At 64.8% G+C, this 112,298-nt stretch carries 115 protein-coding genes, 4 tRNA genes and 2 pseudogenes (2 of these 121 cut by a window edge); 83 read left to right on the top strand and 38 right to left on the bottom strand.

The annotated features are described in order from the left end of the window. Positions 1-56, top strand: the 3' end of a protein-coding gene (locus RRU_RS14020) for a TetR/AcrR family transcriptional regulator (RefSeq protein WP_011390522.1). The gene continues 565 nt to the left of window position 1, outside the view; 56 of the gene's 621 nt are visible here — the last part of the coding sequence; its start codon lies off the left edge, out of view; the stop codon is at positions 54-56. Next, complete coding sequence (locus RRU_RS14015; RefSeq protein ID WP_011390521.1) at positions 41-553, top strand: GNAT family N-acetyltransferase; 513 nt, start codon at positions 41-43, stop codon at positions 551-553. The genes RRU_RS14020 and RRU_RS14015 overlap by 16 nt, the downstream gene beginning before the upstream one ends. Before the next feature lie 19 nt (positions 554-572). Here RRU_RS14015 and parE read toward each other — a convergent pair whose 3' ends face one another. Continuing rightward, positions 573-2,570: a DNA topoisomerase IV subunit B gene (parE, locus tag RRU_RS14010; protein WP_011390520.1), complete on the bottom strand. Its 1,998-nt coding sequence runs from the start codon at positions 2,568-2,570 to the stop codon at positions 573-575. Between the two features lie 124 nt (positions 2,571-2,694). Here parE and RRU_RS14005 point away from each other — a divergent pair, with 124 nt between their 5' ends. The 3 genes from RRU_RS14005 (at position 2,695) to RRU_RS13995 (ending at position 4,546) form a co-directional block, all read left to right on the top strand. After that, positions 2,695-3,147, top strand: coding sequence for an acyl-CoA thioesterase (locus tag RRU_RS14005; protein WP_011390519.1), 453 nt, complete (start codon positions 2,695-2,697; stop codon positions 3,145-3,147). Positions 3,148-3,373: 226 nt separating this feature from the next. Then, on the top strand, positions 3,374-3,745 hold the full coding sequence (locus RRU_RS14000) for a hypothetical protein (protein ID WP_011390518.1): 372 nt from the start codon (positions 3,374-3,376) through the stop codon (positions 3,743-3,745). A gap of 6 nt (positions 3,746-3,751) precedes the next feature. Further along, positions 3,752-4,546 (top strand): alpha/beta fold hydrolase, encoded by a 795-nt coding sequence (locus RRU_RS13995; protein ID WP_011390517.1) that lies wholly within the window; start codon positions 3,752-3,754, stop codon positions 4,544-4,546. Here RRU_RS13995 and RRU_RS13990 read toward each other — a convergent pair. The 5 genes from RRU_RS13990 to rlmB form a co-directional block, all read right to left on the bottom strand. Further along, positions 4,543-5,331 carry a type II secretion system protein gene (locus RRU_RS13990; RefSeq protein WP_011390516.1) on the bottom strand — a complete coding sequence of 263 codons (789 nt, stop codon included), beginning with the start codon at positions 5,329-5,331 and terminating at the stop codon, positions 4,543-4,545. The two genes, RRU_RS13995 and RRU_RS13990, sit on opposite strands and share 4 nt — an antisense overlap. 42 nt (positions 5,332-5,373) lie before the next feature. Then, complete coding sequence (locus RRU_RS13985) at positions 5,374-5,619, bottom strand: hypothetical protein (protein ID WP_011390515.1); 246 nt, start codon at positions 5,617-5,619, stop codon at positions 5,374-5,376. A gap of 274 nt (positions 5,620-5,893) precedes the next feature. Next, on the bottom strand, positions 5,894-6,127 hold the full coding sequence (locus tag RRU_RS13980) for a hypothetical protein (protein WP_011390514.1): 234 nt from the start codon (positions 6,125-6,127) through the stop codon (positions 5,894-5,896). 127 nt (positions 6,128-6,254) lie between these two features. Next, a tRNA-Thr gene (locus RRU_RS13975) sits at positions 6,255-6,330 on the bottom strand. 57 nt (positions 6,331-6,387) lie between these two features. Further along, positions 6,388-7,305, bottom strand: a complete 918-nt coding sequence (gene rlmB / locus RRU_RS13970) for a 23S rRNA (guanosine(2251)-2'-O)-methyltransferase RlmB (RefSeq protein WP_014626435.1) — start codon at positions 7,303-7,305, stop codon at positions 6,388-6,390. Positions 7,306-7,471: 166 nt separating this feature from the next. Here rlmB and RRU_RS13965 point away from each other — a divergent pair. The 50 genes from RRU_RS13965 to RRU_RS13720 all read left to right on the top strand — a co-directional run bounded on the left by RRU_RS13965 (position 7,472) and on the right by RRU_RS13720 (position 50,439). Beyond that, positions 7,472-7,557 (top strand) — tRNA-Tyr (locus tag RRU_RS13965). 27 nt (positions 7,558-7,584) lie between these two features. Then, a tRNA-Gly gene (locus RRU_RS13960) sits at positions 7,585-7,658 on the top strand. A 93-nt stretch (positions 7,659-7,751) separates the two neighbouring features. Continuing rightward, positions 7,752-8,942 carry an elongation factor Tu gene (gene tuf / locus RRU_RS13955; RefSeq protein ID WP_011390512.1) on the top strand — a complete coding sequence of 397 codons (1,191 nt, stop codon included), beginning with the start codon at positions 7,752-7,754 and terminating at the stop codon, positions 8,940-8,942. A 343-nt stretch (positions 8,943-9,285) separates the two neighbouring features. Next, a tRNA-Trp gene (locus RRU_RS13950) sits at positions 9,286-9,361 on the top strand. 151 nt (positions 9,362-9,512) lie between these two features. Continuing rightward, complete coding sequence (gene secE, locus RRU_RS13945) at positions 9,513-9,710, top strand: preprotein translocase subunit SecE (RefSeq protein WP_011390511.1); 198 nt, start codon at positions 9,513-9,515, stop codon at positions 9,708-9,710. Positions 9,711-9,714: 4 nt separating this feature from the next. Next, on the top strand, positions 9,715-10,245 hold the full coding sequence (nusG, locus tag RRU_RS13940) for a transcription termination/antitermination protein NusG (RefSeq protein ID WP_011390510.1): 531 nt from the start codon (positions 9,715-9,717) through the stop codon (positions 10,243-10,245). Between the two features lie 151 nt (positions 10,246-10,396). Next, entirely contained in the window at positions 10,397-10,825 is a 429-nt protein-coding gene (gene rplK / locus RRU_RS13935) for a 50S ribosomal protein L11 (protein ID WP_011390509.1), read from the top strand. Between the two features lie 4 nt (positions 10,826-10,829). Then, entirely contained in the window at positions 10,830-11,531 is a 702-nt protein-coding gene (rplA, locus tag RRU_RS13930) for a 50S ribosomal protein L1 (protein ID WP_011390508.1), read from the top strand. A 370-nt stretch (positions 11,532-11,901) separates the two neighbouring features. Beyond that, positions 11,902-12,420, top strand: coding sequence for a 50S ribosomal protein L10 (gene rplJ / locus RRU_RS13925; protein ID WP_011390507.1), 519 nt, complete (start codon positions 11,902-11,904; stop codon positions 12,418-12,420). Between the two features lie 58 nt (positions 12,421-12,478). Continuing rightward, positions 12,479-12,850: a 50S ribosomal protein L7/L12 gene (rplL, locus tag RRU_RS13920; RefSeq protein WP_011390506.1), complete on the top strand. Its 372-nt coding sequence runs from the start codon at positions 12,479-12,481 to the stop codon at positions 12,848-12,850. Positions 12,851-13,054: 204 nt separating this feature from the next. After that, positions 13,055-17,236 (top strand): DNA-directed RNA polymerase subunit beta, encoded by a 4,182-nt coding sequence (gene rpoB, locus RRU_RS13915; protein WP_011390505.1) that lies wholly within the window; start codon positions 13,055-13,057, stop codon positions 17,234-17,236. A gap of 148 nt (positions 17,237-17,384) precedes the next feature. Continuing rightward, complete coding sequence (gene rpoC / locus RRU_RS13910; protein ID WP_011390504.1) at positions 17,385-21,566, top strand: DNA-directed RNA polymerase subunit beta'; 4,182 nt, start codon at positions 17,385-17,387, stop codon at positions 21,564-21,566. A 413-nt stretch (positions 21,567-21,979) separates the two neighbouring features. Further along, on the top strand, positions 21,980-22,351 hold the full coding sequence (rpsL, locus tag RRU_RS13905) for a 30S ribosomal protein S12 (protein ID WP_011390503.1): 372 nt from the start codon (positions 21,980-21,982) through the stop codon (positions 22,349-22,351). A 15-nt stretch (positions 22,352-22,366) separates the two neighbouring features. Beyond that, complete coding sequence (gene rpsG / locus RRU_RS13900; protein WP_011390502.1) at positions 22,367-22,837, top strand: 30S ribosomal protein S7; 471 nt, start codon at positions 22,367-22,369, stop codon at positions 22,835-22,837. Positions 22,838-22,873: 36 nt separating this feature from the next. Then, complete coding sequence (fusA, locus tag RRU_RS13895; RefSeq protein WP_011390501.1) at positions 22,874-24,952, top strand: elongation factor G; 2,079 nt, start codon at positions 22,874-22,876, stop codon at positions 24,950-24,952. Positions 24,953-24,982: 30 nt separating this feature from the next. After that, a complete protein-coding gene (gene tuf, locus RRU_RS13890) occupies positions 24,983-26,173 on the top strand; it encodes an elongation factor Tu (RefSeq protein ID WP_011390500.1) in 1,191 nt (396 codons plus the stop codon). 95 nt (positions 26,174-26,268) lie between these two features. Further along, a complete protein-coding gene (gene rpsJ, locus RRU_RS13885) occupies positions 26,269-26,577 on the top strand; it encodes a 30S ribosomal protein S10 (protein ID WP_011390499.1) in 309 nt (102 codons plus the stop codon). Between the two features lie 27 nt (positions 26,578-26,604). Next, a complete protein-coding gene (gene rplC / locus RRU_RS13880) occupies positions 26,605-27,312 on the top strand; it encodes a 50S ribosomal protein L3 (protein ID WP_011390498.1) in 708 nt (235 codons plus the stop codon). 6 nt (positions 27,313-27,318) lie between these two features. After that, the gene (gene rplD, locus RRU_RS13875) at positions 27,319-27,939 is read left to right on the top strand and encodes a 50S ribosomal protein L4 (RefSeq protein WP_011390437.1); all 621 of its coding nucleotides are present in this window, start codon (positions 27,319-27,321) and stop codon (positions 27,937-27,939) included. Continuing rightward, positions 27,936-28,250: a 50S ribosomal protein L23 gene (locus RRU_RS13870; RefSeq protein ID WP_011390436.1), complete on the top strand. Its 315-nt coding sequence runs from the start codon at positions 27,936-27,938 to the stop codon at positions 28,248-28,250. The genes rplD and RRU_RS13870 overlap by 4 nt, the downstream gene beginning before the upstream one ends. 3 nt (positions 28,251-28,253) lie before the next feature. Next, the gene (gene rplB, locus RRU_RS13865) at positions 28,254-29,093 is read left to right on the top strand and encodes a 50S ribosomal protein L2 (RefSeq protein WP_011390435.1); all 840 of its coding nucleotides are present in this window, start codon (positions 28,254-28,256) and stop codon (positions 29,091-29,093) included. Positions 29,094-29,105: 12 nt separating this feature from the next. Continuing rightward, on the top strand, positions 29,106-29,384 hold the full coding sequence (gene rpsS / locus RRU_RS13860; RefSeq protein WP_011390434.1) for a 30S ribosomal protein S19: 279 nt from the start codon (positions 29,106-29,108) through the stop codon (positions 29,382-29,384). Between the two features lie 2 nt (positions 29,385-29,386). Then, entirely contained in the window at positions 29,387-29,767 is a 381-nt protein-coding gene (gene rplV, locus RRU_RS13855) for a 50S ribosomal protein L22 (RefSeq protein WP_011390433.1), read from the top strand. Then, positions 29,767-30,438 (top strand): 30S ribosomal protein S3, encoded by a 672-nt coding sequence (gene rpsC, locus RRU_RS13850; RefSeq protein ID WP_011390432.1) that lies wholly within the window; start codon positions 29,767-29,769, stop codon positions 30,436-30,438. Before rplV ends, rpsC begins: the two co-directional genes overlap by 1 nt. A gap of 19 nt (positions 30,439-30,457) precedes the next feature. Then, positions 30,458-30,874, top strand: coding sequence for a 50S ribosomal protein L16 (gene rplP / locus RRU_RS13845; RefSeq protein ID WP_011390431.1), 417 nt, complete (start codon positions 30,458-30,460; stop codon positions 30,872-30,874). 2 nt (positions 30,875-30,876) lie between these two features. Continuing rightward, on the top strand, positions 30,877-31,083 hold the full coding sequence (gene rpmC, locus RRU_RS13840; protein ID WP_011390430.1) for a 50S ribosomal protein L29: 207 nt from the start codon (positions 30,877-30,879) through the stop codon (positions 31,081-31,083). Positions 31,084-31,105: 22 nt separating this feature from the next. Further along, positions 31,106-31,345, top strand: coding sequence for a 30S ribosomal protein S17 (gene rpsQ / locus RRU_RS13835; protein ID WP_011390429.1), 240 nt, complete (start codon positions 31,106-31,108; stop codon positions 31,343-31,345). A 65-nt stretch (positions 31,346-31,410) separates the two neighbouring features. After that, a complete protein-coding gene (rplN, locus tag RRU_RS13830; protein WP_011390428.1) occupies positions 31,411-31,779 on the top strand; it encodes a 50S ribosomal protein L14 in 369 nt (122 codons plus the stop codon). Further along, entirely contained in the window at positions 31,779-32,099 is a 321-nt protein-coding gene (gene rplX / locus RRU_RS13825; protein ID WP_011390427.1) for a 50S ribosomal protein L24, read from the top strand. The genes rplN and rplX overlap by 1 nt, the downstream gene beginning before the upstream one ends. 8 nt (positions 32,100-32,107) lie before the next feature. Then, complete coding sequence (gene rplE / locus RRU_RS13820; RefSeq protein ID WP_011390426.1) at positions 32,108-32,647, top strand: 50S ribosomal protein L5; 540 nt, start codon at positions 32,108-32,110, stop codon at positions 32,645-32,647. A 17-nt stretch (positions 32,648-32,664) separates the two neighbouring features. After that, entirely contained in the window at positions 32,665-32,970 is a 306-nt protein-coding gene (rpsN, locus tag RRU_RS13815; RefSeq protein ID WP_011390425.1) for a 30S ribosomal protein S14, read from the top strand. Positions 32,971-32,986: 16 nt separating this feature from the next. Beyond that, positions 32,987-33,385 carry a 30S ribosomal protein S8 gene (gene rpsH / locus RRU_RS13810; RefSeq protein ID WP_011390424.1) on the top strand — a complete coding sequence of 133 codons (399 nt, stop codon included), beginning with the start codon at positions 32,987-32,989 and terminating at the stop codon, positions 33,383-33,385. A gap of 16 nt (positions 33,386-33,401) precedes the next feature. Then, on the top strand, positions 33,402-33,935 hold the full coding sequence (gene rplF / locus RRU_RS13805) for a 50S ribosomal protein L6 (protein ID WP_011390423.1): 534 nt from the start codon (positions 33,402-33,404) through the stop codon (positions 33,933-33,935). Between the two features lie 9 nt (positions 33,936-33,944). Then, positions 33,945-34,307 carry a 50S ribosomal protein L18 gene (gene rplR, locus RRU_RS13800; protein ID WP_011390422.1) on the top strand — a complete coding sequence of 121 codons (363 nt, stop codon included), beginning with the start codon at positions 33,945-33,947 and terminating at the stop codon, positions 34,305-34,307. 10 nt (positions 34,308-34,317) lie between these two features. Next, positions 34,318-34,917: a 30S ribosomal protein S5 gene (gene rpsE / locus RRU_RS13795; RefSeq protein WP_011390421.1), complete on the top strand. Its 600-nt coding sequence runs from the start codon at positions 34,318-34,320 to the stop codon at positions 34,915-34,917. Positions 34,918-34,928: 11 nt separating this feature from the next. Then, positions 34,929-35,120 (top strand): 50S ribosomal protein L30, encoded by a 192-nt coding sequence (rpmD, locus tag RRU_RS13790; protein ID WP_011390420.1) that lies wholly within the window; start codon positions 34,929-34,931, stop codon positions 35,118-35,120. A 17-nt stretch (positions 35,121-35,137) separates the two neighbouring features. After that, complete coding sequence (gene rplO, locus RRU_RS13785; protein ID WP_011390419.1) at positions 35,138-35,626, top strand: 50S ribosomal protein L15; 489 nt, start codon at positions 35,138-35,140, stop codon at positions 35,624-35,626. A gap of 217 nt (positions 35,627-35,843) precedes the next feature. Further along, entirely contained in the window at positions 35,844-37,187 is a 1,344-nt protein-coding gene (gene secY / locus RRU_RS13780) for a preprotein translocase subunit SecY (RefSeq protein WP_011390418.1), read from the top strand. Next, positions 37,184-37,771 carry an adenylate kinase gene (locus RRU_RS13775; protein ID WP_011390417.1) on the top strand — a complete coding sequence of 196 codons (588 nt, stop codon included), beginning with the start codon at positions 37,184-37,186 and terminating at the stop codon, positions 37,769-37,771. Before secY ends, RRU_RS13775 begins: the two co-directional genes overlap by 4 nt. A 147-nt stretch (positions 37,772-37,918) precedes the next feature. After that, complete coding sequence (rpsM, locus tag RRU_RS13770; protein WP_011390416.1) at positions 37,919-38,287, top strand: 30S ribosomal protein S13; 369 nt, start codon at positions 37,919-37,921, stop codon at positions 38,285-38,287. 93 nt (positions 38,288-38,380) lie between these two features. After that, positions 38,381-38,770, top strand: coding sequence for a 30S ribosomal protein S11 (gene rpsK, locus RRU_RS13765; protein WP_011390415.1), 390 nt, complete (start codon positions 38,381-38,383; stop codon positions 38,768-38,770). A gap of 162 nt (positions 38,771-38,932) precedes the next feature. Continuing rightward, a complete protein-coding gene (locus RRU_RS13760) occupies positions 38,933-39,949 on the top strand; it encodes a DNA-directed RNA polymerase subunit alpha (RefSeq protein WP_014626433.1) in 1,017 nt (338 codons plus the stop codon). A gap of 167 nt (positions 39,950-40,116) precedes the next feature. Continuing rightward, positions 40,117-40,539 carry a 50S ribosomal protein L17 gene (gene rplQ, locus RRU_RS13755; protein ID WP_011390413.1) on the top strand — a complete coding sequence of 141 codons (423 nt, stop codon included), beginning with the start codon at positions 40,117-40,119 and terminating at the stop codon, positions 40,537-40,539. Positions 40,540-40,681: 142 nt separating this feature from the next. Then, positions 40,682-42,157: a Do family serine endopeptidase gene (locus tag RRU_RS13750; protein WP_011390412.1), complete on the top strand. Its 1,476-nt coding sequence runs from the start codon at positions 40,682-40,684 to the stop codon at positions 42,155-42,157. 98 nt (positions 42,158-42,255) lie between these two features. Then, a complete protein-coding gene (locus RRU_RS13745) occupies positions 42,256-44,190 on the top strand; it encodes a GGDEF domain-containing protein (protein WP_011390411.1) in 1,935 nt (644 codons plus the stop codon). Between the two features lie 62 nt (positions 44,191-44,252). Further along, the gene (locus tag RRU_RS13740) at positions 44,253-45,572 is read left to right on the top strand and encodes a replication-associated recombination protein A (RefSeq protein WP_011390410.1); all 1,320 of its coding nucleotides are present in this window, start codon (positions 44,253-44,255) and stop codon (positions 45,570-45,572) included. 62 nt (positions 45,573-45,634) lie between these two features. After that, entirely contained in the window at positions 45,635-46,627 is a 993-nt protein-coding gene (locus RRU_RS13735) for an RluA family pseudouridine synthase (RefSeq protein WP_011390409.1), read from the top strand. A gap of 3 nt (positions 46,628-46,630) precedes the next feature. After that, positions 46,631-47,341, top strand: coding sequence for an HAD family hydrolase (locus RRU_RS13730; RefSeq protein WP_011390408.1), 711 nt, complete (start codon positions 46,631-46,633; stop codon positions 47,339-47,341). Between the two features lie 13 nt (positions 47,342-47,354). Further along, positions 47,355-49,568 (top strand): AsmA family protein, encoded by a 2,214-nt coding sequence (locus RRU_RS13725; RefSeq protein ID WP_011390407.1) that lies wholly within the window; start codon positions 47,355-47,357, stop codon positions 49,566-49,568. Positions 49,569-49,665: 97 nt separating this feature from the next. Beyond that, entirely contained in the window at positions 49,666-50,439 is a 774-nt protein-coding gene (locus RRU_RS13720; RefSeq protein ID WP_011390406.1) for an ATP12 family chaperone protein, read from the top strand. Positions 50,440-50,463: 24 nt separating this feature from the next. Here the strand turns inward: RRU_RS13720 and RRU_RS13715 are convergent, their stop codons facing one another. Then, positions 50,464-51,036 carry a septation protein A gene (locus RRU_RS13715; RefSeq protein ID WP_011390405.1) on the bottom strand — a complete coding sequence of 191 codons (573 nt, stop codon included), beginning with the start codon at positions 51,034-51,036 and terminating at the stop codon, positions 50,464-50,466. Between the two features lie 51 nt (positions 51,037-51,087). Between RRU_RS13715 and RRU_RS13710 the strand changes: the two genes are divergently transcribed. The 5 genes from RRU_RS13710 (at position 51,088) to RRU_RS13690 (ending at position 54,639) form a co-directional block, all read left to right on the top strand. Beyond that, on the top strand, positions 51,088-51,363 hold the full coding sequence (locus RRU_RS13710; RefSeq protein WP_011390404.1) for an acylphosphatase: 276 nt from the start codon (positions 51,088-51,090) through the stop codon (positions 51,361-51,363). 196 nt (positions 51,364-51,559) lie between these two features. After that, positions 51,560-52,210 carry a hypothetical protein gene (locus RRU_RS13705; protein ID WP_011390403.1) on the top strand — a complete coding sequence of 217 codons (651 nt, stop codon included), beginning with the start codon at positions 51,560-51,562 and terminating at the stop codon, positions 52,208-52,210. Between the two features lie 262 nt (positions 52,211-52,472). After that, a complete protein-coding gene (locus RRU_RS13700) occupies positions 52,473-52,898 on the top strand; it encodes an Hpt domain-containing protein (protein WP_011390402.1) in 426 nt (141 codons plus the stop codon). A 4-nt stretch (positions 52,899-52,902) separates the two neighbouring features. Further along, complete coding sequence (gene cobD / locus RRU_RS13695) at positions 52,903-53,928, top strand: threonine-phosphate decarboxylase CobD (protein ID WP_011390401.1); 1,026 nt, start codon at positions 52,903-52,905, stop codon at positions 53,926-53,928. A 447-nt stretch (positions 53,929-54,375) separates the two neighbouring features. Further along, the gene (locus RRU_RS13690; protein ID WP_011390400.1) at positions 54,376-54,639 is read left to right on the top strand and encodes a hypothetical protein; all 264 of its coding nucleotides are present in this window, start codon (positions 54,376-54,378) and stop codon (positions 54,637-54,639) included. Between the two features lie 111 nt (positions 54,640-54,750). On the opposite strand, the gene RRU_RS13685 is transcribed toward RRU_RS13690, so the two are convergent. After that, positions 54,751-55,875, bottom strand: coding sequence for an alpha-1,4-polygalactosaminidase (locus RRU_RS13685; protein ID WP_011390399.1), 1,125 nt, complete (start codon positions 55,873-55,875; stop codon positions 54,751-54,753). After that, complete coding sequence (locus tag RRU_RS13680) at positions 55,866-56,996, bottom strand: NAD(P)/FAD-dependent oxidoreductase (RefSeq protein ID WP_011390398.1); 1,131 nt, start codon at positions 56,994-56,996, stop codon at positions 55,866-55,868. Before RRU_RS13680 ends, RRU_RS13685 begins: the two co-directional genes overlap by 10 nt. Before the next feature lie 288 nt (positions 56,997-57,284). Here RRU_RS13680 and RRU_RS13675 point away from each other — a divergent pair, with 288 nt between their 5' ends. Beyond that, positions 57,285-58,250: a DUF3179 domain-containing protein gene (locus RRU_RS13675; RefSeq protein WP_014626430.1), complete on the top strand. Its 966-nt coding sequence runs from the start codon at positions 57,285-57,287 to the stop codon at positions 58,248-58,250. A gap of 50 nt (positions 58,251-58,300) precedes the next feature. Here RRU_RS13675 and RRU_RS13670 read toward each other — a convergent pair whose 3' ends face one another. The 4 genes from RRU_RS13670 to RRU_RS13655 form a co-directional block, all read right to left on the bottom strand. Then, complete coding sequence (locus RRU_RS13670) at positions 58,301-58,807, bottom strand: hemerythrin domain-containing protein (RefSeq protein ID WP_011390396.1); 507 nt, start codon at positions 58,805-58,807, stop codon at positions 58,301-58,303. A 5-nt stretch (positions 58,808-58,812) separates the two neighbouring features. Further along, positions 58,813-60,117 carry a hypothetical protein gene (locus RRU_RS13665; RefSeq protein WP_011390395.1) on the bottom strand — a complete coding sequence of 435 codons (1,305 nt, stop codon included), beginning with the start codon at positions 60,115-60,117 and terminating at the stop codon, positions 58,813-58,815. Then, positions 60,114-60,350, bottom strand: coding sequence for a DUF2249 domain-containing protein (locus RRU_RS13660; protein WP_011390394.1), 237 nt, complete (start codon positions 60,348-60,350; stop codon positions 60,114-60,116). Before RRU_RS13660 ends, RRU_RS13665 begins: the two co-directional genes overlap by 4 nt. A gap of 98 nt (positions 60,351-60,448) precedes the next feature. Continuing rightward, complete coding sequence (locus tag RRU_RS13655; protein ID WP_011390393.1) at positions 60,449-61,696, bottom strand: glycerophosphodiester phosphodiesterase family protein; 1,248 nt, start codon at positions 61,694-61,696, stop codon at positions 60,449-60,451. Between the two features lie 204 nt (positions 61,697-61,900). Here RRU_RS13655 and RRU_RS13650 point away from each other — a divergent pair, with 204 nt between their 5' ends. The 4 genes from RRU_RS13650 to RRU_RS13635 all read left to right on the top strand — a co-directional run bounded on the left by RRU_RS13650 (position 61,901) and on the right by RRU_RS13635 (position 65,900). Next, entirely contained in the window at positions 61,901-62,818 is a 918-nt protein-coding gene (locus tag RRU_RS13650; RefSeq protein WP_011390392.1) for an alpha/beta fold hydrolase, read from the top strand. Positions 62,819-63,154: 336 nt separating this feature from the next. Further along, positions 63,155-63,715, top strand: a complete 561-nt coding sequence (locus RRU_RS13645; protein ID WP_042440170.1) for a class I SAM-dependent methyltransferase — start codon at positions 63,155-63,157, stop codon at positions 63,713-63,715. A 119-nt stretch (positions 63,716-63,834) separates the two neighbouring features. Then, entirely contained in the window at positions 63,835-64,947 is a 1,113-nt protein-coding gene (locus RRU_RS13640; RefSeq protein ID WP_011390390.1) for a hypothetical protein, read from the top strand. Further along, complete coding sequence (locus RRU_RS13635; protein WP_011390389.1) at positions 64,944-65,900, top strand: methyltransferase domain-containing protein; 957 nt, start codon at positions 64,944-64,946, stop codon at positions 65,898-65,900. Before RRU_RS13640 ends, RRU_RS13635 begins: the two co-directional genes overlap by 4 nt. Before the next feature lie 158 nt (positions 65,901-66,058). On the opposite strand, the gene RRU_RS13630 is transcribed toward RRU_RS13635, so the two are convergent. The 4 genes from RRU_RS13630 to RRU_RS13615 form a co-directional block, all read right to left on the bottom strand. Next, complete coding sequence (locus RRU_RS13630) at positions 66,059-66,907, bottom strand: hypothetical protein (protein WP_011390388.1); 849 nt, start codon at positions 66,905-66,907, stop codon at positions 66,059-66,061. A 159-nt stretch (positions 66,908-67,066) separates the two neighbouring features. After that, positions 67,067-69,310, bottom strand: a complete 2,244-nt coding sequence (locus tag RRU_RS13625; protein ID WP_014626427.1) for an HAD family hydrolase — start codon at positions 69,308-69,310, stop codon at positions 67,067-67,069. A gap of 410 nt (positions 69,311-69,720) precedes the next feature. Next, the gene (locus RRU_RS13620) at positions 69,721-70,425 is read right to left on the bottom strand and encodes a Crp/Fnr family transcriptional regulator (RefSeq protein ID WP_011390386.1); all 705 of its coding nucleotides are present in this window, start codon (positions 70,423-70,425) and stop codon (positions 69,721-69,723) included. Then, the gene (locus tag RRU_RS13615) at positions 70,422-71,180 is read right to left on the bottom strand and encodes a Crp/Fnr family transcriptional regulator (RefSeq protein WP_011390385.1); all 759 of its coding nucleotides are present in this window, start codon (positions 71,178-71,180) and stop codon (positions 70,422-70,424) included. The genes RRU_RS13620 and RRU_RS13615 overlap by 4 nt, the downstream gene beginning before the upstream one ends. 280 nt (positions 71,181-71,460) lie before the next feature. Between RRU_RS13615 and cbiQ the strand changes: the two genes are divergently transcribed. The 3 genes from cbiQ (at position 71,461) to RRU_RS13600 (ending at position 73,343) form a co-directional block, all read left to right on the top strand. Further along, positions 71,461-72,255, top strand: coding sequence for a cobalt ECF transporter T component CbiQ (gene cbiQ / locus RRU_RS13610; RefSeq protein ID WP_014626426.1), 795 nt, complete (start codon positions 71,461-71,463; stop codon positions 72,253-72,255). Next, the gene (locus RRU_RS13605; RefSeq protein ID WP_014626425.1) at positions 72,239-72,904 is read left to right on the top strand and encodes an energy-coupling factor ABC transporter ATP-binding protein; all 666 of its coding nucleotides are present in this window, start codon (positions 72,239-72,241) and stop codon (positions 72,902-72,904) included. The genes cbiQ and RRU_RS13605 overlap by 17 nt, the downstream gene beginning before the upstream one ends. A gap of 88 nt (positions 72,905-72,992) precedes the next feature. Further along, a complete protein-coding gene (locus RRU_RS13600; RefSeq protein WP_011390382.1) occupies positions 72,993-73,343 on the top strand; it encodes a peptidoglycan-binding domain-containing protein in 351 nt (116 codons plus the stop codon). A 17-nt stretch (positions 73,344-73,360) separates the two neighbouring features. On the opposite strand, the gene RRU_RS13595 is transcribed toward RRU_RS13600, so the two are convergent. Both RRU_RS13595 and RRU_RS13590 read right to left on the bottom strand, forming a co-directional pair. After that, positions 73,361-73,969 (bottom strand): flavin reductase family protein, encoded by a 609-nt coding sequence (locus RRU_RS13595; protein WP_011390381.1) that lies wholly within the window; start codon positions 73,967-73,969, stop codon positions 73,361-73,363. Beyond that, positions 73,962-74,894 (bottom strand): ROK family protein, encoded by a 933-nt coding sequence (locus RRU_RS13590; protein WP_011390380.1) that lies wholly within the window; start codon positions 74,892-74,894, stop codon positions 73,962-73,964. Before RRU_RS13590 ends, RRU_RS13595 begins: the two co-directional genes overlap by 8 nt. A gap of 177 nt (positions 74,895-75,071) precedes the next feature. On the opposite strand from RRU_RS13590, the gene RRU_RS13585 reads away from it, so the two are divergent. Then, entirely contained in the window at positions 75,072-76,100 is a 1,029-nt protein-coding gene (locus RRU_RS13585) for an MBL fold metallo-hydrolase (protein WP_011390379.1), read from the top strand. Between the two features lie 11 nt (positions 76,101-76,111). On the opposite strand, the gene RRU_RS13580 is transcribed toward RRU_RS13585, so the two are convergent. Further along, the gene (locus RRU_RS13580) at positions 76,112-77,089 is read right to left on the bottom strand and encodes a cation diffusion facilitator family transporter (RefSeq protein ID WP_011390378.1); all 978 of its coding nucleotides are present in this window, start codon (positions 77,087-77,089) and stop codon (positions 76,112-76,114) included. Between the two features lie 50 nt (positions 77,090-77,139). Then, positions 77,140-77,745 (bottom strand): pyridoxamine 5'-phosphate oxidase, encoded by a 606-nt coding sequence (pdxH, locus tag RRU_RS13575; RefSeq protein ID WP_011390377.1) that lies wholly within the window; start codon positions 77,743-77,745, stop codon positions 77,140-77,142. A gap of 248 nt (positions 77,746-77,993) precedes the next feature. Between pdxH and RRU_RS13570 the strand changes: the two genes are divergently transcribed. Beyond that, complete coding sequence (locus RRU_RS13570) at positions 77,994-78,974, top strand: DnaJ C-terminal domain-containing protein (RefSeq protein ID WP_011390376.1); 981 nt, start codon at positions 77,994-77,996, stop codon at positions 78,972-78,974. Between the two features lie 12 nt (positions 78,975-78,986). On the opposite strand, the gene RRU_RS13565 is transcribed toward RRU_RS13570, so the two are convergent. Beyond that, positions 78,987-80,309, bottom strand: a complete 1,323-nt coding sequence (locus RRU_RS13565) for a YihY family inner membrane protein (RefSeq protein ID WP_011390375.1) — start codon at positions 80,307-80,309, stop codon at positions 78,987-78,989. A 129-nt stretch (positions 80,310-80,438) separates the two neighbouring features. Here RRU_RS13565 and fabI point away from each other — a divergent pair, with 129 nt between their 5' ends. Then, positions 80,439-81,278: an enoyl-ACP reductase FabI gene (gene fabI, locus RRU_RS13560; protein ID WP_011390374.1), complete on the top strand. Its 840-nt coding sequence runs from the start codon at positions 80,439-80,441 to the stop codon at positions 81,276-81,278. A 6-nt stretch (positions 81,279-81,284) separates the two neighbouring features. Next, positions 81,285-82,385, top strand: coding sequence for a chorismate synthase (aroC, locus tag RRU_RS13555; protein ID WP_011390373.1), 1,101 nt, complete (start codon positions 81,285-81,287; stop codon positions 82,383-82,385). A 24-nt stretch (positions 82,386-82,409) separates the two neighbouring features. Here aroC and RRU_RS13550 read toward each other — a convergent pair whose 3' ends face one another. Beyond that, on the bottom strand, positions 82,410-82,652 hold the full coding sequence (locus RRU_RS13550) for a hypothetical protein (RefSeq protein ID WP_011390372.1): 243 nt from the start codon (positions 82,650-82,652) through the stop codon (positions 82,410-82,412). Positions 82,653-82,943: 291 nt separating this feature from the next. Here RRU_RS13550 and RRU_RS13545 point away from each other — a divergent pair, with 291 nt between their 5' ends. Further along, entirely contained in the window at positions 82,944-84,725 is a 1,782-nt protein-coding gene (locus RRU_RS13545; RefSeq protein WP_011390371.1) for a S49 family peptidase, read from the top strand. Between the two features lie 68 nt (positions 84,726-84,793). On the opposite strand, the gene RRU_RS13540 is transcribed toward RRU_RS13545, so the two are convergent. The 5 genes from RRU_RS13540 to RRU_RS13520 all read right to left on the bottom strand — a co-directional run bounded on the left by RRU_RS13540 (position 84,794) and on the right by RRU_RS13520 (position 89,892). Then, a complete protein-coding gene (locus tag RRU_RS13540) occupies positions 84,794-85,588 on the bottom strand; it encodes a TlyA family rRNA (cytidine-2'-O)-methyltransferase (RefSeq protein ID WP_011390370.1) in 795 nt (264 codons plus the stop codon). 5 nt (positions 85,589-85,593) lie between these two features. Further along, on the bottom strand, positions 85,594-87,531 hold the full coding sequence (dxs, locus tag RRU_RS13535; RefSeq protein WP_011390369.1) for a 1-deoxy-D-xylulose-5-phosphate synthase: 1,938 nt from the start codon (positions 87,529-87,531) through the stop codon (positions 85,594-85,596). Positions 87,532-87,591: 60 nt separating this feature from the next. Then, on the bottom strand, positions 87,592-88,470 hold the full coding sequence (locus RRU_RS13530; RefSeq protein ID WP_014626423.1) for a polyprenyl synthetase family protein: 879 nt from the start codon (positions 88,468-88,470) through the stop codon (positions 87,592-87,594). Between the two features lie 71 nt (positions 88,471-88,541). Continuing rightward, positions 88,542-88,838: an exodeoxyribonuclease VII small subunit gene (locus tag RRU_RS13525; protein WP_014626422.1), complete on the bottom strand. Its 297-nt coding sequence runs from the start codon at positions 88,836-88,838 to the stop codon at positions 88,542-88,544. Positions 88,839-88,962: 124 nt separating this feature from the next. After that, positions 88,963-89,892 (bottom strand): histone deacetylase family protein, encoded by a 930-nt coding sequence (locus RRU_RS13520; protein ID WP_011390366.1) that lies wholly within the window; start codon positions 89,890-89,892, stop codon positions 88,963-88,965. Between the two features lie 290 nt (positions 89,893-90,182). On the opposite strand from RRU_RS13520, the gene RRU_RS13515 reads away from it, so the two are divergent. The 6 genes from RRU_RS13515 to RRU_RS13490 all read left to right on the top strand — a co-directional run bounded on the left by RRU_RS13515 (position 90,183) and on the right by RRU_RS13490 (position 95,069). Further along, positions 90,183-90,542: an ArsR/SmtB family transcription factor gene (locus RRU_RS13515; protein WP_011390365.1), complete on the top strand. Its 360-nt coding sequence runs from the start codon at positions 90,183-90,185 to the stop codon at positions 90,540-90,542. 156 nt (positions 90,543-90,698) lie between these two features. Then, positions 90,699-90,875: a hypothetical protein gene (locus RRU_RS13510; protein ID WP_014626421.1), complete on the top strand. Its 177-nt coding sequence runs from the start codon at positions 90,699-90,701 to the stop codon at positions 90,873-90,875. A gap of 5 nt (positions 90,876-90,880) precedes the next feature. Continuing rightward, positions 90,881-91,627, top strand: a complete 747-nt coding sequence (locus RRU_RS13505; RefSeq protein WP_011390364.1) for a helix-turn-helix domain-containing protein — start codon at positions 90,881-90,883, stop codon at positions 91,625-91,627. Positions 91,628-91,866: 239 nt separating this feature from the next. After that, positions 91,867-92,289: a hypothetical protein gene (locus RRU_RS13500; RefSeq protein ID WP_158308123.1), complete on the top strand. Its 423-nt coding sequence runs from the start codon at positions 91,867-91,869 to the stop codon at positions 92,287-92,289. Between the two features lie 283 nt (positions 92,290-92,572). Next, positions 92,573-94,111, top strand: coding sequence for an AAA family ATPase (locus RRU_RS13495; RefSeq protein ID WP_011390363.1), 1,539 nt, complete (start codon positions 92,573-92,575; stop codon positions 94,109-94,111). Positions 94,112-94,193: 82 nt separating this feature from the next. After that, the gene (locus RRU_RS13490) at positions 94,194-95,069 is read left to right on the top strand and encodes a universal stress protein (RefSeq protein WP_011390362.1); all 876 of its coding nucleotides are present in this window, start codon (positions 94,194-94,196) and stop codon (positions 95,067-95,069) included. Between the two features lie 139 nt (positions 95,070-95,208). On the opposite strand, the gene RRU_RS20040 is transcribed toward RRU_RS13490, so the two are convergent. From RRU_RS20040 to RRU_RS13465, 7 genes and pseudogenes are all read right to left on the bottom strand, one after another. Next, positions 95,209-95,424, bottom strand: a complete 216-nt coding sequence (locus RRU_RS20040; protein WP_014626418.1) for a hypothetical protein — start codon at positions 95,422-95,424, stop codon at positions 95,209-95,211. A 23-nt stretch (positions 95,425-95,447) separates the two neighbouring features. Further along, positions 95,448-95,582 (bottom strand): annotated as a pseudogene (locus RRU_RS20035) (transposase); the annotation flags it as partial. Between the two features lie 158 nt (positions 95,583-95,740). Then, on the bottom strand, positions 95,741-99,682 hold the full coding sequence (locus RRU_RS13480; protein WP_011390360.1) for a beta strand repeat-containing protein: 3,942 nt from the start codon (positions 99,680-99,682) through the stop codon (positions 95,741-95,743). A gap of 226 nt (positions 99,683-99,908) precedes the next feature. Then, positions 99,909-100,298, bottom strand: coding sequence for a transposase (locus tag RRU_RS20230; protein ID WP_014626417.1), 390 nt, complete (start codon positions 100,296-100,298; stop codon positions 99,909-99,911). A 23-nt stretch (positions 100,299-100,321) separates the two neighbouring features. After that, positions 100,322-100,456, bottom strand: a pseudogene (locus RRU_RS20225) (transposase); the annotation flags it as partial. Between the two features lie 473 nt (positions 100,457-100,929). Continuing rightward, a complete protein-coding gene (locus tag RRU_RS13470) occupies positions 100,930-101,217 on the bottom strand; it encodes a hypothetical protein (RefSeq protein WP_011390358.1) in 288 nt (95 codons plus the stop codon). A gap of 8 nt (positions 101,218-101,225) precedes the next feature. Further along, the gene (locus RRU_RS13465) at positions 101,226-101,765 is read right to left on the bottom strand and encodes a DUF6036 family nucleotidyltransferase (RefSeq protein WP_011390357.1); all 540 of its coding nucleotides are present in this window, start codon (positions 101,763-101,765) and stop codon (positions 101,226-101,228) included. Positions 101,766-102,005: 240 nt separating this feature from the next. Here RRU_RS13465 and RRU_RS13460 point away from each other — a divergent pair, with 240 nt between their 5' ends. The 3 genes from RRU_RS13460 to RRU_RS13450 all read left to right on the top strand — a co-directional run bounded on the left by RRU_RS13460 (position 102,006) and on the right by RRU_RS13450 (position 106,868). Next, positions 102,006-104,000 (top strand): sensor histidine kinase, encoded by a 1,995-nt coding sequence (locus tag RRU_RS13460; RefSeq protein ID WP_011390356.1) that lies wholly within the window; start codon positions 102,006-102,008, stop codon positions 103,998-104,000. A 96-nt stretch (positions 104,001-104,096) separates the two neighbouring features. Further along, positions 104,097-104,663 (top strand): D-sedoheptulose 7-phosphate isomerase, encoded by a 567-nt coding sequence (gene gmhA / locus RRU_RS13455; protein WP_011390355.1) that lies wholly within the window; start codon positions 104,097-104,099, stop codon positions 104,661-104,663. Between the two features lie 168 nt (positions 104,664-104,831). After that, entirely contained in the window at positions 104,832-106,868 is a 2,037-nt protein-coding gene (locus tag RRU_RS13450; RefSeq protein WP_011390354.1) for a putative bifunctional diguanylate cyclase/phosphodiesterase, read from the top strand. A gap of 21 nt (positions 106,869-106,889) precedes the next feature. On the opposite strand, the gene RRU_RS13445 is transcribed toward RRU_RS13450, so the two are convergent. Together RRU_RS13445 and RRU_RS13440 are read right to left on the bottom strand one after the other, a co-directional pair. Further along, on the bottom strand, positions 106,890-107,570 hold the full coding sequence (locus RRU_RS13445; RefSeq protein WP_011390353.1) for a response regulator: 681 nt from the start codon (positions 107,568-107,570) through the stop codon (positions 106,890-106,892). A gap of 267 nt (positions 107,571-107,837) precedes the next feature. Further along, positions 107,838-110,303, bottom strand: coding sequence for a putative bifunctional diguanylate cyclase/phosphodiesterase (locus tag RRU_RS13440; protein WP_011390352.1), 2,466 nt, complete (start codon positions 110,301-110,303; stop codon positions 107,838-107,840). Positions 110,304-110,457: 154 nt separating this feature from the next. Between RRU_RS13440 and RRU_RS13435 the strand changes: the two genes are divergently transcribed. After that, positions 110,458-111,465, top strand: coding sequence for an NUDIX hydrolase (locus RRU_RS13435; protein WP_011390351.1), 1,008 nt, complete (start codon positions 110,458-110,460; stop codon positions 111,463-111,465). Between the two features lie 90 nt (positions 111,466-111,555). On the opposite strand, the gene efeO is transcribed toward RRU_RS13435, so the two are convergent. Continuing rightward, positions 111,556-112,298, bottom strand: the 3' portion of a protein-coding gene (gene efeO / locus RRU_RS13430) for an iron uptake system protein EfeO (protein ID WP_011390350.1). Its footprint extends 76 nt past the window's final position; only the last 743 of its 819 coding nucleotides appear in the window; its start codon lies off the right edge, out of view; its stop codon occupies positions 111,556-111,558.

Genomic DNA, 112,298 nt, shown 5'->3' with positions numbered 1-112,298 from the left:
TGCGGGCCGATCCCCAGGCCAAACCCAAGCGAGAGCGTCAATGGAATCTGATCTGAGCCTTTCCCGGGGCGGTTCGCCCGTCGTTCCGGGGGCGTCGCGGCCGGTCATCATCGCCGCCGAGGATCCGGCCCAGCCGGACATCCTGGCCCTGCTCGCCACCGCCGACGCCTATTATCGCGCGCTCTATCCGCCCGAGAGCAATCATCTGCTTGATGTCGAGGCTTTGCGCGGTTCCGATGTCCGCTTTCTGGTGGCGCGCGCCGGCGGCCGCGCCCTGGGAACGGGGGCTTTGGCTTGGCGGGGGGCTTTCGTCGAGATCAAGCGGATGTGGGTCGATCCCGCCGCCCGCGGGCTTGGCCTGGGCCGACGGATGCTGGGCGCCTTGGAAACCCTGGCCCGCGCCGAGGGCGCGGCGGTATTGCATCTGGAAACCGGAGTCCGCCAGCCCGCCGCCCTGGCGCTGTATCGCTCGGCCGGCTTTGCGCAAACCGGCCCCTTTGGCGATTACCACCCCGATCCCTTGAGCCTGTTCTTTGTCAAAGCACTGGCATAAAGGACCGGGGCGCGGCTGATCAGATATCGAGGTTTTCGGCGAAGCGGGCGTTTTCCTGGATGAAGCGGAAGCGCAATTCGGGTTTGCGGCCCATCAGCTCCTCGACCAGCTTCGCCGTTTCGCGGGCGTCTTCGCGATCTTCCTCGGTCTTGCCGCCCGGCACGGTCACCCGCAGCAACTGACGGGTGGCATAGGCCATGGTGGTTTCGCGCAATTGGGCGGGGGGCATTTCGCCCAGGCCCTTGAAGCGGCTGATCTCGACCTTGCCCTTGGTCTTGAAGACCGTCTTCATCAACTGGTCCTTATGGGCATCGTCGCGGGCATAGACCGAGGTGCCGCCCTGGGTCAGGCGGTAGAGCGGCGGCATCGCCAGATAGAGATGGCCCGCCGAGACCAGGGCTGGCATCTCGCGGAAGAAAAAGGTCATCAGCAAGCTGGCGATATGGGCGCCGTCGACATCGGCGTCGGTCATGATCACCACCTTGTCGTAGCGCAGATGTTCCAGATCAAAGGCGCCCCGGGTGCCGCAGCCCAGGGCCTCGGCCAGATCCGACAGTTCCTGATTGCCGCGCAGCTTGTCGAGCGAGGCGCTGGCGACATTGAGGATCTTGCCGCGCAACGGCAGCACCGCCTGGGTCTGGCGGTCGCGGGCCTGCTTGGCCGAGCCGCCGGCGCTGTCACCCTCGACCAGGAACAATTCGGTGCCCTGGCGGGTCGAGCGGGTGCAATCCGACAGCTTGCCGGGCAGGCGCAGCTTCTTGGTGGCGGTCTTGCGGCTGGTTTCCTTGGCCTGACGGCGGCGCAGGCGTTCGTCGGCGCGCTCCAGGGCATGGGTCAGCAGCAGATTGGCCGAATCGGGGGCGCCGGTCAGCCAGTGATCGAAGGGATCGCGCAGCGCCTGTTCGACCAGCCGGGTGGCTTCCTGGCTGGCCAGTTTTTCCTTGGTTTGCCCCTGGAACTGCGGGTCGCGCAGGAACATCGAGAACATCACCGCCGCGCCGCCGACCACATCCTCGGCGGTCAGGGCGGCCGCGCCCTTTTTATTGCCCGACATTTCGGCAAAGGAGCGCAAGCCGCGCGTCAGGGCGTTGCGCAGGCCGGCTTCATGGGTGCCGCCCTCGGGGGTTGGGATGGTGTTGACGTAGGAATTGAAGAACGGTTCGTCGTCCTCGGGCCAGCACAGCGCCCATTCCACCGTGCCCATGTCGTCGGGCAGATTGGCGGTGCCGGCGAAGGTGCGTCCGCCAACCAGCGGCCGGTTGGCCAGGGCGTGGCCCAGGTAATCCCCCAGCCCGTTGGGGAAGTGGAAGACATCCTCGGCCGGAACGCCGGCGTCATCGGGCAGCAGCTCGGGGGCGCAACTCCAGCGGATGCGCACGCCGCGAAACAGATAGGCCTTGGACCGGGCCATGCGATGGAGCAGGGCCGGTTTGAAACGGGCGCGCGGGCCGAAGATCTCGGCATCGGGATGGAACCGCACCTGGGTGCCCCGGCGATTGGGCGCCGGTCCGATCTTCTGCAAGGGACCAAGCGGCGCGCCCCGGCAGAAATCCTGGGCCCACAGCGTGCGGTCGCGGGCGACCTCGACGCGCAGGCTGTCGGACAGCGCATTGACCACCGAGATGCCGACTCCGTGCAAGCCGCCCGAAACCTTATAGGCGTCGCCGCCGAACTTGCCGCCGGAATGCAAGGTGGTCAGAATGACCTCGAGGGCGCTTTTGTCGGGGAAGCGCGGGTGCGGATCGATCGGGATGCCCCGGCCGTTGTCGCGCACGCAGACGGATCCATCGACGGCCAGATCGATATCGATGACCTGGGCATAGCCAGCCACCGCCTCGTCCATGGCGTTATCAAGGATTTCCGCCACCAGATGATGGAGGGCGCGTTCGTCGGTTCCGCCAATGTACATGCCGGGGCGCCGACGCACCGGTTCAAGCCCTTCCAGCACTTCGATGCTGCGGGCGGTATAGGCGTCGGCCGGTTGGGCCGCCGCCGCGTCTTGGAATAGGTCGGACATGGCGCCACTATAATCAGGCCGCTTCCAACGGCAAGGGCCTCCCGTTCGATGCCCCGGTGATAAAGCGTTCCGGCGCCGGTCATCCGACCCCGGCTTTTTTCGATTTTTCAGGAGTTCGCCGTTCATGAGTTGTACCGATGACGCCACCACTGGCGCTTGCCAAGTCGACCCCGGGGTGGAGGCTGGCGACGAACCGCGCGGCACGGTGTCGATCCGCACCATCGCCATGCCCGCCGATACCAACCCTTCGGGCGATATTTTCGGCGGCTGGCTGATGGCGCAGATGGATCTGGCCGGGGGAACCCACGCCCGCAAGGCGGCCGGCGGCCGGGTGGTGACGGTGGCGGTGAACGGCTTCTCGTTCCATCTGCCGGTGAAAGTCGGCGACGAGGTGACCTGCTATACCGAGATCATCAAGCGCGGCCGCACCAGTTTGACCCTGGATGTGCAGGCCTGGGTCTGCCGGCAGGACGGCGGCGCCAAGATCAAGGTGACCGAAGGCGTCTTCGTTTTCGTCGCCCTGGATGCCGAGGGGCGGGCCCGCCCCCTGCCGCCCGTCGTTTCCTCTCCCCGCTAACCTCCAGGGCCGCCCCCTCGGGCGCGGTAGCCGGTGGCGCACCCCGGAAATCCATGGGTTTCCGGGGAGTCGGGCCCGGGGAGGCGGGCTGCGGAAGGCGTTTGCGAAGGGGCTGGAAATATGGTTCCTTGCCGACCGGGTGATGGACCATCGACGACCCACGCCACGCTCGCCCGGCTATCACGGGGTGAAACCGGGTGGGTGAAACGCAATCCGAGGTGTTTTGATGATTCGTAAGGTTTTGGTGCTCGCGGCGTTGATCGGCGCTCCGCTTCTGATGCCGGGCGCCGCCTGGGCGGCCGAGAAATGCGACACGGTCGGCGTTTATGGGGCGATCGCCCTGGTGGTGTGTCCCCACGTCAACGACCCCCCGGCGCTTGAGCGGGCCGGACGCGAGGCCTGCGCCCCGATCAATGTGCGCGGGGTGTGCAACGCCTGGATCTGGAACAAGGCCGACCGCGCCGCCCGCGCCCTGCCGATGACCGATCGCCAGCTTGGCGCCGTCACCGCCCTGTGGGTCAATAAGCAAAACACCCTCAAGGTCTGCGCCCGCGATGGCTGCTATGGCGGCCAGACCCGGAAAACCGGCAAAAAATAGACGCCGATGACCGTGGATCTCGCCGCCCAATGCCTGGGAGAGGGGCCGCCGCTGGTGGTGCTCCACGGCCTGTTCGGATCGGCGCGCAATTGGGCGGGAATCGCCCGCCGGCTGGGCGATCGCTATCGGGTCCATGCGCTTGATCTGCGCAATCACGGCGAGTCGCCCTGGACCGAGGCCCTGGATTACCCGCTGATGGCCGGCGATGTGGCGGCCTATATCGAGCGCGAGATCGGCGACGGCCCCGCCCCGGTGGTGGTGGGCCATAGCATGGGCGGCAAGGTGGCGATGACCCTGGCCCTGCTTCACCCCGGGCGGGTTGGCGCCCTGGTGGTGGCCGATATCGCCCCGGTGGCCTATCGGCCGGGCCTGGACGCCTTCGCCGAGGCCATGCTGGCCGTGCCGCTGGCCGGACTCGCCCGCCGCTCCCAGGTCGAGGCCCTGCTTGCCGACAGCATCCCTTCCCCGGGCATCCGGCGTTTTCTGGCGCAAAATATCGTTGAGGACCCGGCGGGCGGCTTGCGTTGGCGCTTGAACCTCGAAGGTCTGCGCCGTGAAATGGCCACCCTGGCCGGCTTTCCGGCCTTTCCCGCCGATCGGACTTTCAGCGGGCGCACCCTGGTGGTGCGCGGCGCCCTGTCGGATTATGTCGGCGAGGCGGAGCGGCCGGCCTTTGAGCGGCTGTTTCCGGGCTATCGTCTGGCCACCCTCAAGGGCGCCGGCCATTGGCTGCATTCGGAAAAGCCCGAGGCCTTCGTCGATATCCTGCGCGGCTTTCTTGGCGCGCCCGCCGCCCCTTAAAACGCCCCCGGACCATCGGGGCGGCAGCCGGCTTCCATCATCAACACCATCCAGGGGCGCCAGCGCAGGCGGTCGTCGAAGCGCTGGCCGTTGGGGCCGGCGGGATCGCCCGGATCGGCGCTTACCCAGGGGGCGGGGATGGGGCCCGGCGAGGGGGTTAGCCCGGCATTGACGCGTTCGGCCAGCGAGTCGCCGTGCGGTTGGCCGGGAAAGGCCCTGCCATCGGCCAGGATGGCGCCGAAGCGATTCGGGCCGTGGCTGATCAGCACGAAAGCCGGTGTGGCATGGGGAAGCGGCGGCGCCGCGGCCGGCGGATTGAGCGCCAGGGTGCCGGCCGCCCGGGCGAAGGCCTGAGCGGCCGGCGCGCAATCAAGAGGCGGATAATCGCCAGCCCACGAGCGTCCGCCCAAAGCAGGGGCGGCGAAGGCGGGATCGATGGCATAGGACAGGCGCGCTCCCCAGCCGTCCACGGCATCGGCGCCGGCAAGGCCCAGCGACGCCCAGGGGACAAGACCGATCTTGCGGCACCAGGCGCCATCTTGCCGACCGTCGCCGCCCTCGCGGGCCGCCGGGCAGGGCAGGGCGCCATTGGTCAGAACGATGCGGGTCAGGGCCGCTTCGACCCGGTCGAAGGCCAGGGCGGTGCGCAGATCGGCCGTGCGCGCCCGCAGCGCGCCGACGGCGGCCAGCCCGCCCCCGGCCATCACCCCGAGCAAGGCCAAGGCCACGGCCATTTCCATCAGGGTGACTCCGCGACGGGCGGCGGAGCGCAGGGGCGAAAGCACGGCGGAGAGGGGGCGGCGCGGACCGGACGGCACCACCGGGAGTCAGTGGCGCAGCAGAATCAGAACAATCCCGACCGTGGCCGCGAGATTGAAGCCAACCATCCATTTCAAGACGGCCATATCCGTGTGGATCGGCGCGACTTCTCTTTGCAGTCCGGTCTGTGTCACCACCGACTCATGCAAGGCCGCCTCAAGCGCCACGGTATGGGCTAGCGCCTGATCCTCGGGAATACCCGAAGCTTTCAGGGTCTCAAGGTAAGTCAGGCGGTCGAAGGTGGTGGTGCTCATGGACAAAAAATCGCCCTGAGCCCTGGCGATGTCAAGACCGCCCCTTGCGCTCCTCTAAGGATCGCCAGGGCGGCGAACGGAAAAGGGACCCAGGATTTTCCTGCTACCGCTCTGTCTAATCGACTCTTAAGAAAAGTCTCCGCGTTAAAGGATTTTCTCTTATGCGGTTTTCTTCAGTGCCGTTTCGCCCACCGTTCATGCCAAAGGGCGGCCCCCCATCCGAGCAAGGCGACGATCACGGGAAGAACCACAAAGGCGAAAAGCTGAGTGTTGGTCATGACTTCAGCCCTTTCAGCACGAGGCGCGCCGACAAATGGAGGGCGAGCGCCGCCCCGATCCATAGAATGGCCCCAAGGACCAGGACCGCAAGGGGTACATGGACATCTCCCCCCGCGTTGTAGAAGACGGCGGCGATAGGAGCCAGAACACCCAGGGCGAAACAAGACGAGGCGGCGGTATTAAGTGCGGTCGCCGTCAGTTTGGTCTGCTCATTGGCGATCAAGCTCATAGGAGACCCATCAATCGAGGCTATCCCTTGTTTCTCACGCCTTCAGGGACCGGTCCGGGCGTGGTTGCCACCGCCTTAGGATGTAAAAAAGGACGGCGCTTTTCAAGACACCGTCCTTTTTCTTATCTGGTGCCGGATACAGGATTCGAACCCGTGACCCCCTGATTACAAATCAGGTGCTCTACCAACTGAGCTAATCCGGCGTCATGCCCGCCTGCGCCCTTCATAAACGCAAAGGGCGTGGGCGGGCAAGGGGGTGATCAGGGGCGCAGGCCGCGACCGCTGAGTTCGTAGAAGGTCACGGCGGCGGCGTTGGACACATTCAGGCTTTCAACGCCGCTATCCATCGCCAGTTTGACCAGCAGATCGCAGTGATCGCGCACCAACCGGCGCAGGCCGGCGCCCTCGCTGCCCAGCACGACGACGCAACGCTCGGGCAGGGCGGCCTCGGCCAGGGTGGTCTCGGCCGAGGCGTCGAGGCCGGCGCACCAGAAGCCGTGCTCCTTGAAGGTATCAAGGGCCTGGGACAGGTTGATGGCGCGGACCAGCGGCACGCGTTCCAGGGTGCCGCTGGCCGATTTGGCCAGGGTGCCGGTTTCCTCGGGCGAATGGCGGTCCTGGACGACGACGGCGCGGATGCCGAAGGCGGCGGCCGAGCGCAGGACGGCGCCGATGTTATGGGGGTCGGACACCTGATCGAGGATGGCGACCACCGAGGGACCGGGGATGCGGGCGATCTCCTCGACGGTGGGCTGGGACAGCGGCGCCACCTTGAGGGCCAGACCCTGGTGGACGGCGCCCGGCGGCACCACGGCTTCGATCGCCTCGCGGTCGGCGGGCTCGACCGTCGGCCCGCCCTTGGGCAGCCCCTCGGCGGCGCCGGCGAGGGCGAGCAAACGCAGGGCTTTGCGCTCGGGGTTCTGCAGGGCGGCCTCCACGGCGTGGCGACCAAACAGCCACAGACCGCCATCGCCGCGCCCTCCAGGGCGCTTGCCGCGGGCGGCGGGCTCGGGGCGGCGCGAGGCCCCATCGGCTTCGCCGCGCGGCGCGGGCGGACGGGGCGGGCGGGCGGTGGAGCCGGCACCGGCGGCGGGGCGGGGGAGGGGACGACCGGCCGGCGCCGCGGAGGACTCGGTCGAAGAGGGGGCGCGGGATGGGCGGCGCGGCGGGCGGGTCATGGCGGGCTCCGGGTCGCGGGGAGGGGAAAAGGGTGGGGAAGGTGCCCCATCGCAAGCCCCCTGTCTGCAAAGAAAGAACATCGGACACCACTTTATCATTGACACCGCGAGGCTGTTTCCATATTTCATGTCCTCCGCCGCCGGGGGCCGGATTAACGGGTCTTGCGGAGGGGTGGTCGAGTGGTTAAAGGCACCGGACTGTAAATCCGGCGGGGTAACCCTACGCTGGTTCGAATCCAGCCCCCTCCACCAACCGCTCCGTCCCCCGGTGGCGCGCCTGCGGGTGTAGCTCAATGGTAGAGCCCCAGCCTTCCAAGCTGGTTGTGTGGGTTCGATTCCCATCACCCGCTCCATTCCGTTCCAAGGCCCCTACGTTTAACGCCGCCCTCTCAGAAGCCGTTCGGTCGGGTCGGGCAACCGCAACCATAGAAGGTACGGGATCGAAGATGTCGAAAGAAAAGTTTGCGCGGACGAAGCCCCATTGCAACGTCGGAACGATTGGTCACGTTGACCATGGCAAGACGTCGCTGACGGCTGCGATCACGAAGGTTCTGGCCGAAGCGGGCGGGGCGACGTTCCAGGCCTACGACCAGATCGACAAGGCGCCGGAAGAGCGTGCGCGCGGCATCACGATTTCGACGGCGCACGTTGAGTACGAGACGGAAGCGCGTCACTACGCCCACGTCGACTGCCCGGGCCACGCCGACTATGTGAAGAACATGATCACCGGCGCGGCGCAGATGGACGGGGCGATCCTGGTGGTTTCGGCCGCCGACGGCCCGATGCCGCAGACCCGCGAGCACATTCTTCTGGCCCGTCAGGTCGGCGTTCCGGCCCTGGTGGTGTTCCTGAACAAGTGCGACATGGTCGACGACGAGGAGCTGCTTGAGCTGGTCGAGCTTGAGGTCCGCGAGTTGCTGACGAGCTACGACTTCCCCGGCGATGACATTCCCATCATCAAGGGCTCGGCTCTGGCCGCTCTGGAAGACAGCGACCAGAAGCTTGGTCACGATGCCATCCTCGAGCTGATGAAGGCGGTGGACGATTACATTCCGCAGCCCGAGCGCCCGAAGGACAAGCCGTTCCTGATGCCGATCGAAGACGTGTTCTCGATCTCGGGTCGTGGTACGGTGGTGACCGGTCGCGTCGAGCGCGGCATCGTCAAGGTTGGCGAGGAAATCGAGATCATCGGTATCCGCGACACCCAGAAGACGACCTGCACCGGCGTCGAGATGTTCCGCAAGCTGCTTGATCAGGGCGAGGCCGGCGACAACATCGGCGCGCTGCTGCGCGGCACCAAGCGTGATGACGTCGAGCGCGGTCAGGTTCTGGCCAAGCCGGGTTCGATCACCCCGCACACCAAGTTCAAGTGCGAGGCCTATATCCTGACGAAGGAAGAGGGTGGCCGTCACACGCCGTTCTTCTCCAACTATCGTCCGCAGTTCTATTTCCGCACGACCGACGTGACCGGGACGATCGAGCTGCCGGAAGGCACCGAGATGGTTATGCCCGGTGACAACATCGGCATGACGGTACAGCTGATCGCGCCGATTGCCATGGACGAGGGTCTGCGGTTCGCTATCCGCGAGGGTGGCCGTACCGTCGGTGCCGGCGTCGTCGCCAGCATCGTTCAGTAAGACGCCTAAGCCATCCAGCCAGTCCTTGTCGGGTCTGGCTGGATGGCGCGTGCCTTGGGGCTGGGCAACCGGGCGCGGCTAGCGGATGGATCAAGAAAGTCCTTGATCTCCTTGTGCCGAACAGGTATATGACCCAGCTCTCCCGGCCAAGACCGTCCGGGGGTTTTTTATCGGGGCCTGGCCCTGGTAGCGTGTGGAAGTCCTTTGGCTTCTTTAGGGTTTCGGGGGCGCTCATCGTCCCCGTGTTGGTTTCGGAAGTGGTGGCACTTTCGATGTTCCCAAGGCGCCTCGCGCCTTTGGAATGGACCACCCGGATGATCCATCCGGGTTTTCCGGCCGCTGGAGGGGTGTAGCTCAACTGGTAGAGCACCGGTCTCCAAAACCGGGGGTTACGGGTTCAAGTCCTGTCACCCCTGCCAACGGCCGTGACGTGCCGCCCGTGAATTCCGCCGGAGATCGCCTGTCGTGATCTCCGTCCGGTGCCGTCCTTCGGCGCCACGGCTTGCCAAGGGCAGGCCCTTTTCGGAACAATCGCCGATCCGGCGAAGTCCCGCAGTTTGGAAGGTCAGGATGCCGAGGACCAACCCAGGTCAATTCGTCCGCCAGGTCCGCCAGGAAATCGGCAAGGTGACCTGGCCGTCGCGCAAGGAAACCGTCATCTCGACGGTCATGGTTTTCATCATGGCCTCGCTGGCGGCTGTGTTTTTCCTGTTGGTCGACTGGATCCTGGCCGAGGGCGTTCAGTTCATCTTTGGTTTGGGAGGTTGAGCGCGTGACCGCCCGCTGGTACGTCATCCATGTCTATTCCGGTTTTGAAAACAAGGTCGCCCAGTCCATTCGGGAACAGGCGATCCAGAAAGGCATGGACTCGCGGATCGAGGAAGTTCTGGTCCCGACCGAGGAAATCGTCGAGGTCCGTCGCGGCGCCAAGGTGAACGCCGAGCGCAAGTTCTTCCCGGGCTATGTCCTGGTCAAGATGGACCTTTCGGACGAGACTTGGCATCTGGTGAAGAACACCGCCAAGGTCACCGGTTTTCTGGGCGGTCGCGGCCGCCCCTCGCCGATCAGCGACCGCGAGGCCGAGCGCATCTTGCATCAGGTGCAAGAGGGCATCGAGCGGCCCAAGCCTTCCATCACCTTCGACGTCGGCGAACAGGTCCGCGTCTGCGATGGTCCCTTCACCAGCTTCAACGGCATGGTCGAGGACGTCGACGAGGAGAAGGCCCGGCTCAAGGTCTCGGTTTCCATCTTCGGGCGCTCGACGCCGGTGGAACTGGAATATTCCCAGGTGGAGAAGGTCTGAACGGACCTTCGGACACGCCCCATTGGTCGCGGCGCTTCCCCGGGAGGCGCGCGGCGGCGATGGCGCAACGTGGGAGGCCCGCCCCTTAAAGTCCTTGGGGCGCCGTACCACGGCCTTCGGGCACCTCTAAACGTCAAGGACCGAGGTTATCATGGCAAAAAAGATCATCGGCTACATCAAGCTGCAGGTCCCGGCGGGGAAGGCCAATCCTTCGCCCCCGATCGGCCCGGCGCTTGGTCAGCGTGGCCTGAATATCATGGAGTTCTGCAAGGCGTTCAACGCCGCCACGCAGGGCTTGGAGCCCGGCATGCCGATTCCGGTGGTGATCACCGCTTACGGCGACCGGACCTTCACTTACATCACCAAGACTCCGCCGATGACGTACTTCCTCAAGAAGGCGGCTGGCATCGGCAAGGGCTCGACCACGCCGGGCAAGGGCTCGGCCGGAACGGTCACCATGGAGCAGGTGCGTGACATCGCCGAGAAGAAGATGCCCGACCTGAACTCCCCGACCATCGAGGCGGCGGTTCAGATGGTGGTCGGTTCCGCCCGTTCCATGGGCCTGCAGGTGGTGGAGTAAGACCATGGCGAAGGTTGGAAAGCGACTGAAGGCGGCCCACGAGGGTATCGACCGCGAGGCATTTTATGACTTGCCCCAGGCCGTGCATTTGATCCGTGAGCGGGCCACCGCCAAGTTCGATGAGAGCATCGAAGTGGCGATGAACCTGGGCGTCGATCCCCGTCACGCCGACCAGATGGTCCGTGGCGTCGTCGAGCTGCCCCACGGCACCGGTAAGACCATGCGCGTCGCCGTGTTCGCCAAGGGCGCCAAGGCCGAGGAAGCCAAGGCCGCCGGCGCCGATCTGGTCGGGGCCGACGAACTGGCCGCCGACATTCAGAACGGCACCATCGATTTCGATCGCTGCATCGCCACGCCCGACATGATGGGCGTCGTCGGTCGCCTCGGTAAGGTCCTGGGCCCGCGCGGCCTGATGCCGAACCCGAAGCTGGGCACCGTCACCATGGACGTCGCCACCGCGGTCAAGGCCGCCAAGGCCGGTCAGGTGCAGTTCCGCGTCGAGAAGTCCGGCATTGTTCATGCCGGCGTCGGTCGCGCGTCGTTCACCGAAGAGAAGCTCGTTGATAACGTGCGCGCCTTCGTCGACGCCATCAACAAGGCCAAGCCCACGGGCGCCAAGGGCACTTACCTCAAGAAGGTGTCGTTGAGCTCGACCATGGGCCCCGGCCTCAAGGTCAATCTCGGGACGATTTCGGGCGCCGCCTGATCTCCGGGATTGCCGCGTTAAGATTTTCGCATCCGCTCTTTCGGATGCGGGAGAGGGCGGGCCAGAAGGGGAAACCCCGATGGTTCGCCCAAACCTGTCCGAGACCGTAGGCGCTTTCGACCGGCTTGCCGGCCCGGGAGCTTAAAGGGGGATCCCGCCTGCGCAGACGGGAAGGAAAACACTTTCCTCCGGCGCCGTGCCCTGGCACGTCCCGGTTAGAAAGGGTTCGACTTCCGGGGCAGGTCCACCCCCAGGCGACGGGGGAGGGGAACGGGTGTTCCCCCGCCGGATCGTCGCCTGGGATCATGAGGGCAACCAGCCTCGCCGGTCGGGAAACCGATGCGGGAGAGGCCAGGAAGCGGAGAACACCGTGAACCGGGAAGAGAAAAAGGAGCTGGTATCCGAGCTCAATTCCCTGTTCGGAGAGGCCTCGGCCTGCGTCGTCACCCATTATAAGGGCATGACGGTCGCGGAGCTGGAGCAGCTTCGGAAAGGGATGCGCGCAGCGGGTGCCTCGTTCCGTGTCACCAAGAACCGGATCACGCGCCTTGCCCTCGCGGATACGCCGTTCGAAGGTCTTGCCGACCTGTTTACCGGCCCGACCGCCATCGCGATCTCCAAGGATCCCGTGGCGCCGGCCAAGGTCTGTGTGGAATTCGCCAAGAAGAACGAGAAGCTCGTTATCCTTGGTGGCGCCATGCAGGGCAATGTCCTGGACAAACAGGGCATTGAAGCGCTTGCCAAGCTGCCGTCGCTCGACGAGCTGCGTGGCCGCCTGATCGGCATGATCACCACCCCGGCTACCCGGATCGCTGGCGTCACCCAGGCGCCCGCGGCCCAGCTTGCCCGGGTTTTCAACGCGTATGCCACGAAGGAAGAGGCCGCCTGATCGCGGACCCTCGTTATCCATACGGAAGTCTGAGCCTTTTTTAACGGAGTTACGATAAATGGCTGATTTGGCTAAGCTCGTCGACGAGCTTTCCGCCCTGACGGTCCTCGAGGCCGCCGAACTGAGCAAGCTCCTCGAAGAGAAGTGGGGCGTTTCGGCCGCCGCTCCGGTGGCTGTCGCCGCCGTTGCCGCCGAAGCCGCTGCCCCGGTCGAAGAGAAGACCGAGTTCGACGTCATCCTCGTTGATGCCGGCGACAAGAAGATCAACGTGATCAAGGAAGTCCGCGCCATCACCAACCTCGGCCTCAAGGAAGCCAAGGATCTGGTCGAAGGCGCTCCGAAGCCGGTGAAGGAAGCCGTCTCGAAGGACGAAGCCGCGAGCATCAAAAAGAAGCTCGAAGAAGCCGGCGCCAAGGTCGAGCTGAAGTAACCTCGGGGTTCCGAGGCGTCCCGCAGGGCCGGAAGGCAGGCACTCCGTTGGTGTGTCTGTCGACCGGCCTTCGGGCTTTCCCGAGTATTTTATTCTGCCTTTTATTTTGTGATTTTTGTTTGCCTGTCTTTCTTTCGCGCCCCACGGACCATATCTGTCCAGCGGGGCGCGCCCGGCACGGCGATTCTGAGGTGAGGAGCGGTAATGACCAAGTCGTTGACCAGTCGGAAGCGCATTCGTAAGGACTTCGGCCGGATTCCGACCGTGGCCCCCATGCCGAACCTGATCGAGGTGCAGAAAAGCTCCTATGATCAGTTCCTGCAAATCGGCGTTCCGGTGGATAAACGCACCGACAGCGGCCTCCAGGAGGTCTTCAAGTCGGTTTTCCCGATCCGCGACTTTTCGGGCAAGGGCGAACTCGAGTTCGTGGCCTACGAGCTTGAAGAGCCGAAATACGACACCGATGAATGCCAGCAGCGGGGCATGACCTTCGCCGCGCCGCTCAAGGTGACCTTGCGCCTGCTGGTCTGGGACGTCGACGAGGAAACCGGCGCCCGCTCGATCCGCGACATCAAGGAGCAGGACGTCTATATGGGCGATATGCCCCTGATGACGTCGAACGGCACCTTCATCATCAACGGCACCGAGCGCGTCATCGTCTCCCAGATGCACCGCTCGCCGGGCGTCTTCTTCGACCACGACAAGGGCAAGACCCATTCGTCGGGCAAATTCCTGTTCGCCGCCCGGGTCATTCCCTATCGCGGGTCGTGGCTGGATTTCGAGTTCGACGCCAAGGACATGGTCTATGTGCGCATCGACCGTCGCCGCAAGTTGCCGGTGACGACGCTGCTCTATGCCCTGGAAGGCGCCGCCGCCACCGCCTTGCGCGAGGCGCGCACCGCCGAGGGCCGTTCGGTCGATCCGTCCGAGATCGCCGGCATGACCTCGGAGGAAATCCTTGATTTCTTCTATCAGAAGCTCAGCTACAAGCGCGACGACAAGGGCTGGAAGGTCGACTTCAAGCCCGATCATCTGCGCGGCGTGAAGCTGATGTTCGATCTGGTCGACGCCGCCACCGGCGAGGTCAAGATCGAGGCCGGCACCAAGGTCACCCCCCGGGCGGCGCGCAAGCTCGCCGAGGACGGCATGACCGAGATGCGCGTCTTCACCGAGGAGCTGGTCGGCCGCTACGCCGCCGAGGACATGATCAACGAGGCCAGCGGCGAGATCTATGCCGAGGCCGGCGAGGAACTGACCGAGGCGATGCTGGCCGACATGGAGAAGGCCGGCTTCACCGAGCTGCGCGTGCTTCATATCGACCATGTCAACGTCGGTCCCTATGTGCGCAACACCCTGGCGATGGACAAGAACACCACCCGCGAGGAAGCGCTGATCGATATCTACCGGGTGATGCGCCCGGGCGAGCCGCCGACGCTCGAGACCGCCGACGCCCTGTTCAAGGGCCTGTTCTTCGATTCCGAGCGCTATGACCTGTCGGCCGTCGGCCGGGTGAAGATGAACGCCCGCCTGGGCTTCACCATGCAGGAAGCCCCCGACACCATGCGGGTGCTGCGCAAGGAAGACGTGCTGCACATCATCCGCCAGCTTGTCGAGCTCAAGGACGGCAAGGGCGAGATCGACGACATCGATCACCTGGGCAACCGTCGTGTGCGCTCGGTCGGCGAACTGATGGAAAACCAGTACCGCGTCGGCCTGCTGCGCATGGAGCGCGCCATCCGCGAGCGCATGAGCAGTGTGGACATCGATACCGTGATGCCCCACGACCTGATCAACGCCAAGCCGGCCGCCGCCGCGGTGCGCGAGTTCTTCGGATCCTCGCAGCTCTCGCAGTTCATGGACCAGACCAACCCGCTGTCGGAAATCACCCACAAGCGCCGCCTGTCGGCGCTTGGCCCCGGTGGTCTGACCCGCGAGCGCGCCGGCTTCGAAGTGCGCGACGTCCATCCCACCCATTACGGCCGCATCTGCCCGATCGAAACCCCCGAAGGGCCGAACATCGGTCTGATCAACAGCCTGGCGACCTTCGCCCGGGTCAATCAGTACGGTTTCATCGAAAGCCCCTACCGCAAGGTGGTCGAGGGCACGGTGACCGACGAGGTGACCTATATGTCGGCGATGGAAGAGGGCAAATACGTTATTGCCCAGGCCAACGCCGCCCTGACCGAAGACGGCCATTTCGCCGATGACCTGATCTCGTGCCGCAAGGCCAGCGACTTCGAGATGGTGCAGCCCCAGGACATCGACTACATCGACGTGTCGCCCAAGCAGTTGGTCTCGGTCGCCGCGGCGCTGATCCCCTTCCTCGAGAACGACGACGCCAACCGCGCCCTGATGGGCTCGAACATGCAGCGTCAGGCCGTTCCCCTGGTCAAGGCCGAGGCGCCTTACGTCGGCACCGGCATGGAGGCCGCCGTCGCCCGCGATTCGGGGGCGACCATCGCCGCCAAGCGCGCCGGCGTCGTGCAGCAGGTTGACGCCACCCGTATTGTTATCCGGGCGACCGAAGACCTGAAGATCGCCGAATCGGGCGTTGATATCTATCGTCTGCAGAAGTTCCAGCGCTCCAACCAGAGCACCTGCATCAACCAGCGTCCGCTGGTGAAGGTGGGCGATCTGGTCGGTCGCGGCGAGATCCTGGCCGACGGTCCGTTGACCGAGATGGGCGAGCTGGCCCTTGGCCGGAACGTCCTCGTCGCCTTCATGCCGTGGAATGGTTACAACTTCGAAGACTCGATCCTGATCTCCGAGCGCATCGTCAGCGACGACGTGTTCACCTCGATCCATATCGAGGAGTTCGAGGTGATGGCCCGCGACACCAAGCTGGGCCAGGAGGAAATCACCCGCGACATTCCCAATGTCGGCGAAGAGGCCCTGAAGAACCTCGACGAGGCGGGCATCGTCTACATCGGCGCCGAGGTTCAGGCCGGCGACATCCTGGTGGGCAAGGTCACGCCCAAGGGCGAAAGCCCGATGACCCCGGAAGAGAAGCTGCTGCGCGCCATCTTCGGCGAAAAGGCGTCCGACGTTCGCGACACCTCGCTGCGCATTCCCCCCGGCGTCACCGGTACGGTGGTCGAGGTCCGCGTCTTCAATCGCCGCGGCGTCGAAAAGGACGAGCGCGCCCTGGCCATCGAGCGCCAGGAGATCGAAAGCCTGGCCAAGGACCGCGATGACGAGCGCGCCATCTTGGAAGGCAGCTTCGCCCGCCGCCTGAAGGAACTGCTGATCGGCCAGAAGGTGGTCGGCGGTCCGCGCGGCATGGCGACCGGCGGCGTGATCTCCGAGGATCTGCTGAGCGGCTATACCGCCGCCCAGTGGCGCCAGATCGCCGTCGAGAACGACGAGACGGCGACCGAGATCGAGGGGCTGAAGAAGGCCTATGAGGAATCGATCGCCAAGATCCAGGAGCGCTTCGAGAACAAGGTCGAGAAGCTCCAGCGCGGCGATGAACTGCCCCCGGGCGTTCTGAAGATGGTCAAGGTGTTCGTCGCGGTGAAGCGCAAGCTGCAGCCGGGCGACAAGATGGCCGGCCGTCACGGCAACAAGGGCGTGATCTCCAAGATCAATCCGATCGAGGACATGCCCTATCTGGAAGACGGCACCTACGTCGATATCGTGCTCAATCCCTTGGGCGTGCCGTCGCGTATGAACGTCGGTCAGATCCTCGAGACCCATCTCGGCTGGGCCTGTCGCGGTCTTGGCGCCCAGATCGGCGCCCTGCTCGAACAGGTCAAGCGCGGCCTGATCCCGATCAACGATCTGCGCGAGAAGCTCGACGACGTGTACGGTCCCCGTCACGCCAAAGAGGATCTGGCGCCGATGGGCGATGACCAGATCAAGGAACTGGCCTTCAACCTGCGCTCGGGCGTGCCGATTGCTACCCCGGTGTTCGACGGCGCCCGCGAGAGCGACATCGTCGACATGCTGCGCAAGGCGGGTCTTGACTCCTCGGGTCAGGTCACCCTGTCCGATGGCCGGACCGGCGAGCCGTTCGACCGCAAGGTCACGGTGGGCTATATTTATATGCTGAAGCTCCATCACTTGGTCGACGACAAGATCCACGCCCGTTCCATCGGTCCCTATTCGCTGGTGACTCAGCAGCCGTTGGGCGGCAAGGCCCAGTTCGGCGGCCAGCGCTTCGGCGAAATGGAAGTGTGGGCGCTGGAAGCTTACGGCGCGGCCTATACCCTCCAGGAGATGCTGACGGTGAAGTCCGACGACGTGTCGGGCCGCACCAAGGTCTATGAGGCGATCGTCAAGGGTGACGATACCTTCGAGGCCGGCATCCCCGAGAGCTTCAACGTGCTGGTCAAGGAAATGCGCTCCCTTGGTCTTGACGTTGAATTGGGGCAAAGCAGCTTCTAAATAGTCGTTTCAGGCCCGCGTCCCGGATGACTCCGGCGCGCGGGCCCTTAGGCATTTGGGCGGTCCGGGTTCCCGGACGCGATTTTCGGGGCGCGGGCCCATCCATTCACCACCCGCGCCCGCCGCGAACAAGCGGGAGAAGGCAGGCATGAACGAACTCATGAAGATCTTTGGTCAGGTCAGCGGCACCCAGGCGTTCGACCAGATCAAGATTTCCATCGCCAGCCCGGAGAAGATCCGGTCGTGGTCCTTTGGTGAGATCAAGAAGCCGGAAACCATCAACTACCGGACGTTCAAGCCGGAAAGGGACGGTCTGTTCTGCGCCCGCATTTTCGGGCCGATCAAGGATTACGAGTGCTTGTGCGGCAAGTACAAGCGCATGAAATACCGCGGCATTATCTGCGAGAAGTGCGGCGTTGAAGTCACGCTCTCGAAGGTGCGCCGCGAGCGCATGGGCCATATCGAACTGGCCGCCCCGGTCGCCCACATCTGGTTCATGAAGTCGCTGCCGTCCCGCGTCGGGCTGCTCATCGACATGACCCTGAAGGACCTCGAGCGGGTTCTCTATTTTGAAAACTACGTGGTGGTCGAGCCCGGCCTGACCCCGCTTAAGCTGCACGAGATGCTCTCGGAAGAGCAGTATCAGCGCGCGGTCGAGGAATACGGCGAGGATTCGTTCACCGCCGGCATCGGCGCCGAAGCCATCCGCGACATGCTGATGAGCATCGATCTTGAGACCCTCAAGACCGATATGAAGGTCGAGCTGCGCGACACCACCTCGGAAGCCAAGCGCAAGAAGCTGGTCAAGCGGCTGAAGATCGTCGACGCCTTCATCGAATCGGGCTGCCGGCCCGAGTGGATGATCCTGGAAGTCATTCCGGTGATCCCGCCCGAGCTGCGTCCGCTGGTCCCGCTCGATGGCGGCCGTTTCGCCACCTCCGACCTCAACGACCTCTACCGCCGCGTCATCAACCGCAACAACCGTCTGAAGCGGCTGATCGAACTGCGCGCTCCCGATATCATCATCCGCAACGAAAAGCGGATGCTTCAGGAATCGGTCGACGCCTTGTTCGACAACGGCCGTCGCGGCCGGGCGATCACCGGGGCCAACAAGCGGCCGCTGAAGTCGCTGTCGGATATGCTCAAGGGCAAGCAGGGTCGCTTCCGTCAGAACCTGCTGGGCAAGCGCGTCGATTACTCGGGGCGTTCGGTGATCGTGGTCGGACCGGAGCTGAAGCTCCACCAGTGCGGCCTGCCCAAGAAGATGGCGCTCGAGCTGTTCAAGCCCTTCGTCTATTCGAAGCTTGAGCAGTATCACTACGCGACCACCATCAAGGCGGCCAAGCGCATGGTCGAGAAGGAGCGTCCCGAGGTTTGGGACATCCTGGAAGAGGTCATCCGCGAACACCCGGTGATGCTCAACCGCGCGCCGACGCTGCACCGCCTGGGCATCCAGGCCTTCGAGCCGGTGCTGATCGAAGGCAAGGCGATCCAGCTTCATCCGCTGGTGTGCACCGCCTTCAACGCCGACTTCGACGGCGACCAGATGGCCGTCCACGTCCCGCTGTCGCTCGAGGCTCAGCTCGAAGCCCGCGTGCTGATGATGTCGACCAACAACATCCTCAGCCCGGCCAACGGCAAGCCGATCATCGTGCCGACCCAGGATATCGTGCTTGGCCTTTATTACCTGACCCTTGATCGCGAAGGCGAGAAGGGCGAGGGCATGGCCTTCGCCTCGCTCAACGAGATCGAGCATGCCTTGCAGGCCCGCGTCGTCAGCCTGCAGGCCCGGGTTAAGGCCCGCCTGCATACGATCGACGAGAACGGCGCCCCGGTCATTCGCACGGTCGAGACCACCCCGGGCCGCATGCTGCTGTCGCGGCTGTTGCCGCGCCACACGGCGCTGCCCTTCTCGGTGATCAACCGCCTGCTGCGTAAGAAGGACATCACCGACGTCATCGATACCGTCTACCGCCACTGCGGTCAGAAAGAGACGGTGATCTTCTGCGACCGCGTCATGCAGCTGGGCTATGCCCACGCCGCGCGCGCCGGCATCTCGTTTGGCAAGGACGATCTGGTCATTCCGCCGACCAAGGCCCAGCTCGTCGCCGACACCGACGCCGAGGTCAAGGAGTTCGAGCAGCAGTACCAGGACGGCCTGATCACCCAGGGTGAAAAGTACAACAAGGTGGTCGACGCTTGGTCCCATTGCACCGAGCGCGTCGCCGACGAGATGATGAAGGAGATCGCCAAGATCGAGCCGGGCAAGCCCGTCAACTCGGTCTATATGATGGCGCACTCCGGCGCCCGTGGTTCGGCCGCCCAGATGAAGCAGCTCGCCGGTATGCGCGGCCTGATGGCCAAGCCGTCGGGCGAGATCATCGAAACGCCGATCGTGTCGAACTTCAAGGAAGGCCTGACCGTGCTGGAGTACTTCAACTCCACCCACGGCGCCCGTAAGGGTCTGGCCGATACCGCCTTGAAGACGGCGAACTCGGGGTATCTGACCCGTCGTCTGGTTGACGTGGCCCAGGACGCGATCATCGTTATCGAGGATTGCGGCACCTCGCGCGGCATCACCGCCATGCCGGTGGTCGAAGGCGGCCAGATCATCGCCTCGCTCGGCGAGCGGGTGCTGGGGCGGACCGCGGCCGAGGACATCAAGGACACCGACGGCACCATCATCGTGCCGCTGGGCAAGATGATCGAGGAACACGACGTCGAACTGCTGGAAGAGGCGGGGATCGAGCAGGTGCGCATCCGTTCGGTGCTGACCTGCGAGGCCGAGACCGGCATCTGCGGCAAGTGCTACGGCCGTGATCTGGCGCGCGGCACCAAGGTCAACATCGGCGAGGCGGTGGGCGTCATCGCCGCCCAGTCGATCGGCGAGCCGGGCACCCAGCTGACGATGCGGACCTTCCACATCGGCGGCGCCGCCCAGCGTGGCGCCGAGCAGTCGAGCGTGGAAGCGGCCTTCGACGGCAAGATCGTCATGGAGAACCGGGCGGTCGTCGGTACCTCGGAAAACGTTCTGATCGTCATGTCGCGCAATTGCGAGGTGAAGATCACCGACGAGGCCGGCCGCGAAAAGGCCCGCTACCGCATTCCCTATGGCTCCAAGCTGCTCACCGATGAGGGCCGCATGGTGACCAAGGGCGATCGCTTGGCCGAGTGGGATCCCTACACGGTGCCGATCATCACCGAGCGCGAGGGTATCGCGATCTATAACGATCTGGTCGAGGGCGTGTCCGTTCGCGAAGTCACCGACGAGGCCACCGGCATTTCGTCGAAGGTGGTGGTCGAGTGGAAGAACATGCCCAAGGGCACCGACCTCAAGCCGCGCATCACCTTGCGCGATGACCGGGGCGAGGGCATCACCCTGGCCAACGGTCTGGAAGCCCGCTACTTCATGAGCGTCGACACCATCTTGTCGGTCGAGAACGGCCAGAGGGTGAAGGCCGGTGACGTGCTGGGCCGAATTCCCCGCGAGGGATCGAAGACGCGTGACATCACCGGTGGTCTGCCGCGCGTGGCCGAGCTGTTCGAGGCGCGCAAGCCCAAGGATCACGCCATCATCTCCGAGATCGACGGTCGCGTCGAATTCGGCAAGGACTACAAGTCCAAGCGCCGCCTGCTGGTGGTGCCCGAGGATGGCGATCCGGTGGAATACCTGCTGCCCAAGGGCAAGCATCTGACCATTCAGGAAGGCGATTACGTCCGCAAGGGCGATCCGCTGATGGACGGCAACCCGGTTCCCCACGACATCTTGCGCGTGATGGGCGTCGAGGCGCTGGCCAATTACCTGATCAAGGAAATCCAGGACGTCTATCGTCTGCAGGGCGTGAAGATCAACGACAAGCATATCGAAGTGATCTCGCGTCAGATGCTGCAGAAGGTGGAAATCACCGAGCCCGGCGACACCACCTTCCTGGTGGGCGAGCTGATCGATCGGACGGACTTCCAGATCGAGAACGAGAAGACCCTGAAGGAAAACGGCCGCCCGGCCAATTCCATCCCGGTTCTGCAGGGCATCACCAAGGCCTCCTTGCAGACCCACTCGTTCATCTCGGCCGCCTCCTTCCAGGAGACCACCCGGGTGCTGACCGAGGCCGCCGTGTCGGGCAAGAGCGACAGCCTGATGGGTCTGAAGGAGAACGTCATCGTCGGCCGCCTCATCCCGGCGGGAACGGGCGCGATGATGAATCGCCTGCGCGCCCTTGCCGCGACCCGCGACAAGGAAATCGAAGACTCGCGCGGCGCCGAGATGGTTCCGGTTCTGGGCGCGGCCGAGTCTTTCACGCCAAGACTGCCTGAACCGCCCGCCGAATAACGGCGTTTAGCGAGTCGCTTCGCTTTCTTGGGCGAAAGTGGCGAGAATTCGAGGATGGGGCCGACGGATCCGCGAGGACTGTCGGCCCTGTTTCGCTTCCTAGGGGAACGGGGGCTTTTTGTCCTTGACGCCCCTGGGGGGTCTCCATATGATGCCGCCTCTCTCGGCCGGCGGTGGTAGGAGGGGAAGCCCTGGTGGCTCCCACCCTAAACGCGTCGACCGAAACGATTTTCCAGCCGCTCGGCTGGTGCTTGGGACGACCGGATGACGCCAGCCGTGCTGGGCGCGTTCGACGGGGGTCTCTTTTAACTTCGCATCGTTGCGAACGGTCGCCTGTCGGGCGAAAGCGCCCGACGGGTCGTCGTGACGGCAAATTTTTTTGAGTTCCGAGTGGCGTTGAGAAGGGACGTTCGATGCCGACGATCAACCAGCTAATCCGCAAGCCCCGTAAGGCGGTGGTGAAGCGCAACAAGGTGCCCGCCATGCAGGCGTGCCCCCAGAAGCGCGGGGTCTGCACGCGGGTGTACACCACGACGCCGAAGAAGCCGAACTCGGCTCTTCGCAAGGTTGCGCGCGTTCGCCTGACCAACGGCTTCGAGGTCACCAGTTATATTCCCGGTGAAGGCCATAACCTTCAGGAGCACTCCGTCGTGATGATTCGCGGCGGCCGTGTGAAGGATCTTCCCGGTGTTCGCTACCATATCATCCGCGGTGTCCTGGATACCCAGGGCGTGAAGGATCGCCGTCAGCGTCGCTCCAAGTACGGCGCCAAGCGTCCCAAGTAAGAGGTCGAGGAAGCCATGTCCCGTCGTCGCGCAGCGGAAAAGCGTGAAGTTTTGCCGGACGCTAAGTTCGGTGATCTTGTTCTGGCGAAGTTCATCAATTCGGTGATGCTCCAGGGCAAGAAGGCCGTCGCCGAGAAGATCGTGTATGGCGCTTTCGAGCGGATCCAGTCCAAGACGGGCCAGGATCCGGTGAAGGTGTTCCACGACGCTCTCGACAATGTGAAGCCCTCTGTCGAGGTGCGCTCCCGCCGTGTCGGTGGCGCTACCTATCAGGTGCCCGTCGAGGTGCGTCCCGATCGTCGTCAGGCCCTTGGCCTGCGCTGGCTGATCGATTTCGCCCGCAAGCGGTCCGAGACCACCATGGTCGATCGGCTCACCGGGGAATTCCTCGATGCCGCCTCGAACCGCGGCGGTGCCGTGAAGAAGCGTGAGGACACCCATCGGATGGCCGATGCCAATAAGGCGTTCAGCCATTACCGCTGGTAGTATCCAGTAAAAAGACCCGGAAGAGAGTCCAGCGTCATGAAACGCGAAACCCCGCTCGATCGCTATCGCAATATCGGCATCATGGCTCACATTGATGCCGGAAAGACGACGACCACCGAGCGCATCCTCTGCTACACCGGCAAGTCCCATAAGATCGGCGAAGTCCATGACGGCGCCGCGACGATGGACTGGATGGAGCAGGAGCAGGAACGCGGCATCACCATCACGTCTGCCGCAACGACCGCGTTCTGGCGTGAGAATCGGGTGAATATCATCGACACCCCGGGCCACGTTGATTTCACCATCGAGGTCGAGCGCTCCTTGCGCGTCCTTGATGGTGCGATCGCCGTGTTCGATTCGGTGGCCGGCGTCGAGCCGCAGTCCGAGACCGTGTGGCGCCAGGCCGACAAGTACAAAGTTCCCCGCATGTGCTTCGTCAACAAGATGGATCGCATCGGCGCGGACTTCTACCGCTGCGTCGACATGATCATCGATCGTCTTGGCGCGGTTCCGCTGGTCATCAACCTGCCGATCGGTTCGGAATCCGATTACGCCGGCGTCATCGACCTGATCAAGATGAAGGCGGTGATCTGGCACTCCGAAGATCTGGGGGCGCATTTCGATTACGTCGACATCCCGGCCGAATACGCCGAGAAGGCCGCCGAGTATCGCGAGAAGCTGCTTGAGACCGCCGTCGAAATGGACGACGCGGCCATGGAAGCCTACCTCGAGGGCGTCGAGCCCGACGAGGAGACTCTCAAGAAGTGCATCCGCAAGGGCACCATTGCGATGAAGTTCGTGCCGGTTCTGAACGGCTCGTCCTTCAAGAACAAGGGTGTGCAGCCGATGCTCGACGCCGTCGTCGACTTCCTGCCCTCGCCGCTCGATGTTCCGGCCATTCACGGCCTGATCCCCGAGACCCATGAGGACGTGATCCGCGGCTGCTCCGACGACGAGCCGTTCTCGGCCCTCGCCTTCAAGATCATGAACGACCCGTTCGTCGGTTCGCTGACCTTCGCCCGCGTCTATTCGGGCACCGTGGAAAGCGGCTCCTACGTTCAGAACACGGTCAAGGACAAGCGCGAGCGCATCGGTCGCATGCTGCTCATGCACGCCAACAACCGTGAGGAAATCAAGTGGGCGGGCGCCGGCGACATCGTCGCCATCGTCGGTCTCAAGGACACCACCACGGGTGACACGCTGTCGGACACCATCAAGCCGGTGATCCTTGAGCGCATGGAATTCCCCGAGCCGGTGATCGAGGTTGCCGTCGAGCCCAAGACCAAGGCCGACGTCGAGAAGATGGGCATGGCGCTGGCCCGGCTGGCCGCCGAAGACCCCTCTTTCCGCGTCGCCAGCGACTCCGAAAGCGGCCAGACCGTGATCAAGGGCATGGGCGAGCTCCATCTCGAGATCCTGGTCGACCGCATGAAGCGCGAGTTCAAGGTCGAGTGCTCGGTCGGCGCTCCCCAGGTGGCTTATCGTGAGACGATTTCGAAGGTCTTCACCGTCGATTACGTCCACAAGAAGCAGTCGGGTGGATCGGGTCAGTTCGCGAAGGTGTCGATCACCTTCTCGCCGCTGCCCCCGGGCTCGGGCTATCAGTTCGAGAGCAAGATCGTTGGCGGTTCCGTGCCCAAGGAATACATCCCTGGCGTGGAAAAGGGCCTGAAGTCGGCCATCGACACCGGCGTGATCGCCGGGTTCCCGGTGACCGACATGAAGGCGTCGCTGATCGACGGCGGGTATCACGACGTTGACTCGAGCGTGCTCGCCTTCGAAATCGCCGCCCGCGCCGCCTTCCGCGAAGGTCTGCCCAAGGCCGGTCCGAAGCTGCTCGAGCCGATCATGAAGGTCGAGGTGGTGACGCCGGAAGATTACATGGGCGATGTCATCGGCGATCTGAACAGCCGCCGCGGCAATATTCTGGGCATGGACCAGCGCGGCAACGCCCGTGTCATCGGGGCGATGGTGCCGCTGGCCAATATGTTCGGCTATGTGAACACCCTGCGGTCGATGAGCCAGGGTCGCGCCCAGTACACCATGCACTTCGATCACTACTCTGAAGTGCCCAACAACGTGTCCGAGGAAATCCGCGCCAAGATGGCCGGTTGACGCCAACGTCGAGGACGGAGAGAAAAAAGAATGTCGAAAGAAAAGTTTGCGCGGACGAAGCCCCATTGCAACGTCGGAACGATTGGTCACGTTGACCATGGCAAGACGTCGCTGACGGCGGCGATCACGAAGGTTCTGGCCGAAGCGGGCGGGGCGACGTTCCAGGCCTACGACCAGATCGACAAGGCGCCGGAAGAGCGTGCGCGCGGCATCACGATTTCGACGGCGCACGTTGAGTACGAGACGGAAGCGCGTCACTACGCGCACGTCGACTGCCCGGGCCACGCCGACTATGTGAAGAACATGATCACCGGCGCGGCGCAGATGGACGGGGCGATCCTGGTGGTTTCGGCCGCCGACGGCCCGATGCCGCAGACCCGCGAGCACATTCTTCTGGCCCGTCAGGTCGGCGTTCCGGCCCTGGTGGTGTTCCTGAACAAGTGCGACATGGTCGACGACGAGGAGCTGCTTGAGCTGGTCGAGCTCGAGGTTCGCGAGTTGCTGACGAGCTACGACTTCCCCGGCGATGATATTCCCATCGTCAAGGGCTCGGCTCTGGCCGCTCTGGAAGACAGCGACCCGAAGCTTGGTCACGATGCCATCCTCGAGCTGATGAAGGCGGTGGACGATTACATTCCGCAGCCCGAGCGCCCGAAGGACAAGCCGTTCCTGATGCCGATCGAAGACGTGTTCTCGATCTCGGGTCGTGGTACGGTGGTGACCGGTCGTGTCGAGCGCGGCATCGTCAAGGTTGGCGAGGAAATCGAGATCATCGGTATCCGCGACACCCAGAAGACGACCTGCACCGGCGTTGAGATGTTCCGCAAGCTGCTTGATCAGGGCGAGGCCGGCGACAACATCGGCGCGCTGCTGCGCGGCACCAAGCGTGATGACGTCGAGCGCGGTCAGGTTCTGGCCAAGCCGGGTTCGATCACCCCGCACACCAAGTTCAAGTGCGAGGCCTATATCCTGACGAAGGAAGAGGGTGGCCGTCACACGCCGTTCTTCTCCAACTATCGTCCGCAGTTCTATTTCCGCACGACCGACGTGACCGGGACGATCGAGCTGCCGGAAGGCACCGAGATGGTTATGCCCGGTGACAACATCGGCATGACGGTGCAGCTGATCGCGCCGATTGCCATGGACGAGGGTCTGCGGTTCGCCATCCGCGAGGGTGGCCGTACCGTCGGTGCCGGCGTCGTCGCCAGCATCGTTCAGTAAGAAAAAACCTACCGGGCGCCCGCGCAGGCATGGCCACTGCGGGCGCCCATCGTATTTGATGAACGTTTTGTTGAAAGCTAGATCGGACCACGGTCATGGAAAGCCAAAACATTCGCATCCGCCTGAAGGCGTTCGATCACCGCGTGTTGGATCAGTCCACCCGCGAGATCGTCTCGACCGCCAAAAGGACGGGCGCTCAGGTTCGCGGGCCGATCCCGCTGCCGACCCGCATTGAGAAGTTCACCGTGAACCGCTCGCCGCACATCGACAAGAAGTCGCGCGAGCAGTTCGAGATCCGCACCCACAAGCGGCTTCTGGATATCGTCGACCCGACGCCCCAGACCGTGGACGCCCTGATGAAACTTGATCTGGCGGCCGGCGTGGACGTTGAGATCAAGCTGTAAAGCGAAGAACGAGCAAGGAATTCGGACATGCGTTCCGGTCTTATCGCCCAGAAGGTGGGGATGACCCGCCTCTTCACCGATGAGGGCACTCACGTCCCCGTCACCGTCCTGAAGGTCGAGGCCTGTCAGGTGGTTGCCGTGCGGACCTCTGAGACGGACGGCTATACGGCCGTCCAGCTTGGCGCGGGTGTCGCCAAGGTCAAGCGTACCTCTAAGGCCATGCGCGGCCATTTCGCCGCCGCCAAGGTCGAGCCTAAAAAGAAGGTGGTGGAGTTCCGCGTCAGCGAGGACTGCCTGCTGGAACCCGGAGCCGAGCTTTCGGCGGCCCATTTCGTGGCCGGCCAGAAGGTCGACATCGCCGGTACCACCATCGGCAAGGGCTTTGCCGGCGCGATGAAGCGCCACAATTTCCGCGGGTTGGAAGCCACCCACGGCGTTTCCGTCAGCCATCGTTCCCATGGTTCCACGGGTCAGTGTCAGGACCCGGGCCGTGTGTTCAAGGGCAAGAAGATGGCCGGCCACATGGGCGATACCCGTATCACCCAGCAGAGCCTGACCGTCGTCGCGACCGACGCCGATCGCGGCCTGATTCTGGTTAAGGGATCCGTTCCCGGTGCCGATGGCGCCTGGCTCGAAGTGCGCGACGCGGTGAAGAAGAAGCTGCCCGAGGGGGTTCCCCTTCCCGCCGGCCTGAAGGCCGCGGTCGAGGCGGCCGTCGATGGCGAGAAGGAATAAGGTCCGATGAAGTGCGACGTTAAGACACTGGACGGCAAGGACGCGGGCTCGATCGAGCTGTCCGATTCCGTCTTCGGGCTGCCGGTCCGCACCGACCTGCTGCACCGGATGGTGCGGTGGCAATTGGCCCGCCGTCAGGCTGGAACCCATAAGACCAAGGGGATCAGCGAGATCTCCGGAACCACGGCGAAGCCCTTCAAGCAGAAGGGTACGGGTCATGCCCGCCAGGGATCGAAGCGCAGCCCGCAGTTCCGCGGTGGCGCGACGATCTTCGGACCGGTCGTGCGTTCCCACGCCCATGATCTGAATAAGAAGGTCCGCAAGCTCGGTCTGAAGACCGCGCTGTCGGCCAAGGCCCAGGCCGGCCAGCTCATCGTCCTTGATCAGGCGATCAGCGAGTCCGGCAAGACCAAGGACCTGCTGGCCCAGCTGAAAGTTCTGGGGCTGGAGAAGGTTCTGTTCATCGACGGTCCCGAGGTGAATGAGAAGTTCGCCCTGGCCGCGCGCAACATCATCGGTCTGGACGTGCTGCCCCAGCAGGGCGCCAACGTCTACGATATCCTGCGCCGCGACACCCTGGTGCTTACCAAGGAGGCCGTGAAGCACCTTGAGGAGCGTCTGCAATGAGCATGACCGAGGTTAAGATCAGCGAGGAGCGCAAGTACGATATCGTGCGGGCGCCGGTGATCACGGAAAAGGCCACCCTGATCGGCGAGCACGGTCAGGTGATCTTCCGCGTTCCCCTCGATGCCACCAAGCCCGAGATCAAGGCGGCCGTCGAAGGCCTGTTCAAGGTCAAGGTGAAGGCGGTCAACACGCTCCGTTCGAAGGGCAAGGTCAAGCGCTTCCGCGGAACCGTCGGTAAGCGGTCCGATACCAAGAAGGCTATCGTGACCCTGGCCGAGGGACACTCCATCGACGTGACGACGGGGATCTAACCGATGGCTCTCAAGCAGTACAATCCGGTGACCCCCGGTATGCGGAATCTGGTCCTTGTTGACCGGTCCGATCTGTACAAGGGTAAGCCGGTCAAGAAGCTGACCGAAGGTCTGGTCAAGACCGGCGGCCGCAACAACCATGGCCGGGTCACGTCGTGGTGGCGCGGTGGCGGCAACAAGCGCCGCTATCGCCTGATCGATTTCAAGCGCACCAAGGTCGATGTGGCCGGTCGCGTCGAGCGGTTGGAGTACGATCCCAACCGTACGGCGTTCATCGCCCTCATCACCTATGAGGATGGCGAGCAGACCTACATCCTGGCGCCGCAGCGCCTGCAGGTCGGCGACGCGGTGATCTCGGCCGACCGCGCCGATATCAAGCCCGGCAACGCCATGCCTTTGAAGAACATGCCCGTGGGCACCATCATCCACAATGTGGAGATGAAGCCCGGCAAGGGTGGCCAGTTGGCCCGCTCGGCCGGTTGCTATGCCCAGCTGATCGGCAAGGATGCGGGCTACGCCCAGCTCCGCTTGTCGTCTGGCGAGCTGCGCCTGGTGCGCGGCGAATGCCTGGCGACGGTTGGCGCGGTGTCCAACCCGGACAACCAGAACGAAAAGCTCGGCAAGGCCGGCCGCTCGCGCTGGATGGGCCGTCGTCCGCACGTTCGCGGCGTGGTGATGAACCCGGTCGACCACCCCCATGGTGGTGGTGAAGGCCGCACCTCGGGAGGCCGTCATCCGGTCACCCCGTGGGGCAAGCCGACCAAGGGCAAGCGCACCCGCTCGAACAAGAAGACGGATTCGCTGATTATGCGTTCCCGCCACCTCGCCAAGAAGAAGCGTTAAGGAGTAGTCGCCGTGGCTCGTTCCGTATGGAAAGGTCCGTTCATTGACGGATACCTCCTCAACAAGGCCGAAAAGGCACGCTCCTCCGGTCGCAACGAGGTCATCAAGATCTGGTCGCGCCGGTCGACGATCATGCCGCAGTTCGTGGGTTTGACCTTTGGCGTGTACAACGGCCAGAAGTTCGTGCCGGTCCTGGTGACCGAGCAGATGGTCGGTCATAAGTTCGGGGAATTCGCCCCTACGCGGACCTATTACGGTCACGCCGCCGATAAGAAGGCGAAGAGGAAGTAACCATGGGCAAGCAGGCAACCGAACGGCGGCTGGCCGACACCGAAGCCCGGGCCATCACCAAGATGATCCGGACCAGCCCCTACAAGCTCAATCTGGTGGCCGAGTCGATCCGCGGTAAGACCGCGGAGCGCGCCCTGGCGGAGCTCACCTTCTCGAAGCGTCGGATGGCCGATACGGTCAAGAAGACCCTTCAGTCCGCGATCGCCAATGCCGAGAACAACCACCAGCTCGACGTCGATCAGCTGATCGTCTCCGAGGCTTATGTGGGCAAGGCGATGGTTTTGAAGCGTTGGCGGGCCCGGGCCCGTGGCCGCGTGGGTAAGATCCTGAAGCCTTTCAGCAATCTGACCATCGTGGTGCGCGAGCGGGGGGAGACGGCGTAATGGGACAGAAAGTCAATCCGATCGGGCTGCGTCTTGGTATCAACCGGACGTGGGACTCCCGCTGGTTCGCCGGCCGCGACTATGCGTCGCTGCTGCACCAGGATCTGGCGATCAAGAAGTATCTGAAGAGCAAGCTGGCCCAGGCCGGCGTCTCGCGGATCGTCATCGAACGTCCGGCCAAGAAGGCCCGCATCACCATCCATACCGCCCGTCCGGGCGTGGTGATCGGCAAGAAGGGCCAGGACATCGAGAACCTGCGCAAGAAGCTGCAGGTGATGACGGGCAACGAGGTTCACCTCAACATCGTCGAAATCCGTAAGCCGGAGCTCGACGCCCAGTTGGTGGCCGAGAATATCGCCCAGCAGCTCGAGCGTCGCGTCGCCTTCCGCCGCGCCATGAAGCGCGCCGTTCAGTCGGCGATGCGTCTGGGGGCCCTGGGCATCCGAATCAACTGTGGTGGCCGTCTGGGTGGCGCGGAAATCGCCCGCACCGAATGGTATCGCGAAGGTCGCGTGCCGTTGCATACCCTGCGTGCGGACGTGGACTACGGCACCGCCGCGGCCCACACCACCTATGGCGTCTGTGGCGTTAAAGTCTGGGTGTTCAAGGGCGAGATCATGGAACACGATCCCATGGCCCAAGATAAGCGCTCCCAGGACCAGGGCCGCTGAGAGAGGAACGGAGTAGACGATGCTTTCACCGAAGCGCACGAAGTTCCGCAAGCAGCATAAGGGCCGTATCCACGGTCTGGCCAAGGGCGGTACTGATCTGAACTTCGGGTCCTTCGGCCTTAAGGCCGTTGAGCCCGAGCGCGTCACCGCGCGCCAGATCGAAGCGGCACGCCGCGCCATCACCCGTCACATGAAGCGCCAGGGGCGCCTCTGGATCCGTATTTTCCCGGATGTGCCGGTGTCGAAGAAGCCGGCCGAAGTCCGCATGGGATCGGGTAAGGGCTCGCCCGAGTTCTGGGTGGCCCGCGTCAAGCCCGGCCGCGTCATGTTCGAGCTCGACGGCGTTCCCGAGGACATCGCGCGCGGCGCGTTTGAACTCGCCGCCGCCAAGCTGCCGCTGAAGACCAAGTTCATTGCCCGGATCGGGGAGGTTTGAATATGTCGGCCGCAGAGGATACCCGGTCCAAGACCGACGATCAGCTCAAGGACTCGCTTCTCGAGCTGAAGAAGGAGCAGTTCAACCTGCGCTTCCAGGCCGCGAGCGGGCAGCTCGAAAACACCGCCCGCGTCCGCACGGTGCGTCGCGAAATCGCCCGCATCAAATCCGTCCGGGGCGAGCGCAACCGCGCTCCCCAGGCGAAATAAGGCGCGGGAAGGGAGCTGGAATATGCCTAAGCGCATTATGCAGGGTGTTGTCGTTAGCGATAAGATGGACAAGACCATCGTTGTTCAGGTAGAACGTCGCTTCAAGCACGCCGTCTACAAAAAGTTCATCAAGCGCACCAAGAAATTTGCGGCGCATGACGAGCTGAACCAGTTCAAGATCGGCGACCTGGTGCGCATTCGTGAATGCGCCCCGATCTCCCGTCGCAAGACCTGGGAAGTCGTTCTGGATAACGCGGAATAGGACCGGAGGAACCCGTTGCATCGGGGTTCACTGGTAACCATCCGTGAATAAAAGGATATAAAACAATGATTCAGATGCAAACTAGGCTCGATGTCGCCGATAATTCGGGCGCCCGTCAGGTGCAGTGCATCAAGGTCCTTGGTGGCTCGAAGCGAATGATCGCCGGGGTTGGCGATATCATCGTCGTTTCGGTCAAGGAAGCGATTCCCCGTGGCCGCGTGAAGAAGGGTGACGTCCATCGCGCCGTCATCGTTCGCACCGCCAAGGAAATCCGTCGCCCCGATGGCACGTCGATCCGGTTTGACCGCAATGCCGCCGTTCTGCTCAACAAGCAGAACGAGCCGATCGGAACCCGCATCTTCGGACCGGTGGTGCGCGAACTGCGCGCCCGCAAGTTCATGAAGATCATCTCGCTGGCTCCGGAGGTGCTGTGATGTCTGCCGCCAAGATCAAAAAGGGCGACAAGGTGGTCGTCCTCGCCGGCAAGGACAAGGGCAAGCGCGGCGAAGTGCTCAAGGCGATTCCCAAGGAAGGCCGTGTGGTCGTTCAGGGCGTGAATGTGGTCAAGCGCCACACCCGCCCGACCAACACCGCCGCCGGCGGCATCGTCGAGAAGGAAGCGTCCATCCACGTCTCCAACGTCGCCCACGAGGATCCGAAGGATGGGTCGCCGACCCGCGTCGGGTTCAAGGTCCTGGAAGACGGTCGCAAGGTCCGCTACGCGAAGCGGTCCGGCGACGTCATCGACGGTTGAGGTTGGACATGGCACGTTTGCAAGAGCACTACCAGACGGTCGTCAAGAAGGCGCTGTTGGAGAAGTTCCAGTACGGCAACGTTATGGAAATTCCGCGCCTCGAGAAGATCGTCATCAACATGGGTGTTGGTGAAGCCTCCCAGGATCGCAAGTTGATCGAAGGGGCCTTGACCGACATGACGGCGATTTCCGGCCAGAAGCCGATCATCACCCGCGCCAAGAAGTCCATTGCGGCCTTCAAGCTTCGCGAGCAGATGATCGTTGGCTGTAAGGTTACGCTGCGCCGTGATCGGATGTTCGAGTTCCTCGACCGTCTGGTCACCATCGCCCTGCCGCGCGTTCGCGACTTCCGCGGAGTTTCCGCGAAGAGCTTCGACGGCCGGGGCAACTACAATATGGGGCTGAAAGAGCAGATCGTCTTCCCTGAGATCGACTACGACCGTGTCGATAAGGTCCGGGGTATGGATATCACGATCTGCACCAGCGCGAAGTCCGACGAGGAAGCCAAGGCGCTTCTCGAAGGCTTCGCCATGCCCTTCATGAAGTAAGCGCGGGGGACCTCGGAATGGCAAAGATTTCCGCTGTCGAACGGAATAAGAAGCGTGAGCGCTTGACCAAGCGTGACGCCGGCAAGCGCGCCGAATTGAAGGCGCTGATCAAGGACCGCGCCCTGGAGCCCGAGGATCGCTTTCAGGCGGTTCTCAAGCTGGCCCAGTTGCCGCGCAACGGGTCGAAGACCCGCGTTCACAATCGCTGCGAACTGACGGGGCGCCCGCACAGCGTCTATCGTAAGTTCAAGCTCGGCCGCATCATGCTGCGCGATCTCGCCTCTCAGGGCCAGATCCCCGGCATGGTAAAGTCCAGCTGGTAAGGGAAGGACACGACCAATGGCTTTGTCTGATCCCATCGGCGATATGCTGACCCGTATCCGGAATGGCCAGCGCGCTCGCAAGTCGAGCGTCATGGCTCCGGCTTCGACGATGCGCGCCAACGTTCTGGACGTTCTGATCCGCGAAGGCTACATCCGCGGCTACGAGAAGGTTGATGTCCGCAAGGGCATCGCCGAGCTGCGCGTCGAGCTGAAGTACCACGAGGGCGAGCCGGTGATCCGCGAGATCGCCCGCGTGTCCACGCCGGGCCGCCGCGTCTACTCGAAGATCAAGGATCTGCCCAAGGTTTATAACGGCCTTGGCATTTCCATCCTGTCCACGCCGCGCGGCGTGATGTCCGACCACGAGGCCCGTCAGGCCAATGTGGGCGGCGAAGTCCTTTGCCGCGTGTTCTAAGGAAGGGATGGATCCGATGTCACGTGTAGGTAAATATCCCGTCACCGTCCCCGCGGGCGTGACCATCACCGTCAAAGACAATGTCGTGACGGCGAAGGGCAAGCTGGGCGAGATGACTTATACCGCCGCTGGCGAGGTGGAGACCCGGCTCGAGGACAACCTCATCTGGGTCAAGCCGCTGAGCGAAACCAAACACGCTCGTCAGCAGTGGGGAACCACCCGCGCCCGCATCAACAATCTGGTGCGTGGCGTCAGCGAAGGCTTCTCGCGCAAGCTGGAACTGGTTGGCGTCGGCTACAAGGCCGCCGCCCAGGGCAAAGTGCTGAAGCTGTCGTTGGGGTTCTCCCATGACGTGGACTTTCCGATCCCCGAGGATCTGAAGATCACCACGCCGGCTCCCAACCAGATTGAGATTTCGGGCGTCGACAAACAGCGCGTCGGCCAGATCGCCTCGGAGATTCGTAGCTACCGCTCCCCCGAGCCCTACAAGGGCAAGGGCGTGAAGTACGCCGGCGAGCAAATTCTCCGCAAGGAAGGCAAGAAGAAGTAGGAGCCGACGATGAAGTCCTCGAGTGAACTTTTCGAGCGGCGCCGCTCGCGGAACCGCTATCAGATTCGTCTGAAGAGTGCGGGCCGTCTGCGCTTGTCGGTTTTCCGCTCGAACAAGCATATGTACGCCCAGATCATCGACGACGCCGAGGGGCGCACCTTGGTGAGTGCCTCGACCGTCGATAAGGAGTTGCGCGGAAACCTGACGAAGGGTGGCGACAAAGCCGCGGCCGCGGAAGTGGGTAAGCTTCTGGCCGAACGCGCCAAGGCTGCCGGGTACACCGAAGTGGTCTTCGACCGCGGCGGCTATAAGTACCACGGCCGCGTTCAGGCTCTCGCGGATGCCGCCCGCGAGGCGGGTCTTTCGTTCTAGGGGATAAGGCATGGCACGTACACCCAACACGGATCGTCGCCAGCGCGGCGGCGACGACCAGCGCAACCGGTCTCCCCGGAGCGATGAGCGCGACGAGGAGTTCCTCGACAAGCTCGTTCACATCAATCGCGTCGCCAAGGTGGTCAAGGGCGGTCGGCGTTTCGCCTTCGCCGCCCTGGTTGTCGTCGGTGACGGCAAGGGCCGCGTCGGCTTCGGGACCGGTAAGGCCCGCGAAGTTCCCGAGGCGATCCGCAAGGCGACCGACCAGGCCAAGCGCACCATGATTAAGGTGCCGCTGCGCGAGGGTCGGACGCTTCACCACGACACCAACGGCCATTTCGGCGCCGGCTGGGTGACCCTGCGTTCGGCTCCGGCCGGTACGGGCATCATCTCGGGCGGTCCGATGCGCGCGGTCTTCGAGACCATGGGCGTCCAGGACGTGGTTGGCAAATGCACGGGAACCACCAACCCGTACAACATGATCAAGGCGACCTTCGATGCCCTGGTCAACAGCCAGGCTCCCCGTCAGGTCGCGGCGCGCCGCGGCAAGAAGGTGGGCGACATCGTGGCTCGCCGTGATGGCGCGGCCGCCGCTGGCGCCACCGAGTAGGAGTGAGCGAGATGGCTGAGACGAGCAAGACCGTCGTGGTCACCCAGATCGGCAGCCCGATCGGACGTCGGTCCGATCAGCGCGCCACCCTGATCGGGTTGGGCCTGAACAAGATGAACCGGACGCGCGAGCTGGAGGATACCCCGGCGGTGCGCGGGATGATCGACAAGATCGCCCACCTGGTTCGCGTCGAAGACGTTTGAGGTAGGGCTTCAAAGCTATGAAACTGAACGAGCTTCGCGACAACCCGGGTGCGACGAAAAACCGCATCCGCGTTGGCCGCGGCATCGGGTCGGGCAAGGGCAAGACCGCCGGCCGCGGCGTCAAGGGTCAGAAGTCGCGTGAAGGCGTGTCGATCAATGGCTTCGAAGGCGGGCAGATGCCCATCTATCGTCGCCTGCCTAAGCGTGGGTTCAACAACCCCACCCGCAAGAGCTTCGCGGTGGTCAATCTGGATCGTATCCAGAAGGCCATCGACGCCAAGAAGCTTGACGCGACGGCCGTGATCACCGAAAAGGCCTTGATCGAGGCCGGTTTGGTCCGTCGTTCCCAGGATGGCGTTCGCCTTCTTGGCAAGGGCGAGCTGAGCGTCAAGGTGGCGATCGAAGTGGCTGGCGCCTCCGCCACCGCCCGCGAGGGCGTGGAGAAGGCCGGCGGCACGCTGACCGTCACCGGCGCCGCGGCGGAAGCCGCTCCGGCCGCCGTCTAAAAGATTTCCGGCCTGGGGGAGGGGGCGTCGCGCCGTCTCCCCCGGGCCATTCTTCCGCTTCGAGGCGTTTTCAGGGAGGGTCGGCCGCCGACCCTGCCTGAAAACCGCTTCAGATTTTCATTGGGATGAACGGCTGTCCGTCGCCATGGTTTGGCCGTCGCCTTCGATTGGCGTCGTGAACGGGTTGAAGCCGCTCTGGCCGACGGGAGCATGACGGATGGCGTCCGCCGCCGAACAACTCGCCTCTAATATGAACTTTGGCGTTTTCGCCAAGGCCACCGAGCTGAAGAAGCGCATCTGGTTTACGCTGGCGGCGCTGGTCGTTTATCGGGTGGGCACCTATATCCCGCTGCCCGGCATCGACCCCCAGGCGATGGCCGATGTCTTTTCGCGTAATGGCGGGGGCATCCTTGGCATGTTCGACATGTTCGCCGGTGGCGCGCTGTCGCGTATGACCATCTTCGCGCTCAACATCATGCCCTACATCTCGGCCTCGATCATCATGCAGCTGATGACCTCCATCAGCCCGCAGCTCGAAGCCCTGAAGAAAGAGGGCGAGTCGGGCCGCAAGCGCATCAACCAGTACACCCGCTATCTGACGGTGCTGATCACCGCCCTGCAGGCCTATGGCATCGCCGTTGGCCTGGAGAGCATGACCAGCTCGAGCGGGGCGGCCGTCCACGATGCCGGCATGTTCTTCCGCTTCACCACCGTCGTCACCCTGATGGGCGGCACGCTGTTCCTGATGTGGCTGGGCGAGCAGATCACCGCGCGCGGCGTCGGCAATGGCATTTCGCTGATCATTTTCACCGGCATCGTCGCCCAATTGCCCCATGCCTTGGTCGGCATGCTGGAATTGGGCCGTACCGGGGCGCTGTCGCCCGCCGTGATCCTGGGTATCCTGGTTCTGGCCGTCGGCGTCATCGCCTTCATCGTTTTCATGGAGCGCGCCCAGCGGCGGATTCTGATCCAGTATCCCAAGCGCCAGCAGGGCAATAAGATGTATGGCGGCGAAAGCAGCCATATGCCGCTCAAGATCAATACCCCGGGCGTCATCCCGCCGATCTTCGCCAGCTCCATTCTGCTGCTGCCGATGACCGCCGCCCAGTTCTCGGCCGGTCAGGGCCCCGAGTGGCTGACGACGATCACCACTCTGCTTGGTCACGGCCAGCCGCTTTACATGGCGCTCTATGCCGCTTTGATCGCCTTCTTCGCCTTCTTCTATACCGCTGTCGTCTTCAATCCCGAGGATACGGCGGAGAATCTGAAGAAGTACGGCGGGTTCATTCCCGGTATCCGGCCCGGCCGCAATACCTCGGAATACCTCGACTATGTGCTGACCCGCTTGACGGCGGTCGGGGCGATCTACCTGATCTTCATTTCGATCCTGCCTGAATTTCTGATCTCGAAAGTCGGCGTGCCCTTCTACTTCGGTGGCACCAGTCTGCTGATCGTGGTCACGGTGACGATGGACACGGTCGCGCAGATTCAGTCTCACCTGTTGGCCCATCAGTACGAGGGCCTTATCAAGAAGTCGAAGTTGCGGGGGAAACGCGGATGACGGGCAAGCGCGTCATTTTCATGGGACCGCCGGGGGGCGGCAAAGGCACCCAGGCTCAGCGCCTTGAGAAGAAGTACCAGTTGAAGCAGCTTTCCACCGGCGACATGTTGCGCGCCGCCGTGGCCGCCGGCACCGATCTTGGCCGTCAGGCCAAGGCGATCATCGATGCGGGCAAGCTGGTTTCCGACGATATCATGGTCGGCATGATCGCCGAGCGAATCGACGAGACGGATTGCGCGAACGGTTTCGTTCTTGACGGATTCCCGCGCACCGTTCCCCAGGCCGAAGCCCTTGACGTCATGCTTGCCGACAAGGGTCTGAAACTCGACGCGGTGATCGAATTGCGGGTGGATGATTCCATCTTGTTCGATCGCATCCGCAAACGGGCGGCCGAGGCCGACGCGGGTAGCGTTCGCGCCGATGACAACGAAGACACCCTGCGCAAGCGCCTTGATATCTATCACGGCATGACGGCGCCCATCCTGCCTTACTACGGGCAGAAGGGCCTGCTTCACGTGGTCGACGGCACCTTGCCGGTTGACGCCGTGACCAGGGAACTTGAGGGAATTCTTGGCGACTGCTAAGGGGGCTTACCGAGGTTGACTCAGGCGGGATTGTCCCTATAATCCCGCGCCTCGGTTTCCCTTACGGGCCAAGGCTGCGCGAGACCGCGTTTCGCGTTTTTTTTTAGTGTTCGAGACGACTTGAAACAGAGTTAGGGAGTACGGGCCTTGGCGCGTATAGCTGGCGTAAACATCCCGTCGAATAAGCGGGTATGCATCGCTCTGACCTATATCTACGGCATTGGCCGGACGAAGGCGGGCGAAATCTGTGAGCGGACCGGCATTGCCGAAAACCGCCGGGTGAATGATCTTTCCGACGACGAAGTCGTTCGGATCCGTGAAATCATCGACTCCGAATACAAGGTGGAGGGTGACCTCCGCCGTGAGGTGGCGATGAACATCAAGCGGATTATGGACCTGGGCTGCTACCGCGGCCTGCGTCACCGCAAGGGCCTGCCGGTTCGCGGTCAGCGCACGCATACCAATGCGCGCACCCGCAAGGGCCCGGCCAAGCCGATCGCCGGCAAGAAGAAGTAAGTCGACCCCGCCCGGGGTCGAGACCACCTCGCGGACGAACCGGATCGCTGATCCGCCCAGCCGCCGACGAACCAGACGGGACCAAGGACCGCAATGGCCAAGCCAGCTCAGAAGTTGCGCAGGCGCGAGCGCAAGAATATCACCTCGGGCATCGCCCATGTGAGCGCTTCGTTCAATAATACCAAGATCACCATCACCGACGTTCAGGGCAACGCGATTGCCTGGTCGTCCGCCGGTGCTCAGGGCTTCAAGGGATCGCGCAAGTCGACCCCTTACGCAGCCCAGGTCGCTGCCGAGGACGCGGGCCGCAAGGCCCAGGAACACGGCATGAAGACCCTGGAAGTCATGGTGAAGGGTCCCGGGTCGGGCCGTGAATCGGCGCTTCGCGCTTTGCAGTCGGTGGGCTTCCAGGTGACGTCGATCAAAGACGTGACCCCGATCCCCCACAACGGCTGCCGCCCTCGCAAGCGCCGTCGCGTCTGACGATGCGCCGGTGGCGGGCGCTCTTTCGCGCGCCCGATCGCTCCACACCCGTTTCCGGGCCGCCGGAACCCCACCGAAGGGGTTCGGCGGTTCGTCCCTTGAGATCAGGGGCGGGCTTTCGGAAACAACCGCCGACCCCGATGCCAGGAAGCCGCGATGTCCGTGATCCAAAAGAATTGGCAGGAACTGATTAAGCCGAACAAGCTCATGATCGAGTTGGTCGGCGGATCCAAAAAAGTCGCCACGGTCGTGGCCGAGCCGCTGGAGCGTGGATTCGGTTTGACCCTTGGCAACGCCCTGCGTCGCGTGTTGCTGTCGTCCCTTCAGGGCGCGGCGGTGACCGCCATCCAGATCGAGGGCGTTCTGCACGAGTTCTCGTCGATCCCCGGCGTCCGCGAGGATGTCACCGACGTGATCCTCAACATCAAGGGCTTGGCGCTCCTGATGCATTCCGAGGGTCCGCGCCGGATGACGCTGAAGGCGAGCGGCCCCGGTGAGGTGACCGCCGCTCAGATCGAGATGGGGTCCGATATCGAGATCATGAATCCCGATCTGGTGATCTGCCACCTCGACGAAGGCGCGACCTTGTCGATGGAGTTCACCGTCGGCATGGGCAAGGGCTATGTTCCCTCGACCCAGAACCGTCCCGAGGACGCCCCGATCGGCTATATTCCGATCGACAGCATCTTCTCGCCGGTGACCAAGGTCTCCTATCGCGTCGAGAACAGCCGTGTCGGTCAGGTCACCGACTATGACAAGCTGTCGATGGTGGTCGAGACCGATGGTTCGGTCGGTCCCGAGGACGCGGTGGCTTTGGCCGCGCGCATTCTCCAGGACCAGCTTCAGCTGTTCATCAACTTCGAGGAGCCCCAGGCGGTTTCTGAGGAGAAGAAGGACGACGAGCTGCCGTTCAACAAGAACCTGCTGCGCAAGGTCGACGAACTGGAGCTTTCGGTCCGTTCGGCGAACTGCCTGAAGAACGACAACATCATCTATATCGGCGATCTGGTTCAGAAGACCGAGGCCGAGATGCTGCGGACGCCGAATTTCGGCCGCAAGTCGCTCAACGAGATCAAGGAAGTGCTGGCCCAGATGGGGCTGCACCTGGGCATGGAAATTTCCAACTGGCCGCCCGAGAATATCGAGGATCTGGCCAAGAAGCTGGAAGAGCCCTACTGATCAGCTGATCCAAGCCGGGTCCCTGGAGATCGCCAGGGATCGGCCTGAAAGCGACCCGCGATAGGGCGGGTCGTCGTTCGAATGCTTGACCGGAACCCTTTCCGGGAGGTTCGAACGCCCACAATCGGTTTCGCGCGCGAAACCAGGCGAAAAGAAGGAGCACGTCCATGCGTCATGGAATGTCGGGCCGCAAGCTTAACCGCACCAGCAGCCACCGTAAGGCGATGTTTGCCAATATGGCCGCTTCCCTGCTCAAGCACGAGCAGATCAAGACGACCCTGCCCAAGGCCAAGGATCTTCGTCCGATCGCCGAAAAGCTGATCACCCTGGGCAAGGGCGGCACCCTGCATGATCGCCGTCAGGCCCATGCCATCTTGCGTGATGACGCCGTGGTGGCCAAGCTGTTCGCCGTTCTCGGCCCGCGTTACAAGGACCGTCAGGGTGGCTACAGCCGCATCCTCAAGGCCGGCTTCCGCTATGGCGACGCCGCGCCGATGGCGGTGATCGAGCTGGTTGATCGCGATCCGGCGGCCAAGGGCCTCGATTCCGGTCCGACCGCCGAAGCCAACGACGACGACAGCGAAGAATAGGGCGCGGTTCTTTCCGTCGCCAACGACACGAGGGGCGCCCTTCCGCGAGGAGAGGCGCCCCTTTCCTTTGGGCGAGGTGGTTTTATTTTCAGAGAGACCGGCGATGCCCGGGCATCGGGGCCGGTTGGCGGAGGAGGGCGACATGATCAAAGCGGGGGAGGACCGGATGGACCAATCGGGGCGGTGGGCCAGGGGCGTTCTGGCCGGGGCGAGCGTCGCGGTCTTGCTGGCGTTCGGGGGACCGGCGGCGGGGGCGGCCGAACAGGTGCCAGGGGCCGGGACGGCCGAACAGGTGCCGATGGCGGCGGCCGAGATCAAGCTGACCTTCGCGCCGGTGGTCCGCGCCGTCGCTCCGGCGGTGGTCAATATCTTCAGCCAGCGCGTCATCACCGAGTCGCAAGTTCCGCCGATGTTCGCCGACCCGCTGTTCCGCCGCTTCCTCGAGGAGCGCGGCATGCTGGGCAAGCCGCGCGAGCGGGTTCAGCGGTCCTTGGGCTCGGGGGTGATCTTGCGCTCCGAGGGCGTGGTGGTGACCAATGCCCATGTGGTCAATGGCGCGAGCGAAATCACCGTGGCCCTCAACGATCGCCGGGAATTCCCCGCCGAACTGGTCGGGCTTGATCCGCGGGCCGATCTGGCGGTGCTGCGGATCAAATCCGATACGCCGCTGCCGTCGCTGGCCCTGGCCGACGGCGAGCCGCCCGAGGTTGGCGATCTGGTTTTGGCCATCGGCAATCCCTTTGGCGTCGGTCAAACGGTCACCAGCGGCATCGTTTCGGCCCAGGCGCGGACCACGGCGGGAATTTCCGATTACCGCTTCTTCATTCAGACCGACGCGGCGATCAACCCCGGCAATTCCGGCGGCGCCCTGGTCGATCTGAGCGGCCGGCTGGTCGGCATCAACACCGCCATTTATTCGCGCGACGGCGGCAGCGTCGGCATCGGCTTCGCCATTCCGGTCGAAATGGTGCGCTCGGTGGTCGAGGGGATCTTGGAAGACGGCAAGGTCCGCCACCCCTGGCTGGGCGCCGATGGCCAGTCGGTGACGACCGAACTGGCAAGCCACATGGGCTTGGATCGCCCGCTGGGCGTCGCCATCACCGATGTGGCCAAGGGCGGGCCGGCGGCCAAGGCCGGGCTTGCCGAAGGCGATGTCATCCTGGCGCTTGATGGCCGGCCGGTGTTCGAGGGGGAAACCCTGCGCTATCGCATCGCCACCCACCGCCCCGGCGACAAGGTGGTGTTGGGGATCCGCCGCGACGGCAAAGATACCACCCTGGCCGTCACCCTGGAGGCGCCGCCGGAGGATCCGCCGCGCGATACCACCTTGCTCAAAGGCTCCCATCCGTTCGACGGGGCGGAGGTTTCCAATATGAATCCGGCCCTGGCCGAAGAACTGGGGTTGGAGAAGGCCTCCCGGGGGGTGACGGTCACCGGCCTGGGCGATGGCGTCGCCGCGCGGATCGGCATCCGCCCCGGGGACCGGGTCATCGAGGTCAACGGCAAGGCCATTGACGCGGTTAGGGACCTGAAGGCGGCGATCAGCAAACCCAGCCGGGTGTGGCAGGTGGTGGTCGATCGCGACGGTCGGGCGGTGCGGCTGGTGCTCGGCGGCTGAGGGCGGCGTCGTCTTTAGGTCTTTGGGCTTCATTCAGGCCTTTCGGATTGACCGTCCCTGGGATAGGGTCGGTCCTTTCGAACAGGGATAGGTCGGTCATGGGGGCGGAGGGCGCTTCGCTCGACGACGCGGACACTCCCTCGATGGCGGCCCAGGCGGCGGCTCGTCTGAGTGTGCTTGGGCTGCTGATCGTTGGGCTGGTCAGTCTCGTCGGCTATTTTTTCGTTTTCGACTGGGACAAGACGCAGGCCCTTGAGCGGCTGAGCGATTTCCTGGTCCAACGCCGTGCCCTGGAAAACACCCTGTTTGACGAGGCCCAGCGCAACGGCGAGCGGTTCCACGCGCTGTTCCTGGACGACTATCACGGCGCTCCGCCCCTTGATGAGGCCGAATTCGGCCGCTATTTCCAGCAAGACGGCACGGACGGCCCCTGGCGAACGCGGCCGGAGTTCTATCACGGCCTGCGCGACCGGGAAGGCGGGCTCATCGCCGGGGTCTCGGGCTTCATCGCCGCCGGTCGCGGAGCGGTGGCGCCCGATCACGCCCGCCGGCTGGTCGTGTCGATGCGCTTGTTGGGGCGTCTTGGCCCGGCGTGGAGCGGGGCTTTCGCCAATTCCACGATTTCGACGCCGGAAAACGGCAGCCTGCTTTATTGGCCGGGGGTGCCCTGGGGGCTGGAGGCCGCCGCCGATTTGCGCCCGGCCGAGGGATCGGTCATCGCCTCGACCTTGGTCGAGCATAATCCGCAGCGGCGCCCGGTCTGGACGGCGCTGTATCACGATCTGACCGCCGATGCCTGGACAGTGACCTATCAGCGTCCGATCGACGAGGACGGACGTCATCTTGTCACCTTCGGCCATGACCTGCTGCTCAACGCCATGCTCAACCGGCTGGCCTCCGACCATCCGCCGGGGGCCAGCAGCTTTTTGCTGGGCGCCGATGGCAGCCTGATCGCCCATGCCGGCAGCGAGGAGCGCATGGCCCATATCGGTACCCAGATCGATCTGGAGACCCTGGGCGATCCGGCGCTGCTTCGGCGCTATCGGCTGCTGGTCGCCGCCGTTGGTCAGAGGGGGGGCGACGGCGTGTGGATGGTCGAGGATCGCGAGGACCACGCCTGGTTGGCGGCCACGGAGCTGTCGGGACCGGGCTGGTGGTACGTGATTTCCTACCCCAAGGAGGTCATCGCCGATCGCGCCCGGCGGGCGGCCAATCAGGTGGTGATCGGCGGGGTGGTCTTGTCGTTCCTGCTGGTCGCCATGGTGCAACTGGTGATGCGGCGGCGGGTGGCGCGGCCGCTGGCCCAATTGGCGCGGGCGGCCGGCGCGGTGGGTACCGGACAGACCGCTCTGGTGGCCAGTGGCGGGCTTGACCTGCCGATCGGCGAGCGCAACGAAATCGGTGTGCTGGCCCGGGCCTTCCGCGAGATGGCGATGCGGGTGCGCGATCACGAGGTTATTCTGGAACGCGAGATCGCCAATCGGACGGGGGCCTTGGAAGAGGCGAACCGCCGTCTGCATTCGTTGAGCGAGACCGATGGTCTGACCGGGCTGTTCAATCGTCGCGCCCTGGATCGCGATCTGGCCGGCCACTGCGCCCTGGCGCGCGGCGGCGGCGGGGCCGTGGCCCTGATCATGGTCGATATCGATTATTTCAAAGCCTATAACGACGCCGAGGGGCATCTGGCCGGCGACGACGCCTTGCGCAAGGTCGCCCAACGCCTGCTTTCCATCCTGCGCCCCGGTGATACCATCTATCGCTATGGCGGCGAGGAGATGGCCGTGCTGATCGGTGGCGCCGGGGCCGACGGCGCCGTCGGTGTCGCCCGGCGCATCGTCGATGAGGTGGCGGCCCTGGCCATTCCCCATCCGGCCAGCCCCTTTGGCGTCATCACGCTGAGCGCCGGTCTGGCGGTGCTTCGCGGTGAGGCCACCCTGCCCAAGACCTTGATCAGTCGCGCCGATGAGCAGCTTTACGCCGCCAAGCGCGGCGGCCGCAATGTCCTGGTCGTCGCCCCGACCGATCCCGCTTGATCTCGGCGGCCGGGCGGGGTTTGCTGCGCCCTTGAGGCAGCCGGGCGGAAGGGTTTAAAGGGATGACCAAGGGATTGTTCGACGAGGCCGCCCCCCGGCCTTTGGCCGACCGCCTGCGTCCCCGCCAGCTTGCCGAGGTGGTCGGACAAGATCATCTGGTCGGGCCGGACGGACCGCTGGGGCGGATGACGGCGGCGCATCGGTTGGCCTCGGTCGTGCTGTGGGGACCGCCGGGCTGTGGCAAGACCACCATCGCCCGCCTGCTCGCCGATAGCACCGATCTTCATTTCGAACCGCTGTCGGCGGTCTTCGCCGGGGTCGCCGATCTGCGCAAGATCTTCACCGCCGCGCGTGAGCGGCGGACGGTGGGGCGCGGCACCTTGCTGTTCATCGACGAGATCCATCGCTTCAACCGCGCCCAGCAGGATGGCTTCCTGCCCTATGTCGAGGACGGTACGGTGGTGCTGGTCGGCGCGACCACCGAGAACCCGTCCTTCGAACTGAACGCCGCCTTGTTGTCGCGCTGTCAGGTGCTGGTGCTGCGTCGGCTGGACGATGCGGCCCTGGAAACCCTGATCGCCCGCGCCGAGGCCGAATGCGGCCGCAGCCTGCCGTTGAGCGCCGAGGGCCGCGAGACCCTGCGCGCCCTGGCCGATGGCGACGGGCGCTATCTGCTTAATCTTGCCGAGGAACTGATCGCCCTGCCGGCCGAGCCGCTGCTTGACGCCGCCGGTCTGGCCCGCGTCGTTCAGCGCCGGGCGCCGCAATACGACAAGGACCGCGAGGGCCATTACAACCTGATCAGCGCCCTGCACAAGGCGCTGCGCGGGTCGGATACCGACGCGGCGCTCTATTGGATGGGGCGGATGCTGGCCGGCGGCGAGGATCCGCTGTATCTGCTGCGCCGGCTGACCCGCTTCGCCGTCGAGGATATCGGTCTGGCCGATCCCGACGCCCTGCGCCACGCCGTGGCGGCCTGGGACACCTATGAACGCCTGGGCTCGCCCGAGGGCGAACTGGCCCTGGCCAATCTGGTGATCTATCTGGGCACGGCGCCCAAATCCAACGCCGCCTATAAGGCCTATGGCGCGGCGATGCGGGCGGCCAAGCAGACCGGATCGCTGATGCCGCCCCTGCATATCCTGAACGCCCCGACCAAGATGATGAAAGAGCTTGGCTATTCCCAAGGATACGCTTACGACCATGACGCCCCGGATGGCTTTAGCGGCCAGAACTATTTTCCAGACGGCATGGCGCGTCAGCGCTTCTACAATCCCCCCGAACGCGGTTTCGAGCGCGAAGTGCGCAAACGTCTGGCGTGGTGGGATAAATTGCGCCGTGAGCGCCGCGCCGCCGAGCCCGGGGACGACGATCAAAGCTAATTCCGCCTGTGGCGGAAGAGCAAAGCTAATCCCGCCTGTGGCGGAAGAGACGGAGAAGCACCATGAGCGTGGAGACGGTCGCCGTCACCCAAGACGAGGACGGAAGCCGGCTGGATCGCTGGTTCAAGCGGCGCTATCCGGCCCTGACCCATGGCCGGTTGGAAAAGCTGTTGCGTACCGGTCAGATCCGGGTGGACGGCAAGCGGGTGAAAAGCGGCGAACGCCTGGAGGCGGGCCAGCAGGTGCGGGTGCCGCCGCTTGGCGACGAGGCGCCGTCGCCGTCATCGTCGGGCCACGCCGTTCCCCGGCCGGCGGCCGAGGGCGAGATCCGCGCCCTGCGCCGGGCGATCTTGCACGAAGACGCCCATCTGATCGTCATCAACAAGGAAGCCGGGCTGGCGGTCCAGGGCGGCACCGGCACCCCCCATCATCTTGATGGCATGCTCGAATCCCTGGCCGATGGCGGCGAAACGCCGCGCCTTGTCCATCGCCTGGACAAGGATACCAGCGGCGTTCTGGTGCTGGCCCGCACCCAGGCCGCCGCCCGCGCCCTGACCTCGGCCTTTCGCTCGCGCGAGGCGCTGAAGGTGTATTGGGCGATCGTCGTCGGTCGGCCGCCGATGCTTCAGGGCACGATCAAGGGCGCCCTGGCCAAGGTCGCCGGCGGGCGCGGCGAGCGCATGGAGATCAACGAGGAAGAGGGCAAGCGCGCCGTAACCGACTTCCGGGTGGTCGATCAGGCGGCCAAGGCCTGCGCCTGGGTCGAACTGCACCCGCGCACCGGTCGCACCCACCAGCTGCGCGTCCACTGCCTGGAAATGGGCACGCCGATCCTGGGCGATGGCAAATACGGCGGCCCCGGGGCTTTCCTGGAAGGCACCGAACTGCCCAAGCGCATGCATCTGCACGCCCGCGCCCTGGCGCTGCCCCATCCGGCGGGGGGCGTTTTGGAAATCATCGCGCCGCCGCCGCCGCATTTCGTCGAGTCGCTGAAGACCCTGGGCTTCGCCCTGTCGGACGCCCCCAATCCGTTTGAAGGCTGGGATGTGGACTAAACAATGACCGCGATTCTTTCCGCGCCGCCGCTGCGGCTGGCGATTTTCGATGTCGACGGGACGCTGGCCGATAGTCAGCACAATATCGTCGGCGCCATGACCGACGCCTTCCGCGCCCATGGGCTGGCCGATCCCGATCCGGCGGCGGTGCGCGCCATCATCGGTTTGTCGCTGGTCGAAGCGGTGGCCCGGGTTCTGCCCGAGGCCCCGCCCGATCAGGTCGCCGTCGTGGCCCAATCCTATAAGCAGGCTTTCGTCACCCGGCGCATGGGACCGGCCTATACCGAGCAGCTTTTCCCCGGGGCGGCCGAGGCCGTGCGCGATTTGGCGGCGCGCGGCGTGGTGCTGGCTTTGGCGACGGGCAAGTCGCGTCGCGGCGTCGATGTGTTTCTAGAACGCCATGGCCTGGAAGGGCTGTTCGACGCCGTGCGCACCGCCGATGACGGGCCGGGCAAGCCTGATCCCTGGATGCTGAACGATATTCTTGCGACGCTGGGCTGTGATGCGGGGTCGACCGCGATGGTCGGCGATACCACATATGATGTGGAAATGGCGGTTCGGGCCGGTATCCACGCGGTGGGCGTGGCCTGGGGCTACCATGCGCAAGCCGATCTCCGGGCGGCGGGGGCGACCCTGATCGTTCAGGAGTTCGGTCAGGTCGCGGCGGCGCTCGACACCTGTTGGGAAGGAGCGACCCTGCCCGCGGCCTCCTGAACAAGGAGTATCCATGGTGAGGGGTGGAACAATCCTGAAGGTCGTGTTCGGCTTGGCCGTCGTGCTTGTCGTGGCGGTGGTGGTGCTGGTCGCGACCTTCGATCTCAATGCCTATAAGGGGCGCCTTGCCGCCGAGCTTGGCCGGTTGACCGGGCGCGAAGTGACCATCGCCGGCGACATCGGGCTGGCGCTCAGCCTGACGCCGACGATCGCCGTCGAAGGCGTGACCCTGGGCAATGCCGCCTGGGCGGGCAGCGAGCCGATGGTCGCCGTCGATCGCCTGGAAGCCAAGATCGCGGTGGTGCCGCTGCTTTCGGGGATCGTTAGCATCGATAGCCTGGAGCTTGACGCGCCGCGCATTCTTCTGGCGACCAATGCGGCGGGCCAGGGCAACTGGGCCCTAACCCCGGCGGCCAAGCCGGCGGCGCAGACGCCGCCCGCCGCGTCCAAATCCGAACCGACGCCCGAACCGACGCCCGATCCGGCCGCGGCCCAATCGACGGCGGCGGCCCCGGTGTCGTTTGATATCCGCTCCGTGACGATCACCGACGCCCTGCTGACCTATAAGGACGGCAAGGCCGGTGGCCCGCCAACGACCCTGACCCTGAAATCCCTGACCCTGCTTTCCGAAGGCGCTGGTCAACCCCTTGATGTCGATCTGCAAGGGGCCTTGGGCGCGCGCCTGCTGGGGCTCTCGGGTAAGCTGGGGGCGATCGATACCATCCTGGCCGGACAGCCGATGGCCGTTGATCTGGCCTTCGAGACCGATGGTCTGAGCGGTACGGTGAAGGGGAGCGTCGCCGAGCCGCTCAAGGGCAAGGGCCTGGATCTGGCGGTGGTGGCCAGGGCGGCCGATCTCAGCGATCTGGCCGGCAATAGCGTGGCCGCGCTGCCCCTTGATCTGTCGACGCGGATCACCCAGGACGGCGCGGCCTATCGCCTGGGCGATCTGGCCCTGCGCCTGGGGGCGAGTTCCGTGAGCGGGGCGCTGCGCATCGATCCGGCGGCCAAGCCGCTGGCGGTGACCGGCGTTCTTGCTGCGCCGTTGCTTGATCTGGCCGAGCTTTTGCCCAAGCGCCCGGCCCTGTCGGGCGGTGGCGGCGGGGCGGGCGCCCCGGGGACTTCTTCGGGGCGGGCCGCCACGGTCATTCCCGATACGCCGATCGATGTGTCGGCCCTGGTCGGGCTGCCGTTGCGCGCCGATGTGCCGATCACCATCGACAAGCTGGTGTTGCCCAATGGCATCGTGCTTGACAAGGTGGCCCTGAGGGCCCGGGTGGCGCCCGGCAAGATCGGTCCGGCCGATTTCTCGACCGCCCTGGGCGGCGGCGTCCTTGCCGGGGTGGTCAGCCTGGATGCGGCGGGGGCGGCGCCCTCCCTGGCCCTGAGCCTGAAAGGCGAGCGCATCGTTCTTGGCGCCCTGGCCCGCGACCTTGGCAAGTCGGATCTGGTGGAAGAGGCGCCCTTGCGGCTGTCGGTCGATTTGGCGGGAAGCGGCGCCTCGCCCCATGCCATCGCCCAAAGGCTGAACGGAACGATCCTGCTTGATGTCGGTCCGGGCAGGATCAACAACGCCCTGGTCGATCTGATCGGCGGCGACGTGCTCAGTCAGGTCAACGGCCTGATCAACCCCTTCGCCGCCAAGCAATCGACCACCGGCCTGCGCTGCGCCGTGTTCAATGTTCCAGTCAAGGCCGGGGTCCTAACCTGGGATCGCCACTTGGCGCTGGAAACCGACCGCATGACGGTGGCGAGCACCGGCAGCGTCGCCCTTGGCCCGGAAACCCTGGATGTCGGGGTGCGTCCCCGTCCCCGGGACGGGGTTGGCTTGGAAACCGGCCTGGGCCGGATCACCCAGCTTTTCCGGGTCAGCGGAACCTTCGCCAAGCCCTATGTCGATGTCGATGTCGCCCAGGCCCTGACCCAGGCGGTGGGGACGGCGGCTTCGTTGGGGGCGGCGGCGGCGACCATGGGCGGATCGGTGGCCCTCGGTCAGATCGCCGGCAGCCTGCTTGGCGTCGAGGAGGACGACCCGGCGCCCTGCCTGACCGCTCTCGGCCAGAAGGCTCCGCCCAAGGCGGCCTCCCAGGCGACGCCCGGCACGCCGGCCGAAGCCCTGCGCGGCGTGCTTGACTCGGTGATCGGCAAGGGGGAGAGCGGGGAGGGCACGACCCAGCCAGCGGAAACCCTGAAGAACACGCTGGACGGATTGTTCAAGAGGCAGTAACCGCCTGCGGGCAAGACCTTATACCCGGCATCCGTCGCCGCCGCGCCACGGATGCCGGCCCTTTTTTATCCTGACCACGATGTCTCGGAGAGTACCGATGGCGACAAGCCCCCCCAAGGCCCCGATGGCCGTTCCCGCCAGGGAGATCGACAAGCCGCTGTCGGCGCAACTGCGCAGAAGGTTCTATACCACCGCGACGGTCGGGGCGGCCGAGGGCGGCTTTACCCTGTTGCTTGATGGCAAGGCGGTCCACACCCCGGGCAAACGCCCGCTGGTGGTGCCGACGAAAGGCTTGGCCGAGGCGATGGCTGGCGAATGGGCGGGGCAGGGAGAGACCATCGAACCCGATTCGATGCCGCTGACCCAACTTGCCAATACGGCGATCGATCGCATGGCCGCCGCCCGGCCGGCGCTTGAGGAGGATCTGCTGCGCTATGGCGGGTCGGATCTGCTGTGTTATCGGGCCGAGCGGCCACGGGAGCTGGTCGAGCGCCAGCACCGGGCCTGGCAGCCCGCCCTCGACTGGCTGGCCGCCCATGCGGGGGCGGATTTGGTGGTGACCAGTGGCCTGATGCCCATCGACCAGCCCGAGACGGCGCTGGAGGCCCTGGGGCGGCTGGTCAGGGCCTATGACGACTGGACGTTGACGGCCGTCCAGGCGGCGACGGCGGCCTGCGGATCGTTGGTGCTGGCCCTGGCCCTGATCGAAGGCCGGATCAGCGCCGAAGAGGCCTTCACCCTGGCGTTCCTTGATGACAGTTATCAAATGGAACAATGGGGCGAGGACGCCGAGGCCGTGGCGCGGCGCGACCATCTGCGCGACGAGATTCTGGCGGTCGGGCGGTTTCTGGTCCTGCTTGATCGCGGGTGAGGCGCGCTTGGCGGCTTTCCCCGGTCAGGCCCGGCCGTCGCCCTCGGGGCCGGCCGGCGGAGCGGGAAGTTGGTGGCGCAGCAGCAAAGGGATCTGGGCGGCGCTGAAGACGATGGTCAAAGGCATCATGCCCCAGACCTTGAAAGCGACCCAGGTATCGGAACTGAAGTTCCGCCAGACCGCTTCATTGATGATCGCCAGAACGACGAAAAAGATCGCCCAGCGCCAGGTCAGCGCCCGCCAGCCGGCTTCGGACATCGCCAGGGCGCTTTCGAGCACCAGCTTGATGAACAGGCGGCCGGTGGCCAGTCCGACGAACAAGATGGCGGCGAACAGCAGATTGACGATGGTCGGCTTGATCTTGATGAACAGATCATCGCCAAGAAACACCGTCAGGCCACCGAAGACGACGACGAACACGCCGCCGACCAGCGGCATCACCGGCACCTTGCGCAGCAACGCCCACGACAGGGCCAGCGAGGCCAGGGTCGCCGCAACGAAGATCGCGGTGGCGGTGATCAGATTCGTCGTCGCATTGGCGACGAAGAAGATGATCAGCGGCCCCGCTTCCAGGGCCAGTTTGGAGAATTGGTTCATGACTTGGGGTTATAGCGGCGGCGCCCGGCGAAGAAAAGGGGAGGCTGGAAAATGAAGACCCTTCTGGTCCGCATTTCGGGCAAGGTTCAGGGCGTCTGGTACCGGGGATGGACGGTGGAGACCGCCAAGGGGTTGGGACTGGCCGGCTGGGTGAGGAACCGGGCCGATGGCACGGTGGAGGCCCTGTTCCATGGCCCCGAAGCGGCGGTCGAGGCGATGCTGATCGCCTGTCGCGGCGGCCCGCCCAGCGCCCGGGTCGATGATCTGCGGGTCACCCCGGTCGCCGCCCCCGACCAGCCGGGATTCAGCCAAAAGCCCAGCCTATAGAGCACGATGGAGAGCCCTGCCTGAAAATCGCCAAAAAAGAGACAAGAAACGAACATTCTTCTACCTTCAATGGACGGGCCGGCTCGGCTGGCTTGGCTTTCGTGGGAAGGTCGGGTCTTATCGGGTCTTTCGTCCCCGAGGGAGGGGCCCATCGCGTCCTTTCCATCCTCATTCTTCGTGAAGCAAGGAAATTCCCATGGCGCTCGATCCCGGCGGTCCCGGTCTGGATGATCTGATCGCCTATGCCCACGAGACCCTGGATTATCAGGCCCTGGAGCGCATCGTCGGCTTCTATGGGCCGGCCTATCCCGGCGCCGCCTATGGCGATGCCGATCGCTGGTTTCGTGCGCGTTGGCGGATCATCACCCTGCTTGGCCTGGATCACGCGCCGCCGCGGGCGATCTTGGATCTTGGCACCTGGGGTGGCCATTTCCCGCAGCTCGCCCGCTGGCTCGGCCATTCCTGTCAGGCGATCAATCCGCCGGGCAATCCCCTGCTCGACGAGTTGTGCCGATGGATCGGCATGCGTCCGGTGTCCCATCGCCTGCGCGAAAACAAGGTGCTGCCCGAGTTTCCCTGGTATTTCGATCTGGTCGTGGCCCTTGATATCACCTTCAACCGCAAACCCGACGGCGGCGTGTTCACCCTGCGCGAATGGCGGTTCCTTCTCGATGACCTGAAGCTGAACCATCTGGTGCCGGGGGGGCGTCTGCTTCTGGGCTTTCCCGGCTCGGGCGGGGAAGCCGGCCAGGGACTCGACGATCCGGCCTTGCTCGAGCTGTTCGCCGCCCGGGGCGGGCACCGGCTTGCCGACGAGAACGTCGTGCTGTTCGATCCCTTGCGCTGACAGGGCGGGGTCCTTGCGCCGACAAGGCGGCCCCCTGGCCCCAGCCGGGCGGCAAAGGGCTTGACCTTGGCGGCGGCGCACGCAAATAACAAGGAACAGAGAGCGTCCGTCCGGTCAAAGACCGGCCCTCTCGGTAGGATGACCAAAGGGGACATCACCGCTTCCCGCGTGTTGACGGGGGGCGCGCGCCCTGCCCCTTGCGGACTGTTTTACCGGTTGGGGGGCGTTGGCCCGAAATTGGGCCGGAGAGCGGGGGTGGACCATGGGGTCGCGACAAGAAACGGTCGCCGACGGCGACGGGGTGATCGAGGCCGTGAGCGCGCGGCTGGCCGATGAATACCTGCGCGGGGCCGCCGACGATCTGGTGGTCATGGCGGCGATCCTCCACGAGATGGAGGCCGATCCCGATCGCCACGACGTGCTGCTTCCCGAGATTTTTCGTCTTTCCCATGACATCAAGGGCCAGGGCGGCAGCTTCGGCTATGATCTGATGAGCCGGATCGGCAATAATCTGTGCCGTTATCTTGAAATCCTGGAGGTGCCCTTGTCGGCGGGGCAACTGGCGCGGCTTTCCCTGTATCTTGAAACGATGAGGGCGGTTCTGGGCAATCGCCTGCGCGGCGATGGCGGAACCCGGGGGGCCCATTTGCTGGCCGAACTGGCCTTGACCACGCCTTCGGCCGCGTGACCCGGTGACCCTCCCTTTTCTGTGGCACGGCGGCGCCATCGCCGCCGCCCGGGAGCGCTTTGGCGATCCCGGCCCGCAAGGCTGGCTTGATCTGTCAACGGGGATAGCCCCCGTCGCCTATCCATACAGCCGCCTGCCGGCGCAGGCCTGGACCCGCCTGCCCGATAGCGATCTTGCCGAGGCCTTTATCGGCGCCGTGCGCGCCGCCCACCACCTGCCGACGGCGGCGGCGGTTCTGCCGATCGCCGGAGAACAGGCCATCCTCGGCCTGCTGCCGCTGTGCGACGCCCCCAGCGGCGCGGTCCGCGTGCCCAAGCCGGGCTATCGCGGCCACGCCGAGGCCTGGGCGGCGGCCGGCCGCTGTGTTCACGATTGCGCCGATCCGCTGGAGACGGCCGGCGAGGGCGGCGTTATCGTGGTCATCAACCCCAACAACCCCAGCGGCCGGCGCTGGTCGGCGGAGTCGCTGCTGGCCGCCGCCGCGGCCCAGGCGGCGGCGGGCGGCTGGCTGATCGTTGACGAGGCGTTTGGCGAAGTCACCCCCGATCTCAGCGTTCTGGCTGACAGCGGCCGGCCGGGGCTGCTGGTGCTGCGCTCCTTTGGCAAGTTTTTCGGATTGCCCGGTCTGCGCCTGGGATGGCTGGCCGGGCCGCCCGAGGTGGTCGAGCCCTTGGCCCGGCGTCTCGGCCCCTGGGCGGTTTCCGGCCCGGCGCTGGCCCTGGGCGCGCGGGCCGAGGCCGATGAGCTTTGGCGGGCCGGCCAGCGGCGCAGGCTGGCGCGTCTGGCGCTCAAACTGGATGGGGTTCTGAGTCGCGCTGGCTTGGTGGGACTGGGCGGCACCGATCTGTTCCGGCTGGTCGAGGTTCCCGCCGGCACCCGCGCCCTGGACTGGTTCGAGGGGTTGGCCGCCCAGGGGATCCTGGTCCGTCCCTTCGCCGAGGCCGAGCGCGCCTTGCGCTTTGGTCTGCCCGGCACGCAAGCGGCGCGCGATCGCCTAAGCGCCGCCCTGGCCCGGATGACCTTGAAATGAAAAACATTAAATCCAAAGCGTTTATTGGTGCGGAGTGATCGCTGTCAACGGGCTTTCGGTCATAATCTTACCTCATTGATTTCATCCCACTGTCACCATTGTCTTGCTATATACCAAAGGCTTGTTGGCTGGAGCGGCATCCGGCGACGCGAAAGCTCTCCGAAAATGCCGCGTTGCAACAAGAAGCTCTTGATATTCTTAAGAATTTTTTGAGTGAAACAGCAAATCACGGGTTTATTCGGGATCTCTCCTGTGCCAAGATCATTTGGAGAACACGGCAGGGGCCAACCAGTAAAGGTTGGTCTTGTCCGTGTTTCTCCCCACCCCGGTAAACGAACCCGAATGGGTCCTTGCCGCAGGTCGGGTCGACACAGGGAAGGAAAATCTTTCCGATAAAATTCGGATGGATAACGCAGGGGCCGCAACGGCGGACCAGGGAGAATGGACATGTCAGGCAACGGAACAACGGGCGGGGCTTTGACCCGGCCGCAGGGAACGCGTTTCAGTATCGCCGTTTATAACGCCACCGTCCGGGCTTTGACTCAGGACCGCGTTGTACACGGTCAGTTCGACGCCCATTGGGCTGATATTCAGCACCAGGAGGTGATCGCCGAGGACGCGGCCCAGGCCCGGCGCCTAGCGGCGCGGATCTTCCCACCGGCCGATGGCTTCGTTATCACCGAGGTCAAGCCGCTGGTCGAAGCCGCATAGGGCGGGGCGTCGCCGGTGGTTTTCCGGCTCGGCCGATCGGCCCATAAACCCTCTCCACATCGTCTTTCTTGACCTCCCGGGGGGCGGATCCGTCCCCCGGGAGTAGTTTTTTCACAAGGGCATCAGGGCCTCGTCGCGCATCAGGGCGGTCACCCCGTCAAGCACGATGCCGTCGTAGCCCAGATCCATCAATCCGGCGAAGGCCGCCCCCACCAGGGTCAGCCAGTCGGGATGGGTGTAGTTGATCCAGTAAACGCCATCCTCGCCCGGCACGAAGCCGACGATCCACGGCGGATTGCCCACGGTCCATTCCGGCTTCCAGTAATAACGGGTGTCATCGGCCAGCCCGATGGTCAGACGCGCCAGCACCAGCCGGCGGGCGCCGACGGCCTTGGTCTTCAACGCCTTGACCTGGGGGGCGGTCAGCGGGTCGATGTTCCGGAAAAACGGATCGATGAGCAGCAGGTCGTAATTGGTGCGATCAAGGGCGGCGACCCAGGCATCCTTGGTCTCAAACCGCCGGGTGCTCAGGCCGACCAGCAGATTGCGCGCCTGACCCAGGCTGGTGATCGGCCCCGGGCTTTCCTGGGCCGGCGGGATCTTGGCGGTGGGGGCGAACACCCCGTCGGGCTCGGTGGTGGTCGCCACCATCACCCCGTCCTTCTGACCGGCGCTGACGGCGGCGCGGGCCTGGGCCTCGTCGGCGCAGGGTTCGAGGGATATGAAAAAGAAGCCCTCGCGCTTGAGCAGGGCGATCTCGTCGGTGGTCACCAGGGCGTTGGGATCGCAGTAGCGACGATCCAGGACGAAACCATCGATGGCCCGGGCGAAGCGCCGGTGGAGGGCGCCAATCGGCAGCAACGCTTCCTGGGACAGCGGCACGCCGGGCGGGATCTTGAGGATCGACAGGTCACGCTCGCGCTTGGACTGGGTCGCCAGCATGGTGCCGCCGCGCACCAGCACCCGGAAGGCCGGATCGCGGGCCTTGCCGTATTCGGCCAGCTTGCTGATGATCTCGCGCATCATCTCGCGGTAATTGGGAATGTCTTCGGGGGCGACGTCGATCGGCGGCTCGTCATAGACCTGCTCGGTCAGATCGCGACCGTCAAGGATCACCCGGGGACGGTGGGTGTCCTGGGCCTGGAGCGGCGCGCACAGCGCCAGCCCCAGGGCGAAAACCAAGCAGCCGCCGGCGAGGTGCCCGGCCACGTGGGATGAAATAAATCTCAGACGCACCGGGCTTCCTCCGCCACCAGATCGGCGATTGCCAGACAGGATGTCAATCCGGGCGATTCTATTCCGTAGAGGGCTATGTAACCGTTAACGCCGGTCGCCGAAGGGCCATGGATGACGAAATCATGGGCCGGTTCGCCGGCGGCCTGGATTTTCGGGCGCATGCCCGAATAATCGGGGGTGAGGCGCTCGGCCGTCAGCTCGGGCCAATAGCGGCGGATCGCTTCGACGAAAGCCAGGGCGCCGTCGGCGGCGACCCGATAGTCGAATCGCCCGGGATCGGGATCGTCAAGCCAAACAGCATCGGGGCCGAAGCGGCCGCGCCCGGCCAGATCGCGGGTGTAATGCAGGCCGAGCGAGGCCTCGCCCGGGGTCGGATAGATCAGGCGCTGGAAGGGCGGGCGACCGCTCAGGCTGAAATACGATCCCTTGCAGACATGGTGGGGGGGAACGCGGGCGGGATCGAGGCCGATCAGGGCCCGCGACAGCGCCGAGGCGCCATGGCCGGCGCAATTGATCACCGTGCGCGCCTCCAGGGTCATCGGCTCGGCGCCGCCGACCTCCAGGGCAAGGCCACCCGCCAAGACCCGGCCGCCGGTCACCGGAGCCTGGGTGACAAGCAGGGCGCCCCGCGCCTCGGCCTCGCCAAGCAGGGCCAGCATCAGGGCGTGGCTGTCGATGATGCCGGTGCCCGGCGAGTGCAGGGCGGCGGTGCAGCGGAGCGCCGGTTCCATCGCCCGGGCTTCGGCGGCGGTCAGCCAATCAAGGGTGACCCCGGCGCTTTCGGCGCGGGCGCGGATCGCCCGCAAGCGCTCCAGCTCGGCCTCTCCGCCTTCTTCCGAGGCGACGATCAGCTTGCCGCAGATCAGGGCGGTGACCCCGGCCTCGGCGCAGAAGGCCAGAAGCTTGGTCCGGCCTTCCACGCAGAGGCGGGCCTTCAGGCTGCCCGGAGCGTAATAGAGACCGGCATGGATGACCTCGCTGTTGCGCGAGGAGGTGGCGGTACCAAAGGAGGGTGCCTGCTCGAGGATCATCACCTCGCGCCCGGCCCGCGCCAGGGCCCGGGCGACGGCCAGCCCGACCACCCCGGCCCCGATAACGACGCAATCGACGGCTTCGCTCATTCGGCTTCCTTGCCCCCCTGTCGCTGACGTGGCTTAAGTGACCACCGTTGCGCGGCCCATGCAAACCCAACCGCGCGCCAATGACAAGCCGCCCTGTCGTCCACGCCTTGGGAGATCCGATCGATGCCCCGTTTCCTCCGCACGCTTTTGGGATCTGGCGCTTTGGTGGGTCTGGTCGCTGGCCCGGTGGCGGCGCGGGAGGCGCCTTTAGTGGTGACGACGCGGGACGCGTCAACACCTGTGACGACGCGGGACGCGTCGATGACCGACCCGACGCGGGACGCGTCAATGAATGACCCGACGCGGGACGCGTCGAGTACCAAGGTCCCCTATGACTGGACCCAGGAGTTTCCCAAGGCCGATTGGTCGCGGTTGCGCATCGATCCGGCCGAGATGGCGTCGGGCGGACCGGTGCGCGGCGGCATTCCGGCCATCGACGCTCCGACCCTGCGCGCCGCCAAGGCCATTCGCCCGCTGCAGATCGGCGAGGCCGAGCCGGTGATCGGAGTCAGCCTGAATGGCGAAATGCGCGCCTATCCGCTGTCGGTGCTGATCTGGCACGAGGTGATCAACGATACCCTGGGCGGCCTGCCCATCGCCGTCACCTATTCGCCGCTGTGCAATATCACCCGGGTTTTCGATCGGCGGGTCGGCGAGGCCGTTCTTGATTTCGCCGCCACCGGGCGTTTGCGCCATTCCTGCCAGATGCTGTTTGATCGCCAAAGCGAGTCGTGGTGGGAACAGGCCAGCGCCCGGGCGGTTTCGGGCCTCTATGCCGATGAAACCCTGCGCGCCCTGCCGGCCCGCCTGGAAAGCTTCGCCGCCTTCAAGGCGCGGGCGGGCGAGGGGGCGATGGTCGTCATTCCCGGCCAGCCGTCCAAGCGCCAATACGGCGCCAATCCCTATTGGGGCTATGACCGCGCCGACAAACCGATGTTCAGCGAGGGCCCCTTGCCCGACGGCATTGCGCCGCTGGCCCGGGTGGTGGCGGTGGGCGAGCGCGCCTGGGCGCTGGACCTGCTGAGCGAAAAGGGGCGGATCGAAGACGGCGATCTGGTGATCGACTGGGCGCCCGGTCAGCAGAGCGCTGTCGATGCGCCGCTGATCGCCAAAAGCCACGCCGTGGGCGGGGCCATCGTCTCGCGCCGCGGCGCCGATGGCGCCCTGAGCGAGGTTGAGCACACCGTGCCCTTCGCCTTCGCCTTCCACGCCCTGCATCCCACGGCGACCATCCTCACCCGCGACGGCCGTTAATCGCCCACCCCCTGGGGTTAGGGCAGAAGGCGCGGCCGGGATTGGGGAAGCTAACCCCGCGCCGCGCCGCGAAGGGCGGCCAGGGCCTGATCGTCGGAGTCGTCCAAGACCTGGGCGAGGGCGGCAAGCAGGCCCATTTCCTCTTTCTGGATATGGAAAACCTCGCGCGCGATCAGTTCGCCGGCCCGCAGGCGCAGATCCTGCCACGCGGCCTCCCCGATGACGCCAGCCTCGAGGACGCCCAGGATGCGGGCGCGCAAATCGATGGCCATCGGCCGGATGTCGTCGTGCTCGCTCCTCAGGATCTCGACCATGCCACACGATCCGCTGGCGGCGATGCGCGGGAACAGGTGGGTTTCCTCGAAGGCGAAATGCAGGGTGACATCCTCTTCGAGCACGCGGGCGGTTTCGCCGAGCACGGCGCGGATGGCTTCATCGAGCACCGGGGGCTTGCGCGGGGTCAGCACGACCTCGAGCGCGCCGAGCGCCTTGAGGGTGGACTGATGGTCGTCGTGCAGGCCGCTGCCGGTGGCGGTGCCAGAGAAAAAGCCGCTCATGGGGGTCATCCTTGGTGGGGGGGAGAAGGGGGACGCTTGGGGCCGACGGCGCGGCGATGGGCCAGGGCGCGGACGGCGATGGTGGCGAAGAACGCGCCGAGCACCGCGCTATCGGCGAGGCCAGCCAGCCCGGCCAGCCGGATGGGCAGCGCGGCTTCGACCCCGACACCGATCAGCAACAGGGCCAAGGCCAGGACGTGGAGCAGGGCGAGGACGGGTAGGGCCGCCGGCCAGGACAGCCGGGTGATGGCGATCGGCCGGGCGCAGCTATTGACCGTATGCATCGAGGTGAGGAAGGGCACGATGCGCTGAAGCACGCCGAGCAGCAGGGTGAGCAGCCAGCCCGGCAGCAGTAAGACGCCCATGACCAGCGGGGAAACGATGCCGGCCAGGGCGCCGGCTCCGGCGACCAGGGCGGCGGGCAGCAGCCCCCAAGACAGGCGGATCAGCCAGAAGGCCGGATCCAGGCGCGGGCGCAGGCGTCGGCCCATGATCTGCGCCATCAGCCGCAGATGGGCCAAGCAGGTGACGCCGCCGGCCGCCAGCCCGGCCCAGACCAGGGCGGGCACAGAAAAGACCAAGCCGCCGGCGGCCAGAAGCACCGCCAGGGCGCCGAGCAGCAGGGCCGGGCGGGTGGCGGCGCGGGCGGGCGGATCGGCGATGGCGAGCATCGGCACCAGCACCCCGGAAAACCCCAAGCCCACCTGACCCATGAAGCCAAAGGCGGCGATAATGCCATGGGCATGGGCAAAGGCTTGATGATCGGCCAGCAGGCCTTCGCCGTAATCGGCGCCGAGCAGGGCCCCCATCCCCCCGGCCAGCCCGAGAAAGCCCAGAGCCAACACATTGGCCAACAGCACATCGGCCAGCCCCGAGCGCCGGCCGCGCCAGAGCAGGCGCAGCCACAGGCCGAGGAAGCCGGCCACCGCCGTCGCCAGCAGCCGGGTGCCCCATTGGGCGATTTGGCTGTCGTAGCCGGCAAAGCCCGCCGCCAGCAACCCAAGCCCGGCGACCAGCAGGCCAAGGATCGTCGTCAGGACGGGGGCCGGGGGGGCGTCTTGCAAGGTGATGACCGGCAGGATCTGCGGCACCACCAGGGCGACGGTGGCCAGCAGCACGCCGATGCCAAGCAGGTGAAGGGCGGCCACCCCGGGGCCCGGACCGCCCCAGGTCAACAGGGCCGTTGGCGTCAGGGCGAGCAGGCCCCAGGCGGCGCCCAGCGACAGGCAGACCACGGTCAGGATGCAGGCCGGAATCAGCGGGGCGACCAGCCGACGATTGGCTTCGCCCAGGGCGAGACCGATGCTCATCGCCTGCGCGCGGGAAAAAGCCGCAGCCGGGCGCCATCAAGGCCGACCGACAGCACATCGGCGTCCCAGCCCCGGCGTTCGAGTTCTTCAAACAGTGGCGCCGGATAATGGGGCAGGGTCACGGTGAAGGGCGCGGTGGCCCGGCCCTCGTCGATGCGGGTGAGAATGGCGACCATCGGCGCCGGGGGCGCGAGGCCGCGCAGATCCAGATCGGGGGAGGTGTCGTCGTCCATCAAAAGGTCGCCCTCAGGGAATGGCTGTGAGGGCGACCTTGGTCCGGGCGGGGGGCGCCCGCCTTGAGGATGGTTAAGTTCGCTAAAAAAGCCGGGGGCTATTTCAGGCCCATGCACGAGGCGTAATAGGTGGTGGTCGCCGGCCAGTCGGAGAAGACGCCGATGACGCCGACATCCTTGGCCAGCACATCGAGAAGGGTCATCATCGCGCCATCGCTGTTTACCGCCTTGGTGATCGAGGAATAATACCAGCCGCCGCCGGTCGCCAGCGGGCCGGAGCGCTCCAGGCTCCAGGTGACGATGGCCAACCCGGCCTCGCGCGCCCGTTTGGCATAGACCGAGGGAACGATGCGGTTATCGGCGTCAAGGGTTACCAAATACCACAGCGGCGGCCCGATGACCTTGACCCCCTTGGCGACCAGCTCTTCCATGGTCGGCGACCAACTGGCCGGATCCATCGGGCTGAAGCCCTTGGTCTCGTCGCGGTCATCAAGATAAACGGCGTTGCGGGCGAAATCGGGGAATTTTTCGGCCCAGAAATAGACGTCGTTTTCATCGAAGGACTGGGCGTGAACCTGGGCCGGATCGATGCCGGCGGCACTATAATCGTTGATCATCTGGCTGGCGTAATCGCTTTGGCTATAGCTGCCCTCAAACGGCATCGCCACGCTGGGGCTTTTCAGTTCGGGCGTGAAGCCGACGCCCAGAGACTTGAACAGGGCGATGCTTTCGGCATGGGTCATCAACGTGCCGTGGGTGGCGTAAAGATCGGTGCGCCATTTCGGCGTGGCGTTCATGTAAGCGGCGATGGTGGTCGCCGTCGGATCGCTGGCGTCCATCTTGCCCGACAGCGTTTTGAATTCGGCCAGGGTGATATCGCTGGTGCAGCATTTGGCCGAGGCCTTCTTGCCGCTCGCCGCATCGGCCGGGGTGAAGGGCTCTGTGCATTTTTGCGCCAGATCGGGATGGGCGAGGATATCGGTGGTCGTGTGCAGATCGCATTGGGAATGGCGACAAACCAACTGACGGTCCTTGGTGAAGGTCACGTCGCATTCGACGATGCCCGCCCCCATGCGCGCCGCCGCCACATAGGATTCGCGGGTGTGCTCGGGGAACTGCAAAGGGGCGCCGCGATGGCCGATCGAAAAGGTCGATTTATAGAACGGGCCGGTCTTGCAGGACTCGAGCTTGTCCTTCAAAGCCCCGGGCGCCATGGCGTCGACCAGATAGAACGGCCGGGGGCCGAGTTGGACGGCGGGGTCGTTCTCGGCGGCGCTTGCGGGCAGGGTGAGGGGCAGGCCGGCAAGCACCAAGGAAAGGGCGAAAAGCGGGCGGAAAAAAGTCATCGGGCGTCTCCGGCAGGGAACGGGGCTTGGCCCACCCAGCCTATCAGCGCCCCGTTCCCGTTCCGTGACAGCTTGGCGGTTGTTTGATGACACCTTACGGTGGATCGATCGACCGGCCACTCGCCGATAAGGCGGCGCTTCGCGCGTGATCGCAGCGCCAAGGTCGGATACCCTTGTGGCCTCGATGGACAGGGGAGGACGGGGATGGCCGACGACGAGACGACCCTCCACCGGCTGCGCACGCCGGTTCTTGACATCGCCTATCACGAATTTGGGCCGGCCGGCGGCGAAGCGGTGGTTCTTCTCCACGGCTTTCCCTATGACCCGCGCTGTTATGACCAGATGGCGGCGCGGGTGGCGGCGCGCGGCTACCGGGTGATCGTGCCCTATTTGCGGGGCTACGGGCCGACGCGGTTCCTGTCGGACGACACCCCGCGCTCGGGACAGCAAGGCGCCCTGGCCGCCGATCTGCGCGATCTGCTTGACGGGCTGGCGATCGGCCGCGCCGCCCTGGTCGGCTATGACTGGGGCGGCCGGGCGGCCTGCATCGCCGCCGCCCTCTGGCCCGAGCGGGTGCGCGCCCTGGTGACGGGTGATGGCTATAACATCCAGGATATCAAGGGCTTCGCCCAGCCGCTCGCCCCCGAGGATGAATATCGTTTCTGGTATCAGTATTACTTCCACACGCCGCGCGGCCAAGCCGGGCTGACCGCCCATCGGGCGGCCTTTTGCGACTTGTTATGGCGGCTGTGGTCGCCAAGCTGGGATTTCGATCCGCAGACCTTCGCGCGAACGGCGGTTTCCTTCGAGAACCCGGATTTCGTCGCGGTCGTTATCCAGTCCTATCGCCACCGCTACGGCTATGCCGAGGGCGACCCCGCCTATGACGCCATCGAAGCCCGCCTCGCCGCCCAGCCGGCGATCGGCGTGCCGACGATCTCGTTGTGCGGCGCCGACGATGGCGTCGGCCCGCCACCCGCCCGTGACCCCGATCGCTCCCACTTCACCGGCCCCTATGAACGCCGCCTGCTGCCCGGCATCGGCCACAACATCCCCCAGGAAGCCCCCGAGGAAACCACCCGGGCGCTGTTCGATCTGCTGGAGGGGGGGAGGCTGCGCTGATCGTCGATTTTGTGATTCGGCGCCCCTTGGCGACGCCGAAAAAACGGGGACCATCACCCTGTCATCATGCTCATTCAGAGAACTTGTTTAGGTATTTTCAACGATAAAGGTGTCTTACTTGCGTTTCGACGCGGTTCCTCTCCGTTGCAGGAAGCCGTCCTGCGAGGCTTGTCTGTAAGCTTCACGCAAATGAATACAAAAGAGAAGTTCGTCGCCAAAGGTCATGAGGGAGCTAAAATTCGTTAAATAAATTTGGATGCGCAGTCACCTTCATAAAAAATGATATCGGTTTCTATTAAATTCATAAAATATTCTCTGTAGTTAAAGGTGGTGGTGATGTCGAAGGTCTTGCTTAATATCGGATGTGCGGACGTTGATAAGCCTGGTTATATAAATGTTGATGCAAGAAAAACTAAAGTGACTCACTTGGTTAGCAATGCCTGGGATCTTGATTGTTTTGAAGAAAATTCGGTACATGAAATTTATAGCAGGCATATGTTAGAGCATCTTAATCCTGAATACGCAAAATTGGCCCTGCAAAAATGGTTTTATATCTTAGAGCCAGAAGGAAAGCTGGTAGTAATAGTTCCAGACATCGAGTTCCACGCGCGTCAGTTGCTTGGGGTAAGCCGGAGTTCATTTGGTGATCAGATGGAACATGCTTTTGCCGGCTTCTGGGGCTGGAGGGAAAAAGAACGAGGCGGCAGTGATTTCGATGCCCATCAATGGGGCTATACGGTCGCGACATTAGAGAACGAAATTGGTGCTGTTGGATTTGAACGGATTGAACGTGTCGTTGAGGGGGTGGATTCCGAGCCCTGGCATTTGCAGATGACCGCTCGAAAGCCAATGACGTCGCTTTGTTGTCCCATGGATTTCAGGGGGCCCTTTCCATAGGGTGGTAATTAACTATAGAAAAAGATGACAATGGATGTGCGTTAAGTCCTGTTTTCGTAATTTCTAAGAGTTAATAGGAAATTTCTTTAAATAAGGACCTCTCTCTTGGAGAAAAATTCGTGGTAGTTCCAAAGCTGATAGTGACCGGGGATATTTTTCGTCCGTATCCGTCGGGACAGCGTCATGAAAGTGCCGTTTGGAAGAATGTACGCTGGCTGGACGGGATCGTCGGCACCGCGGCACGCCTCTCCGGTTGGACGGTAACAACGGCCTCCTGGGATCCGCGCCTCCCGTCCCCTGCTATCTATATCGATACTCCGGCTATTTACGAGGCGTTTGGGATCCCTCTAACCATTGCGGGATGGGGAAAATTACTGAGCCAACCCTCCTGTCCGCCGGAAGTGGAAAGCCTTCTTATTGATGCCTTCGCGGCTGACCTCGTGGTTGGCTATGAAATGCCTGATCTTCTGCTGCGGTTGTTGGATCGTGCGGGGATAGCGGTGATCGATATTTCCCTCTATCCGGTGCGTTTCCTTGATGACGTGGTCTTTGCGCTGCGCAGCAATCGTCCCGATATTCATGCCGTTTTGCTCCAGCATGCCGTGCCCCGCGCCGAGATGCTGTTGCAAGCCGGATTGCTCAAAAGCAAAGCCGCCTGGATGGAGCCACCCCTGCGGCAGCCGTTGCGTCCGGGAACCACCGTGATCCTTGGTCAGGTCCCGGGCGATCGTGCCCTTCTCGACGGTGAGACCGGGCGATTCCGATGCCTTGAAGATTATGCCGCGCAACTTCTCGATCTTTGTCTTAACTCTTCAATGGTTTTGTTCAAGCCGCACCCTTATGCCGCCGGACAATCGCAAACCAATAAAGTGATGAGTGAAATCGGGGCTGTGACTTGGGTGGATGCTAATGTTTATCATCTTCTTGCTCAGCCCGAAGTAAGCACTGTTTGCGCACTGAATTCGAGTGTTTTGGTTGAGGCGGAGCTTTTCGGCAAGGATGCGATATGGCTCGCCCCGCCGCTTTATCACTACGGTGATGAATTCCCTGCCGATGCGCGCTTCGGGGCGGCGGTCCCTCTCACTAGCGCTTGGTGCAACCCGGATTTTTGGAGTGCGCTTCGTGGCGAAAAACCAGACGAGTCGGTTGCTTTGACACCGCGACCCAACCGGCTGCGGCGGGCACTCAATGCTGATTGGGGCTTTTCCTCGATGGATAAGGTTGTCGCATGATCGCAATGAAATGGCAGTCTGTTCTTGCTTCGCTAGAGCGGAGTGATTTCACGACGGCGGAAAGAGACGTGGATCAGGAGCTTGCCCATACGCCCCTTGATGCCGATGGCATGATGTTGCGGGGGGTGATCAAGTTAGCTCAGGGGCGTATCGGGGAAGCGGAAGAAGATCTTTGGCGCGCCCTGGCTATCGCTCCGGGGTTGGGGGGAGTCCGCGACGCGCTCGGTGATCTCTTCGTGCATGATATGACTGAGCCTTCTCCCGAGCGCGACTTTTCGCTTGCAAGCGGAGAGCGGCAGACCGCCACCAGTCTGGTGGGGATCCGTGAGGATCATCGGTGTCGCTACGAATTCGCAGCGCTTTGGCTGCGTGATCGTCTAACGCCAGCCCATCGAACAACCGGCATCGATCTGTTTTGCGGCAATGGTTACGGTTCGCGTATGCTGGCCGATCTGGCCGGTTGTCGGGTTGTTGGCGTCGATGGGTCGGCTGAGGCGGTGGCGCAGGCATCGCAGGCCTATGCGGACCATCGCGTGGTGTTTCGACAAGCCTATTTCCCGTTTGAACTGGCTTCACGGTCGCTTGATTTCGCGGTGTCCTTGGAATCGGTCGAACACGTCGCGGATTGTGACGCGTTTCTGGTCGCGTTGGATCAAGCCGTGCGAGGGCCGATCGTCTTGTCGTTTCCGCTTGAAAACACACTGAAATTTGAGATTAACGCCGATCTTTTTTCCTACCATTTCCGTCATTTCACTCTTGAGGAGATGACGGAAAAACTCGCTCGACTCTGTCGACGCAAGATTAGTGCGATCCGTGGGCAGGTGGTCTACCAGTTGCGGGACGGAAGATTGAACGGGTATGTGCCAACCGCTCGGATGTGTCTTACCCCGCTACGATCGGATAGTCAGTTCGCCGTGATCGTGGCGGAGACCGATCCCTCATTGTCCGCATAGGGACGCGGCCGGTCGTAAAGACGGCGGCGCATCTCCCCGCCTATCGGGTGATTGCAGCGCCGACGACGGGCCCGACCCGCCGCCGGCACCGGCCACCCGATCCCCCCAGGAAGCGCCCGGAGACACCAACCGGGCGCCGCGTGATCTCCTGGGGCGGATTAACTTTTTGCGGGGGGCAGGAAGTCGTCGATCGTCATGTCGGGGTGGGGATAGCGGAACTCGTTCTGGTTCATGGGCAAAACGAACCCTTCGGGTTCATTCGGCATGAAGTAATTGCCCCCGTACATATTTGGGGCAGTCCGTGAATCGAGTGGGGAATAAGAAAAGCCTATTGGAGCGTAGGAAAGGTCGAGACCAAAAACGGCATAAAGTGCCATGTCGACAAAGTTCATATTGCTGATCGTGCCGCGCAGGTGGGTATCTTGCGCGATGATCGCGAAGAGTTTCTCCTTGACGAAGGATAGGGCCGCCATGTCCTTGACCACGACGTTAAAGCTATGTCCCGCATCATGGTGGACGATAGAGCGAGCGTTTTCTTTTAGGATCACTTCGCGAACATAGCTGGGGAGATCGCCATGGAACAGGCGGATTTTGTGTGCGGTTTCAGGGTATAGGCGGCGAATCCGTTCGTAAGCGAAGTGCAAATAGTTGGCATTGATATCGACCATGTCCAGGCCGAACCCAAACGGCTCCATGCAGCCGGCGAGAACCGCCGAGGCCCCTCCCATGAAAACACCGACTTCGACAACGCGATCAAACTCGCCGTTGAAATCTCTCAAAGTTTTTACGAGATCAAAATAGTACTGACTGGAACACTGATCCTCGTAAACAAGATCAGAAGATTTTGATTTTTCTAAAATATCATCAAAAATTCTATTTTTTCCGCGAAAACGATCCGAGTCTTTTATCGCTTGGTATCCAGAATAAATTTTGATTCCAAGATCTTTGGCCGGACTTTCCGATTCCGCAAGATCAGTGTTTGGTTCTATGAAACTTCCAAAAGTCATGATTCTGCTCCTTTTTTTAATTGAGGTTCTGCAAGCGACTGTCGGAAATGTGATGAGGTCCTCATGATGGCGGTGCCGTATCCGACGGCCCAGGTGTGATCGATACCCCGGTCTTCGAGGAAGACCGCGGCAACCAAAATCCAGCCCGACCGCTTCTGATTAGGCCGGTAAGGCCAATAAGCGTCCGGCCCCGATCGGGGTTAACGTTATCGTGAGGACCGCATAAGGAGAGGAAACGGGCGGAACCTTGATGAGGAGGATGGGAGCGCTGCCGCTGGCCTGATACCCCGCTCCCGTTATCACCAGATCGCTTCCCTCCAAGGCGTCGGTGGACAGATCCTGGGGGGTGTCGGAGTCCATGGCATCGCGAATGGACGGGCCCGTGGAGAGGGTCAGCCCCTGAAGGATGCCTTCCCGGCCGATCTCGTTCATCGGCAGCATAATCGCGGGGCTGGTCTGATTGGTGGTGATCAGCGGGATATGCAAGCGAAGATCGCCAAAGCCCGTGCGTTGGCAGGCGATCTTCAGCTGTGCCAGGCCGCCGGCGGTGACCAGCGTCACCGTCACCTCGCCACAAGGCGCATCGCCGACGACATCGCCCGGCATCAGTCCGGCGGCGAACAGCGCGTAGAAATGGCCATGGACGGGCGAAATCACGGCGGCGCTGGCGGCCATCCACATGATCTGCGCGGTCGTGCCGAAGGTTCCCGCCATCGGCATCTTCGCCAGCAGGGATTGGGTCGTTCCGCTGTCGACCAAGGGCACTTGGCCTTGGGTGCCCAGATTGACGTCCAGGGTTATCCCGCCAAACAGCGCCAGATCCGTATCGCTGGGCAGCAGCAGAAGGCGGGCCAGCACGGCGGCGATGTGCGGGGCCGCCAGATCGGGGGAGGCGAGAGGGTTTGGCCAGCCCTTTGTGCTCAAGGCCGCATAATGCTGGGCGAAAGCGAAAGCGCCCTCCCGGACCTCGGCGCAAAGGGCGAGATGCTCGGCGCTTCTTGGGTCGGGTTCGCGAACCACGGCGGCGTTTTGGTAATCGCGGACCGAGCCTTCCGGCGCGCCGCAGAACTGTTCGATCAAGGCGATGTTTCTGAGAATGGCCAGACTGGTCCGGGGAGACATCACACCGCTGGAAAGATAACCTTCGGCGCTGTCATGGGAGGGTAGCTCGTCGAAAGCCTCGTCGTTGGTTATCAAATAAAGGCCATGCAAGCGAACGGAAAGACCCTCTTGGTCAAAGATGGTGCGCAGGCCTTTCTGAATGGTTCCCGAATAGCCCAGGTCGACAAGAACCAGATCGCCACAGTGATCAAGATCAGGAATGGCGGCGCGCAGATAGGCCATCAACCTTGCGCGGATCGCTTGGCCAATCGTCCTCGTCTCGGCCCTCGTCAGCAAACTCGGCAAAGCCTCGGCGAAGGCCCGGCCCGTGGATTGCCCCTTGGGAAGGCGTTGGAAGTAACGGCTGATCTTGGGCGAGGAATGCTTCAAAAAGGCGCTGATCGCCGCCTCGTCAACCAGGGACATGTCCTTGAAAAGGGCGCCCAGGGACTCTTGATCCGTGGTGCCGGCGACCAAGGCGATACGGCGGTTGATCTCGAGATAGGCGGCCTCTCTGCCGCTGTCTTGCCACAGCCGGTAGGGCGCCAAGCCATCGCGGGCGAGGAATGCCACGCGGACCGAAGGATTGTCTTGGGCGATCTTGGCGAGGCGATCGGCAACGAAATGGTGAAAGCCGCTCAAAACCGGTCCGAGCACCGAAACGCCCACGCGGGCCATGGGCGAGGGATGGGGGATCATGGCGGTGATCTGGCGGCGGATCGTCCGCAGGCCATCGTCCAGGCGCAAGCTGGCGCCATCGGCGGCGCAGATCATCTCGAAGATATGGTCTTCGCGCTGGAAAAGCCCGACATCGGCCGGTGGACATTGGGGGCAATGGTACGTCTGAATTCCCAGCGCCCCGGGTGCCTGAATGTCGGCTTGAGGATTGTCGCCGATATGGGCAACGGTTGTGGGCTTCCAGCCCTGCTTTTTCAAATAGCGATCAAACAGACCGTCGGCTTTGCCAACGCCATGATCGCAGGACGCATAAAGGAAATCCCAGGTGAGGCCGGGAACGCAATGCCGCAGAAGGGCGCCAAGGCGTTCGGCGTTCCAATAGGTGTCGGACAGGAAGCCAACCTTGATGCCATCGGCCTGCAAAGCCCGGTACAGCGCCAGAACGCTTTCATTGACGAAGCATAGGTCGTGTTCGGCGGCGAATTCCGCCGCGACCAGAGCCGGGCGGTCATCCGCGGTCAAACCAAAGGGACGGACGGCAAAGCGGGCGTAGATGTCTTCGATCGACGTTTCCCGGCCTTTGGCGGGGGGCTTTCCCCGTTTGCGGGCCTTGCCCTCGGCCATTTGACGGTGCTGGCAATAACTGGTCGCCCTTCCCGCACCCCGAAGGGTCAGGGGGGCATGGCGAAAGGCCTGCTCAAAGACGCCTTCGGGGGTCGTGCAGCGGCGGAGCAAAAAGGTGTCAAAAACATCGAAGGAAAAAGCGACGAGTCGTCCGGATCCGGGACATGTCCTGGCCTGCTCGAAAGGGGGGTACTGCATTCTGCGTCTCACATCACGGTACGGGCGACGAACCTTGGAAGCCGGCCGTTGGAGCACTTCCGGGCGAGGGTCGCAGCAGGAGAGAGGGGCCTGAAGCAGGCGAAGACGGGGGCGCGCTCCCTAGGCCTCCGCAAACAAGACGAATCACCGCGTCGAACACTGGCGCCTTGAGGGAAAAAAACCAATGTCCGGCCGAGGGATGCGCCTTTTTGCTATAGCCTTGGTCCGGCGGCGCAGGCGGCGCGCAGGGCTTGGGGGTTTTCGACGGTGAGGTCGGGGCCGGGGCCGAGGATGCCCTGGTCGGCGAGGCGGGCGAGGGCGCGCGACAGGCTTTCGGGTTCGATGCCGATGCGGCTGGCGATCAGGTGCTTGGCGACGGGCAGGCGGCCATGGCCGGGCCAGGCGCCCGATTCCAGCAAGCTCAGCAGATAAGACGCCAAGCGCTGGGCCGGCGAGGTGCTTTTGAGGAAATGGATCTCGTGGACCAGATCGGTCTGGCGGCGGATCAACCCGGCCAGCAGGCCGCGCAGCAAGCCGGGATCGTCGCGCAGCAGGCGCAGGAAGCCCGCTCCGTCGACGCGGACCAGCAAGCTGCCCGCCTCGGCCTGGGCGGCGACCGGGAAGCGGCAGGCGCCGACGATCGCCGCCTCGGCGAAGGTGTCGCCCGGTTCGATCAGGGCGATGACGCTTTCCGCGCCTTCGGCGGTCAGGGTGGTCAGCCGCACCTGTCCTTCAAGCACGCCATAAAACGCGTCGGCCGGGTCGCCATGGGAAAACAGCAGGGTCGGCCCCCGGGTGCGCATGACCTGGGCGCAGCGGGCGAGGGTTTGGCGGCGTTGCGGATCGAGGGCGGCGAACAGCGGCGCGTTGGACAGCCGGGCGAGGTCGGCCGCTTCGCAGGGGCGGGTTTGGGTCATCGCCAGTATCCTTGGGCGCGGTGAAGGGCGTCGTCGTCGTTTTCCTCCTCGGGCAGCAGCCCGGCGAAGAGGGCGAGCGCGTCCAGGTCGTCGATCCGAACCGTTGTCCGATCCACCGCGCGCACCCCTTCGCGGCCCAGGCGGGCGAGCGAGCGCGACAGGCTTTCGGGCGTCATCGCCAGACGTTCGGCGATTAGTTTCTTGCCATAGGGCAAGGTGAGGATGATCCCCTCCGCCGGCCCGTTCGCCGCCCGGTCGACGGCGCTTGGCTGGCGGGCGAGGGAGACCAGGAACATCGCCAGTCTTTGGGCGGTGGTGCGCAGCTTGATGTCGTTCACCCGGCCCAGCAGCCCTTTGAGATTGGCCGAAATCGCCCCCAGCAAGGCCAAGGTCGCGTCGGTTTCGGCCAAAAGCACCGGCCAGACATCCTCGGCGCGCAGGTCGAGGATCACCACCGGGCTGATCGCCTGGGCCGAAACCGGGTGGCGGGCGTCGTCGCACAGCGCGCATTCCCCCAGCAAGCTTCCCGGACCGACGATATCGATGGTCGATTCCTCGGGCGGCAAAAACAACCGCACCTGCCCTTCAACCAACACCTGAAGGCCGGTGGCGGGCACGCCGCGTTCGGCCAAAGGGAATCCCGCCGGCAACTGGGCGGCTTCGGCTTTCGCCGCCAGCTCGGCTCGGCGCGGCGCGGGGAGGCGGTCGAAGAAGGACACGGCGGCCAAAGCCTTGTCCTTATGCTCAGGGGTCATGGGCGAAGTCCTATGAGATGGCCCGAAAGTTTTGGGACCCTGCTCGGGACGCGAGAGCGGCGCAAGACAAAATGGCGGAGGAAAAATGATCGTTTCGCGACATGACGCCCTTTGTCGGTAGGATAGCATGGGTCATGCTTCGAGGCCCAAAGTTACCCGCGCCGTCATCCCCAGGACAGGCGCGGCTCCCGGGCTTGGGCTATCGTGCGTCGTCGGCGGGCGGCGATCGGCCGTCCCCGCTGTCGCCCCTTTTGTTCCATCTGTGTCAAAGAAGCCGTCCATGGAAACCCTCTTAGGGTCCGAATCCCCCCCCAAATCATCGTTCCTTTCGGCGGTCCGGGGTGTGGTGCGCGGCCTGGATCCACGCGGGCGCCTTCTGGGCGCGCTGTTCTGCGCCTTGGTCATCGTCGGCCTGGAAAGCCCGGTCGCCCTGTCTTTGGCGCTGATCCTGGCTCTGTGTCTGTTGATCGGCGCCGGCCTGCCGATCGGGCGCACCCTGAAACGCATGGCGATGATGGACGGCTTCATCGTCGCCATGCTGGTGCTGATCCCCTTCACCATCCCCGGAGACGCGGCCTTCAGCCTGTTTGGGTGGCCGGCGAGTTGGCAGGGGCTAGACCGCGCCCTGGTGATCGGTCTGCGCGCCAATGGGGTGATCTTGTGCCTGATGGCCCTGGTCGGATCGATGGAGCCGACGACGCTGGGCCACGGGCTCGCCCGCCTGGGCCTGCCCGATACCCTGGTCCATCTTCTGCTGCTCAGCGTGCGCTATATCGATGTCATCAACGCCGAATACGGCCGCCTGCGCCGGGCGATGAAAACCCGCGGGTTCCGCCTAGCCAATAGCCGCCATACCTACCGCACGCTGGGTTATCTGATCGGCATGTTGCTGGTGCGCGCCCTTGATCGTTCCGAGCGCATCGCCCGGGCGATGACATGCCGGGGCTTCACCGGCCGCCTGCCTTTGCTCGATACCCTGGCCTGGAGCTGGCGCGACGGCCTTTTCGCCCTGTTGTTGATCGCCGCCCTGGGCGGGATCGTTGTCGTGGAGATTGGCCATGGCCGTCTTGCTTGAGGTGTCGGATCTGCGTTTCGCCTATCCCGGCCGCCCGGCCGTGCTCGATGGCGCGACGATGGGCCTGGAGGCGGGGGAGCGTCTGGCGATCACCGGTCCCAATGGCGCGGGCAAAAGCACCCTGTTGCAGATCCTTGTCGGCCTGTTGCGCCCCCAGGGCGGCCGGGTTTGGGCCTTTGGCGCCGAGCGGCGGGTCGAGAGCGAGTTCTACGAGGTTCGCCGGCGGGCGGGTTATGTGTTCCAGGATCCCGACGATCAGCTTTTCTGCCCAACGGTGGCCGAGGACGTGGCCTTCGGGCCGCTCAATCTGGGCAAGACTCCGGCCGAGGCGCGGGCGATCGTTGACCGGGTTCTGGCCGATCTCGGCTTGAGTCCCTTGCGCGACCGGGTGACCTATAAGCTGTCGGGGGGTGAAAAGCGGCTGGTGTCGCTGGCCACCGTGCTGGCGATGGATCCCGATGTCTTGCTGCTCGACGAGCCGACCAACGCGCTTGATGAGCCGACGACGGCGCGGCTGGGCGATATCTTGCTGGGCCTGCCCCAGGCGATGATCGTGATTTCCCATGATCCGTCGTTTCGCGCCCGGGTGGCGACGCGCGGCCTGAGCTTGCGGGCCGGGCGCTTGATCTCGCCCGCCAGCCTCGGTTAAAACGGCGCTTGGAGCGGCGAGCGGCAGGGGAACGATTTCCCCCTTCCGCCGTCCATTTGGTGTTCGCTCTCGTATAAGGTGTCCGCCCGTGAAGCCGTTGCGTCTTGTTCTGCGCGCCCTTGTCGTCGGTTTGCCGCTGGTCGTGTCTTTGGCCGGCTGCAGCCAGGGCAAGCTTGCCGATCCCTTCGCCGGCGCGCCTTCCGATCGGGCGGTCATCCGCGAGATCCAGGGTGATCTGGCCGGTCGCGGCTATGATCCCGGACCGGTCGATGGGGTGATGGGCGGGCGGACGCGCGCCGCCATCCGCGGCTATCAAAAGGACGCCGGCCTGCCGGTGACCGGCGAGGCCACCGCCGCGCTCGCCGCCAAGCTGCGCGGCGATCGCACCACCGCCCGCCACATCCAGCCCGATGACGGCGGCTGGCAGAATCCCAACTGATGGTTCGTCCCGGGTTTTTACCGGGGCCGGCTCATCTGGAAGGGATCGACGGCGGCGTAGTCGCTGGCATAGCCGCAGCGGGCGATGACGCCGGCGCCCGCCGTATCGAACAGACCCTCCTTGAGGAACATCTTGTCGATATGGACGCCGACCACCTGTCCGATCACCATGAACTGATTGACCGGCCGGCCGCCTAGGTCGGCCAGGGCGTGGATCGCCAGAGTCTGGCATTCGAGCACGGCGTGGGCCTCGGCCACCCGGGGGGCGGCGATCAGCCGGCACGGCGCGGCGGTCAGCCCGGCCATCGCCATCTCGTCGACCTCGGGGGCGACGCTGCGCGAGGTCTCATTCATCGCCTGGGCCAGATCGCGGGTGACCAGATTGCAGGCGAAGGCGCCGGTCTGCTCGATGTTGCGCACGCTGTCTTTGCGGCCATTGCTGGAAAACATCACCATCGGCGGGTCGTTGCACACGGCGTTGAAATAGCTGTAGGGGGCGAGATTGATCCGCCCCTCGGCATCGATGGTCGAAATCCAGCCGATGGGTCGCGGGGCGACGATGGCCTTGATCGGATCATGGGGCAGGCCGTGACCGCTTGCCGTCTCGTAGAAGTAGTCATCACGCATGGGGATCGGTTTCCAGTGTCGAAGAGGGGGGCCAGAGCCAGGCGGCGCCGCGAACGCCGCTGGAATCGCCATGACGGGGGGCGACAAGACGGGTGTCGACGCGGTCGCTGAACACCCAGGGCGTCCATAGCCGGGGCAGGGCCTGATAAAGATGGGGCATTTGCCCAAGGCCGCCGCCGAGGACGATCACCTGGGGATCGAGGATATTGATGACGACCGCCAGGGCCCGGGCCAAACGGTCGGCATGGCGATCAAGGCTGGCCTGGGCCTGGGCGTCGCCGGCTTGGGCCAGGGCGAGCAGGGCGGGGCCTTCGATGGCGTGGCCGGTGCTTTTCTGGTGATCGGCGGCCAGTCCGGGGCCCGAACAAAAGGTCTCGACGCAGCCCTTCAGCCCGCAATAGCAGTCGGGGCCGGGGCGTTCGTCGTCGCCGGGCCAGGGCAGGGGCATGTGGCCCCATTCGCCGGCGATGGCATTGGGGCCGGCCAGCAGGCGGCCGTTGACGACGATGCCGGCGCCAACGCCGGTGCCCAAGATCACCCCGAAAACGCTCGACGCCCCGGCCGCCGCGCCGTCGGTGGCTTCCGACAGGGCGAAACAATCGGCGTCATTGGCCACGCGCACCGGCCGGCCTAGGCGCTCGGCAAGGTCATGGTCCAGGCGCTGGCCGTTCAGCCAGTGGGAATTGGCGTTCTTCACCAAGCCGCTGGCCGGGCTGATGGCGCCGGGCATGGCGACGCCGACGCTCCCTTGCCGTCCCAATTCGGCTTCGGCCTCGGTCACCAGGGCGGCGAGGCAGTCGAGGGTGGCGCCATAGGCCGCGCGCGGCGAGGGGCGGCGGCGGCGCAGCAGGATCCGTCCTTCGTCATCAAGGGCGATGATCTCGGTCTTGGTGCCGCCAAGATCCAATCCCAGGCGTAGGGTCATCGGCACGGGACTCCTTTTTGGAAAAAATGGAACGGGCAAAGCGGGCGTCGGCGGATTAACGGCTCCCTAAACAGAACGGCCGATCCTTGTGCGGTCTTGCCTGGAGGGTGAGCGGCGGGCAGTGTTGGGCTCGAGGCGAAACGGGCCTCTCGCGGCTCTGAAGGGATTTCTTCGACCATGGCCGATGACCTGGACTTTCCATTCGCGACCCCGCCGGCGGCCGGCGAGGCGATAACCGTGGCCCCGGGGGTGCTTTGGCTGCGCATGCCTTTACCCTTCGCCCTTGATCATATCAACCTGTGGGCCCTGGAGGACGGCGACGGCTGGACCCTGGTTGACAGCGGGGTCGCCGATGATACCACCCGCGCCCTGTGGTCGCATGTGTTCGAAGGGCCCTTGGGGGGGCGGCCGGTAAAGCGGCTGATCTGCACCCATTTCCATCCCGATCATATGGGGTTGGCCGGCTGGTTGACCGACCGCTTCGACGTGGCGCTGTGGGCGACGCTGGGCGAATGGACCTATGGGCGCATGCTGGCGCTGGAAAGCGACGAAACGGTGGGGGCGGTCTCGAAGGCCTTTTATCACCGGGCCGGCGTCGATGCCCAGGGGCTGGAACTGGTGGCCCGGCGGGGAAACTCCTTTGCCAAACGCGTGGTGCCGCCGCCGCCCACCGTGCGGCGGATCATCGATGGCGAGGAGATCGCCATCGGCGGGCGGAGCTGGCGGGTGATCGTCGGACGCGGCCATGCTCCCGAACATGCCGCCCTGTGGTGCGCCCAGGCCGGGGTGCTGATCAGCGGCGATCAGGTGCTGCCGCGCATCAGCCCCAATATCAGCGTCTGGCCGAGCGAACCCGACGCCGATCCCTTGTCGGGCTTTCTTGAAAGCCTCGGCCGTTTCGCGCCCTTGCCCGCCGAGACCCTGGTTCTGCCCAGTCACGGCCGGCCGTTTCACGGTCTGCACGCCCGCATCGAAGCCCTGGCCGCCCACCATGGCGATCGCTTAGCCGAGGTGGAGGCCGCCTGCCGCGATCGGGCGCTGAGCGCCCAGGATCTGCTTGGCGTGCTGTTCAAGCGCCCGCTTGACGCCAATACGGTGTTCTTCGCCCTTGGCGAGGCCCTGGCCCATGCCCATTGGTTGGAAGGTCAGGGACGCTTGCGGCGCAGCGAGGTCGATGGCGTCGTCCGCTTCACGGCGATCGCTTGATCAGGATACCGCTATAAGCGGCGCGGCTGGCTGGCGGCATCGGCTTCAAGCAGGGCCGAGGTGTCTTCATAGGCAAAATCGGGGTGGTGGTCTTCCTGAATGCCGGCCGGGTCCTGGTGGATTAGCACCTCGGCCCCGGGGAAGGCGGCGCGCAGGCGGTTCTCGATCTCGGTGACGATGGCGTGGGAGGCCGACAGCGTCATCTCGCCATCAAGTTCGACATTGAGCTGGATGAAGGTTTGCGGCCCCGAAGAGCGGGTGCGCAGATCGTGGATATCGAAGACCCGGGGGTTTTCCAGGGCGAGCTTGATGATGCGGACCCGGTCCTCGGGCGGCAGTTCGCGGTCCATCAGCAGGTTCACGCTGTTGGCGCCGATGGTCCAGGCGTTCTTCATCAGCCAAAGGGCGATGGCGATGGCGAACAGCGGATCGAGGATCGGCAGGTCGACGGTCATCGCCAATCCCAGCGAGACGATTACCGACAGGTTGATCAGCAGATCGCCGGCGTAATGCAGGCTATCGGCGCTGATCGCCACCGATTTGGTCTGGGCGATCACCCGCCGCTGATAGGCGACCAGCCCGATGGTGGCCAGGATGGAAAACACCATCACCGCGATGCCGATTTCGCCGCGCTGCACCGGCAGCGGAGCGGTCAGGCGCCCGGCCGCCTCGATCACCAGGAAAATGCCCGAGCCGGCGATGAAGGCCGCCTGCCCGAGGCCGGCCAAGGGTTCGGCCTTGCCATGGCCAAAGCGGTGCTCCTCGTCGGCCGGGGTCAGGGCCTCGCGCACGGCCAGCAAGGTGACCAGCGAGGCCCCGACATCGATCAGGCTGTCGATCAGGGTCGAGAGCAGGGCGACCGAATCCGTCAGCACCCAGGCCACCAGCTTGGCGACGACCAGGGTCATGGCCACGGTGACCGAGGCGTAGGTGGCCCGGCGCATCAGCCGCGCCGATTGGTCGCGGGTGTCGGATCGTTGCGTCCCCATGGGTTTTCCTTTCCCGTCGCACCCCGACCTTTTGGGGAATACGAGGTTCCTTAGGGATAAAGCCGGCTGTGGGTCCAGCCGCTTCCCTCGCTACGATACACCACCCGGTCATGCAGCCGGAAGGGGCGGTCGTGCCAGAATTCGATAACCTCGGGCACCACGCGGAAGCCCGACCAATGGGGCGGACGGGGGACGGCGCCCACGGCGTAGCGGGCGGCGAACTGGGCGACGCGGCGTTCGAGCTCGAAGCGGCCCTGGAGCGGGCGCGACTGCATCGACGCCCAGGCGCCGATCCGGCTGTCGCGGTGGCGCGAGGCGAAATAGGCGTCGGCCTCGGCGTCGCTGACGGCGACCACCGGTCCCTCGACCCGGACCTGCCGACGCAGGGATTTCCAATGGAAGCACAGGGCGGCATGGGGATTGGCCAGCAGCTCCCCGCCCTTGCGGCTTTCCAAATTGGTATAGAAAATGAAGCCGCCCTCGGCGTCAGCCTGGGCGATCACGCCTTTGAGCAGCACCATGCGCAGGCTCGGCCGCCCCTCGGGCGTGCAGGTCGCCAGGGCCATCGCGTTGGGGTCGTTGGGCTCGGTCGTCCCGGCCTCTTCCAGCCATTCGGCAAACAGCGCGTAAGGGTCTCTATCTTCAAGCGAACTCATGACAAATCATGTCCCCGATCCCAGATCTTGAAAAGGGCCTTGTCGACGGCGCCGCCGGCGGGGTCCGCCGCGGCTCGTCAATTCAGCCAGCATCGGCCAATGGCCGCTGGATAACAAGGACCGGGGCAGGTACGATCCGCTTCCGGCCCCGGCGGGTCGGCAAGCGGGCATGAGGAATAGGCCGTGCGGCAACCAAGGCCCCCCGGGGGGAGGCGGAAGGCTGCGGCTTTCGGCGTGAGATCATAAAGATGAAAGACCCCTATACGGTTCTTGGCGTGGCGCGTGGCGCCAGTCAGGACGAAATCAAGAGCGCCTATCGCAAACTGGCGCGCAGCATGCACCCGGACGTCAATCAGAACGACCCGGGGGCCGAGGACAAGTTCAAGGATATTTCCGGGGCCTATGACCTGCTCTCCGATCCCCAGAAGCGGGCCCGGTTCGACCGGGGGGAGATCGACGCCGCCGGCAACGAGCACCGGGGCTTTCGTCCGGGCACCGGCCCCTATGGCGCGCGCGGCGCCTATCGCGGCGCCTCGGGAAATGACGGGCGCAGCGGCGGTTTCGGCCGATTCGATTTCGAATCGACTTTTGGCGAGGACGATCTTTTTTCCGAAATGTTCCGCCGGGCCAGTCGGGGCCAGGGGGGGCCCGGCGCCGGCACCGCCGGAGCGGCCGGAGCGGGCCCGCGGCCGGTGCGCGGCCAGGATGCCCAATATCGGCTGAAGGTGACCTTCGAGGAAGCCGCCCTGGGCAGCACCAAGCGCATCACCCTGACCAATCGCAAGACCCTGGACGTGCGCATCCCGCCGGGTAGCGAAGACGGGCGGTCGCTGCGCCTCAAGGGCCAGGGGGCCGATGGCAGCAATGGCGGAGCGGCGGGCGACGCCCTGGTCGAAATCGGCGTCAAGGAGCACGCCTTCTTCCGCCGCGACGGCATCAATGTCGTGGTCGATGTGCCCGTCACGCTTCAGGAAGTGGTGCTTGGCGGCAAGATCACGGTGCCGACCCTGGAGGGCAAGGTCAGCGTGACCGTGCCGGAGGGGTCGAATACCGGCACGGTTCTGCGCCTGCGCGGCAAGGGCATTCCCCAGGAAAACGGCCAGCGCGGCGATCTTCTGGTGCGTCTGGGCATCACCTTGCCCGATCCCGTGGACCCCAAGCTCAAGACCCTGGTCAAGAAGCTGAAGGACCCCGAGACCGACCCGCGCGAACAGGCCGGCATGGTCTGATCGCCGACCCGCTTATATCCGGGCGCCGAGCGGCTCGGCCTGGACCAGAGCGTCGAGGCTGAGCCCCAGGGCCCGGTCGTAATCACCGCCGGCGGTTTCCAGGGCGTGGCGCAGCAGATCGGGCCAGCCCGGGCCGCCGACGGTGCCGGTCGGCGGCGCCAGGGTCAGGGCGTGAAGGATCTCGGCCAGGGTGATGCGCCGGGGATCGCGTCCGGGCAGGACGGCGCCGTCCTCATCGCGGATCAACAGGCCGGCCTTGTCGAGGTCGCGCAAGACCCCGGCCTGGCGGCGGTCGGGGGTGGCGGTCAGGGCGGACAGGGCGCGACGGCTGGCGCCGTCGCCCTGGCCCTCGCCGTAAGCGCGGGCGGCGGCGACCATGATTTCGACGGCGATGCGCAGACGGGCGGCCCGTTCATCCTGCCCGGCCCGGGTCAGGCGACGGGCCATTTTCCAATTGGGGATCTCGGCCGCGGTCACCGCGCCCATCAGCACGACGGCCCAGGATAGATACATCCAGACCAGAAAGGCCGGCAGCGCCGCCAGGGCCCCATAGAGGGTTTCATAGGACAGCCCGCGGGTGATCACCATCAGGAAGGCCGAGCGCAGCAGCGCCGAGGCGAGGGTGGCGACCAGGGCGCCGGCCAGGGCGTGAAAAAGCGGCACCGGCCGGTTGGGCACCAGCATATAAAGCAAGGTCATCGCCGTCAGCGACAGCAGGGGCGGGCCGAGCGTCGGCGTCAGGGCGTCAAAGGGGCTCATCACGTCGGTGCCGACCAGATGGCGGATCGCCACCAGATAGCTCGAAAGCGAGAAACTAAGGCCCATCAGCAGCGGCCCGCCGGTCAGCACCGACCAATAGACCAGCAGCCGGGCCAGGGGATGGCGGCTTTTCTCGACCCTGAAAATGGCGTTGAGCGAGGATTCGATGGTCAGCAGCAAGATGATCGCCGTCAGCGTCAGCCCGGCGACGCCAAGGGCGGTAAGACCGGCGGCGGCGCCGACGAAATGCTCGACCTGATCAAGGATCTCGGTGCGTCGATAGGGAACGAAGGTCTCGATGATCCAGGCGACCATGCGCTCGCGCTCGTCGCCAAAGCCGGGAAAGGCCGCCAGGATGGCCAGGGCGATGGCGATCAGCGGCACCAGGGCGAGCAGTGAGGTATAGGCCAACGACGCCGCCAGCCGGGGAATGTCATGGGTGATCAGGGCGCGCAGCACCAAAATCGTGAAGCTTCCGGCGGTGGCGAGGATCCGTCGTGGCTTCACCGGCAGCCATGAGCGGGCGTGCGAACGGCGGCCCAAAAGCCCGCGCCGCCGGTTTTCGTCGTCCACCATGCGTCTTGGCCCTTCTGGAGGTCTTGGTGTAGGATGCCGCCCTTCCGTCCTCTAAGGACGGGATTCAACCGATTTTCACCGGCCCTCAGACGGGCCGGTCTTATTACCAATACCATAAAGGGGACTCCCATGCCGAATTCCACCGCGCTTCTTGCCGGCAAGAAGGGCCTCGTTCTCGGTGTCGCCAACGATCGGTCGATCGCCTGGGGTATCGCCAAGGCCGCCAGCGACGCGGGGGCCAGCATCGCCTTCACCTATCAGGGGGACCCCTTGCTCAAGCGGGTGAAGCCTCTGGTCGAGGGGTTGAGCGAGCGTCATCTTCTGATGCCCTGCGATGTGACCGATGAAGCCAGCCTGGACGCGGTGTTCGCCACGCTGAAGGAAACCTGGGGCACCATCGATTTCGTCGTTCACGCCGTGGCCTTTTCCGATAAGGATCAGCTCAAGGGCCACTATATGCATACGACGCGCGAGAACTTTCAGCAGACCATGCTGATTTCGGTGTTCTCGTTCACCGATATCGCCCGTCGCGCCTCGGAAATCATGAATGACGGCGGCGCGATGATCACGCTGACCTATTACGGCGCCGAACGCGTGATGCCCCATTACAATGTCATGGGCGTGGCCAAGGCGGCGCTGGAAGCCAGCGTGCGCTATCTGGCCGCCGACCTGGGCGGGCGCGGCATCCGCGTCAACGCCATTTCGGCCGGACCGATCAAGACCCTGGCCGCCTCGGGCATCGGCGATTTCCGCTATATCCTGAAGTGGAACGAGTATAACAGCCCGCTGCGCCGCAATGTGACCATCGACGAGGTTGGCAATTCGGGCTTGTATCTGCTGTCGGATCTGTCGCGCGGCGTGACCGGCGAGGTCCATCACGTGGATAGCGGCTATCATCTGGTGGGCATGCTGAACATGGACAGCGTCAGCGAGGTTTCCGCCCTGCTCGCCACCGTCAAGAAGGATTAAGCCCCCATGGCCGGCGACAGCTTCGGAACGCTCTTCCGCTTCACCAGCTTTGGTGAAAGCCACGGGCCGGCCATCGGTTGCGTGGTCGAAGGGGTGCCACCGGGCATTCCCTTGACCGCCGCCGATCTGCAACACGACCTTGACCGGCGCAAGCCCGGCCAGTCGCGCTTCACCACCCAGCGCCGCGAGGACGATGCCGCCGAGATTTTGTCGGGGGTTTACGAGGGGGTGACGACGGGCACGCCGATCGCCGTGCTGATCCGCAATACGGACCAGCGCTCGAAGGATTATTCCGATATCGCCCAGCGCTTCCGCCCGGGGCATGCCGATTACACCTATTGGGTCAAATACGGGGTGCGCGATCCGCGCGGCGGGGGGCGCTCCAGCGCCCGCGAGACCGCCGTGCGCGTCGCCGCCGGAGCGATCGCCCGCAAGGTCTTGACCAGCGTGCTTGGCCGGCCGTTGACCATCCGCGCCGCCGTGGTGGAAATGGGCGGGCTGGCGATCGAGCGGGCCAATTGGGATTGGCTTAGCGTCGACGCCAATCCGTTCTTCAGCCCCGATGCGGCTATGGTCGCGCCGTGGGAGGCCTTGCTTGACGGGGTGCGCCGGGATGGCTCCAGCGTCGGGGCGGTGGTCGAGGTTGTGGCCGAAGGCGTGCCGCCCGGACTGGGCGAGCCGGTTTATGACCGGCTGGATGCGGATCTGGCCAAGGCCCTTATGAGCATCAACGCCGTCAAGGGCGTTGAAATCGGCGCCGGCTTCGAAGCCGCCCGCTTGCGCGGCGAAAGTAACGCCGACGAGATGCTGCCCAACGGCCTGGGCGGTGTGCGCTTCACGTCCAATAACGCCGGCGGCGTGTTGGGCGGTATTTCCACCGGGCAGACGATCATCGCCCGACTGGCGGTCAAGCCGACCAGTTCAATCATGATCCCGCGCCAGAGCGTGGATACCCAGGGGCGGCCGGTCGATGTGGTGACCAAGGGTCGGCATGATCCTTGTGTCGGCATTCGGGCGGTGCCGGTGGCCGAGGCCATGGTCGCCGTTGTTCTGGCCGATCATCTTCTGCGCTTTCGCGGCCAGTGCGGTCTGCCCGTCGGGCTGTGAGGCGGGGCGGGCGCCCCCCCCGCCTCAGCTGCGGGCCACGGGATCGGCGAGGCCGTAAAGGCGGCGCAGGGCGACGAGCTGGCTGCGCAGGGCGCAGAGGCGATCAAGATCGCCGGCTTCGATCGCCCGCATGATCTTGGCGTGGCATTTCATGAACTGCTTGCTCATCAGGGCGGCGCGGCTGAAAACATCTTCGGGCAGCAGGTCGGTGCTCTCGATGTCGCCATAGGCAAGGTCATCGCGCGTCGGGGTCGAGGTGTCGAACATGATGGCGTCTCCCGCTGGGGTCTGGTGAGGTCTGCTCCCTATCTTTCAAACGCCGTGCCAGCGGTGAAAACGGCGGAATCGCTGGGGTTGCGCCCCATCGGTCCGTGGTCCTCTCGCAAAATGCGGGGGTCCTGGCGCCTCACACTGCGGCGGAGCCCCGGAAAACTCGCAATCTGCATCAAGGGGCGTCCGGGGACGCGGCCGCGCCGATAGGCCGATCCCGGCGCGGCCGGCTTGTCTCGGGGGTGGAAAGGGCTACACTGTTGGCCGCTTATCCCCTCGGAGGACTACATGCGGTTCATCGGCAAGGCCTTGCTGGTCGTTTTTGCGGTCGTCGGCATTCTGGCGAGTGTTCTTATCGTGAGTGGCGCGGTGGCGCTCTCGTCCTTCATCGGCAAGGATGAGCCCCTGCCCACCAAATTGGTTCTCGATCTTGACGCCAGCGGATCCTTTTCCGAAGACGGCGGCGCCCTTCCCGGCCTGGGATTCCTGTCGGGGGAGGGTGAGCGGCCCTCCTTGCGCGCGGTGACCGAGGGGCTGATCGCCGCCGCCAGCGATCCCACGGTCAAGGGGCTGATGGTGCGCATCGGCGAGGGGTCTTTGGGTATGGCCCAGGCCCAGGAGCTGCGTCAGGCGATCCTGGCCTTCCGCGCCTCGGGCAAGCCGTCGATCGCCTATGCCGAAACCATCGGCGAGTTCGGTCAGGGCACGGTTCCCTATTATCTGGCTTCGGCGGTCGAGGATGTCTGGCTTCAGCCCTCGGGCATGCTGGGCACCACCGGCTTCGCCGTGCGCATGCCCTTCGTGCGCAAGCTGCTTGATGATCTTGGCATCCTGCCGCAGTTCATCGCCCGCAAGGAATTCAAGGACGCCGCCGCCACCGCCACCCAATATGGGATGAGCCCAGCGCAGGAGATCTCGTTTGGCGCCCTGGTCCAGGGCTGGAGCGGGCAAGTGGTGCGCGCCGTGGCCGAGGCCCGGGGCCTGTCCGAAGATCAGGTGCGCGGGCTGATCGATCGCTCGCCGCTGCTGGCGGCCGAGGCCCTGGAAAGCGGCCTGATCGACCGTTTGGGCTATCCCGACGAGGCGCGCAAGGCGATGGGCGAGCGGGCGGGAACCGACGAGCATCTGTCCGTCGGCCAGTATGCCGAGCGTCAGGCCAAGGCCAAGCCGGCGCCCGGAGCCAAGGGTCTGGCGCTGATTGCGGCCAGCGGCCCGATCGTTACCGGCGATGGCAAGGTCAGCCCCTTCGATGGCAAGGAAATCGATGCCCGCGCCCTGGCCGCCACCATCGATAGCGCGGTGGACGATGCCGGGGTGGCCGCCATCGTGTTGCGTATCGACAGCCCGGGGGGATCCTATGTCGGCTCCGATCTGGTCTGGCGCGCGGTCAGCCGGGCCCGCCAGCACGGCCTGCCGGTGATCGCCTCGATGGGCGATGTCGCCGCCTCGGGGGGCTATTACATGGCGATGGGCGCCAATAAGATCGTCGCCCAGCCCGGCACCCTGACCGGCTCGATCGGCGTCGTCGCTGGCAAGTTCACCATCGCCAAGGCCAGCGAGGACCTAGGCATCGCCTGGGGCGGGGTGGAGGCCGGGCGCAACGCGGCGCTGTTTAGCCTGACCGATCCCTTCGACGAGGCCGGGCAGCGGCGCATGGATCAGATCCTTGATGCCATCTATGCCGATTTCACCGGCAAGGCGGCGGCCGGGCGCGGCCTGTCGCCCGAAGCGATCGAAGAGGCGGCGCGCGGTCGGGTGTGGACCGGCGAGGATGCCCTGGCCCATGGGCTGGTCGATGCCCTGGGCGGGCTGCAAACGGCGATCGAACTGGCCCGCACGGAAGCCGGTCTCGACCCCCATGCCCCCCTGGCGATCACCGTCTATCCCAAGCGCGAGGGGCCGGAGTGGCTGTTGCGCGCCCTGATGAGCGCCGAGCAGATCGGCGGCGTGCGCAGCGTCCGGGCGGCGCTGGGCTTGGTCAGCGGGCTGAGCAGCGAGCTTGCGCCGACGATCGACGGCCTGCGCGCCACCTCGGCCGGACCTCTGGCCATGCCGGTGATCGGGCGCTGATCATAAGAAACGGCCCGGCGGGACAATCCCGGCCGGGCCGTTGGCATGCCGAAGGGCGGCCGGTTTGCTCACACCCCGGAGAAGCGGCCGCCGATGAGGAATTCGATGTTGCCTTCCGGGCCCTTGATCGGGCTTTCGGTCAGGCCGACGACGCTCCAGCCGGGCAGGGCGGCCAGCCAGTCGGTGATGGTGGTGCAGACTTCGGCGTGAAGGGCGGGATCGCGGACGACGCCGCCCTTGCCGACGCGCTCGCGGCCGACCTCGAACTGCGGTTTGATCAGGGCGACCAGAAAGGCCCCCGGCGCCGCCCGGCCCAGGGCGGCGGGCAAAACGGTGCGCAGGCCGATGAAGCTGGCGTCGCAGACCACGGCGCCCACCGGCTCGGGGATCAGCGTGGCGTCAAGGTGGCGGGCGTTGGTGCGTTCCAGAACGATAACCCGCTCATCGGTGCGCAGCTTGTGGGCCAGCTGGCCATAGCCGACATCGACGGCATAGACCTTGGCCGCTCCCCGGGTCAGCAGAACATCGGTAAAACCGCCGGTCGAGGCGCCGACATCGAGGCAGGTCAGGCCTTCGGCGGAAAAGCCGAAGCTGTCCAACCCCTTATCAAGCTTCATACCGCCGCGTGACACCCAGGGATGGGGCTGGCCCCGGACATCGATGGCCAGATCGGCGGCCACCGGGGCGCCGGCCTTTTCCAGCCGCCGCTCGCCCGAAAACACCAGCCCGGCCAGAATCACCGCCTGGGCCTTGGCCCGGCTTTCGACCAGCCCGCGATCGACCAGAAGCTGGTCAAGGCGCAGCTTGCCCGGGCGCTTGTCGCCCGGGGGGCGCCGGTCATCGGCCGCCGTGTCGTCGTTCACGCCTGTCACGCCTTCAGGGCGCCGGCGTCGATGGTGGCGCTGGTTTCAAGCTTGAGGGCGTCGAGGACGGCGGTGGTGATGGCCTGGGCGTCGATGCCGGCCTTGGCGCATTGGACCTCGGGCGCGTCGTGCTCGAAGAAGCGGTCGGGGATATGCAGGGCGCGCAGCTTGAGGCCGCCGTCGAGCAGGCCCTGATTGGCCAGCCAGGTGGCGACATGGGAGCAAAAGCCGCCGATCGCGCCTTCCTCGACGACGATCAGCACCTCGTGGCGGGCGGCGAGATCGGCCACCAGCTCCTCGTCGAAGGGTTTGAGGAAGCGGGCGTCGGCCACCGTCGGCGTCAGGCCGCGCGCCGCCAGGATCTCGCAGGCCTCCAGGCACGACTGCAGCCGGGTGCCGATCGACAGCAGGGCCACGCCCTTGCCCTCGCGCACGATGCGGCCCTTGCCGATCGCCAAAGGTTGGGGATCCTCGGGGATCTCCACCCCCACGCCCTCGCCGCGCGGATAGCGCAGGGCGATCGGGCCGCTGTCATGGCCGGCCGCCGTCACCACCATGCGCGCCAGCTCGGCCTCGTCGGCGGCGCACATCACCACCAGATTGGGCAGGCAGCCGAGGAAGGCCATGTCGAAGACGCCGCCATGGGTCGCCCCGTCGGCGCCGACGAACCCGGCGCGGTCGATGGCGAAGCGCACCGGCAGCTTCTGCAAGACCACGTCGTGGACCACCTGATCATAGCCGCGCTGCAAAAAGCTGGAATAGAGGGCGACGAAGGGCTTCAACCCCTCGCAGGCCAGACCGGCGGCGAAGGTCACGGCGTGCTGTTCGGCGATGCCGACATCGAAGCAGCGCTGCGGATAGGCCGCCGCCAGCTTGTCAAGGCCGGTGCCGCCGGGCATCGCCGCCGTCACCGCGACGATGCGGTGGTCCTTGGCCGCCGCCGCCACCAGCTGCTTGCCAAACACCGCCGTATAGGACGGCGCCTGCGGCTTGGCCTTTTCCTGAACCCCGGTCACCACGTTGAAGCGCGACACGCCGTGGTATTTGTCGGGCGCGTTCTCGGCCGGGGCATAGCCCTTGCCCTTTTGCGTCACCACGTGGATCAGCACCGGACCATCGCGCCCGGCCTCGCGCACGTTGCGCAGCACCGGCACCAGATGGTCCATGCGATGGCCGTCGATCGGCCCGACGTAATAAAAGCCCATCTCCTCGAACAGCGTGCCACCGCCCGTCACCATGCCGCGGGCGTATTCCTCGGCCCGCTTGGCCGTGCGCTCCAGGGCGTCGGGCAGGCGGGCGACGATCTCCTTGGCCAGGGTGCGGATCGACAGCCAGCTTTTCGAACTGAGCAGCCGCGACAGATAGGCGCTCATCGCCCCCACCGGCGGGGCGATCGACATGTCGTTGTCGTTGAGGATGACGATCAGCCGCGATTTGGCCGCCCCGGCGTTGTTCATCGCCTCATAGGCCATGCCCGCGCTCATCGAGCCATCGCCGATCACCGCCACCACGTCGCGGGCGTCGCCGGCCAGGGCCGAGCCGATGGCCATGCCCAGACCCGCCGAGATCGAGGTCGAGGAATGCCCGGCGCCGAAGGGGTCATAGGGGCTTTCCTCGCGCAGGGTGAAGCCCGACAGCCCGCCGCCCTGGCGCAGGGTGCGGATGCGATCGCGCCGCCCGGTCAGGATCTTGTGGGGATAACACTGATGGCCGACATCCCAGATGATGCGGTCGTCGGGGGTGTCGAACACGTGATGGAGGGCCACCGTCAGCTCGACCACCCCAAGCCCCGAGCCCAGATGACCGCCGGTCACCGAGACCGCGTCGATCATTTCCGCCCGCACTTCGCGCGCCAGCTGCTCCAGCTGCGCCACCGAAAGACCCCGTGTGTCCGAAGGACCGCGGATCGTGTCCAAAAGCGGCGTTATCGGTCTCGATGTCACGGCGGAATTCTCCTCGTATGAAAACCGTCCCTTGACGGGGGGAAACACCCCCGGGGGGCTTCAGCTTTTGCGGTCGACGACGAAACGGGCAACGGCGCGCAGCAGGTCGGCCTTCTCGTCGAAGGCGTCAAGGTGATTGACGGCCTGTTCGGCCAGCATGTCGGCCTGATCGCGGGCGCGCTCGAGGCCAAGCAGGGAAACGAAGGTGGATTTGCCCGAGGCCTCGTCCTTGCCGGCGGTCTTGCCCAGGGTGGCGGTATCGCCCTCCACATCGAGCAGGTCGTCGGCGATCTGGAAGGCCAGACCCAGATCATGGGCGTAATTGAACAGGGCCTGACGCTGCGAGCGCGGCGCCTTGCCCAGGATCGCCCCGGCGATCGAGGAGAAGCTGATCAGCCGCCCAGTCTTGAGCTGGTGCATGCGGGTGATCGCCGGAACGTCGAGCGCGCCGTCGATCAGGCCGCGTTCGGCCATCAGATCGATCATCTGACCGCCGACCATGCCCTTGGCGCCGGCGGCGATCGCCAGCTCCGTGACCAAGTCGCAGCGCACCGCCGGATCGGAATGGGTGCCGGGCAGGGCGATGACCTCGAAGGCCTTGGTCAACAGGGCGTCGCCGGCCAGGATGGCGGTCGGCTCGTCGTATTGCCGATGGACGGTGGGGCGGCCCCGGCGCAGATCATCGTTATCCATCGCCGGCAGGTCGTCGTGGATCAGCGAGTAGCAGTGGATCATTTCGATGGCGGCGGCGACATTCAGCGCGCAGGCCCGCGACACCGAAAACAACTGCGCCGACTGCAAGACCAGAAACGGCCGCAGACGCTTGCCGCCCTCAAGGGCGGCGTAGCGCATGGCGTCGACGACCCGCCCCTCGGGGCCGTCCGTCGCCGGCATCAGTTGCGACAGGTGATCGTTGATGGCCAGCGCTTCGGCGGCCATGACTTCGTTGAGATGACTCACGGTCCCAAGGTCCCCCACTTCATGAATGCTCCGGTCTCGCCGATGGTCTTTCACGTCGCATCGAAGGGGGCGGTGCCGACGCTGCCGTCGGGGCCCAGGGAAATGCGCTCGACCTTCATCCGCGCCTCGGCGAGCTTGGCTTCGCAATGGCGCTTGAGGGCGACCCCCCGCTCATAGGCGCCGACCGCCTGATCAAGCTCGATCGTTCCCTGTTCGAGCTTGCGCACGATGGACTCGAGTTCGGTCAAAGCCTGTTCGAAAGACAGGCTGGCGATGTCGATGCCATTTTCATCCGCGCCGGAGCCCGAGGGGCCGCGGGAGACGCCGTGTTTGATATCGTCGGACATGACGGCCTTCGGCTGCTGCAAAGGCGCGGGATTGTAACGACAGGCGGGGCGCGGAGCAACCGCCCCGCGCACACCGCCCACCGAAACCGCGTTTACGCCAAAGCCCGGCGGTTTTCGGGCGGGGTCAGCGTTCCATCAAGGTCTTGACGTGAGCCGAGACGCAAGAGGCCAGGGCCGTCAGATCGTAACCGCCTTCGAGCACCGACACCACCCGGCTGTCGCAGACGTCATTGGCGACATCGAGGACCTGCTCGGTCGCCCAGACGAAATCGGCGACCTTGAGGTTGAGATTGGCCATCGGGTCCATCACATGGGCGTCGAAGCCGGCGGAAATGATGATCAGATCGGGGGCGAAGGCGCGCAGCGCCGGGGTGATCCGCTCGGTGAAGGCCTCGCGAAAGCGCAGGCCGTCGGCGCCCGAGCGCAGGGGGCAATTGACGATATTGCCGTGACCGCCGGTTTCATCGACGAAGCCGGTATTGGGAAAGCTGTGGGCCTCGTGGGTCGAGGCATAGAACATCGCCGGATCATCCCAGAAGATATGCTGGGTGCCATTGCCGTGGTGAACGTCCCAGTCGATCACCGCGACGCGTTCGGCCCCCCAGCGCGCCCGGGCGTGATAGGCGCCGATGGCGGCGTTGTTGAACAGGCAGAAGCCCATGGCCGTGGCCAGTTCGGCGTGGTGACCGGGGGGACGGACGGCGACGAAGGCGTTGCGGACCGATTTGTCCATCACCGCGTCCACCGCCTGAACCATGCCGCCGGCGGCGCGCAGGGCGGCCTCGCCCGAATCCGGCGACATCACCGTATCGCCGTCGATGTGATAGGTGCCCTCGCGCGGCACGTGATCGAGAAGAAATTCGACATGCGAGAGGGGGTGGACCCGCAGCAGCTGTTCGCGGGTCACATGGGGAGCTTCGTCGCGCAACAGCAGCATGAAGTCCTCGGCTTCAAGGACCCGCTGAACGGCGCGCAACCGGTCGGGACATTCCGGATGGAAGGCCCCGGGATCGTGTTCGACACAGGCATGATGAGAGACCAACAATGTCGTCATGTCTTCCTCCCCGGGCGTCGTTATGAGTTTTTTGCAGCCCTTCGATTCCTATATTTCAGGCAGTGCTGATGTACGCAAGGGGCTTTCCAAAACTTGGTTGCGCAGGGGTTCGCTTTCGCCTTCCAGGGGCGATAGTCGTCTGCTTTAGAGGGGAAATTATCAGGCCTATAAAACCAAAGAGGGACTTTCGGCGGGAAAATATGGTCGTAGTCCATCAACGCCTTTAGTCTCACTTGAGTTGTATCCCGATATTCCTCTAATTTAATGCCTGATGAAAACAGGTAAAACCGATGGATATTGATCTTCTCGCCCTGCAAGGCCAGACCCAAAAAGGCAGCGCTTTGCTCAAAGCCATGAGCAATGAGCATCGCTTGTTGATCTTATGCCACCTTATGCACCGCGAGCGGAGCGTCGGCGAATTAGAGCGGGTGGTTGGGCTGTCGCAATCGGCGCTGTCCCAACATCTGGCCCGCCTGCGCAAGGACGGCGTGGTCAAGACCCGCCGGCAGGCCCAGACCATCTATTACTCGCTGAACGGCCCCCAGGCCGGGGCCATTCTGCGCGTCTTGCATTCCCTGTATTGCGAAGACGCCGACACCGTCCCTTCGCGAGGGCGCAAGCAGGCCGGCGGGCAGACCGACAGGCTGTGAGGAAATATTTTACAGCGATTTATTGTTAATTAAATCTTAATCACACAAATATTTGACGGTTGTCGATCGGGGATCTAGAGTTTTCTCCGTCGCCCGCCCCCCGCTGCGCGGACGGCGCCGACGCTTTCCCATCCCCAGCCCCAGGGTGTTCATCCCATGGCCCAGACCACTGCCACCGTCATCGATCTCGCCGCGTTTCGCCGCCGTCGCGCCGCCGCCACGGCGCCCGTGTCCCAGGTGTCGCGCCCGGCGACGATGGCGGTGGCGATGCCGATGCCGATGATGCTGTGGTGTCCGGTTTGGGTGATGGTGGCGATGCCCGCCGCGCGGTGAGGACGATGACCGACGAAACGGGCCGCCTTGTCCGCGAGCGAGACGAGGACGCCCCGTCCTCGCCGCAGGCCGCCGTCCTTGCCCTCCCTGACCGGGACGCCGCCCCGTTCTTCAGGGAAGCGGGCAGGCCCTCGGCGACGATCCCGTCCTTCGAGCCGCCGACCGCCGCAGACCTTGGCCGATCGGCCGAGGATCTGATGCCGGTGGTCGGCGAGAATCTGCGCCGCCTGCGCACCGGGCGCGGATTATCGCTCGACCGGCTGGCCAAGCTGTCGGGGGTCAGCCGCGCCATGCTGGGTCAGATCGAACTGGGGCGCAGCGCGCCGACGATCACCGTGCTTTGGAAGATCGCCCGGGCGCTTGATGTGCCGTTCTCGGCCTTCGTCGCCGCGCCGGCGCTGTCGAAGGCCGTCGTGCTGCGGCGTTCGGAAGCCAGTTGGCTGACCTCGACCGATGGGCGGTTTTCCTCGCGCGCGCTGTTTCCCTTCGATGCGCCGCGCCGCGTCGAATTCTATGAGGTGGTTTTATCGGGGCATTCCATCGCCCAATCCCACCCCCATCCCGCCGGTACGGTCGAGACGCTGACGGTGGCGCGCGGCGTGCTCGAGGTGGATAGCGGCCCGCGCATCCATCGGCTGGACCCCGGCGACGCCCTGCAGTTCGAAGCCGATATCGATCACGCCTATCGCAATCCCGGCGGTGATGACACGGTCTTCTATCTGGTCATGACTTATGTGGAAACCGTTGGCTGACCCCGGCGACGGGGGCGGATTTCCTGAAAAGGCTGGCTTGCGTCCGCATACGCAGTTTTTCGGTTGCGCAAGCGGATCGATAAAACTTCATTCGTAGGGTCGATTGCGGCTGCGCCATTGGTTCTTTCGATTGCGGCTGCGCCATTGGTTTTTTCGATTGCGGCTGCGCCGCTGGGCGGCGCAGCCGGATCGCGTGCCCCCGTAATGGCCGGGGACGGGGCCTTTAGGCGGCGGCCGTCATGCAGGCCATCATCGGCATGCCACCGCACATCATCATCATCGGCAGGCCCGCCGTCATCATCGCCATCATGCGCGTGCAGCAGTCCTTCATCATGTCCATCGACAGGCCGTCCGTCGGCATCATCGTGCAGACCATGCCGGTGGGGGTCATTTCGCAGGTCATGGTACAGGTCATCATCGGCATCATCTGGGGCATCATCGCGCCCATCATCATCGGCATCTGGCCGGCCATCGGCATCATCTGCGGCATCATGGACCCCATCATCTGGGGCATCATGGACCCCATCATCGGCATCATTTGCGGCATCATCTGCGGCATCTGGGGCATCATGGCGGTGGGCATCGGCATCGTGGTCATCATCAGATCTCTCCGATTTTTGCGCTTGGAACGGGTGTCTCAAGCGCTTCGACAACCGTGTTAGGCCTCGCCGGACAAGCCCACAAGGCGCGCCGGGGGCGGTCCTTCTCTTTCCTCCGCTATACAAGACATCCCCCCGGGGGCGGCGGAAACCTTGTCCACTATCGCGGACGGCGCTCCGTTATGACGGAAGATCAGCGGCTATCGGGCGGGTGGGCGGCGGGCGGCGCCGCGACTCGGGGGCTGGCGACCGCCACCGCCGCGGTCTTTCAGCTTCCTCTGGTGGTGGCGGGCGGGCTGTGGCACTCTGGGTCAGGCTCAACAACGGCCGCACCGCGGCACAGGCGATGATCCCGAAGTCACAACGCGCCGTTTTCACCTTTCTCGCCAAGCCCGAAACCCACGGGCCGGGCGTCGATCGGGTCGATCAGGTCCATACCCATATTTCGGCTTTGTTTCTGGCCGGCGAGCGGGTTTTGAAGCTGAAGAGGGCGGTGGCGCTGCCCTATCTCGATCACACCACCCTGGCGGCGCGCAAAGCCTGCTGCGAGCGCGAAGTGGCGATCAACGCCCCCGGCGCGCCGGGGCTTTATCGGGGCGTCCTGCCCGTAACCCGCGAGAGCGACGGCACCCTGGCCCTGGATGGCGCCGGGGAGCCGGTGGAATGGCTGGTCGTCATGAACCGCTTTGATGAAGGGGCGCTGTTTGATCGCCGCCTTGCCCTGGGCCATCTGGATCGCCATCAGATGAGCGATCTGGCCGAGGTGATCTTCGCCGCCCACGAGCGGGCCGAGAGGATCGACGATGACCATGGCCTGGGCTTCGGCCGCAATCTGGAAGGCGCCCTGGCCGAACTGGCCGAACAGCGCGGGCTTCTGGGCGAGGCCCTGAGCGACGAGGTCGCGGCCGCCTTGCGCGCCGCCCATCAGCGCCTCAAGCCGCTGTTGGCCGAGCGGGCGGCGGCCGGGCGGGTGCGGCGCTGCCATGGCGATCTGCATTTGCGCAATATCGTGCTGTGGGACAATCGCCCGGCTCTGTTCGATGCCATCGATTTCACCGAGACCTTCGCCCGCATCGATGTGCTTTATGATCTGGCCTATCTGCTGATGGATCTCGATTACCGGGGGCACCGCCGGCTGGCCTCGATCACCTTCAACCATTATATGGAATTCGCCGGCGATACCGGGGGGCTTGCGGCCTTGCCGCTGTTCCTGGCCCTGCGCGCCACCATTCGCGCCTTTGTCACCGCCGCCGGCGCCGCCAACCAATCCGATGGTGATGAAGCCGCCAAACTCATCGCCGAGGGCCGCCGCTATCTGGCCCAGGCCACGGGCTATCTGACCCCCGGGTCCCCCCGTATGGTCGCCGTGGGCGGATTATCGGGCAGCGGCAAGTCGCGGCTGGCCCGTGAAATCGCCCCCCATCTGGGCTGCGCCCCCGGCGCCCTGGTTTTGCGCACCGATGTGTTGCGCAAGCGCCTGATGGGATTGTCGCCCTATCAAAGCCTGGGGCCCGAGGGCTATACGCCAGAGATGCATGCCCGCACCTATCAGAGGCTCGAAGCCGAGGCCCGGTTGGCTTTGGCTTGCGGCCATTCGGTGGTGCTGGACGGCGTTCACGCCAGACCGGGCGAAAGGGCCAATGCCGAACGCATCGCAGCCGAGGCCGGGGTGCCCTTCGCCGGGCTGTGGGTGCATACCCCCGTCGATCTGGCCATGCGGCGGATCGAAACCCGGGTGCGCAATCCCTCGGATGTCACCTTGGCGGTTCGCGCCAATCAAGAGGATTTCGATCTGGGGGCGGTGACCTGGGCCCGGGTGGATTCATCGGGCCCCAAGAAGGACACGGTGATCGCCGGATTGGCCGCTTTGGGGCTAAGTAGTTGACCTTCATCCTTTTATTGCGTTCTCTCCGGGCGCATAATGATCCCTGACGTTTTCTAGGTCTATCAAGATCAGGAGTATCGCGATGACCGGCATCCGCACCATTCTTAGTGTCGTGGGCGATGAGGCAACGGGGGAGGCCCCCTTGCGGACGGCCCTCGTTCTCGCCCGTGATTTGGGCTGCCATGTCGAGGGTTTCCATGTTCGGATCGACGCGTCGGCCGCCGTGCCCTATGTGGGCGAGGCGATGGCCGGGGCCTTGGTCGAAGAAATGGTGGAAGCCGCCGAGAAGGAAGCTCGCGAGCGCGCCGCCAAAGCCCACGGGCTTTTCACCCGCGTCTGCGCCGAACTGGCGATCGTTCTTGACGATACCCCGCCGGGCCCGGGCGGCCCCAGCGCCTCTTGGCAGGAGGCGCGGGGAGCCGAGCCCGAGCATGTGGCGATGCGCGGCCGTGTCGCCGATCTTCTCGTGCTGGGGCAGCCCGGTCTGCACGGCGAACCGCCGTCGCTGCTGACCCTGAACGCCGCCTTGCTTGAAAGCGGCCGGCCGGTTCTGGTCGCCCCGCCCCAGGCCCCCGCCGAGATCGGTCGGCGCATCGCCATCGCCTGGAACGGCAGCGCCGAAGCCGCCCGCGCCGTGATGGGGGCGATGCCCTTCCTGGTGGCCGCCCAGGAGGTGACGGTGCTGATCGCCGAGATCGACGAGGAGGGGGCCGATGCCACCGCCCACGAACTGGAACGCCATTTGGCGTGGCATGGGGTCAAGGCCGGGGTGCGGGTGCTGCATGCGGCGGCGGGAACCCGGGCGGGCGAGGCCCTGGTCGCCGCCTGTGACGAGGTCAAGGCCGATCTGCTGGTGATGGGCGCCTATACCCATAGCCGCCTGCGTCAATTGATCCTGGGCGGCGTGACCCGTCATCTGTTGGGCAATGCCCGCATTCCCCTGTTGCTCTCCCACTAACAGGCTGCGGAAAAACCTATCTGTTCGCCCCCTTTCCCCCTCTTCCAGCGTTGTTTGACGGTGCTGGCGTGGGGTTACGGGCCGCGTTTGCGGCCGTTTTTGCCGGAATCCGCCGATTTGAGGCGGATTCCGGGCATCCTCAGGCAGTCCGTATCCGTTTGGGCAGCCTGACGAGGGTTTGGGTGGCGGCATTCAGGGGGAAGACCCAATCGACGCGGACGTCGTCCCCCTTGTCGGTGGCCAGCGTGATGCGGCCCTTGGCTTTCAGCCCATCGACCAGGGCCGCTTCGCGCTTGGCGGTGCCGGTGGCCTGGGTGACCAGGGCGCCGACCACCAAGCCGTTGTGGTTCTCCATGCGGCCCGGTCCCGGCGGCTCATCCCCGCCAGCAGTCGGTCGCGGTTCCTGGTGAAGACCGTGACCTCCCACACCGGCGCGTCCCTCGACAGCCCGACAAACCAGCGGAACAGCAGATCGTAGCCGATCTGCTCCATCAGCTGCAGCTCGGAGCGGATGACCCGCCGGACCCCGGGCCTCGCAGCTCACAGACGAAAACAAGCTCTCCGTCCGAACATCGCCGCCCCGCATGGCCCTCTCCCCCAATCGATCAGGGGAAGAGGGGATCATGCCAGGACGTCAGGGGAAAGGGGTTTTCCGCAGCCTGTTAGGATCACTACAAGAAGTTGTAATCGCTAAGCGAGTCAGCGGCGATCCCGTTGATCTGAGCAACAATTTCGATAGCCATAGTGGCAGTGGTCAGGTCGGTTCCGCCTGCCGTGCTCGTGATGTGCACCAACTGGGCGTTACCGCCCCCGTACACGATCGCCAGATAGTCATAATTCTCAGCGAGGCCAATCGCATTTGCAAGCAGTGTTTCGAGCGCACCGCCGTTAGTAGCGTCCGACGACGTTGAGGTCGCCCAAATACTTTTGATTGCAATGACGGTGTTGTTGGCCTCAACACTGAAAACGGGTGTGTTATCGCTGTCGATCCGCTGGTAAGTTAAAATGCCGTGGTCTGAACCAAAACCATTAAACTTCACTTTATCGTCTCCAGGCGTAAAGCCGGTAATGGTAACGGCGCTCTTCGTCGCATCCGCCGCGGTGTTCGAGATCACGACCCTGTCTCTTCCACCGGTGGCGAGAGACACCGTAACCAGCGCGCGCTGAGCGTCCTCTGTATTTACGGTGATGATGTCGTCGCCCCGACCACCAACAATGTTCAGGCTCGTCGTCGCAACATAAGCCGAAGCGTCAAGCGTTACGGCCGCCGTGGAGGCCGAAGCATCAATCGTCGAGGCAACACCCGGGGCAATGGCACCCGTGGTGAAGGTTGCCGCCGTACCGTAGTTAACAAGGATGTTCTCAACACCGGTGATATTGGCAGAGCCGGTAGCCGCACCCGTCACAATAAGGGTGTCGGTACCAAGCCCAGCGGCAACGGTGTCAGCGGCGGTCAACGTGCCACCAAAGGTGATGGTATCGGCGCCCGTACCACCCGTCACCGAGTAGTCTGCCGCCGAGGAGGCATCAACCGTGTTGGTTCCATTAGCCAGACCGTAGGTTCCAACGGTGGGGTTCAGCGTAATCGCACCAGCATCGCTGAAGGTGAGACCGTCACCAGCGTCAAAGTTGGTGAATGACGAGAAGCCGCTGAACTGCGCGATGGTCGAGGTGACCGGGGTCGCGCTATTGGAGAAGTCGAAGACCTCGAAGCCGGAAACGGTCGCACCCGAGATGTTAAGCGGAGCAGTAGCAGTCCCGGTAAGGATATCGGCCCCACCACCGCCGCCATTCAAGGTGCCCGTGAGGGTGCCAGAGGCACGCAGGACGTCATCGCCGTCGCCCAGGTTGACGGACGTTGTCGGCGCCAAAGTGTCGAGAGTGACATCGTCAGCGCCCGTACCACCCGTCACGGTGGTGATGCCCGAGCCGGCCGCGAAGCTGATCGTGTTCGTGCCATTGGCAAGGATAAGCCTGTCGATGTTCGTGACGGTGCCGCCGGTGGTGCCGTTGTTGATGGCGACGGTCCCGGCGTCGGTCAACTGCAGGGTCTCGGTGTCGGCGGCCGTGCCTGTGACGGTCGTGCCGTTGAGCGAGGCCACGGTGCCCTGGAAGGTGTCGTTCGTGCCAGCCGTCCCGGTGAAGCTGCCGCCAGCGGTCAGGGCAACCACAACCGGCGCAACAACGCCACCCGTCGTCGGCGCAACAACGCCACCCGTCATGTTCGCCGCCGAATTCATCACATCGGCCGCGTTGGCGTCGGTGGCGGTCACCAGGGCGATCTGCGCCGCGGTCGCCGCCGCGCCATTCACCACATAGTTGACGGTCACATTGGCGGCCGTCAGGGTCGATGTGTCGATCTGGCGGGCGCCGAGCGTGGCCTTCAGCGCGGTGCCGGCGCCGTCCAGCAGGTCGGAGATGTCGAGGGTAACGGTATCCCCGGCCTCCAGGGCGTTGCCGTTGCCGGCCGCGGCGGTGCCGATCTGAAAGATCGTGTCATTGATGCTGGTGGCGCCGCTATTGCGGGCGGCGGCGTTCTTCAGCACGAAGGCTGCGGTCAGCGTGATCGAGAAGGTCGCCTTGCCGGTGCCGCTCTCCGCAAGGACGAGGCCCTCGAAGCCGGACACATGGGCGAGATCGCTACTGCTGAGAATCGCGCCGTTGAGGACGGTCAGGGTATCGTAGTCGCCGGCGGCCGGGGCGCCACCGTTGGTGCCGCCCGCTAGGTCCACCTTCTGGTTGAAGGCGGCGTTGTCGAGCACCAGACGGTCGGAGCCCGAACCACCGACGAACTTCACGCCCTGCGAAGTGGTCAGGTCGGTCAGGTTCACCGTGTTGACGCTGTTGTCTTCCCGGGCGTTGTTGGGGCCACCGGCCGGGTTGGCCGCGTCGGTCGCCGAGGTTTGCACGATCCGGTCGGTGTGGATCTCGAACTTGCCGGCATCGGCGCCGCTCACCAGGGTGCTGTCGACGGTGACGGTGTTGGTGGCGCCACGCAGGTCCAAAACGTCGACGCCGGTGGTGTTCTTGAACTCGGTGGTCGACAGCGTGTAGGTGCCCTGGCCGTTCACGCCGATCTGAAGGGTGTCGGCGCCTTCGCCACCGCTGATGGTGTCGCCCGAGCCGTAGGTGGAGTTCGTCACGCCCGCCGCCTGGGTGATGAAGGCGAAGGTGTCGGCGCCGGCGCCGCCGCTGGCCTTGACGTTGCCGAGTTCGAATTCGACGTAGTCACCCGCCGATCCGCCGGTGAAGGCGACGTCGGTGGCGGAGCCATTGGTCTTGGCGACGAAGCGCACGTTGGCCGAGCCGGTCATGGCGCTGGCGTCCACGGTGGTCACGCGGGCGCCGACGGACAGCAGGTCGGAGGCGGTGGCGCCGGTGGTCAGGCCGCTATCGACACCCACGGCGCGATCGACGAGACCCTGGGTGGCCGAGGTGGCCGAGGTGGCCGAGGTGGCCGAGGTGGCCGAGGTGGCCGAGGTGGCCGATGTGGCCGAGGTGACGACGCCGCCGGCCTTGCCGATGGCGACAGCGCCGGTCAGGACGACCTTGGTCAGCGAGCCCGGGGAGATCAGGTCGGCGGCCACGGCGTTGATGCCGGTGTCGATGTTGGCGCTGGTGGCCAGGGTGTTGTTGTCGCTTCCGGCGGAGGTGAGGGTCAGGGTTTCAACGCCGGCGCCGATGTTGAGGACGCCGGTGGTGACGTTCCGAAGGGTGACGGCTTGGTTGTCGGCCGTGCCGTTGACGGCCGCCTGACGGTAGGTCAGGCCAACGGTGCCGGCGACGGAGCCCTTTTCGTTCGCCCAGGTCAGCGCCGGGATCGGGTTGGCGCCGGTCGCCGTCGGGGTCACGTTGGTGACGGTCAGCGACTCACCCGTGGTGATCTGGTTGGCGACGATGGTCTTGACACCGGTGACCTCATAGGCGCCGGCGTTGACGTTGTAGTCGAATGTCACGCCAGCGCCGTTGGCGGCGTTGACGTTCGTGCCAAGCTGCAGCGTTTCGATGTTCTTGATCGTCGCGCCGCCGCCGTAGTTGCCGGTCAGATTGATGACCAGGCGGTCGTCGCCGCCGGCGCCGTCCAACACGTCCGACGAGTTCAGGGTCGTCTGATCCTGGGCGCCCACGGGAGCGCCGGCCACGCCACGGATCACGTCGGCGCCGCTGGTGCCGGTGAACGGGTCCTGAGCCGTCGTCAGGATGAAGGTTTGGCCGCTAGGACGGCCTTCGTCCATGCCGAAAGCCACGTAGTGGAAGAGGGCCGAAGGCATGGTGCCATTGGCCACGGCGGCGGCCACATCGGTGTTGGCGGCCAGATAGATGGCCTTATCGAACGTCGCCAAGGCCTCCAAGGGCGCACGGCCTTCGTTGATGCCAAAAGCCAGGAAGTGGGCCCAGACGCTGGGGAAGACACCACTGGACACGGCATTCAGCACGTCGGGGTTCTGGGCGGCGTAATAGGCGGCGTCGAACCAGCTGGTGGGGTTGCGCAGTTCCTTGGCGCCATATTGGTCGAAATGCTCCTTGGCGCTGGCGAACTGGCCTAATGACACCGCCCGCGCGACGTCCGGGTAGGTCGTCAGGTAGGAGGTGGTATCAAAAGCGAGAGACATTAAATATGCTCCGGGGTTTGGTTGAGATCTCTAACAGGCTGCGGAGAAACCTATCTGTTCGCCCCTTTTCCCCCTCTTCCAGCGTTGTTTGACGGTGCTGGCGTGGGGTTACGGACCGCGTTTGCGGCCATTTTTGCCGGAATCCGCCGATTTGAGGCGAATTCCGGGTATCCTCAGGCAGCCCGTATCCGTTTGGGCAGCCTGACGAGGGTGTGGGTGGCGCCATTCAGGGGGAAGACCCACTCGACGCGGACGGTGCCTTGTGGCGGGTTTTGCGCAGGCCGGCGGCGGCCTTGATCCAGCCAAACACCTCCTCGATCCGCTTGCGGATGCGCAAGCGGATGGCGTAGCCGGGATGGCGGGGGGTGCGTCCGTCGATGGCGCTGCGCCGCCGCAGGGTGCCGTCCTCTTTGCGCTGTTCGTTGCGGACGATGGGGGGCGTGACCCTGCGGGCGCGCAGATCCTTGACGAACGCGCGGACGTCGTACCCCTTGTCGGCAGCCGGCGTGATGCGGCCCTTGGCTTTCAGCCCATCGACCAGGGCCGCTTCGCGCTTGGCGGTGCCGGTGGCCTGGGTGACCAGGGCGCCGACCACCAAGCCGTTGTGGTTCTCCATGCGGCCCGGTCCCGGCGCCTCATCCCCGCCAGCAGTCGGTCGCGGTTCCTGGTGAAGACCGTGACCTCCCACACCGGCGCGTCCCTCGACAGCCCGACAAACCAGCGGAACAGCAGATCGTAGCCGATCTGCTCCATCAGCTGCCGCTCGGAGCGGATGACCCGCCGGACCCCAGGCCTCGCAACTCACAGACGAAAACAAGCTCTCCGTCCGAACATCGCCGCCCCGCATGGCCCTTTCCCCAAATCGATCACGGGAAGAGGGAAACATGCCAGGACATCACGGGAAAGGGGTTTTTAACAGCCTGTTAAAGCGGTGAACGGGGAGCGGATTTCCCGCTCACCGCTCGAACGCGGCGGGAATTCCGGTGCCTGTCGAATTGGTGCAACGCAAGATAGAATTATCCTACCCGGATAAATCGCCCTATGGTATGGTTCAGGTAATGGAGGACGACCTGGAAGGCAGGCTTCGGCGTGCCGACCCAAGGGTCGCCCGATCCCGGGAGGAAACGTCCAAGAAACGGGGTTTCCGCGGGCTCGGCCTGATGGGCGGAGTCTGCGGGAGCCCCGATTTTTTTTGGTGGCGACCCCGGATCCTGTCGCGGGATCGCGGCGGGCTTTCGTCCGCGGACTTAGCCCATAGGCAGAAGGGGGGGCTCGGCAAGACCCTTGGCGATAAGATGGACCCGCTCAGGGGTCATCTGCGACCAGCCCTTCACATGGAATCGGGTAATCGCATTTCTCAAGGTAATGAACATGGCCGGATCGGTGGCGGCCATGTCAAGGGGGGCGTCTTTCGCGGCGAGTCTCGCCACTTCTTCAAGCAATTCCCAATCATGATTTTTTATAACGGAAATAATCTCGTTGTTTAAAAGAGTGTTCATGGCTTCGACATGAAGGGTGCGCTTCGATCGTCTCATGATCTTGGCTACTTGGTCGCAAGTTTGATAAAGACCATGTTCTCTTTGGCCGTCTCTCGGTCGAAGTCATTTGGCAGCTGATCGATCGCCGCTTCGATTCGGTGCTCGGTGAGACCTCTGCCTCGGACCCACCATACCGCATCTTCGAGGTCGCGATCCTCTCCCCGGGAGAGTTTGGCCGCGACGATCAAATCCGGCGGCGGCATGACAAGGGTCAGATTGCCATATCTGCCAAGCGTCTCGACCGGAAAGTCCATCGGCAATGATACGATCCCCGGACGGATGACCTGAAGATACAGGGCGGTGGGGTCGATTTCGCCTTTGGGGTCATAGAGCACGCCGGAGTTCTCGCAGGCCCTCTTCAGGTCGCCGACATCGAAATCAGACTTGGGGTTCCAAACATCAATATCGAGTGTCTGACGTTCAGCCTGCCCGGCGATGAGGGCGGCGCTACTGCCGATCACACAAAGTTGGGTTGGTTTCGAAAGGTGCTGACCAAGATTTATCAGCAGGTTTTCAATGGTGTCTCTGTCGATTCCGGCTGTCATTTCCTCACCCCGATCCGCTTCCCTCTACCATCGGGTGGGATCCCTCACTTGTCAACGCGATCGGCCGATTTCCGATCTGGCACGCCGCCCGGTCGATTTTTCAAACGCCCCTTGAGTCAGGGGGCGGGCGAATTTCCGACAGACGAATTTTCTGGTGCCGGCCTTTTGAGATAGCATGGGCGGGAAAAACGCGTGGTGGCGGGATCGCGGGGATCCGACGGGCCGCGTTGGGGTATTTGAATGATCAAGGTTCGCCGGGACCACGCCCCGCCCACGCGCAGTCTGATCCAGGTCCTCAGCCTGACCACCGTTGGCGCCTCGCTGATTTTTTTGCTCATGCTCTCGGTTTTGTGGGGGATCGGCCGCGCCCAGGATATGGCGATCAGCGCCGATATTCTGCGCTCGAGCCTGTTGATCGAACGCCAACAGGCTTTGCGCGGCACGGTGGAACGGGCGTTGCGCGTGGTTGGCGGCTTGCGCGCCCAAGCCGAGCGGGAGCGCCTTGACGCGCTCAAGGCCGAAGTCATCCAGGCGCGGAGTCTGGCCAACCATTTGCTTAACCGTTATGGCAAGGCGCCGTCTTCGCCCCTGTCGGCTTCCCCCCCGCGCCCGGGAGCGGCGGGGGCGCCGGGGCTGATCGCCAATGCCCTTCAGGCGTTTGACGCGGGCGCGGAGGACCGGGGTCTGTTCGTTCTTGACGCCGCAGGGGGATCGCCGGCCGGATCGCCGCCCCCTTCGGCGGCGCTGGTGGCCGAGCTTTGGGCGCTCGCCCGCGGGGGCGGCGGATATCTGGGAAGCGGCGAGGGCGCGGCGCGGCGGATTTATTACGTCGAGGCCTTCGCCCCCTTTGAGTGGGTTATCGGCTCATGGCGGTTGGTCGAGGCCGGAGAGGCGGCGCTTCAGCGCGCCGCGCTGGAAACCCTGGCCGCGGAAAATGGCGGGGTTGGCGATATTTTCGTCGGCACCTGGGAAGGGGTGGCCCTGCTTGGTCCGGGGCAGGGCCGCGATCAGCGCGAGCTGACCGATAGCGACGGGGTCAAGCCAGTGGCGCTGCTGATCGATCAGGCGCGCAGCGGTCGCCCGGGGTTCGTCGAGTATCGGGCGCCCTACGGCTCCCGGGTCAATGCCCGGAAACTCTCGTATGTGGCGGCGATCGCCGATTGGCGATGGTATGTCGGCACCGGGGTGATGCTTGATGATATCGACGCCCTGGCTAATAACCGGCTTGGCGTGATGCGCACGGCCCTGGCCTGGGAGGTTCTGGGCGGCATCGCCTTGATCGGCCTGGCCGGGCTGACGATCACCTGGGGCTTGCTGCGGGTGCGTCGCCGCCTGGAAGCCAGCCACCGCCGCTTTCTGGCGTTTCTTGACGAGGCTGCCCAGGGCCGGGGAGAGATCGATCCGGCCGCCATGGAGTTCCTGGAATACCGCGATCTCGCCGCCTCGGCCAACCGCATGGTCGAACAACGCCGCGACGCCTTGAGCCGGCTGGCCGAACGCGGGGTCGAGCTTCAGCGCTCCAACCGCGAACTCGAGCGCTTCGCCTTCATCGCCTCGCACGACCTGCAAGAACCCCTGCGATCGATCGCCGGCTTCATCCAACTGATCGAACGCCGCCTGGGGCCCGATATCGATCCCGAGGTTGCCGAGTTCTTTTCCTTCGTGGTTGGCGGCGCCGGGCGGATGCGCGACCAGATCGAGGGGCTTTTGGAATACTCGCGCCTTGATCGCGCGCAATTGGAGCGGACGGTGGTGGTGCTTGACGAGGTGGTGGCCGAGGTTATCGCCGAGCTTGAACCCCAAATCGCGGCGGCGGGGGCCTGTGTGCGGGTGGAGGTGCTGCCGGTGGTCTCGGCCGACCGCGGCCAATTGCGGCTTTTGTTCACCCATCTTCTCGACAACGCCCTGAAATTCCGCAACCCCGATCGCCCCCCCGAACTGCGGATTTCGGCTTTGCGCGACGTCGATGGCTGTTGGCGGATCAGCGTTGGCGACAACGGCATCGGCATCGCCGAGGCCTACCATGCCCAGGTCTTCGATCTGTTCCGTCGTCTCCATAGCGCCGGCACCTATGCCGGGACCGGCCTGGGTTTGGCCGTCTGTCGGCGCATCGTCGAGCGCCATGGCGGCGATATCCGGCTGCGGTCGGTTCCGGGCCGGGGAACCACCGTATCTTTCACACTGATGGCCCCCGCCGACGGCCCCCACGCCGCCGGCTGGAACCGCGCCCATTGACAGCGGCAAGGCGCCTTTGAGTGATGAGGACTGGTCAAGGACCGGCCGGGCGGGTATCAGAAATGGCTTTGCCACACCTGCTTATGGGACCAGACCGTGGAAGACGAGATCAGGGCTTTTTGTCAGACCGCCGCCGATTGTTTCATCCGCCTGGGGGACTGCGCGCCGGCCATCGCCGAGGCGGCGGGGGTGGTGACGGCCAGCCTGCGCGCCGGCGGCAAGGTGATGTTCTGCGGCAATGGCGGGTCGGCCGCCGATGCCCAGCATCTGGCAGCGGAACTGGAGGGCCGCTATCTGAAGGAACGGGCGCCGTTGCCCGGGATGGCGCTGACCACCAACACCTCGACCCTTACCGCCGTCGGCAATGATTACGGCTTCGATCATATCTTTTCGCGTCAAGTCAGCGCCCATGGCCGTCCCGGCGATGTGCTGGTCGCCCTGTCGACCAGCGGCAACAGCGCCAATGTGCTGAAGGCGATCGAGGCGGCGCGGGAAAAGGGCGTTTCGGTCATCGGTCTGACCGGGGCGGGGGGCGGCAAGATGGCCGAGGTCTGCGATCTGTGCATCAGGGTTCCCTCGACGCAGACGCCGCAGATCCAGCAGATGCATATCGCCGTTGGCCACCTGCTGTGCGGTTTGGTCGAGGACGCCTTATGCTCGTGAGGCCGAGGGGAGGGCGGATGATCTTTCCGCCGATCTAGACGAATTGTTGGGGTGGGTTAAGAAAATCAGTTAGAGTGGGGCTTGTGGTGGCGCCTGATCCGCGTCGCGGGGTCGGTGCGCGCGGTCGGGGGAAATCCAGGGATCTTTGACACAGACGGGGGAGAACCGGTGCTCGGAAAATTTCTCGCCGTTCAGCAGGCTTTGCGGGTCTCCCTGCTTAGCCTTGCGGTGTCTTTGGGATTTCTGGGCATGCAAACGGTCTGGCTGGCCAGCGCCGCCGACCGCGATTATCTGATCTTGCGCGATCGGACGGCCTCGTCCTTGCAATCGGGGTTGTCGAACGCCCTGTGGAATTTCGATGCGGAAACCGCCAAGGCCATCATCAGCGATGCGCTGCGCGCCAATCCCATTCGCTCCATTCACGTCATCGATTCCAATGGCCGGGTTTTCGCCGATGGCCAAAGCGCCCAGCCGGTCGTCGCGCCCTCCCTATGGGAAAGCTATCTGGGTTGGCTGGTCGATCTGAAAAGCGAGATGACCCTTGATCTGCGCTTTTCGAGCCCGACCGACGACCATTACCAGGGGATGGTCGTCGGCTTCGTCTTTATCACCTTCGATAAGGACCATTTCATCCGGGGGATCGCCGATCGACTGGCCGATCAGGTGCTTGGCATTCTGGTCATCGTGCTGGTGGTGGCCCTGACCACCAGCATCGTCTTCCACCTGTTCATCTCGCGGCCGATCATCCGCGTTGCCCGCGGCGTCGCCGATGTTGATCCCGAAGATCCCGCCGCCACGGTTTTGACCGTTCCCCGCGCCCATCAACGCAATGAAATCGGCCGCATGACCAACCGGCTCAATCATCTGTTGGGCCGGCTGGCCGAGGTGCAGGGGGAACTGCGGCTGTTGGCCACCCGCGATCCGCTGACCGATCTGCCCAACCGCAGCCTGATCCTTGAGATGATGGACGCGACGATCAACCGGGTCGCCCTGGACGGTGGCCGCTGCGCGGTGATGTTTCTTGATCTCGACATGTTCAAGCACGTCAACGACAGCCTGGGACACGAGGCGGGTGATCTCATCCTCAAGGACATCGGACGGCGGTTCGACGCGGTGGTCGCCGGCCTGGGGGCGGTGGGGCGGTTGGGCGGCGACGAGTTCGTCGTTCTCATTGACCGCTATGAGCGCGAAGACGATCTGGCCCGCATCGCCCGCCGGCTGATCACCACGGTCAAACGGCCCATCGAGGTCGATGGCACCCTGGTCCATTCAAGCACCTCGGTCGGCATCGCCTGTTATCCGGTCGATGGTGCCACCCCCCAGGGGCTGTTGCGCAATGCCGATACGGCGATGTATGCGGTCAAGGCGAGCGGGCCGGGCCAATGGGCGTTCTTCGACCGCTCGATGACCGAGAACGCCCTGGTGCGGCTGCGGACCGAGGCGTCCTTGCGCTCGGCGATCGAAAAGGGCCAATTCGTTTTGCACTATCAGCCCAAGCTTGATCTGCGCTCGAACCGTATCAGCGGCTGCGAGGCCTTGATCCGCTGGGACTTGAACGGAGATTTGGTGCCGCCGGGCCGCTTCATCTCGATCGCCGAGGAAACCGGCATGATCTATGACATCGGGCTATGGGTGCTGCGCGAGGCCTGTCAGGCGCAACGGCGCTGGCGCCGCCACGCCGGCGCGGTGCCGATCGCCATCAATGTCTCGGTGCGCCAGCTCAAGGACGAGCGGTTCATCGACGATTTCCTCGATATCATCCAGGCGAGCGGCGCCGATCCCGAACTGCTGGAAGTCGAAGTGACCGAAAGCGCCCTGATGAGCAGCATCGAGGTCAGCGCCCATCTGCTGCGCGAGATGCGCAGCCATGGCGTTCGCCTGTCGATCGATGACTTTGGCACGGGGTATTCCTCGCTGGCCTATCTGAAGAACCTGCCCATCGATATCCTCAAGATCGACCGCAGTTTCGTCAGCGATCTGCCCGAGGAAAGCTCGATCCCGCGCATGATCATCGGGCTTGCCGGCCAGATGGGACTGCGCACGGTGGCCGAGGGGATCGAGACCGAGGGGCAATTGGCCTGGCTGCGCGACAATGGCTGCGACATGATCCAGGGCTTCCTGATCGAAAAGCCGCTGCCCGAGGCCGACTTCCTCCGCTTCGTCGACGCCTATCGGACCGCACGGGCCTTCCCCTCGGCGTCTTGAGCGAAAATCTGCGGACCCGTCTCACCCGTGGTCGAGGCCGCGGGCCATGAGCACCGCCTGGGTGCGGTTGCCGGCGTCAAGCGCCTTCAAGATCCCGGTGACATGGGTTTTCACCGTTGACAGATTAAGACCCAGACGGTTGCCGATCTCCAGATTGGACAGCCCCTGGCTCATCAGGGCCAGGACCTCGCGCTGGCGACGGGTGAGGTCGCTGAGCCGGGGATTGTCGTCGAAGTCTTCGCCGATGGTTCGGATATCGGTGGCGAGGACGACCTTGAGCGGGGGCGGGAAGCGGCAGTCGGAGATGCCGCTGACCTGGGCGGGAACATAGGTGCCGCCGCCGGCCACCAGTTTGAGCAGGGTGCCGATCAGGGCCTCATCGGTGGATTTGGGGATGAAGGCCCGCACTCCCTGGCGCAGCACCGCCCGCATATCCTCGACCGCCTCCATCATCGAGAAGACGGCGATCGGGGTTGGGGCGGCGCGCTCGACGATGCGGCGGATCTGCGCCAGACCCTCGTAACCGGGCATCTGCAGGTCCATCACCACCATGTCGAGCGGCGGCCCTTCGGCCGCCAGCCGATCTTCCAGCGACGGATATTCCCGGGCCTCCTCGAACGTCACCTCGGCTTCCAGGTCCTGAAGGATGAACTTCAGGGCGTTGCGGATGATCGAATGGTCGTCGGCTAACAAGACGCGCATGGGAGTCGTGCTCCGTTCGAATCTGGGAAACCGCGGCGGGGGGGAGCCACCGGCAAGGAATGGGGCGGAAAACCGGCACCATCCGGGGTTTCCCTTAAGGGGACGTTTCCTTATGGGGGCCCGACGGCGCGAAAGCCGGTCGAGCCCGGGTCTAAGGGGCCGTCGGTGATCCCTGGGGGAAGGGGGAGCGAACCGCTTTGCCTTGGCTTCTTGATAGGGCATTCCCCGGGTGCGGAGAAGGGGGCCCACACGCAACCTTCCCCCGCGTCAAACGCCGTCCTGTTTGCGGTCCCGGGGGCCGGGGGAGGAGAGGCCGCGCGGCGGCGTCTGGCCAAGCCAGCGCAAGATGACCGTCTGATCCTGGGGGCGGGCGTGAAAAAGGCCCTGTTGAAGGCGGCAGCCCGCCGCCAGCAGCCAGTCGGCCTGATCGCCGCGCTCCACCCCTTCGGCCAGACACTCGAGATCGAGTTCATCGGCCAGGGCGATCAGGGCGCGGACGAGGGCGCGGCTTTCGCGGCAATCGGGCAGTTTGGCGACCAGGGCGGCGCCGATCGTCAGCCGGGTCAGCGGGAAACGGCGCAAGAGCGCGGGCGAGACGACGCCGGCGTCGGCGACATCGATGACAAGGCCGAGCCCAAGGCCGGCCAGCCCGTCGGGCCAGGGGAGTTCCTCGGCGGGCCGGTCTTCGGGAGCCTGGGTTTCAGGAGCCTTGGTTTCGGGAAATTGCCCTTTGATCGCGCTTTGGGCGATCTCGACGGCGAGATCGCCGGGATCGACGCCATTGGCGGCGATCGCTTCGGCGATCGGGGCCAAACCCGGGTCGCCGGCGGTCAGGGGGCGGGCCGACAGGGCGATGGCGATTGGCGGAAAGCTGACGCCCTGATCGCGCCATTGACGGATCTGGCGGCAGGCGGCGTTGCTCATCCAGCGGTCGATCTCGGCCAGAAGCCCGTCCTGTTTGATCAGGGGCAAGACGTCCTCAAGGACGATCAGATCGCGGCTGGGATGGTCCCAGCGGGCCAGGGCCTTCAGCTCGATGGCGTGGCCGCGCACGGCATCGATCCGCGGCTGGAAACACAGCGACAAGGTGTTGTCGGCGAGAGCCTCGTAAAGGGCGCTTTCCAGGGCGAGGATTTCGCGCGCTTGGCGATTGAGGGTGTCATCGAAGAACTGGAAGTTATTACGCCCGAGGAGCTTGGCCTGATGGACGGCGACTTCGGCATGGGTGACCAGGGTTTCCAGGGTCTCGCCGTCTTGGGGAAAAAGGGCGAGACCGATGCTGGCCGTCAGGGAAAGCGGCGCGCCGACGAGATCGTCGGGGGTGAAAGGCTTGGCGAAAGCCGAGGCCAGCCTTTCGGCCGCCTCGCGTTCGACGATCGAGCCGGCTTGAGCGGGCGCGAGATCGCCAAGCAGAACGAGAAAGCGGCCATCCCCGCCGCGCGCCACCACATCGGCCGGACCGGCCAGGGCGGCCAGCCGACGGCCGACCGCCACCAGGGCCCGCTCGCTACCGCCTTGCCCGAGGCCGATCGTCAGGGTGTTCAGGCGATCGAGATCAAGGATCGCCACGCCGACCCGCCGACCCCCGCCGTTGCGATCGGCCCGCCGCCGGGCTAGGGCGCCTTCGCCAAGCATGGTGAACAGGGTTCGGTTGGGCAAGCCGGTCAGGGGGTCGTAATGGGCGAGATGGCGAATGCGGCCCTGCATGGTGGCGAAGGCGCGGGCGAGCAGGCCGATTTCGTCCTTGCGGTCGAGCACCAGACGGGTATCGAGATCCCCGGTGCGCGACAGGGTGGTGATGTGGCTTTCCAGGCGGCGCAGAGGGGCGACGATCATCAGGTGATTGCTCACCAGCCCCACGGCCACCACCCCCAGGCTGCCAAGGGCGGCGATCACCAGGGCGAGGCGGATGATGGACTCCCCTTGGGGTTCAACCGTTTTGGCCAGCGTGGTGGTGAGAGCGGCGACGGGCGCCCCCTCCAGATCGACAAGGCGGATGCCGGCGGTGACCAAGGACGTTGGCTCGCCGATGCCGTCGATCTCCAGATCGGGGCCATCGGCGGCCAGCAGCCGCCGCACGTTTTCCGGCGCGTCGCCCGGGGCCGGGGCCAGCCACAGCCGGAGAGGGGACAGGTGGGGGAGCGGCGGGTGGTCGCTCAGCGCATGGGTTAGCCAGCGGCCGAACACCAGGACCCCGCGGGGCGGACCGTGTTCGTTGCTGGGCAGGATCGGCCGGGCCGCCACCGCCAACGGCCCCCGGGGGGTTTGCAAAAGGCCGCGGACGCCTTCGGGGTGGGAGAGCGCCGCCATCAGCGGATGGTTGGCGGGCAAGCCGCCGCCGGCGGCGTCGGGAGGGGGCAGAGTCGCGGTGAAGTCGTCGTTCCACAGCCTGGAAAACACCGTCCGCCCCTTGGGGGTGAGGACCAGGGCGAAATGGCTCTGGGCGTTTTTCGCCCCTTCCACCGCGAGATTATTGGCGACATAGGTGGGATCGCCCGTCCGCACGAAGGCATAGGTTTCATCCCACGAAGAATAGCTGAGGATGAAGGTGCCGATGCTGTCGATATCAGCCGAGATGGCGGCGAGCAGGGCGGTCATGTGGTCGGCGGCCCTGGCCCGCTCGATGTCCTGGAAGCCGGGGCGGACAACCGTCCACAACACGCCCCCCAGTCCACTGACCAGAATGGCGAGGAGAATCCCCGACAGCAGAGCTGTTTTCAGGCGGATCGACATTCTTCGGTCCCTGGAAAGCGCGGGGGCGGGGGCTTTGATCGTATTGTCTTACCGGGGAGCCCTATATTAGATGAAACTGCCCGGCAGGGGCACTTTTAAGTCGTTTGATCCGGTGTAAAGACGGTGGCGCGGCGCGATCGGCGAAGGAGGAGGTGTGGTGGACAACGGGGGCAGGGGCCGGGACGGGGGCGAAAGCGGCGGGGTGAGCGTGGATCTGACGGCGGCGATCGTCGCCGTCACCGGCGAGGATCCCCGGGTGTTGGTCGTCGCCCGTCCTGGTCGGGACGACGACTCCTTTCCATCGGGACCGCTGCGCGACAGCCACCGCACCTTGCAGGCCGGCCTGCGCGCCTGGGTGGAACGCCAGACCGGGCGGACGCTGGGCCATGTCGAACAGCTTTACGCCTTCGGCGATCGCGACCGCGTTCTCCCCGCGTCCTCGGGTTCTGGCGAGGGCGGGGGCGGCCGGGTGTTGTCGCTGGCCTATCTGGCCTTGGTGCGCGAGGCCGGCGACGGGCCGGCCGAATGGCCGGGGGCGCGCTGGCGCGGCTGGTATGACTTCCTGCCCTGGGAAGACCGCCGGGCCGCCCGCCCCACCGACCGCTCGATCCTGGCCGATCGTCTGGCGGCTTGGGCCCGGCGCGCCGCTGATCCCGCCGCCCGGCGGGCGCGGGTGGATCGGGTCGGCCTGTTGTTCGGTCTGGAGGGGCGTCCCTGGGACGAGGAGGCGGTTCTAGAACGCTATGAGGCGCTGTTCGAGGCGCGGCTGGTTCCCGAAGCCTGGCGCGGCGCCCCGGTTCCGGTTCCCGAGGCGGTCAGCGAACTGGGCGGACGGCCGATGGCGGGCGATCACCGGCGCATCCTGGCCAGCGCGCTGGGCCGGCTGCGCACGACGATCAAATACCGTCCGGTGTTGTTTGAACTGATGGCCCCCCACTTCACCTTGCTTCAGCTGCAGCGCACCGCTGAAGCGCTATCGGGGGCGCGCTTGCACAAGCAAAATTTCCGCCGGCTGGTCGAACAACAGGGGCTGGTCGAGGAAACCGGCGAGGTTTTTGCCGAAACCGGCGGCCGCCCGGCCAAATTGATGCGCTTCCGCTCGGAAATCCGCCGGGAACGCCCCTCGGTCGGCCTGCGCATGCGGGCGCGACCCGAGGATTGATCCCGGCGGCGGTCGGGCGACCACCGCCGGGGTCTGGATCGGCAAGCGAACCGCCGTCATGCTCCGCTGCGGATCGCTCGGGGAGATTGGTTAATCGAGGCCGAGCTTGCCGCGCAAGGTGGAGAGGTCTTCGGCCAGGGTGTTGACCGCCGTGGCCAAAACCTTGCGGTCGGCCTCGGTCAGCTTGTCATAGGTCACATAGCCCTCGCCTTTCTTGTATTTGTTCAAGATGGTGTCGACCTGGGTGAAATTGGCGTCGACGGTCTTGAGGAAGGCGGCCTCCTTCTCGACGATCAGCGGGCGCACCAGATCGACGATCTTGCGCGCGCCGTCGAAATTGCCCCGGAAGTCCCACAGGTCGGTGTGGCTATAGCGGTCCTCCTCGCCCGAGATCTTGGTGGCGGCCACCTCCTCCATCAGCACGGCGGCGCCACCCACCACCTTTTCGGGCGGGAAGGTCAGCGAGGCGATGCGGCTTTCAAGCTCTTTGACGTCGGCGAGCAGCTTGTCGGCGACCGGGGCCAGACCCTCGGTCGAATTCTTTTCCCAAAGGCCGTATTCGATGCGGTGGAAGCCCGGGAAATCGGGATTGGCCTCGCCATTTTCGTAATCATCGGCGCGGGAATCGATGGCGACGTCGAGATCGGAGAATAATTCGGCGATCGGCTCGATCGCCTCGTAGGACAGGCGGGTCGGGGCGAACAGCGCCTTGGCCTTCTCGATCTCGCCAGCCTTGACGGCGGCGGTGAAGGCGGTGGTGTCCTTGACCAGCTTGGCCAGTTGCTCGGACACATACAGCTTGTATTCCGTGATCGGTTCGACGAGGTCGAGGC

The organism is Rhodospirillum rubrum ATCC 11170 (assembly GCF_000013085.1).
GTDB lineage: Bacteria > Pseudomonadota > Alphaproteobacteria > Rhodospirillales > Rhodospirillaceae > Rhodospirillum > Rhodospirillum rubrum.
The sequence above is the reverse complement of the archived record's forward strand: the minus strand, read 5'-3'. Positions and strand labels throughout refer to the sequence as shown.

Bases quoted from the DNA above. Each gene is read 5' to 3' on its own strand.
- RRU_RS14015 (WP_011390521.1), top strand. From the start codon at position 41: ATGGAATCTGATCTGAGCCTTTCCCGGGGCGGTTCGCCCGTCGTTCCG.
- parE (WP_011390520.1), bottom strand. From the start codon at position 2,570: ATGTCCGACCTATTCCAAGACGCGGCGGCGGCCCAACCGGCCGACGCC.
- RRU_RS14005 (WP_011390519.1), top strand. From the start codon at position 2,695: ATGAGTTGTACCGATGACGCCACCACTGGCGCTTGCCAAGTCGACCCC.
- RRU_RS14000 (WP_011390518.1), top strand. From the start codon at position 3,374: ATGATTCGTAAGGTTTTGGTGCTCGCGGCGTTGATCGGCGCTCCGCTT.
- RRU_RS13995 (WP_011390517.1), top strand. From the start codon at position 3,752: ATGACCGTGGATCTCGCCGCCCAATGCCTGGGAGAGGGGCCGCCGCTG.
- RRU_RS13985 (WP_011390515.1), bottom strand. From the start codon at position 5,619: ATGAGCACCACCACCTTCGACCGCCTGACTTACCTTGAGACCCTGAAA.
- RRU_RS13980 (WP_011390514.1), bottom strand. From the start codon at position 6,127: ATGAGCTTGATCGCCAATGAGCAGACCAAACTGACGGCGACCGCACTT.
- rlmB (WP_014626435.1), bottom strand. From the start codon at position 7,305: ATGACCCGCCCGCCGCGCCGCCCATCCCGCGCCCCCTCTTCGACCGAG.
- tuf (WP_011390512.1), top strand. From the start codon at position 7,752: ATGTCGAAAGAAAAGTTTGCGCGGACGAAGCCCCATTGCAACGTCGGA.
- secE (WP_011390511.1), top strand. From the start codon at position 9,513: ATGCCGAGGACCAACCCAGGTCAATTCGTCCGCCAGGTCCGCCAGGAA.
- rplK (WP_011390509.1), top strand. From the start codon at position 10,397: ATGGCAAAAAAGATCATCGGCTACATCAAGCTGCAGGTCCCGGCGGGG.
- rplA (WP_011390508.1), top strand. From the start codon at position 10,830: ATGGCGAAGGTTGGAAAGCGACTGAAGGCGGCCCACGAGGGTATCGAC.
- rplL (WP_011390506.1), top strand. From the start codon at position 12,479: ATGGCTGATTTGGCTAAGCTCGTCGACGAGCTTTCCGCCCTGACGGTC.
- rpoB (WP_011390505.1), top strand. From the start codon at position 13,055: ATGACCAAGTCGTTGACCAGTCGGAAGCGCATTCGTAAGGACTTCGGC.
- rpoC (WP_011390504.1), top strand. From the start codon at position 17,385: ATGAACGAACTCATGAAGATCTTTGGTCAGGTCAGCGGCACCCAGGCG.
- rpsL (WP_011390503.1), top strand. From the start codon at position 21,980: ATGCCGACGATCAACCAGCTAATCCGCAAGCCCCGTAAGGCGGTGGTG.
- rpsG (WP_011390502.1), top strand. From the start codon at position 22,367: ATGTCCCGTCGTCGCGCAGCGGAAAAGCGTGAAGTTTTGCCGGACGCT.
- fusA (WP_011390501.1), top strand. From the start codon at position 22,874: ATGAAACGCGAAACCCCGCTCGATCGCTATCGCAATATCGGCATCATG.
- tuf (WP_011390500.1), top strand. From the start codon at position 24,983: ATGTCGAAAGAAAAGTTTGCGCGGACGAAGCCCCATTGCAACGTCGGA.
- rpsJ (WP_011390499.1), top strand. From the start codon at position 26,269: ATGGAAAGCCAAAACATTCGCATCCGCCTGAAGGCGTTCGATCACCGC.
- rplC (WP_011390498.1), top strand. From the start codon at position 26,605: ATGCGTTCCGGTCTTATCGCCCAGAAGGTGGGGATGACCCGCCTCTTC.
- rplD (WP_011390437.1), top strand. From the start codon at position 27,319: ATGAAGTGCGACGTTAAGACACTGGACGGCAAGGACGCGGGCTCGATC.
- RRU_RS13870 (WP_011390436.1), top strand. From the start codon at position 27,936: ATGAGCATGACCGAGGTTAAGATCAGCGAGGAGCGCAAGTACGATATC.
- rplB (WP_011390435.1), top strand. From the start codon at position 28,254: ATGGCTCTCAAGCAGTACAATCCGGTGACCCCCGGTATGCGGAATCTG.
- rplV (WP_011390433.1), top strand. From the start codon at position 29,387: ATGGGCAAGCAGGCAACCGAACGGCGGCTGGCCGACACCGAAGCCCGG.
- rpsC (WP_011390432.1), top strand. From the start codon at position 29,767: ATGGGACAGAAAGTCAATCCGATCGGGCTGCGTCTTGGTATCAACCGG.
- rplP (WP_011390431.1), top strand. From the start codon at position 30,458: ATGCTTTCACCGAAGCGCACGAAGTTCCGCAAGCAGCATAAGGGCCGT.
- rpmC (WP_011390430.1), top strand. From the start codon at position 30,877: ATGTCGGCCGCAGAGGATACCCGGTCCAAGACCGACGATCAGCTCAAG.
- rpsQ (WP_011390429.1), top strand. From the start codon at position 31,106: ATGCCTAAGCGCATTATGCAGGGTGTTGTCGTTAGCGATAAGATGGAC.
- rplN (WP_011390428.1), top strand. From the start codon at position 31,411: ATGATTCAGATGCAAACTAGGCTCGATGTCGCCGATAATTCGGGCGCC.
- rplX (WP_011390427.1), top strand. From the start codon at position 31,779: ATGTCTGCCGCCAAGATCAAAAAGGGCGACAAGGTGGTCGTCCTCGCC.
- rplE (WP_011390426.1), top strand. From the start codon at position 32,108: ATGGCACGTTTGCAAGAGCACTACCAGACGGTCGTCAAGAAGGCGCTG.
- rpsN (WP_011390425.1), top strand. From the start codon at position 32,665: ATGGCAAAGATTTCCGCTGTCGAACGGAATAAGAAGCGTGAGCGCTTG.
- rpsH (WP_011390424.1), top strand. From the start codon at position 32,987: ATGGCTTTGTCTGATCCCATCGGCGATATGCTGACCCGTATCCGGAAT.
- rplF (WP_011390423.1), top strand. From the start codon at position 33,402: ATGTCACGTGTAGGTAAATATCCCGTCACCGTCCCCGCGGGCGTGACC.
- rplR (WP_011390422.1), top strand. From the start codon at position 33,945: ATGAAGTCCTCGAGTGAACTTTTCGAGCGGCGCCGCTCGCGGAACCGC.
- rpsE (WP_011390421.1), top strand. From the start codon at position 34,318: ATGGCACGTACACCCAACACGGATCGTCGCCAGCGCGGCGGCGACGAC.
- rpmD (WP_011390420.1), top strand. From the start codon at position 34,929: ATGGCTGAGACGAGCAAGACCGTCGTGGTCACCCAGATCGGCAGCCCG.
- rplO (WP_011390419.1), top strand. From the start codon at position 35,138: ATGAAACTGAACGAGCTTCGCGACAACCCGGGTGCGACGAAAAACCGC.
- secY (WP_011390418.1), top strand. From the start codon at position 35,844: ATGGCGTCCGCCGCCGAACAACTCGCCTCTAATATGAACTTTGGCGTT.
- RRU_RS13775 (WP_011390417.1), top strand. From the start codon at position 37,184: ATGACGGGCAAGCGCGTCATTTTCATGGGACCGCCGGGGGGCGGCAAA.
- rpsK (WP_011390415.1), top strand. From the start codon at position 38,381: ATGGCCAAGCCAGCTCAGAAGTTGCGCAGGCGCGAGCGCAAGAATATC.
- rplQ (WP_011390413.1), top strand. From the start codon at position 40,117: ATGCGTCATGGAATGTCGGGCCGCAAGCTTAACCGCACCAGCAGCCAC.
- RRU_RS13750 (WP_011390412.1), top strand. From the start codon at position 40,682: ATGATCAAAGCGGGGGAGGACCGGATGGACCAATCGGGGCGGTGGGCC.
- RRU_RS13745 (WP_011390411.1), top strand. From the start codon at position 42,256: ATGGGGGCGGAGGGCGCTTCGCTCGACGACGCGGACACTCCCTCGATG.
- RRU_RS13740 (WP_011390410.1), top strand. From the start codon at position 44,253: ATGACCAAGGGATTGTTCGACGAGGCCGCCCCCCGGCCTTTGGCCGAC.
- RRU_RS13735 (WP_011390409.1), top strand. From the start codon at position 45,635: ATGAGCGTGGAGACGGTCGCCGTCACCCAAGACGAGGACGGAAGCCGG.
- RRU_RS13730 (WP_011390408.1), top strand. From the start codon at position 46,631: ATGACCGCGATTCTTTCCGCGCCGCCGCTGCGGCTGGCGATTTTCGAT.
- RRU_RS13725 (WP_011390407.1), top strand. From the start codon at position 47,355: ATGGTGAGGGGTGGAACAATCCTGAAGGTCGTGTTCGGCTTGGCCGTC.
- RRU_RS13720 (WP_011390406.1), top strand. From the start codon at position 49,666: ATGGCGACAAGCCCCCCCAAGGCCCCGATGGCCGTTCCCGCCAGGGAG.
- RRU_RS13715 (WP_011390405.1), bottom strand. From the start codon at position 51,036: ATGAACCAATTCTCCAAACTGGCCCTGGAAGCGGGGCCGCTGATCATC.
- RRU_RS13710 (WP_011390404.1), top strand. From the start codon at position 51,088: ATGAAGACCCTTCTGGTCCGCATTTCGGGCAAGGTTCAGGGCGTCTGG.
- RRU_RS13705 (WP_011390403.1), top strand. From the start codon at position 51,560: ATGGCGCTCGATCCCGGCGGTCCCGGTCTGGATGATCTGATCGCCTAT.
- RRU_RS13700 (WP_011390402.1), top strand. From the start codon at position 52,473: ATGGGGTCGCGACAAGAAACGGTCGCCGACGGCGACGGGGTGATCGAG.
- RRU_RS13690 (WP_011390400.1), top strand. From the start codon at position 54,376: ATGTCAGGCAACGGAACAACGGGCGGGGCTTTGACCCGGCCGCAGGGA.
- RRU_RS13680 (WP_011390398.1), bottom strand. From the start codon at position 56,996: ATGAGCGAAGCCGTCGATTGCGTCGTTATCGGGGCCGGGGTGGTCGGG.
- RRU_RS13675 (WP_014626430.1), top strand. From the start codon at position 57,285: ATGAATGACCCGACGCGGGACGCGTCGAGTACCAAGGTCCCCTATGAC.
- RRU_RS13670 (WP_011390396.1), bottom strand. From the start codon at position 58,807: ATGAGCGGCTTTTTCTCTGGCACCGCCACCGGCAGCGGCCTGCACGAC.
- RRU_RS13665 (WP_011390395.1), bottom strand. From the start codon at position 60,117: ATGAGCATCGGTCTCGCCCTGGGCGAAGCCAATCGTCGGCTGGTCGCC.
- RRU_RS13660 (WP_011390394.1), bottom strand. From the start codon at position 60,350: ATGGACGACGACACCTCCCCCGATCTGGATCTGCGCGGCCTCGCGCCC.
- RRU_RS13655 (WP_011390393.1), bottom strand. From the start codon at position 61,696: ATGACTTTTTTCCGCCCGCTTTTCGCCCTTTCCTTGGTGCTTGCCGGC.
- RRU_RS13650 (WP_011390392.1), top strand. From the start codon at position 61,901: ATGGCCGACGACGAGACGACCCTCCACCGGCTGCGCACGCCGGTTCTT.
- RRU_RS13645 (WP_042440170.1), top strand. From the start codon at position 63,155: ATGTCGAAGGTCTTGCTTAATATCGGATGTGCGGACGTTGATAAGCCT.
- RRU_RS13635 (WP_011390389.1), top strand. From the start codon at position 64,944: ATGATCGCAATGAAATGGCAGTCTGTTCTTGCTTCGCTAGAGCGGAGT.
- RRU_RS13630 (WP_011390388.1), bottom strand. From the start codon at position 66,907: ATGACTTTTGGAAGTTTCATAGAACCAAACACTGATCTTGCGGAATCG.
- RRU_RS13625 (WP_014626427.1), bottom strand. From the start codon at position 69,310: ATGGCCGAGGGCAAGGCCCGCAAACGGGGAAAGCCCCCCGCCAAAGGC.
- RRU_RS13620 (WP_011390386.1), bottom strand. From the start codon at position 70,425: ATGACCCAAACCCGCCCCTGCGAAGCGGCCGACCTCGCCCGGCTGTCC.
- RRU_RS13615 (WP_011390385.1), bottom strand. From the start codon at position 71,180: ATGACCCCTGAGCATAAGGACAAGGCTTTGGCCGCCGTGTCCTTCTTC.
- cbiQ (WP_014626426.1), top strand. From the start codon at position 71,461: ATGGAAACCCTCTTAGGGTCCGAATCCCCCCCCAAATCATCGTTCCTT.
- RRU_RS13605 (WP_014626425.1), top strand. From the start codon at position 72,239: ATGGCCGTCTTGCTTGAGGTGTCGGATCTGCGTTTCGCCTATCCCGGC.
- RRU_RS13595 (WP_011390381.1), bottom strand. From the start codon at position 73,969: ATGCGTGATGACTACTTCTACGAGACGGCAAGCGGTCACGGCCTGCCC.
- RRU_RS13590 (WP_011390380.1), bottom strand. From the start codon at position 74,894: ATGACCCTACGCCTGGGATTGGATCTTGGCGGCACCAAGACCGAGATC.
- RRU_RS13585 (WP_011390379.1), top strand. From the start codon at position 75,072: ATGGCCGATGACCTGGACTTTCCATTCGCGACCCCGCCGGCGGCCGGC.
- RRU_RS13580 (WP_011390378.1), bottom strand. From the start codon at position 77,089: ATGGGGACGCAACGATCCGACACCCGCGACCAATCGGCGCGGCTGATG.
- pdxH (WP_011390377.1), bottom strand. From the start codon at position 77,745: ATGAGTTCGCTTGAAGATAGAGACCCTTACGCGCTGTTTGCCGAATGG.
- RRU_RS13570 (WP_011390376.1), top strand. From the start codon at position 77,994: ATGAAAGACCCCTATACGGTTCTTGGCGTGGCGCGTGGCGCCAGTCAG.
- RRU_RS13565 (WP_011390375.1), bottom strand. From the start codon at position 80,309: ATGGTGGACGACGAAAACCGGCGGCGCGGGCTTTTGGGCCGCCGTTCG.
- fabI (WP_011390374.1), top strand. From the start codon at position 80,439: ATGCCGAATTCCACCGCGCTTCTTGCCGGCAAGAAGGGCCTCGTTCTC.
- aroC (WP_011390373.1), top strand. From the start codon at position 81,285: ATGGCCGGCGACAGCTTCGGAACGCTCTTCCGCTTCACCAGCTTTGGT.
- RRU_RS13550 (WP_011390372.1), bottom strand. From the start codon at position 82,652: ATGTTCGACACCTCGACCCCGACGCGCGATGACCTTGCCTATGGCGAC.
- RRU_RS13545 (WP_011390371.1), top strand. From the start codon at position 82,944: ATGCGGTTCATCGGCAAGGCCTTGCTGGTCGTTTTTGCGGTCGTCGGC.
- RRU_RS13530 (WP_014626423.1), bottom strand. From the start codon at position 88,470: ATGGCCGCCGAAGCGCTGGCCATCAACGATCACCTGTCGCAACTGATG.
- RRU_RS13525 (WP_014626422.1), bottom strand. From the start codon at position 88,838: ATGTCCGACGATATCAAACACGGCGTCTCCCGCGGCCCCTCGGGCTCC.
- RRU_RS13520 (WP_011390366.1), bottom strand. From the start codon at position 89,892: ATGACGACATTGTTGGTCTCTCATCATGCCTGTGTCGAACACGATCCC.
- RRU_RS13515 (WP_011390365.1), top strand. From the start codon at position 90,183: ATGGATATTGATCTTCTCGCCCTGCAAGGCCAGACCCAAAAAGGCAGC.
- RRU_RS13510 (WP_014626421.1), top strand. From the start codon at position 90,699: ATGGCCCAGACCACTGCCACCGTCATCGATCTCGCCGCGTTTCGCCGC.
- RRU_RS13505 (WP_011390364.1), top strand. From the start codon at position 90,881: ATGACCGACGAAACGGGCCGCCTTGTCCGCGAGCGAGACGAGGACGCC.
- RRU_RS13500 (WP_158308123.1), top strand. From the start codon at position 91,867: ATGCAGGCCATCATCGGCATGCCACCGCACATCATCATCATCGGCAGG.
- RRU_RS13495 (WP_011390363.1), top strand. From the start codon at position 92,573: ATGATCCCGAAGTCACAACGCGCCGTTTTCACCTTTCTCGCCAAGCCC.
- RRU_RS13490 (WP_011390362.1), top strand. From the start codon at position 94,194: ATGACCGGCATCCGCACCATTCTTAGTGTCGTGGGCGATGAGGCAACG.
- RRU_RS20040 (WP_014626418.1), bottom strand. From the start codon at position 95,424: ATGGAGAACCACAACGGCTTGGTGGTCGGCGCCCTGGTCACCCAGGCC.
- RRU_RS13480 (WP_011390360.1), bottom strand. From the start codon at position 99,682: ATGTCTCTCGCTTTTGATACCACCTCCTACCTGACGACCTACCCGGAC.
- RRU_RS20230 (WP_014626417.1), bottom strand. From the start codon at position 100,298: ATGGAGAACCACAACGGCTTGGTGGTCGGCGCCCTGGTCACCCAGGCC.
- RRU_RS13470 (WP_011390358.1), bottom strand. From the start codon at position 101,217: ATGAGACGATCGAAGCGCACCCTTCATGTCGAAGCCATGAACACTCTT.
- RRU_RS13465 (WP_011390357.1), bottom strand. From the start codon at position 101,765: ATGACAGCCGGAATCGACAGAGACACCATTGAAAACCTGCTGATAAAT.
- RRU_RS13460 (WP_011390356.1), top strand. From the start codon at position 102,006: ATGATCAAGGTTCGCCGGGACCACGCCCCGCCCACGCGCAGTCTGATC.
- RRU_RS13445 (WP_011390353.1), bottom strand. From the start codon at position 107,570: ATGCGCGTCTTGTTAGCCGACGACCATTCGATCATCCGCAACGCCCTG.
- RRU_RS13440 (WP_011390352.1), bottom strand. From the start codon at position 110,303: ATGTCGATCCGCCTGAAAACAGCTCTGCTGTCGGGGATTCTCCTCGCC.